Origin of the sequence: Neobacillus niacini, from assembly GCF_031457145.1 — a bacterium.
Taxonomy (GTDB): domain Bacteria; phylum Bacillota; class Bacilli; order Bacillales; family Cytobacillaceae; genus Neobacillus; species Neobacillus niacini_J.
In genome coordinates, this window is sequence record NZ_JAVDVZ010000001.1 from 461,373 (window position 1) to 576,715 (window position 115,343).

Genomic DNA, 115,343 nt, shown 5'->3' on the forward strand with positions numbered 1-115,343 from the left:
TCGTTCCAATAATTGGTTTTGAAAGTTTTGGTTCTCGTGAAATCAATATTCCAAGTGGAATCCCAATAATGACCGCAATCAGTACCGAAATGACACTTAAATATATATGTTGTCCTAATAAATTTAGGATTTGTTCGTAGTTTACTTGTAAATAGTTATAAAAATCAGCCATTAAAAGGCCACCTCCAAATCAATTAGTTGGCTGCTTAAAGCCGATAAAATACTGCTTCTTGTTATAAGCCCTGTTAATTGCTTTGAGTGATTGATAACTGGAACGTAGCCAATTTTATGTTCATTCATCGTTGCTAACACGGAAATTAAGTTATTATCCTCCGAAACAACTAAAACATTTTTCTCCATGACACTCTCAATCTCGGAATTTCGGTTTAATAATTGGATTCCTTTTAAAGTCACTAATCCTATTAAAATATTATTTTTGTCTGTTACCATTAAGCTATCAACCTTATTAGATTTCATGATCTCGATTGCCTGTAATACGGTTCGCTTAGCAGCAATCTTAACAGGGTTGGAAATCATAATATCCTCAGCCATTAATAGTTCAGGGTTATTCCAGACTCTTCTTTTACCAATAAAGCCTTCGACAAATTCATTGGCTGGATTCTTGAGAATATTTTCAGGGGTATCAAACTGGAGAATATCGCCATCCTTTAAAATACAAATCTTATCGGCGATTTTTATTGCTTCGTCCATATCGTGGGTGACGAAAATGATAGTTTTGTTAAGCTCTTTTTGCATTTGTACCAGTTCATCCTGAAGCGAGTTTCTAGTAACAGGATCCAATGCACTGAAGGGCTCATCCATCAAAATGATATCTGAATCAGTGGAAAATGCTCTTGCTACCCCAACTCTTTGCTGCTGCCCGCCACTTAATTCTTTTGGGAAACGGTGCAAGAATTCAGAAGGATTTAATCCGACTACATGGAGTAAATCCTCCGTTTTTTTTACAATTGAAGCTGGGTCTTCACCTTTAAGCTTTGGAATCAGTTCCAAATTCTCTTCAATCGACATATGAGGGAAGAGACCTGTATTTTGAATTACATAGCCAATATTTCTCCTAAGTTCGATGGCATCCATTGTCGATATATCTTTTCCGTTAACAAAGATCTTTCCTGCTGAAGGCTGTGTTAATTTATTTACCATTTTTAGTAAAGTGGTTTTCCCACACCCGCTTGGTCCGATAAAAACAACTAATTGCCCTGCATCTATATCTAGCGAGAAGGGCTTAATAACCGTTTTATTTTTATATTTTTTTACGATGTCTTTAAACTCTATCAAAGTCAGTCCTCCTTAAAAAATAAACGTTCGCAATTTGCAACAACTTAATGTTAACATAAAAGTTGTTGGTTTGTACAACATTGTTATTATTTTCCTATTGTTTATTATGGGCATATTAAAGCAAAAAAATTTTCAGAATATAAAGAAAAGTGTTAAAATGGGAATAAAATAAGCAATTATATGAAAGAGGGGAAGGTAAATTGAGAGCTATAAAAGATAAACTTAGACTTAAATTTTTCCTCTTCCTTGGGTTGGCATTCGTCTTAATACAAATCCCGGTAATAGGTGATTACTTTAGAATCATTAATACGGTAATCCATGAATCTGGTCACGCATTTATGGCGCTATTTGGGGGCAATGTTGAATCAATCTCATTGTTCATGAATGCAGATGGTGTTACACACGGAACTCAATCGATTTGGGTTGTCGACTTTATAACATGTATTGCAGGGTATATGATTTCTTCTTTAATGGCTTTCGTTTCGTTTTGGTTAATCAAAAGGAAAAAGTATACACTTTTCATCGATATGCTATTAGGATTAATACTTATCAATTTTATATTATGGGTCCGAAATCCCTATGGTTTATTTTGGCTTGCATCTTTCGGTTTGTTATTTCTAGCCTTGCTTATAAAAGGAAGTCAAAAGGTAATCAACAACCTCGTATTATTAATTGCTTCGATATTGTTAGTGGAATCGGTTAGTACAGCATATGATATATTTATCATCAGTTTGATACAGCCCCATGCTGCAGGAGATGCGACAAATTTATCTCATTTAACTGCGTTTATTCCAGCGCAAGTTTGGGGGATCTTTTTCTTTGCTCAAGCACTATTTTTCGTTCTGCTTGGATTTAAGAAAGGTTTGTATCGTATAGGGGCGGTTGAGATACAGCCAAAATATCAGTTAGAAGGAACAAAAGAATATTGAATAGATTGGGGGAAAAATAAATGAATGTTCTAGATGTAATCAAAAATCGACGTACAATTAAAAAGTTCAAAACCGATGCGGTACCGCTTGATTTGATTTATTCCTGGTTAGAGGCTGCAAAAATGGCCCCTAATCACAGAATGACTGAACCTTGGGAAGTTTACTTTATTGGACCGGAAACAAGGGCAAAACTGAACCATAAGACGGATTTTGGAAATGCTCCAGTACTTATTGCTGTAATATCGAAACATGGTGCTTCAGCTATAGAGAAAGAGGAAAACGCATTGGCGACAGCCTGTTTTGTTCAGAACTTTAATTTAGCTGCCTGGGCAGGTGGGGTAGGTACATTCTGGTCATCCATTGGGGTAACAGCTAAAAACCAGGAAATTCTAGGAGTTCCTGAAAACTATGATCTCATCGGGGTATTAGCTATTGGGTTTCCTGAGTTAATACCAGACCCAAAACCAAGAACATCCATCATGAATAAAATTAAAAACTTACCATAAAAAAAGAGCCAACCGATTTTTTTCGGATGGCTCTTTCACTATATAATCAGGCAAATTTTACAGCGTTTTGATACTCTGCCGTTAGATTATCAATGATTGTTTGGACAGGGAGGATATCCTTGATTTCACCAACTCTTGCACCAGCGAAGACAAGTCCATTTTCGACATCCCCTTGTGCACCAGCAAAGACATGTCCATTTTCGGTATCCCCTCCAACAGTTCTGAACATGGAATCAAGCGTACAGAAGCGATAAGAACAATTTTTCAGGCAATCATGGCATTTAGTGATTTTTAATTTGTCAGACCCGCTAATTAATTTAGTAAAGTTATTGGCAATCGCTCTTCCGTGTAAGCCAACCGTTGTTTTGACTAAAACTAAGTCTTCTTGACGGGCATTTACATATTTCTGTTTAAATGAAAGAGGAGCGTCACATTCTTCACTTGCTGCAAACCGTGTGCCCATCTGAACCCCAGAAGCTCCCATTGAAATAGCCTTAGCAATATCTTCGCCGGTCATAATGCCACCTGCAGCAAGAACGGGAATTGAAACAGCTTCGAGTACCTCTGGAAGAATATCAAACATTGGTCTGTCAGTGCCAAGGTGTCCACCCGCTTCAAAACCCTCAACTACTACCGCTGCAGCTCCAAGCCTTTCTGAAATTCTAGCCAATTTGGCTGAAGACACAATCGAAATGACAGGAATGCCAGCCTCTCTACCCCATGCATACATATCCCTTGAAATTCCCGCCCCCGAAATAATAAAATCAACCTTTTCTTCGAGTGCTGCTTTCATTTTTTCTGCAAAATCAGTCATCGCAAACAATACATTTACGCCAATATATCCAGCACCTTGAACTAAACTTTTTGCTTTTCTAATATGATCACGCATTTCATCCGTTGAAATACCAGTGCCGGAGATGATACCGACTCCGCCAGCATTGGCTACAGCTGATGCTAGCTTACTTAATGAAATACCTACCCCCATACCACCTTGGAAAATGGGAACCTTTGGCATAATATGTGCAATTTTTAATTGTGGAAAGTTCAATTTATAACCCCGTTTCTTGTTTGAGAATTTAGAACTTACTCTGCATACTACCACTAATCATTTTGTGTGTATGTGATTTTTATCATCAGGTCATAAAAGTTGGTAATAGAATTAATTTCCAAGAGGGATATAGGCATAAGAATTTACTATTATTATTTCGAAATTGTAATTTTACAGAAACATAAAGTAATTTATAATAAATCCCCTTGTAACATTGATAAGGTAAAATGGAGGTAAGGATAAACAATCGTATAATGAATTATGTTAAAATATCTTTTGTGAAAAAGAGGTAGGGGGGATAGGATGGCTTCCACGACGAGTAGAAGCAAATATTTTGATAATGCGAAATTTATATTAATTTTTCTTGTTGTTTTTGGGCATATGATTAGCCCTTATAAGGAGCAGGATAAGATTTTATTTACTTTATATACCGTGATATTTCTGTTTCATATGCCAGCATTTATTTTGATATCAGGATACTTTGCGAAAGGTTATAAAAAGGAAGGGTATTTACGTAAGACAGTTCAAAAAATATTAATACCCTATTTTATTTTTCAAATCATCTATTCTGTTTTTTATTTTTTAGTGGGGAAGGAAAAAACGCTTGAATTTGATTTATTCCAACCGCATTGGTCCTTATGGTTCCTTTTAAGTTTATTCTTTTGGAATTTACTGCTTTATATATTCGCTCGATTAAAATGGGTGGGTTTATTGATCGCTGTTTTACTCGGGATTGGGATTGGCTATATAGATGAAGCAGGAAGTTTTTTGAGTATATCACGGACATTTGTTTTCTTTCCGTACTTTTTATTAGGCTTCTTATTAAATGGAGAGCATTTAAAACGGATCATTGGGGCAAAGTATGCTGTTCCATCAGGAGTAGTCATTCTCTTAATGACATTTTTATTCTTTGGATTAGGTTTTCCACAAGACGCAGTTCCATGGCTGTTAGGGGATACTTCTTATGAAAACATGGGCGGAATGCAGCTCAGTGATGGACTGCTGCGAGCATTGCAATATGGTTTAACGTTAATGGTTGTATTTGCGTTCTTGCCGCTAATCCCATCGAACCAATATCGAATCACAAAAATTGGTGAAAGAACACTTTATGTCTACCTATTCCATGGATTTATTATTAAATCAACTCAAACTATTTTACCAAATGCTATTTCAGAAAATTATATATTCCTAATAGCGTTTTCCTTCATGGTTTGTATGGTTCTTGGCAGTTACTTGATTAAAAAATATACACAGCCACTTGTTGAATTAAAGATATAGGTCAAAAGAAAAAGCCGAATGTGCTCTCTACACATTCGGCATTTTTTATCCTAAGGCTCTTTACTTAAACTTTGTTGCTTTTATAACGAAAATTAATGAATCTGCTGTGTTTTGGCAGAAATCAGCCTATCCTAAAAATCCAAATAAGGAGCTGACTATATTCTTCTTTTTCCTATTCCCCTTGTCTAGCACTAGCGGCTTATCAGGCAATGCATTTTTCTTTATCTCATAAAGCTGCGTTTGGAGGGATTCCACTTGTTTTGTTAAAACTGTGACTTGATTCTGTAATTCTTCGATTTCTCGGCGGTGCTGAAGCAGCTGATAGGAGGTAACAGAGTCTGCTTTTGAATTCACCTTTGCTTCCAATTCGGTAACAATCGTATACAATCTTTCAAGTTCAGCGTTGTTTTCAGGTACTTTTACTATCCCCTTACGAGATTTTTTTTCTTGAACAGGAGCAATTTCTTGAAGTAAGGTTCCATTTTGTATTTGCGTCTGAATATTTTTTAGAAGATCAATATCCTCATTATTAAAATGATAATGTCCACGTTCATTCCGTTCCATTGGCAGTTCAAGCTGTTTTACCCATCTTTGAATCGTACTAGGTGATACTCCTAATAATTTTGCAACTTCGCTTGTGTTCATAATAATTCCCCCCCGCTTGAAAAATTCGACCAAAAGCAAGTGTTAAGGCATTTGTGAGATAAGTATTAGTCTGAAATTAGATTACTGTCTAGCTCCACAAGAGTAAGCTTCGGAAGCGTTACCTCGCACGAAAGAAAAGTGTTAGCTTTTCTGAGGAGCGCCCTAGCGGCTAGTGTCCTTCGCTCTCCAACCTACGATAAGTCAAGCACGAATGCGCCTACGGCTCTCCGCATTTCTTATTCCCAAAACTTCCACCATTTCTTTTCTTTTGCAGCTGCTACATCTCGAAAACTTGTTAACAAGTTCTGAAAAGCAACTTCTCTATGTGTGATATCATGTCGGAATTCGTCACGTTCTCTCACACGGTTTTCACGATCCTTTTCAATAACCTCTGATAGACTAATAATTTCCGTATTTGTAATATCGACATAATGAGCGAGTTCTTCAGTAGATTCAGATAACTGCTTTGATAATGTATAAATTTCTTCTGAGGTTTCATGAGATGCGTTGACAATACTTTTTGATAAATAAAGAAGCCTATCAGTAGTCTGCTCTGCATTTTTGTCTAAATGAATTGAAAGTTCTTTGAGTTCAGCTTTTGTAGTAGCGCTAGATTGGTTTATTGATTCAGAAAGAGAATTAACTGTGTAGTTAGTTCCATTTGCAATTTCTTTTTTGACTTCATCAACCACTTCTTTACGAAGGACACTTCTTATTTCTTCTTTTACTTCATTTAAAAAGGTTTGCTTATACATATCCATAGCAACGAAAAATTGATCTGCATTCTGAATCGCAATCTCCTCATCCGATACGGGGGGTCCTTCTTGAGAAACAATTGCTATTTCCTGGGTTTCTGGTTCGGCAGTTACTCCATGAGGTTCAAAAGTTTCCTCTTCCGTTTCAAAAGTTTGATCTTGAAGTTCATAAATTTCTTCTTCTATTTCAAAAATTTCTTCTTCAAGCTCAGCAACTACTTTTTTAATATCAATTTCTCCACGCAACGTTTGTAAAATCATCGTCGTATTTAGTTTTTTATCGTGTAGTTCTTTAATTTCTAAAAGTAAATCTATTTCTACCTGTGAATAGATTCTTGCCCCTTGTTTCGTTCGAGGAATCTCTAGATATTCCACAAGTTCCTCTTCCCATTTTTTTAATGTAGCAGGTTTTACATTTATTTTTTTTGAAACTTCCTTTAAGGTGAAAGTTTTCATAGAGTCCAATCCCTTCTATCTAATTTACGGTAAAACATCTATAGATAGTAAATTCTCTACTGAATACCTCATTTTCCTGCATGGTGACAAAAGCTATCAAAACAAGACGGATACCACGAAATAACAACAAATTCATGCAAAAAAAGCTGTGCTCAATGCACAGCCTTTGATTATGGAATTATCCCAAGTGATTTCAATCCATTATATATTCCAGAATCACTTACTGCTGTCGTTTTATGCTTGGCATACTGAAAGAGGTCCGGATGACCATTGCCCATCGCAAACCCTTCACCGACATTCATCAGCATTTCCTTATCATTCATGCCATCACCAAAAGCAATTGCATTCTCCTTGTTGAGACCAAGGTGCTTTAGAACATATTGAACGCCGATCCCCTTATTTACTTTGTCTCTAATGACATCATAACAATGGTGCATACCTTCAACATTTACTTGGGATAAATGAATACCATCTTCATTTTTATATAAGAATATACCCTTTGAATCAACGTTTATCAAAGTCATGCCCAAAACCTCATAATCCTTGGAAGGTGAATAGGTGTCGTTTTTATGTAAATGGAACTGCTCAATAAAATCTTGAACACAATCTACTTTCAAATCAGTAAATATGTTTTGGTCCTTCGTATACAAGACTAATTCATGTTGATTTTTTTTTGCAATTTCCAAGAATTGTTGGACACTTATCTTATTCATCGGCTCCTGAAAGAGGTCTTTACCTTTATATATGCCATAGGCACCGTTATATCCAATAAGCGAGTGAACATTTAGCTCCTTCGCAAGTTCCCTGATTTCATGTAGGGGTCTGCCTGTAGCTAAAAATACCTCTATTCCTTTTTCTTGGACCTGACCTATAGCTTTAATAGTAGTTTCCTCAATGGAATCATCAGGTGTGATGATGGTTCCATCAATATCTAAAAATAAAACCTTGTACTCAGACATTGAAGTTCTCCTTTATTAAGTGGGTTGTTTTTTAGTTTACCATTAACGAGTAGATAAAATCTTCTAAGTGAGGAATAATAGTGAGACATTGAGAAAAAGGGTGATGCTTGTGTTTAGAATTGTATTCATTTTACTGCTTATGATTTGCCTTCCAGGACATGTTTTGGCACAGCAGAAGGTTCCAATTTTGATTTACCACTCAATCGATGAATATCACGGACTAGGATCAAAAGAATTATATGTAACACCCGAAAATTTCAAAAAGCAAATGACCTATTTGAAAAATCATGGATATACCTTATTAACATTTGAAAGATGGCAGGAAATCAGCAAAATTAAAAAACCTATTTTTATTACGTTTGATGATGGGTATAAAAATAATCGAAACGCATTTGAGATCCTTCAAAAGCTAACAGACGATCACTTTAAACCAACGGCAACCTTTTTCGTTATATCAGATTTTGTCGGTAATAAGAATCGTTTGTCCCAATTTGAATTAAAAGAGATGGCCGCTACTGGTGTAATTTCTGTTCAGTCCCACACCGCTACCCATCCAGATTTGACAAAAGTACAGAATCTTCAATATGAATTAAAAGACTCGAAGGAAAGAATTGAGAAAATAACAGGAAAACCTGTTATAGCACTTGCTTATCCTTATGGAGACTTCAATGAACGTGTCGGTTCAGAGGTGAAAAAGTATTATTCATTTGGTTTGACGACTACACCAGCACTCTATACTGAAAAAGGACTAAAAAACGAACTCTTATTTTTACCAAGAATTTATATAAAGTATTCCACTAACCTTGATGAATTCGCTGATTTGATTAACAAATAGGAGCTTTTAAGGTTTAACTATACGACAAGATATCGATGATTCATGAGCAATCAATAGAAAAGTCTTTGTTTTTATTTGAAATTGGAGTTTAAACGGTTAATTTGAGTAAATATCACTCTTTACAACGATTCGGGTTGAGGATAAAATAAGCCTCATAATCATCACGAATTAAATATTCGGCCAAAACCCAGCACCTTGGGTACGGAGGAACCAATTAATTGGGGTTAATTCTACAATGTAGAAAGGATGAGAACTTTCTTTCGCCATCCTACCCGTCAGCTAACTTCGTCGGCTAAAGCGAAGGAGGTCATGGACCGCCAAGTACAGGGGCTTTTTTGTTTTTAAACATATGAAGCAGCTTGACTAAGACTGCTGGTCTTTTATTTATGCCTATTTTAGGGAACAGGTGGAGAAAATGACATTAAAAGATTATTTAACGAAATTAAAAATTGGTTTGCCCAAAACGAATGTCCATTTGGATAAGCAAGTTTACGAAGCTGGAAGTGTCATAAATGGTACCATTGAGATCACGGGTGGCCTATTAAAAAATAAAATAAAAAGATATGATATCGATCTTGTAGGGATTGATTCTCAGGCATTTGTTGAAGAAACATTAAATAGTCATTCCGTTTTCTGTTCACTTGAGTGTAGTCCAAACCAAACTGGAAAGATTACCTTCTTACTCGATGTTCCATATGAAATCCAAACGAATCAAAACACTTGCCAATATTCTTTGATGATCAATATTGATTTAGGGAATGCAAATAACATTACACAAAATGTTCCTATCATGATTGGCGCTGTTTCATAATCTGAGTCTATTAAACTAGTTTTTTTGTAAATCGGATTATTTTCCTATTTAATGATATAGCTTTGTAAACTACTAGAAATTAGTATGTAAACAATGTCCGTTATAATAAAGTTACATAAGACTTTATTAGGCGGGTGCGATCATGGAAGAAACAATGGTAAAAACCTATCTGCAAAAATCACTAGAAGAGTGGAAGGATGATATTTCAGTAGTCCTTACCGAAATAGACAAAGAATATGAGGAAGTAGCACAAGAATTAAAGGTCTATTCTTACAAATACGGGATTACCAAACAAGTCATTCAATCGACAGTGAATGAGGAAATTATTGAAAACATACGCCAAAGGTATCATAAACCTTTTGAAGAAACCTATAATCAATTAAAAGAATATATAAAAGACTTGGAAGAAAAGCAACGAGTTTTCCAAATGTTCGTTCAAAAAATTGATGAAGTAAATCGTAAGGAATCGGCAAAAAATACAAGTTTATAAATGATAAAACACAGTCTGGTCCATATGGATCAGGCTGTGTTTTATTATCGGGAAAAGTAAGTTTTGCATATAGTAATTAGCAGGAATTAAAGGAGAGGTGCTAAACGTATGATTACTGCAAGGATCGGAAGCAAATGGTATCGACTGCCGGAAAATCTTGAAGATTACTTTGATAAGTTCCGGTCTCAGGTCATCGGCAGCAATCACCAATTTGACTCCCCGTATGGAAAGAAACCCATTATTTATGCAGATTGGACTGCAAGCGGAAGATTATTTCGTCCAATTGAACAAAAAATTTCAGAGGTATTTGGTCCATACATGGCTAATACGCATACAGAATCCAATATTACTAGTCTAATGATGACTGGGATCTATAATCAATCAAGAAAAATTATTAAGGAGCATGTAAATGCCAATGAGAACGACGTAATCATTCTTGATGGTTTTGGGATGACATCTGTCATGAATAAATTACAGAGATTACAAGGGCTAAGAGTCCCGGAACAGTGGAAAGACCGTATTAAAATATCTGAAAGGGAAAGACCCATTGTGTTTCTCACGCATATGGAGCACCATTCCAATCACACCTCTTGGCTTGAAACATTGGCAGATGTGGAAATTATCAGACCTGACTCAAACGGTGATGTAGATATGAAACATCTCGAGAAGCTTCTTTACCAGTATCGGGATCGTGCGGTTAAGATTGGCTCCTTTACGGCATGCTCGAACGTGACTGGTATACAAACCCCTTATCATCAGCTGGCAAAAATCATGCATCAACATGGCGGTCTTTGTTTTGTAGATTTTGCTGCATCGGCTCCATATGTGAAGATTGATATGCACCCTAAAGACCCTTTGGAAAAACTTGATGCGATTTTGTTTTCACCACATAAGTTTTTAGGTGGGCCTGGAACAAGCGGTGTTTTAATTTTTGATAAAAGAATGTATGCCAATAAGGTTCCTGATCATCCGGGCGGTGGGACGGTTACATGGACAAATCCTTGGGGCGGACACAAATACATCGATGACATTGAACATCGGGAGGATGGGGGAACGCCTGGGATTCTTCAAGCCATTCGAACAGCACTATGTATTAAATTAAAGGAACAAATGGGAGTGGAACAGATTTTAGCGAGAGAAAAAGAACAGCTAGAGCTGCTTTTAACTGGCTTAAAAGATATTCCTAATCTGCATGTATTAGAGAATCAGCATCGAAATCGAATTGGGATTGTTTCTTTTACTATTACGAACATTCATTACAATCTTATTGTCCGTTTGTTAAATGACCGATATGGATTTCAAGTGCGTGGAGGTTGTTCCTGTGCTGGAACCTATGGACATTATTTATTGCAAATTGATCAAAACAAATCAAAGCAAATTGCCGATAAAATTGATTTAGGGGATTTATCAACAAAACCAGGGTGGGTCAGGTTTTCCTTACATCCTATCATGAAGGATGCAGAAATTTTATTATTTGTAGATGCCATTAAAGAGATAACCAGAAACATTGAGGAATGGAAAAAGGATTATATGTATGATCCTGCCAGTAATGATTATTTCTATAATCAACACGTGCGGGAGGATATGTCGCCTTGGTTTAACCTTGAGGAAGAATAAGAGTTATTATGTTTGTGAATCTATTCAATACATGATTTGCGAAAGTAAAGTGACATGGAAACATAACTTGTAGAATCGTTCCCTTGAGCGATGAAAATCATGTAAAGAGGGAAGAATACTTGTAGAATCATTCCCTTTACCGGTGAAAATGAGATTAAGAGGGAACAATACTTGTAGAATCTTGTTAGAACAAACAATTAAGGAATTAATGCTAAAGGCAGCAAGTTTGCTGACTTTTTTGGACTAAAATAACTAATCATTAATAACTTTTCAAGATAATGCCGTAGATTGGAGGTATAAGTTCAGACTGTGGCTTTTTTATAAGCAAGCAACGGTTGATATATCCCAACATATGCTAATTAAAAAAGGTGGGATACCATGATTCATATCGTAAAGCCTGGTGATACACTGTATCAACTTTCATTAGATTATCGGGTAAGCCTGGCAAGAATCTATGCCGCAAACCCAGGTGTCAATCACCAGCAACTATACGTAGGACAAAGAATTCAAATCCCTGGGCTGCCAGATCCAACTACCATTCCTTATTCGATACAAATCTCCGTAGGTAAGCGAAGACTTTCGTTGTTCAGGAATGGAAAGTTTGAAAAAATCTATCCGATTGCTGTAGGGAAGATGCTCACAAGTACTCCAAATGGAGATTTTGTAATTGTTAACCGCCAAATGAACCCCGGGGGACCGTTTGGTGTGTTGTGGCTCTCATTATCAAAACAAGGCTATGGTATCCATGGGACAAATGATCCGAGTTCGATTGGAAAAGCAGTTTCCCATGGTTGTGTTCGCATGCAAAACAGGGATGTTCTTCATTTAGCTGGTATAGTACCGAATGGGACTAGGGTAAGTATTCGACCATAGTAAAAAAGGAAAAGGCCGATTTCTGCGAGAATTGGCCGTTTTTATTTTTCTATAACAAAAAATGAAACAAACAGCTATAATGAATCGTATATACGGAATGAAGAGTTAAGTCGTATGAATTAAGGAGGGTTACTTAAATGTGGGGACTTTTAATTGTACATGTAAGCGTAATATTGATATTTCTTCTCCTAGGTTGGGCAATTAGGAATAAGGAAGGATATTGGCTTATCTCAGGTTTCGCAAATCGGCCGAAGGAAGAACAAGAGCAGTTAATTAGCAACGGATATCCTCAAAAGGTCGGTGGTTTGCTGATTTTAACGTCTGTCGGCATGTTGATTCTACTCCCGCTTATGTTTACCTCGTTTAAATATGCGACAGAAGTTCAATTTGGCTTTATGACAATATTTTTAATGGCTGGCATTATTTATTTAACAAAATATGAAGTTCCCAAAAAACGTAAACGCAGTTATATCATTAGTATTTCCCTATTTATTCTCATTATTGGTGGAATAGGCATTGCTTCTTATTTTAGTTATCAGGGGTACGAGCTAGTAACGAAGAAGGACAGCTTCAAGATTACCGGGATGTATGGTGATGAATGGGCATATGAGGATATTGCTTCAATAGAATTAATGGATAATTTACCAGAGGTTACGGTAAGAACAAATGGCGTGGGTCTACCAACCCTTTCAAAAGGACATTTTAAAGTGACTGGATATGGAAGCAGCCTGCTTTTTATTCAAAAAGGTTCTTCACCGTATATTTATATCGAAATGAAGGATAAGAAGGTATTTATCAATGATAAAGACCCTGAGCTGACAAGACTTTGGTATCAACAGATCAGTGAAAAAACGAAAGAATAATTTAGCAAAAGGTCACCGTCCCATGGAACGATGACCTTTTGACTTTATTATTTGAGTAGGAAGTTCACACCAGCCAGATCAGATTGGCCTTTGTAAGTTGCATAGGCATAGACGTTGTAGTAATTTCCAGCAGGAAGCTTAAATCCATTTGGAATACCGTTAACACCGACAGCAATTTTCCCATCCCAAGCAAACGTAGTGTATCCTGGTGCAACATCCTCGTAAACGGCAATGTCACCTAAATACCTAACTGGTGCTCCAGCTGTATTTGAAAGATAGACGAAGAGTTCAACTGATTCTGCTCCGCCAGGAAATAATCCTTCAATCTCAAATTGCCCATCGCCAAGTTGATTTACTCCAACATATTCAGCACGAGGATAATCAGGCTCTTGGACGAACAAAATAGTCGGTACATCGAATGTTGCTGTTCCATCACTAATCGTAATTGTTCCTTCATAATAGCCTTGTGCTAGTTTACCTGCGTCAACTTGAACATTCAAATTAACACTTTGAGATTTACCAGCATTTACTTTTAAGTTGTTGCTAGTAGATACTTTTATTGCATTTGAGTTTTCACCCATGTTCACTTTGAAACTATAAGTCTTGTTTTCTTTAGATAGATTTTTAATTGTATACTGCTGCTTTTCCACCTGTTTGCCTTTATTCTTTAAGAATGTTCCAAACGAATGGCTTCCAGGTGCAGCAAGAGTTTTCGTTGTAATGGCATCTAATACACGAATACTTCCAGCACCTTGAGCGTTGTGAGGATAGACATTGCCTTTAGCATCTTTGAGTTCTTCTGTCGTGTTCATTAAGGCTGCTTTAACATCTTGAACGCTCCAACCAGGATTGGCTTGGAGGATAAGTGCAGCGGTACCGGCTACATGTGGTGACGCCATACTCGTTCCTTGATAAGAAGCATAACCATGTGGATTCGCTGGGTCATGTGTTGGAACTGTACTAGTAATGTTGACACCAGGCGCTGAAACATCCGGCTTGATCATCCATGTTGAGTTTACAGGACCACGAGAAGAGAAGTCAGCCATCGTTTCACCGACAGTTGAATCATATTCAATACCGAACGTTACCTTATTGTTACCCTTTGCAAGTTCAGCTAATAGTTTTTGACCGTCTTCTAGGGCTGTTCTAATCGTAGGAATGACTGTACCTGGGACCATGACAATTTCACCAGCGACATTATTATAGATAATCGCTGCAACTGCACCAGCTGCTTTTGCTGCTAAAGCTTTATCGACGAAGGCAATTCCAGCACCACGGCTGATTAAGGCGACTTTTCCATGTACATCTTTACCTGCAAATTCAGCAGGGGAACCAAAACCAACATCGACAAATTCATACTCTTTCCCATTAAGTCCTAAAATTTCTTTATCACTCGGAAAGCCCATTACTTTTGCAGAAGGGTAGCTACCGCCTCCTGTAGTTGTAATAGAAGATTTATATTCATTGTAAGGAAGCTGTGTCGCACCAACAGAGATTGCATCACGAGAAGTTCCAGGTGATCCAACAGTCCAGTTAGCAGGGCCGCTGTTACCGTTTGATGTTACTGCAACAACACCTTCAGCCATTGCCCAGTCTAATGCGATGCTTGTTGCATAATCAGGATCATTTAAAGAGTTTCCTAATGAAAGATTCATAACATCAGCGCCATCTTGAACAGCTCTTTCAATACCAGCAATTACGTTTTCAGTTGTACCGCTACCGCCAGGACCTAATACACGGTATGCAAGTAATGTCGCTTCTGGAGCTATACCTTTAATTACCCCATTAGCAGCAACCGTACCAGAAACGTGAGTACCGTGTGCTGTCTCTTCACCACGAGGGTCACCTTTAGGAGTTTCTTGTGGATCGTTATCGTTATCAACGAAGTCCCAACCTTTATAGTCCCCAAATGCTTGGTCTAAATCTGGATGAGTGTAATCAGCACCGGTATCAATAACTGCAACCGTAACACCTTCTCCGGTGAAACCGGCATCCCAAGCTTTATTCGCACCAATAAATGGTGCACTGGCAAACATATTCGGGCTGTATTCATCTTCAGCTAGTAATTCACCTTTACCAACGCTGGTCACGGTGTATGTAACATCCGGATAGACTGCTTTTACTCCTGGCACAGCCAATAGTGCTGGAACTTCATTTGCAGGCAGTTCTACTGCAAAGCCAGAAAAAACATAGTCATATTCGCGGTTTACTTTTGCGCTTTTTACGGCGGCACTTACATCTGTTTTTACTTGATTACGTTTTTTAGATAAATTTGCTTTTGTTTGAGTTTTTCCTTTATGTTTCGCTTCCACAATCGATGGTTCATCAAGCTCAACAATGACGCTAGTAGTTTTGGATGAGGAGAAATTAAAATTGCCAACTAAGTTAGCAAGGTCCGGAACAGATTTACTTTCTGTTTGATTAACTGCGCTAGCACCTGTTCCCAAAGTCGAAAAGGTTAATAAAAATACAAGAGTTACGAGAAAAGATCTAAAATATTTCTTTGCCATTTACAGATCATGCCCCTTTTTTCAAATTTTTCATGCGATATAACAAATTTCCCTCCTTTTACGAAAAATTTGGTAAAATATAGAACATTATAAATATTCTGGTAATGTTGGGACTTTCCCTTGAGACTTTTATCCGATTAATTAGCGGCGATTCTTCTTAATTCAACAAAAACCACTCGTACTTAAGAACTAATCACAATTAAAAGCTATGTAGTAGGAGAGTAAAGGGTAAATAAAAAAGCTCTCCTTGGTGGAGAGCTCTTTATCGTGAAAACTTATTAAGCTTTTGCAAATGTTGTTGGAATGAAAAGGGAGGCAAATCAAATACTACTATTAAAACAAACATTGAAATGGGATATATTATGAAGAATCCAAAATATAATAAAATACCTTTTATTATTTTATTACTCATCCACTCAGCCTTACTGTGTTATTCGTTTTATAAAAGTAAAGACAAAAGGCAATTATTTACACTATTAATGTCAAATATTGGTTTAGCTTATCTGTTAGAATTTTTTGTGTTAAATCTCTTTAAAGCCTATAAATATAAGCCGAGAATATTAAAAAATAATTATTTCGATGATATACTTGGTGCTATTTTATCACAGGCTATTTTTGTGCCCTTTACTGCTGTTTTCTCAACTGTTCTAAAAATAGGATGGTTTGGCAATTTATTAGGAGGACTATATTTTGCGCTGGTAGAAGTTCTTTTTTTGAGGTTAAGAATTTATAAACATTATTGGTGGAAAACAGTTTATACCTTAGTTTTAATTCCTATATATTTCACAATCAGTGATAGGTGGAATGTTTTATTACGTAAAAGAAATCCGGTAATTCGCTTTATTTCTCTATTCTTCATGATTATGGTAACAGAAGCGAATTTATTATTTCTATTTGCAGCCTCTCGGAAGATTCGTTTTGGGTTGGGGAGATATCATTCCTGGAACGAACATTTTATATTGGTCCCATCTTATGCAATTTCTTTATCATTTATTTCAACAATGTCTTTATTGAAACAAAATAATTGGATTTCAAAACTGAGGGTATTCCTCATAACAATCGGTTTAGATCTAGTCTTTAGAAAGTTAACACTGGTGAAAGAAAAATCGCATATCGGAAATTATTTTATAATAAGGTTTTTAACGATTATATTATATGGTCAATATAGAGAGTGGGTTTATGGCATAAAGAAAGAGACAGAAGAATGTGAGGATGTAGCGTGAAGAATAAATGGAGAAGAAAGTAGTTAAAAAAACAAATAAAAACCCCGTAGGTTTTCTATTGTAATCAAATAAAATTCATGATAAAATAAATTTTGGTCTCGTTATCTATATAGGTGGAATATAAAATATTCCTATAATAACAATAGCACAAATAGATAATGGTTGTCAAATTATCTGGATCAAAAATTTTTCTGGAGAGTGGTTATATGAGCGATTTACAGAATAAGGACTTGCAATTCGAGCAGGAACGAGTGAATTTCGTAATAAAAGAGATTGAAAGGAAAAAGCAAAAACTCCAGAAAAATACTGGCGGTGTTAGTTCAGATGTACTTGAGCTTCGAAAAACCTTTTGGGAAGATGTCACCGTTAATATGGATGAACCGGATGATGTCATTGAGACAGCGGCTAGTATAAAGCAACAGGCAGAGTTGTTATCAGAGCGAGAACGAACATATAAACAAATGGATAAGCAGATAAGAATCCTTGAACGATTAAAATTTTCACCATATTTTGGGCGAATTGATTTTTTTGAAAAAGGGGAAGCCAATGCTGATCACGTTTATCTTGGAATTGCTTCCTTTATGGATGAGCATGATGAGAATTTTTTAATTTATGATTGGCGTGCTCCCATTTCCAGCCTCTATTATGATTTTGCCCCAGGTCCAGCGGTGTATAACACACTAGAAGGGCAAATAGAGGGGGATATGGAATTAAAACGTCAATTTATTATTCGAGCATCTGAAATAAAAGCGATGTTTGATACCGGTGTAACCATTGGCGATGAAATGCTCCAGGAGGTCCTTGGAAATAATGCCAATGCCCAAATGAAAAGCATTGTTGCTACGATTCAGCGGGAACAAAATCAAATTATCCGAAATGAACGAAGCAAACTGCTCATTGTTCAAGGTGTAGCAGGCAGTGGTAAAACATCTGCTGCCCTTCAGCGGGTTGCGTATTTGCTTTATCGTCATCGTGATACCTTAAAGTCAGAAAATATTATGCTGTTTTCTCCGAATCCTCTCTTTAACTCCTATGTTTCGACAGTACTTCCTGAATTAGGGGAAGAGAACATGGAGCAGGCGACCTTTATGGAATACTTAAATCATCGAATTGGGAAGAAATTTGATGTTGAAGATCCTTTCGATCAAATGGAATTTTTACTTAACCAAGAGGACAATCAAGACTACCATACAAGGGTTAAAGGAATTCGATACAAAGCAAGTCTAGCGTTTAAAGATATCATTGATCAGTATGAAAAGGATCTATCTAGCAAAGGGTTACTGTTTAAAGATTTAGTGTTTCGCGGTGAAATTATCATATCGAATGAAGCAATCTCAGATTACTTCTATTCGTTAGATTCGAGTTTCGCCATCCCCAATCGAATGGAAATGGTAAAGGATTGGCTGTTAAGAGAGTTAAAAAGAAGAGTCAGACAGGAACGGTCAAAAAGCTGGGTGGAGGAAGAGGTACAATTTCTTGAAAAAGAGGACTATCAAGAAGTGTACCAGGAATTGCAAGATAAAAACCGCTATAGTGATAATAGCTTTGATGATTTTGAACAGGAACAAAAATTCCTAGCTGAAAGAGTAGTAAAAGTAAAATTTAAACCGTTATTCTCTAGAGTAAAAAGGTTGAATTTTATCGATATGCAGACACTTTATAGCCAGCTATTTAAAAAAGGTGCCAATGATACCGAAATCCTTCTTGATGACTGGACGCAAATTTGTTTACAAACAGTAGACAGATTAGAAAACGATAACATCGCCTACGAAGACGCAACACCTTTTGTTTACTTACAGGATTTGATTAAAGGAAGAAAGTCTTCATCAGGTATTCGTCATATATTTATTGACGAAGCACAGGACTATACACCTTTTCAGTTTGCGTTCATACAAAGGCTTTTCCCTTATAGTAAAATGACGCTTCTAGGCGACTACAATCAAGCCATCTTCTCAGGTGCGACAGAATCTCCTACAGTTATAACGGATTATCAAGAAAAAGAAGAAGATGTAGAAAAAATCATTTTGACAAAAACTTATCGATCTACAAAGGAAATTGTTGATTTCACCCGCAGTTTGGTTGAAGGTGGTGAAGCAATTGAACCATTTAATCGCCATGGCAGGAAACCAACGATAAAAATGACCCAGTCTAACTTATCGAATGGTTTGATTCAGGAGAAGATAAATGAGTTTTTACAAGAAGGACATAGGACGATAGCGGTTATTTGTAGAACCGCAGCAGAGAGTAAAAGGGTATATGCAGCACTTAAAAATGAGCTTCCTCTCCATCTAATCGAGAAGTCTACCATTGCCTATGAAAAAGGGATTTTGGTGATTCCCTCTTATTTAGCAAAAGGAATTGAGTTTGATGGTGTTATTCTTTATGATAGTTCTCAATATGTAAATGAGAGCGAGCGGAAATTGTTCTATACCGTCTGTACTCGCGCCATGCATAGGCTGCACCTTTTTGCCACAAAGGATATAAGTCCGTTAATGAAAAATGTTTCGGAGACATTATATGAAATAGAATCATAAGAACGTGAAAACAGCGTCCAAAATATGGTCGCTGTTTTTATTGATTCTTTAATTGTTTTTCCATTGTTTTTCAACTTGTTCAAAAGCAAGGCGGTAAATTTCCTCTTCGGAAGTGTTTGGAGTAGCTAAGACATTTGTTAAATAATTTTTGCCTTCAAATGTTACCTTAACATTTACTTGGACCATAGAATCACCTTTCTCATTTTATATTTTTTTAAATAGGCTATATTGATATAATTGGTTTTATTAGCGAATAGGAGGACAAACATGTCTGTACAGTTTGAAGAGATAACAAAAGAAACGCTTTATATTGCGCTTGAAATCATAAATTCGAATCCTTCATATAATGTTCTTGAAAATGGTAAACACAAAAGGGAACTTGCAGATGTGGAAAAAGAGCTCTTGAATCCTGTAAGTACTAGTGTGTTTATTAAATTAGATGATACCTATATAGGGATGATCGATTACTTAATGGAAAATCCGAAAGACCAATGCCCATGGCTGGGACTTTTAATCATTCATGGTGATTATCAAGGATTTGGTTTTGGTACACAGGCATATGCACTTTATGAAAGTGACATGCGTAAACGAGGGTTAAAACGTATTCGCTTAGGAGTCATCAAAGAAAATGGAAAAGCCAAGCAATTTTGGGAATCATTAGGGTTTCTTTCTATTAAAACAGCTTTATGGAAAAATGGCAAGGAAATTTTTGTTTATGAAAAGCTCTTTTCTTAAACTCGAAAACAATCTTTAAAAAAACTTCCCGAAGGAAGCTTAAACCTCTAGTAATAAAAACTCTTCGGCAAATTTTTGTACTTGAAGTTTGTCGAAGTTATTCTTTCTTAAAGTAGATTCTGCCATTATTATATAGGCTTGGAAGCTGGTATTTCTTTTTAACTCCCGAATGGATACGTCGCCATTCAGTAATTGAATCGCTTTTTCTCGGATGTCTTGACTCTTAGAAGACTGATACAGAAGATAAGCAATACACGTAACTTTATCCACAATCGACACTCCCTTTATCAAGAATCGAACATTTCCTATATCTTTTCGACTTCTTATAAGATAAATCCTGCAAATATTCTGAAAAATTTTTAAAAGATTACAGGATAATTTGTTGAATATTGCTTATTTGATGGGAGTTTTATATAATATTGAAGGGATAATAGAAACAAATTTACTGTGGAAAATTACCTTGCGTCCCATGTGGCGGGAGGATTTTTATTTTTTCATAAGAGTTGGAGGTTGCAAATAAATGAAACAGGCCCTAATTAAGGATTTGTACAGAAATACAGACAGTTACATAGACCAGAAGGTTCAATTATCAGGTTGGATCCGCACAGTCCGCGATTCTAAAACCTTTGGTTTCATTGAATTGAATGATGGAAGCTTCTTTAAAGGTGTTCAAATCGTTTTTGACGAGCAATTGGAGAATTTTAAAGAGATTGCAAAGCTTCCAATTAGTTCATCCATTAAGGTAGAAGGAGATTTTATCCATACTCCTCAAGCAAAACAGCCATTTGAAATCAAAGCAACAAATATTTCTATTGAAGGACTTTCGAATACTGACTATCCTTTACAAAAGAAGAAACATTCATTTGAATATTTAAGAACGATCTCACATTTACGACCACGGACCAACACTTTTTCAGCTGTTTTTCGTATTAGGTCTTTAGCTTCCTATGCGATTCATAAATTCTTCCAGGATAAAGGATTTGTTTATGTTCATTCACCAATCATCACAGGCAGCGATACCGAGGGTGCAGGAGAAATGTTCCGAGTTACGACACTTGATATCGACAACCCTCCAAAAAATGATGAGGGAAAAACAGATTTAACTAAGGATTTCTTTAATAAAGAAACCAACTTGACTGTTAGTGGGCAATTATCTGCCGAGGCTTTTGCATTAGCGTTCCGCAATGTTTATACGTTTGGTCCGACTTTTAGAGCAGAGAACTCTAATACCGCAAGACACGCAGCTGAATTCTGGATGATTGAACCTGAATTAGCATTTGCTGAGCTTCCAGATATCATGGACCTTGCCGAAGATATGGTTAAGTATGTAATTGGTTATGTTCTTGAACAAGCACCAGAAGAAATGAACTTCTTTAACAGTTTTATCGAAAAAGGTCTTTTAGATCGCCTTAATAATGCTCATGATTCAAGTTTTGGGCGTGTAACTTACACTGAGGCTATTGAAATTTTAAAAGAATCTGGCGAAAATTTTGGTTACCCAGTTGAATGGGGTCTTGACTTACAAACCGAGCATGAGCGCTTCTTATGCGAAAAAGTATTTAAAAAACCTGTGTTTGTTACGGATTATCCGAAAGAAATTAAAGCCTTCTATATGAGATTAAATGAAGATAATAAAACAGTTGCCGCAACGGATTTGCTTGTACCAGGGATTGGTGAATTAATCGGCGGAAGTCAACGTGAAGAGCGCGAGGACATTCTTGCTGGAAAAATTAATGACCTAGGTATGAGTGAAGAAGATTATTGGTGGTACCTCGAGCTAAGAAAATATGGTGGTACTAAACACTCAGGTTATGGTCTTGGTTTTGAACGTTTAATCATGTACCTTACTGGAATGTCAAACATTAGAGACGTTATTCCATTTCCAAGAACAACAGGTAATGCAGAGTTCTAATAATATAAAAAAAGACCAATCCGATGGATTTGGTCTTTTTTTATATTATTGAACTAGAAATTCTTCTTCGAAAAAAAATGTCTCTGGATGCTCTTTAACGATGTATGAATACCTTTTCATGTTTTTTACATATTGCCATTTTAAAATTGTAACTTCCTCGCCAGTGTCTTTTAGTTTCACAGTCTGCCCGCTATTGAATCTATTATTCGAATTCCTCAATTCAACACCCCTTTTTTCATCAATTTAATTATAACACATTTTATTTTTAGTTGCCTGTTACCAACTTATGAAGCTTCTTAGTCGGTGCAGAATAAAGGCGGATGGGTGCGATTCCTTTCATTTACATTTTCATTGTGTTACACTAATTAAAAAGCGAGGTGTCATTTTGACTAATTATAAAGCGAAAAAGAGTAACCTCAAAGCCTTATTAACTAAGAACAGCATGAATCTTGAGGGCTTAGAAAAGAATACACACATTCCTTTAGAACAGCTGAACGGCTACATGTCTAGGAAGGTAATGAATCTTAGTACTGCCATGACGATTTCTAAAGAATTAAATTGCCAAATTGAAGATTTATACGACTGGGAGTTAGAAAAGAAAATTTAAGGTTGTTAATTGTCACTAGGGTACATCCTAGTGACATTTTTAATAACTTGACCATTCTATAACATGTTTATTCAAATATAGGGTGAAGTATTGGACGAGACCTTGCTTAATTTTTCATTCTCTGGTATGATTATGAAGAATTATTTTTGTTCGGTAGTAAAGGTTTGAATAAGTTATTGCTTTTCGCCTGGATCACAATGAGCAAGAATAGTAATACAATTGTGTGGATTACACACTAGGAGGCAACAAATATGGAAAACGGTAAAGTAAAATGGTTTAATGCAGAAAAAGGTTTCGGATTCATCGAGCGCGAAGGTGGAGAAGATGTATTCGTACACTTTTCAGCAATCCAAGGCGAAGGCTTTAAAACTCTTGAAGAAGGTCAAGCAGTAACTTTTGATGTTGAAAAAGGCGCTCGTGGACCACAAGCAGCTAACGTAAACAAAGCTTAATCACATAGCATGTGGAAAACAGACCCAAATGGGTCTGTTTTTATGTTTTACATATATTAATACCTTTAAAGTTATGAAAACAGCCTTAATTATTAATGTATTTTTCAAAAACAAAGCCATAGTCTTTTACGTTATATTGCTTTTTGCTATCCTCCAGCCATTGGAAGGCAGCTTGATTTAACATTTTGAATTGTACGACTAAGTTGTTTTCTGAACTATTTACACGACCTAATGTTGTGGAAGCAATATCAAGGCTTTCTTTAGCATACCGTAGCGATATTTCATTATCGTGCGCAAGTTCTGATATTTTTATTAGTGCTTTATATAGGTCTTTTACTTCTTCAATATGTTTTTTGTGGATATCAATGGAAAAGGGCTCAGAACCAATCTTAAATTTAATTTCAATGTCGAGATCGACCGTACCAGCAGTCTCAAGCTTAAGGTCAGCTATTCTATTTGTAGCATAACTGTACCGATGAAGCATTCTTTTTTTGCTCGTAGCACTTGTTCCATCAAGATGAATAAGGGCATTATTTGTGAAACAATATTCATCCGATTTTGATTTAATCAGAAAATAAATCCTTTCATTATCCTCATGCATCACATATAATCATCAGAATCAACCTTGTCGTAATTTTCTGGTTTAATTACAGAACCTACATCACTTAATCCTAAAATATCTGCTGCTACTTTTCCAAACATACAATCAACCTCACTTAATGTAATTTTATTGCCATTCAAATATACGAATATGTTTTCAAGAAGTTTCAAGCTTCTGAACGACTAAACAAATTATGCAGGACATTTTTGACTTATGCTTTGATTTTAAATAACAAATAATTCAGACATTTGGTATAATGAAAAAATGTATCCATTGAATGGGACTAATTCTTTGGGAGAAAATCAAAGTCAAAAGGGGAATAGAGAAAAATGCGTCCAATTATCCTAGGCATTTTGGCTGCATTCTTTTTTGCTTTTACGTTTATTATTAACCGATCCATGGAGCTGGAAGGAGGGAGTTGGATATGGAGTGCTTCACTCAGGTATTTCTTTATGGTTCCCTTTCTACTGCTCCTTGTTATCGGAAGAAGGAATCTTAAGCCCTTGATTGAAGAAATGAAAAACAATCCTAAAGCATGGCTGTTATGGAGCACGGTAGGATTTGGACTATTTTATGGTCCGCTTTGTTTTTCAGCCGCCTATGCACCTGGATGGCTAATCGCTTCAACTTGGCAAATTACGATTATTTCAGGTTCCTTATTGGCCCCACTTTTTTTTGAAACGGTTATGACCAAAAAGGGTCCAGTGCAGGTAAAAGGGAAAATTCCTTTAAAGGGAATGGCGATGTCGATGATTATTTTGCTCGGGATTATTTTGATGCAGGTGGAGCAAGCAGGTTCTCTTTCAACTTACAAGGTCTTATTAGGGGTGGTTCCTGTTATTATTGCCTCCTTTGCTTATCCCTTAGGGAACAGACGGATGATGGATGTATGCGGCGGAAGGCTCGATGTTTTTCAACGTGTATTGGGGATGACGATTGCCAGCCTGCCGTTGTGGATTGTTTTAGCCATTTATGGTTTGTTTACGGTAGGTCCACCAAGTATCGGTCAATCAGTTCAATCAGGAATTGTAGCCATCACCTCCGGCGTGATCGCGACGATTTTATTTTTCCAGGCAACAGATCTAGTGCGAGGGAATATGCAAAAATTAGGGAACGTGGAGGCGACACAATCAATGGAGGTTTTATTTGCGTTAATGGGCGAATTACTCCTATTGAAAGCGGCATTTCCATCCGTCATATCATGGACTGGGATGGTACTGGTCATGGCGGGAATGGTGCTTCACAGCTATGTGTCACACAAAGGAGATATTCTGGATGGGAAAAAAGTAAGTGCTTAATAAATCGAGAGCCTAATCATTTGGATTAGGCTTTAAGGTCTTTAACTGGATAGGTAAGGAGTCAATTTATCAATTGTCTCCTGTACAAGTTTCGCGTTTTTCTCATACATCGCTTTTGCTTTCTCGTTTTGTGTCTCAAGAGAAAATATTTCCAAATCCGCCTGAGTTTTTTTCAGTGTTGCCAGTAATAGAGGTCTTTGAGTGGGCTGCGGGACTTGTAATTTGTCATCATAAATATCTACAGTTAATTCCCCGTAAGAATCAACTTGACCTATAAATACATTATCAAGGGTTAGTTCGAGCTTTTCTAATTCTGTTTCGAGCCAACCTTTACTTTTCCCAGCCGACCTCAATGCTTCATCTAGAATGCTACCGTCCATAATCACCGTTTGTGGTTCTTTTTCAGCGGGTACCTTCATTTGTAAATCTTTAGGTGTCAATGGACGATTTTCTTTTTTCAATAAGGCACTAATAGTCCCTCTTGGTTCCAGAACGGCAAATTCAACATCAGCTACACGGTAGATGTCCTTTTGGCGAAGCAAGGCAGATAATTCATCAATGGTGTATTTTTCTTTCTTTAAATTTTCCTCCAGAACCTTGCCATCCTTGATAAATACAGTCCCTCGTCCATCAATAAAGTCCCGGAAAGATTTACTCTTTAATGCTAAAATGTCAGCCAAGAGTGTTGCAAGGCTAAAGATAATAATAGCAGCCATTCCTTGGAACATATTTTTTTCAAGTCCAGTTATCGCCTCACCTGCAATACTTCCGATTGTAATCCCTGAAACATACTCAAATAAAGAAAGTTCAGATATTTGCTTCTTTCCTAATATTTTTGTCATGAAAAATAAAAGAGTAAAGAAGACAAAGGAACGAATGATAAGATCAATCCAGTTAGGCATATTCATTCACCTCAGAATTTTTAGCCTTTATATTGTGGTTCAAGCCGTTCAAGTTCCAAAACACGCGTTTGTAAATCCTTTTTTACGGAATCTATCGTTAACATGGTTTCATGAAATACTTCTTTAGCGCCATTATCTAGAGAATTTAAAGCAAGAGAAGATAATTGTGCTTCAATTCCTTTCATGTTCGCTAGGCATTGCTTAACACTTGCAGCAATAGTCATTTGGATTCTTCCTTTCTTAGAAGATAAGGAAAAGAGTTGGCAGGGGTGCCAACCCTTCAATTTTTCTTATTGGTTATATTGAGGCTCCTCAGCCAAAATTTCTTGTAGCCGTGGTTCAAGACTATCTAATACTGATTGAGTTTGTTGAGCTGCGTCTTGATAGAGCTTTTTTGCACTTTGATTATCCGTTGATAATGCAAAGGTTTCAAAACTTGCTTGTGCACTTTTTAAGCTAGCTACTGCTGTTTTGACTTGTGTTCCAACTGTCATGGATTAAAATCCTTCTTTCTAATTAAAATACTTACAGACACTATTATGTGGATTACTTCAAAATTTATGTGGTGAAAAGTGAATTATTTTAGTATACAAGACTTTCCAAAGCTAGTGGATGTAAGGCATTTGTTTTATCTACAAAGATAAATCCATCGTAGCGACTGCTCATGACAGATGGAACATAGTTTCCATATTGTTCATATTCCGGTCGATACACAACGCCAATCGCGCGGTGACCGATTGTTTCCTTGAAATCTTCTCGATTATCATTATTAAACAGGAGGTACTGGTTCCTTGCTCCTGCTTTATGCATCAAATCCTCCCAACTCCCAGGTTGAGCTTGAGGAACATTCGTGACACGGAAGTCCACTCCCCACTCGGTTGAAGCGATAACCGTACCGCTGTATGTTCCAAAGCCAACAATGTAAACATCTTCGGAATAATTCTGTTGCCGAATCAATTGGCCAACATTCACCATTCCAGCGTCTTTCATATCGGTAGCCCGGGCATCACCAACATGGGTATTGTGTTCCAAGATGATTACTTTTGCATCATCACCATAAAACTTCATCACAGCATTCAAGGCTTCAACCATATGAATATCTCTTACATTCCAAGACTTAGAATCACTTAAAACCATCGTCCGGTAATACTCTTCCGCATTCACCGTAACAAGTGCATTGACCTCCATGTTCAAGCTGCTTTCTTCATCATCATCATATTTCCACTTATTTTTTTGTATCGTATTGAGAAGCGCAAGAGCTTCTTTGATACAGTTTTCAGATAAGTATCCAGCAGATACAGCATAGGACTCATTATTTCTGTTATAAGGTTCAAAGCAGGAGAATGCATTTCTCGCCTGTTTCAGACCAGAGTTACCCGTGTGTTCTAAGTATTTAATAATCTCATCCATACTCTCCCAAAGACTATAGACATCTAGTCCATAAAACCCCACCTTGTTCTTTCGTTTGGTTTTTTGATTAAAATTCTTTAACCATTCCACTAATTCACTAATTTCTTCATTGGCCCACATCCACGTTGGCCAACGATTAAAGTTTTCAAGTACCTCATTAACACTATTAGGTGAACCTATATTTTTTATATACCTGTTGATGCTTTGGCAGGAAGGCCAGTCTCCTTCAACTGCAATAACAGAGAAACCTTTTTCCTTAATTAATCTTTTGGTAAGTTCGGCACGGAGAGTATAGAATTCTGATGTACCATGGGAAGCTTCACCAAGCAGGACATATTTGGCATCACCTATTGCATGAATAAGGGGTTCAAGATCATGAATGTTCTCGAAAGGTTTAGCAAATTTATTAATAGACTCTAACATTTCAGACATCCTTTCAATACATGTACTAATCCTAATCTTCCCTAAGCCATGAATAGCTTATCCAAAGAACATAAACCTTGTTTGTGATAATACAAGTATTTTTAATAGTCTATTAATTTTGAAAAGTTCACCAATTCGTCACAAGAAGCTGTGTTATAGAAAGATTCTGGTGCTATACTATAAGTGTAAAGGATAAATAAAAAAAAATAACTTCTTAGGAGACTCAACCATCCGTGTTCGTTCCGTTTGTGAACGAGTAGTAAAGGTTTTCCCTTTGCAATGTTTGGTAGGTGGAGCGATGTAAATTGAATTGGAAAGGTGTAAGTCCTAACGAAACCTTCTTTTTAGAGAATGAGGAATTCGCTTAATCAAAATGAAAGGTACAAAGTTATTGGGATTTGGGAGTAAAGTAAAATTTATCTATCTAAGAAAAAGCACGTAGATAAATCACTCAAACCAAAATGATCTTTCTTAAAATTATGATGGAAGCTTCCTTTTGTGAAGAAACCTTAAGTAATGATGAATAGAAAGAATCAAGCAACCAATAACGAAAACAAATAGAAGGTACAAAACTATTTGGTCCTTAAAGTTTGAGTATAGGTGCTCACCTAAAAAGTAGAGGATTGTTAACAGATAACGATATATGATAAATGAATTCACTTTATCACCATTGCTATCTAAACCTTCAACCAATCCAAATCCTACATTGCCAAGATGCTAAGCCAAATAAAAGGATATGAGTCCATCGGTATAACCGGTAAATTTGTTTCTTTAAAGGAATTTGAATTCCATTAAATTTCATGAGAATTAATTCCTTCAACGGAACTGCACACATCGGCTAAATCTTTAAACCTTCTATTAGATCGTAAAAGACTAAAAAGAAGTAAGTAATCATTTTGGCTGATGTCATGGTTGGGTCCCCTAAGAGGTTAAATTCCCAAGAAGCTGTCTCAAATAGAGGCGGCTTCTTTTATTTTTATTTATAAGGATGTTCATAGATACTGTTGATTTTAGAACTTGTTGATTGGAGCGCAATCAACCGCCAAGTGTAACACAGCTATTATAAAAAAAGTTGGGAAATAAAGTGTATAAATATTCAAAAAACTACTAATTCACTGTTATAATGGAATTAAAAGAAAATCACGAAAGGGGCAAGATAATGTCAGGAGTTCCGAACATTGATCTTAACGAGGAACAGAAGGTAATGTTGGAAAAAGTTCAACAACACAGAGGATTGACAACCAGAAAAATTATTCAAAGAATTATGTTAATTACTATCGGCGCTGCCTTAATGGCGGTAGGACTGGAAATTTTCCTGGTACCCAATCATGTTATTGATGGAGGTATTGTAGGGATCTCGATCATTTTATCTTATTTGACTGGTTGGAAATTAGGTATTTTTATCTTTATTCTTAATATCCCTTTTTTCTTTATCGGATATAAACAAATTGGTAAAACCTTCGCATTATCCACTCTTTATGGAATTATTATACTTTCCATTGGCACTACATTACTTCATCCAGTACCTGCCTTTACCCAGGATATATTACTGGCAACCGTTTTTGGGGGAATCGTCCTCGGAATCGGAGTAGGGATGGTCATCCGCTATGGAGGATCCCTAGATGGAACAGAGATTCTCGCCATTCTCTTTAATAAAAAGCTTCCATTTTCTGTTGGTGAAATCATAATGTTTTTCAATTTATTCATACTCGGAAGCGCAGGTTTTGTTTTTTCTTGGGATCGAGCTATGTACTCTCTCATTGCCTATTTTGTTGCTTATAAGACCATTGATATTACCATTACTGGTCTTGATGAATCAAAGTCAGTTTGGATAATTAGTGACAACTCACAAGAAATCGGCGAGGCCATTATGAATCGGCTAGGTCGTGGTGTGACGTATATTAATGGAGAGGGTGCCTATTCGGGTGATCAAAAAAAAGTAATTTTTTGTGTTATAAACCGTCTTGAAGAAGCAAAGTTGAAGGAAATTGTGACAGAAAGTGATGAAAACGCATTCCTGGCAGTTGCCGATATTGCGGAGGTCCGCGGCGGCAGATTTAAAAAAAGAGATATCCACTAAAAGTTGCCGTTGGCGGCTTTTTTTTGTTTTTTTAGTTTCAATTTTGATACCAAAGTGATATCATAATGATAGTAGTTAGATATTACATCTTAAAGGAGTGATTGTCTTGAAGGAAAAAGAAATGTTTAAAGTGAACGGTTTATTTGGTGTTATCCTATTCCTTGTTTTTGCTGGAATAGTGGTATTCAGTTTTCGGCAATTTATACTGAGTGAAAATTTCCTTATGTTGACTGTTGCCATTGTTTTCTTGTTATTAACATTGCTTCTTGTTTCTGGTTTTACGATTATTCAACCAAACTCAGCAAAGGTTTTTACGCTTTTTGGCAGTTATTTAGGTGTGATCAAACAAGAAGGCTTTTGGTTATCGGTTCCATTAACGGCAAGAACAAACGTGTCTCTAAGGGTGATAAATTTTAACAGTGATAAATTAAAAGTAAACGATTTAGAAGGAAATCCGATTGAAATCGCTGCTGTTGTCGTTTATAAGGTGTTTGATTCAGCGAAGGCAGTTTTTGATGTTGAAGATTATAAGGAATTCGTTCATACACAAAGTGAAACTGGGCTGCGCCACATTGCTAGTCAGTATCCTTACGATAATTTTAATAACGACTATGAAATCTCTTTGCGCCAACATTCGGATGAAGTCGCGGATGAGTTAACAAAGGATCTTCAGAATAGACTTGTTCTAGCGGGTGTGGAAATCATCGAAGCGAGAATCATGCATTTAGCCTATTCTAGTGAAATCGCCCATGCGATGCTGCAAAGACAACAGGCAAAAGCAGTGTTAGCAGCCAGGAAGGTAATTGTTGAGGGAGCCGTTTCAATGGTAAAATCTGCAATCGACCAACTGAGTACAGAGGGAATTGTTGAACTTGATGAAGAAAAGAAAGCACAAATGGTAAATAATTTAATGGTAGCTTTAGTATCTGAGAAGGGGAGCCAGCCGATAATCAATACAGGAAGTATCTATTAAGGTTGTGATGTAAGTGGCTGAGAAAAAAAGATTTTTACTGCGAATTGATCAGGAAATTTATGACGCTCTTGAAAAATGGGCAGAGGATGAATTCCGAAGTGTTAACGCGCAAATTGAAATAATCATCAAAAAAGGCTTAAAAGATTCAGGAAGATTAAAAAGACCTGGAAGCAGCCGGAAGAAAAATGAGGAATAAGACATTTAAAGCTGTATAGTGGAATTCAAGAAACGACAGTTTTCTGTCGTTTCTTGATGAAAACGCAACTTAGAAACTCGTCTTTTGTCAATGTATGCGCTTACCTAGGAAATATTTATCGGAGTTTCATCAAAATTTCCCAAAAAGAGATGTAGTTTTTAACAAACATTTCTTTTTTATGTAACTCATACCTAAAATAGCAGTTCGAATACTTCATTTAATTCGTGAGCCCTTTTTTCATCTTTTTCTTCTTTTGCATAGTTAATTTCATTAGGGAGAATTTCATTTAAAAAGTTTATTTCTTTTTGATTTAAGTGTCTTACCAAATCACCCTCGGATGAAAATTTACCCTCTGTTAGTTTGCGATATATTTGCCTGCCCTCATTATGTCCGTCACTGTAATTTGATAAAATTTCACGTAAATAACCCAATGTTTTATCCATTCTCTTCATCCATCCTTTCATTTTTATAATTTGAAGAAATGCTTTTTCTATACCATGATGATAATTTAGATTCGCTTTTCAAAAATTGGTGCAGAATAAAGAAGGAGTAACTTTTGAATGGAACGGTAGACACAAAAGGGGGGATCTGCTTGATAAACCATTTGGTGAGAGCAGTACCAAATTTATTTACCATTGGTAATTTACTATCAGGTGTCTTTTCCATAACCTTTAATATGAATGGATATATACAAATGGCAGCAATGTTTATATTTTTATCGGTAATCTTTGATTTTTTTGATGGACGATTGGCTAGAAGGTTAAAAATCGATAGTGAATTTGGTGTAGAACTGGACTCATTAGCTGATATTGTTAGTCTTGGTGTAGCGCCAGCGCTGCTATTTTACTCTTTAGAACCACCGTCAGTTTACACAACCATAGCATTTATGCTATTCCCGACTATGGGTGCATTACGGTTGGCGAAATTTAATGTAAAACCTACAAGAGGCTTTTTTATAGGTCTGCCGATCACGGCTGCTGGACTATTAATGGCGTGTATGGGGATATTTCTTTATAGCAATGCCTTTATCACCATTCTTTTGTCCATACTGATGATTAGCCCTGTGAGGATAAAGAAGCTTTAATGTTAACTTTTTGAAATCTGTATACAAATTACAAATTACCTTTACTTTTCCAATCATATTCTCATCAAAAAGGTAAAGATTAAGCTAATGGAGGGGTCATTCACCTTTCCGTTTAATGTTGATAAAGGAGTGCTTTGGATGAGAAATATGATATATCCGTTTTTCAATATGGTAGGTAAAAAACGAAAGAGAAGAGGAACCATGTGGGCATCTCTTCTTGGACTTGGAATAAGTGCCGCTGTTTTTGGACTAACAAGAGGAAAACGAAAAAATATGGTACAGCCGTTTCAACATCTAGTCCAAAGCTTTACACCCAAAACTAACCTAAATAATATGAACAACACAGCACTTGCAGAGTTCTCTGAAGAGTTACTGGCTAGTGCATTACAAAATGATAAAAATCGTTAAAGCAAAAAGTCCGCATTTGTATATGCGGACTTTTTATAATGGCGGGAAAGGAACTTTTTTTGGTTGGTATTCAATGACATCCGAAGAAAAGAGCGTAATGACTAGAAGATTCCCCATCGTTCTTGCTTGGATGATGATTGGTTGATTATACATATTCTTAAATTCAAAGTCAGGACCATACCAGCTTACAGTAGCATCACGTCCAGGTGGAATATAAGGAACATGCCTGCTGTGAGTAAAACGCTGCACGATTTTTAATCCAGCGCTATCAACTGCATTGAATAGTGTTGAGGAAACTTGGCAAATGCCGCCGCCAATATCTTCTGCATATTCACCTCTCACAATCACTTTAGCCTTTTCATAGCCCTTGGCTGCAGTCCTTCTTCCCACTACACGATTAAAAGAAAATGTTTCTCCCGGAAAGATGACATGATTATTGATTGCTTCAACTGCGAGCTTGATATTGGTTGTCCGTTTCTTATTAGTAGGATTAAAAGAAGTGATATAACGTCCGATTCGTATACTCCGGATATCCGCTAATAGTTCACTATCAACTTTAGGGTAAACGGGGTACATGGGAATTTCTAAGGTTGCAGTTCGATTTTGGAAAAAATAGGTGTAAAATTTTTCGGTAAATGCCTGGCGATTTATAATTAAACCAGCCTGCTCAGGAATAATATTTTCATGCTTGTCCAATTTTGCATCCTTAGGAGAAACGGAAAACTGCTTGTCTAATTGTGTTAACAGGTCGTCATACTTTTTGGTATCCAGAATTAAATAATGTTGGCCCCCGACCGAGTATTCTTCTCTATTGATAATGGAAACTGGTTTCCCATCTCTTGTGATTTGTAAACTAGCTTGAGGTATTACTTGTTGAATCATAAGTAATCCACTAAATAACCATGCGAAAAAATACATATCTTTCAATCCTCCTCACAATAATTTGAGGCAAAGTGGTTATTTTTATGTAAAAAAGTTATTTACATATTCGTAGTAGGGGATAGGCAGCAAGTGTCACTCTTTTTTTAGGTTTTGTTGAAAAAAGTGTAGAATAATAGTATATAATCAAGTAATAATACGAATTATACAATTTGCTAGCAGACTGCTATATAAATGATAGGAGTGTCTCCCTTGGCTGAAAATGGAAGAATACAATTAAATGTAAGGATTACAAAAGAAACCTCAGACAAACTAGATGAAATTGTTGAATACTATCAAGAAAATCTCAAATTAGGTCGAGTATACAAAGGTGATGTTTTGACGGATATAATCGAAAAGTCATATGAAGTAATGAATAAGCAAAAACAGGGAATAAGGAGATATTAATTTTTCTGAAGGAAATAAATATTTGTTAGAATATTTAGAAATTAATTTGAATATTTAATGTTTGGGGGTATTATAATAATAGCTGCTGCATACCAACTGGTTAGTATGTAATAGGGATGGAGTGAATGGAATTTTTATATTCTGCTAAGTGAAAGAGTTACAGGCAAAGCTGACTAACTTCATGGAACAGCATGTAAACCCAAATGAAATAGTATATGAGCAACATTTAAACGAGCAAGAAAATTGGTAGTGTGATGTCCCTAACGCATTGCAAAAGGTTAACTGGTGCTGCAAGTTTGAATTTTTATGTAAGCGCATTTAAAGACGCGAAGCCTTTGGCAGACCGATGTCTAGCCAAGGGGTTATTAACGAGAGGAAACCGTAAAAAAATAGGAAGAAATTCAACTATTTTGCAAAATTGTCCACAAGTGAGCAAGAAAGGAGTATGGTATAATTTCCTTACACATTTTAAGATTGCGAGGACATATGCGGTGAAAGACAAAATAACTGAACATAGTATCCAACTGTTTGAAAAACAGGGTTTTAAGGAAACGTCCATTCAGGATATTGTGGATTCGATCGGTGTAACCAAAGGGACTTTTTACTATTATTTTTCTAGTAAAGAAGAACTATTAATGGACATTCATCTTGGATACATTAATTACTTACTTGAACAACAAAGTAAGATTTTAGAGAACAATAACAGCTGTAAAGAAAAACTATTTGAAATTGTTTATATGCTAATCAAAAATATAAAGAAACAAGGTTCTGCAGCAAATATCTTCTTTAGGGAAATGAAAAATTTAAATGAAGAACGGCTTGCTTTAATTGTCCCGAAGCGAGATGAATTCCGCTTGAATATTGAAAAATTACTAAATGACGGAATCGAAAAGGGAGAGTTTAAGGCTAATTTAAATGCCCATATCATTACCTTTGCTATTCTTGGAGCTACTAATTGGAGCTATCAATGGTTTAAACCAAATGGCACTTCTACTGATCTGGAAGTAGCGAAAATATTTGTTGAAATGATTTTAGAAGGAATTCAATCAAATTAAAAAATAGTGGAGGGTATTGTTTTCATGTAAACCCTCCTTCAATAGTCACTTACTATCAAGTTAGTATGTAATTAAATAACTGAATTTTTAGAATTATTGAGGTGGTGCGAGGCTTCATCGCTACGATAATAAAAAGAAGGAGCAAACCAATGATCTTCGGTTCGCGAATTTTAACTATAAAGCAAAAATGTTAATGTTAATTGATTATGCAGGCATGGTTGCTGCTGGAGAGTTGTAAAAGGAGAGGAGAAAAATGATGAGGTTCCAAGAAACGATTGCATTGGTAACAGGAGCGGGAAGTGGCATTGGGAAGGCAACGGCTGCTCGTCTTGCAAGCGAAGGGGCAAAAGTCATTCTCGTTGGCAGGACAAAAGCAAAGCTTGAGGAAACAGCGAATGAAATCAACCAAATCAATAAAATTCCTCGTGCAGAAATTTTCGCAGCAGACGTAACAGATTCAGAGGATGTCAGAGAACTTGCAGACTATGTAAATGAGCAATTTGGGGATTTGCATATTTTAGTTAATAATGCCGGTGGTTCTACCAACAGCAGCATTTTAGGGATGACAGAAAATGAATGGGATTATGTGATCGATGTTAATTTGAAAAGTATCTTTCTAGTTTCACAAGCTCTCGGAAAAATAATGACAGAGGGGGCGAAGCGTGAAAACCGTGATCGTGCGATTGTCAATGTGGCGTCTCTATCGGCCCATCAGGCTGGAGCAGAAATACCGCATTACAGTGCAGCAAAAGCAGGTGTCATCAATTTTACGAGGTCGCTCGCTTTAGAATTATCCTCTTATGGCATTCGCGTGAATTCCGTTTCACCGGGTTTTGCTGAAACCGCTTTAATTGAACAAGGGCTTCAAAACGATAAATTTGTTCGGGCGATTCAACGAAATACTGCTCTACAGAGAGTGGGAAGACCGGAGGAAATCGCCAACGTAATTGTCTTTGCAGCTTCAAGTGAGGCTTCCTATATGACAGGTTCCGATTTGTTGGTAGATGGCGGCTGGCTAATTAAATAATAGTGCATTAGTTGCGGATAACGGAAATTAGTTGTGGATAGCGAGAAATACTGGCGGATAGCGGAAAATACAAAAGAGATCTAGATTTTCCAAACGGGGTCCGTTTTCCTTCATAAACCATAAAACAACTATCTGTAAGTTAAATGGATATCAACTGGCACTGCAACCTGTTGCAGTGCTTTTGGTTTGCAAAAATAAAATAGCCCAGTCAAACTGAGCTATTCTACATTTTTCGGTTGAATTGGATTGTTTGCTATAATGATTTCTACTTCTTCATACCCCTCTAGAAATGCAAAGTTATATCTAGCTGGAAGTGCGAAAATATATTCATTATTTTGTCCCAGCATTGTTGGACCAATAGGAGCTGTACCAATATGAAATTCCCCCTTTTCAAGTGTGGACCATTGATCGTGAGTAAAAATCATAATTGGAATATCTTGTCTCGGTTTTTCCTCCGTCCATTCAGGATGTCTAATTAATAGGATTTGACCATTTTCAATTTGTTGTTGATCAATAGAAATACCCTCCCAAGAATCTGATACAATCTGATAATGATCCCAACTTGTTGGTAACGTAAAGGTAAATCCATATTCTGTATTTTCATAAAGAATTTCAGTTTGCTTTGGATTAATTTCCTCTTTGTCTTTGTTTTCATCTATTGTAGTATGTCCATTACTTTGTTGCCCTGGTTTATTTGAATCAGAACTTGATGGACTATCCTTAATTATCGGAACAGTAACAATGGCGAATAGCACGAAGGCAGCAACACTTGCTAAACCTATTGAAATCTTTTTCATTAATGCAGCCCTCTTTTTCTGCTTATCAAATGAACTTGCAAATTGTAATAGGTTTTCATGAATGATATCTTGGGTATCTTTAGTAAACTGTTTATCATAATCAGGCCCTGGTAATGATCGAATTTTTCTCTCTAAATCATAAAATTTCTCATTATCTTTCATAGAGAAAATCCTCCTATACTTTTTTGTAGTGTCTTTAAAGCACGGTGATAGGTGATTCGAACCTTATTTTCATTCCAATTTAATATGGAGGCAGTTTCAGAGACAGAGAGTTCTTTAATCCCTCTAAGGATGATTACATCTCGATAATTGACTTTTAAAGAGTGGATTGCTTGATAAAGCAACCTGTTATTTTCATTGAGTTGGAGAATTTCCTCTGGTGTTTCCTTATATGTCTTCTCATCCCAGAACCAAATCATTTGTTTCAACCTTAACCGCTTCCTTTTTCTCATTTCATCTATCCCCACATGACGAGCAATCGAGAAAAGCCAGGTTTTAGGACTTGATCTTTTCTGATAAGTATCAAAGCCTTTAATTGCTCGGATAAAAACTTCCTGCACCAGATCTTCTACATCACTTGAACCGATGTAATAAACTAAGAAATGGTATATATCTTTGTTGTACAAGGAAAACCACTCCGAAATTTTGTCGCTAATCATCAGTTGTTCAACTCCATTTTTCCTCCGATTTTATACTCATAAATTAGTCGAATTAGTGCAACATTTATTTCTATTTTTATTAATATTATTTAAGATTTATTTTTCAGACCTCTTTTTCATGAAGAATATTAACAAACCATGAACAAACTATTAAATCCCCGGGAAGATTTTGCGGTATAGTTGATATGTAAAAAAAATGCTATAAAATTAAGAAAAGAAGAGCTTTTTGCTAGGAGATGAAGGTATTTTGAAAATACTCGTGATTGAAGATAATACAAGTGTTTGTTCGATGATTGAGATGTTTTTTGCAAAAGAAGGAATTGAAGGGACCTTTGTAAATGATGGTCTTGAAGGGTACAACACGTTCAAAACAGGAACGTGGGACGCCTTGATTGTCGATTGGATGCTTCCTGGTATGGACGGAGTAAGTATTTGCCGGAAAATTAGAGAAGAGAAACATACGGTGCCGATTATCATGCTGACGGCGAAAGATACAGAATCAGACCAAGTACTTGGACTTGAAATGGGAGCAGATGATTATGTGACGAAGCCATTTAGCCCACTTACTCTTATGGCGAGAATTAAGGCGGTCACACGCAGGTACCAAACACAAGTTCATAATCAGCAGGATGATTTCCTTCAGACGGAACATTTTAAAATAAGTAAAAATACTCGGGAAGTCCTTGTGGATGGGACTCCTGTAACAAACCTTACGCCAAAAGAGTTCGATCTTTTATATTATATGGTCGAACATCCTCGACAGGTATTTTCTAGAGAACAGCTCTTAGAAAGGGTTTGGGGATATCAATTTTACGGTGATGAACGGACAGTAGATGTTCACATTAAGCGACTGCGGAAAAAGGTAGAAACCACTGCGCAGCCATTCTTCCACACTGTATGGGGAGTAGGTTATAAATTTGATGAATCGGCTCAGACAGATAAGAATTAACTATATTTCTCAACAATTTATCAGCCATATTAGTATCATCATTGTGGCTTTCCTTGTTTTAAGCCTTTTATTTGCACATTATGTTGGAAATTTGGTGTATGAAACTAAAGCAGATGAATTGATCTCCTATGGAGAAGCGATTATTTCTGATATTGACCGTAATCCTGTTCTCTCGGAGCAAATTATCAATCAATATAGTAATGTTTTACGATCAAGAAAAATAAGTTTTAGTATGTTTGATCAAGAGGCCAATCTTTATGCTGTGGGAAGAAGTGGGCCAGCTATCGAGTTAAACCCATCTGAGTGGGAGAAGATTAAAAATGGAACAAAGATTATCGTCCAAAGTGATTATAAACGATTTGATCAGGGTGTTACCTTTGTTGTCTTACCTTATATAGATCGTGGCAGGTTTATTGGTGGGATATTGTTAACCTCGCCTATCAGTGGGTCAAGTATTATGATTCGTCAAGTGAATCAATTCTTAATTTATACGATCCTGATAGCACTAGGCGTCTCCTTTTTACTGAGCTGGCTTTTATCAAAAATCCATGTCAACCGAATAAAGCGGCTCCGTGAAGCGACATCGCTTGTCTCTGCGGGAGATTACCATGTCCATGTGCCGTCCTCTAATTTTGACGAAATCGGTGAATTGGCCAATGATTTCAACCATATGGTGAAAAAATTAAATCACTCGATGGAAGAAATCGAAAGCCTAGAAAATCGCAGACGGCAATTTATGGCGGATGTTTCTCATGAAATGCGAACACCATTAACTACTATTAGCGGGGTCGTCGAGGGATTAAAGAATGACATGATTCCTGAAGAGGATAAAGAACGAGGCATAAATTTAGTGAGTCAGGAAGCAAAGCGGTTGATTCGCCTAGTTAATGAAAACCTTGATTATGAAAAAATAAGGTCCAATCAAATTGAGTTATATAGAGAAAATATCCAGCTGTTAGAACTGTTAGAAATCATTCAAGAACAATTGTCCGTACAGGCAGAGGAGAAAAATGTTCATATTATCGTTGAGGCAGACGAGGAAGTGATGGTCAATGCGGACTATGACCGTCTTGTCCAAATTTTAATTAATATTACCAAGAACAGCATCCAGTTTACGACTGATGGCACGATTTGGCTTAGAGGCCGTACGGAACAGAATGCTACGATTATTGAAGTAGAAGATACAGGTATTGGCATCGACCCAAGTGAAGTGGAAAAAATATGGCGGCGTTTTTACAAAGCTGAAATATCCAGGACAAGTAATCCATATGGTGCTTTTGGTCTAGGTCTTTCCATCGTAAAGCAGCTCGTTCTCCTCCATAACGGAGAAATTAAGGTTCAAAGCGAAAAAGGAAAAGGGACCAAATTTACCATTACTTTTAATCAGTAAACAGCAGGAATTCTCTGCTGTTTTTTATTTTATTAAAAATAATACTTTTGTCTTAAATATTTCCAAATCCCGTTATAGTTTGTTAACAGTTTTTTCATATTTGTAGGCTAAAGTATAGATATAGTAATCAATTACACAATTTTAGTGTAAAGGAGTAGAAAGAGTATGAATTACAAAGATGAATTCGAAAGAGAGAATGAAAATAACACCCAACATCCATCAGATGAAGCTTCAGATGTTCATGATATCAAGCCAGAAGAATATGAGACTAAATCCCAGCAGGGGGAAGAAGGAGAACGGCAATCAGTATTTACTACGAGTGAACCAGAAAGTACGGTGTTAGAGGAAAGTGAAGATGATAAATCAGAAGAACGATCACAAGAAAGTACCGAAGAAAGGTCAGAAGAACCCCTACAACCTACGAACCGTGTAGAACTAAAAAACAATTCAAAGAATAAGAAGAAAAAGTTAAAAGGGTTTGCCTCTATGGTAGCAGCAGGTGTTGTTGGTTCGGTATTGACCTTAACGATACTTCCTTATACCGACTATATGGAAAACTTTAGTAATGCGGGAAGTCAATCAAATGGTATCCCCATACAGAACACAAATCCTGAGGTAAATACGGTTACAGCACAGCCAACCTCTGCAAAATCATCTTCATCGATTGCTGACACGGTTGAGCACCTGTCCAAAACAATTGTTGGGATTGTCAATTACCAGCAGCGTCAAAGCAGAAGCTTTTATGGAAGTAGTACATCTCAGGATGTTGAAAGTGGTATGGGTACAGGGGTTATTTTTCAGAAAAAAAATGACATTGCCTACATCGTTACCAACAACCACGTCGTAGAGGGTGCCACAAAGCTTGAGGTATCGTTATTTAACGGTGAAAAGGTAAATGCAGAAGTTGTTGGAACAGATGCTTTAACTGATTTGGCCGTTTTGAAAATTGATAGTAAAAACGTTGAAGCTACCGCCCAGTTTGGTGATTCATCCACACTTCGACCTGGGGATGAAGTTTATGCGATTGGGAACCCGCTCGGACTAGAATTCTCAAGAACAGTTACCCAAGGTATCATCAGTGCGGTAAACAGGAGTATTGATGTTTCTACCTCAGCGGGAAATTGGGAAACCAATGTTATCCAAACAGACGCAGCCATCAATCCTGGAAATAGCGGCGGTGCATTAATTAACCCTGAAGGTTTAGTTATTGGAATCAATAGCTTGAAAATTGCTAACAGCGGCGTCGAGGGATTAGGATTTGCGATTCCAAGTAACGATCTCATTCCGATTGTCAATCAATTAATTGAAAACGGAAAAGTAGAGAGACCTTATCTTGGAATTGGGCTTTCAGATTTAACGGAGGTGCCCCAATTATACTGGGAGAACCTTCCGGATAGCGTAAAAGAAGGGGTAATGATTACCGCTGTTGAACCTAACTCTGCTGCTGGTAATGGTGGATTAAGAGCACAGGATGTGATTGTTTCCATGAATGGAACCAAAATCGCAAACGCCTCAGATTTAAGAAAATTCTTGTACTCAGAAGTAAAAATTGGCGATGAAATTAAATTTGAAGTCTATCGTGACGGTAAGCTTACCAGTGTAAACGTTAAGCTAGCGAAATAATCAAAGGGAGCAAAAGAATGACTTTTATCGAAAAAAATAAAAAATTACTTATTACCATCGTGGTACTTATTCTCGCGATGAGTGTTTTTCTAAGCTTAGCGCTAACAAAGGATAAAGCCATTGCCAAAATAGACGGTGAATCCATCAGTAAAGACGAGCTTTACGATGAAATGGTAAATCAGTATGGTGCAGCAACTGTCGAGCATATGATCTCCGATAAAATCGTTGCCTTAGAAGCAAAAAAACAAAAGGTCAATATTTCAGATGCAGAGTTGACTAAAGAAGTGGATAAATTAAAAGAATCATATGGCGGCGAAGATGTTTTTAATCAAATGTTGGAAGCTAATAATACAACCGTTGATGAATTAAAAGAGGATTTGAAAAATTATCTAACTTTACGTAAACTGCTTGAACCTCAAATCGAGATAACCGATGATGACTTAAAAACATATTTTGATGAGAATAAGGATTCATTGGGTGAAGCAGAACAAGTAAATGCAAGCCATATCCTTGTGGAAGATGAAGCGACTGCAAAAGAAGTCAAACAAAAGTTGTCCGATGGAGCGGATTTTGCTGAATTAGCAAAGGAATATTCAACAGATGAGGGTTCAAAGGGAAATGGCGGTAAGCTTGGCTTTTTCCCTAAAGGTACCATGGTAACAGAATTTGAGGATGTAGCCTTTGCTCTACCGATTAATGAAATTAGTGAGCCAGTAAAGTCTGATTATGGGTATCATATTATTAAAGTAGAAGAAAAAAAGGAAGCAAAAGAAGCAAATTATGATGATAGTAAAGCAGCTATAAAGCAAACACTGATTGATCAAAAAATGGAATCTGAGTACTCCATTTGGCTAGAAGATAAGAAAAAGGATTATGATATTGAAAATTCTCTTGAAAGTGTCGTTGGATAATTCTTCATTAAGAGGTGACAATGGTGAATCAGGTCGGAAGATATGCAGCAAGTGAAGATGTAGACGATATCGAACTGATGAAAATGGTCATGGAGCTTCCGGAAAAAGACAAAATGATTATGTGGTCTCAAGGTTATATGGATTTGGTGATTGAAAAATTGCCTGAGTACGCGCGCGACATTTTGGAGAATCGAAAGAATAAATGGGAAGATACATTGGGATTTTATCGACAACAGATTCAAGAAATACTCAGCGATGAGGAATTTATAAAACAGGCAAAGGGCGAACGGAAGCTGTTTGCCCTTTTTGTCATGGAACACTATCGGGATCTCCAGTCCTTATTGTTTGCAGCTTATGATGGAAAAATAAAAGACGAGGATATTAGGAAGTTTGTCTATAGAAGACGATTTGGTGGTAGGAAAAAGTATATTCATTAAAAAAACGAATATTAGATTTCAAACCTTTCGATAAGTCAGATATAATGGGCTTGCAATGTTTACAAGAAATAATTACAATAATAGTATCTTGAAGTGAAACGGAGGTGTAAAGAGATGGTTGGTTCTATTTTTGTACGTGTACAGTGGCTAGAAGCGCTATATTTGTGCCGTGCGATTTTTCATGATGTAGTTGTCAAAGGGGGTAGTCTGTCCTTTTTTCAAAACTGCAAATTGAATATAGAACGATAACACATCTCTTTACCCATTATAAAAATAGGTTAAAAGAGGGTGCATTTTTAGCACTCTTTTTTCATGCCATTTTTCGAGGAGCGGGTATCTATAGATGCCTGCTTTTTTATGTAAAGAGAGTGTTCAAAAAGGAGAATGAACATGATCGTATGTAGTGTTAATCATATCGCAAAATCTTTTGGTGGAAATATTATTTTTGAAGATTTATCTTTTGAGGTCCATGAAGGGAATCGAGTGGGCTTGGTTGGACGAAACGGCAGCGGGAAAACCACTTTGTTAAAATTGCTTGCCAATCAAGAAAGTGTTGACGCTGGAGCCATACATTGGAAAAAGGGGCTGAAAATTGGCTATCTTGCCCAAATTCCTGATTATAGGGATTTAACAGTCAAAGAAGTCCTAAAGACAGCATTCGAACAATTAGTTGAGACAGAAACAAAACTTCAGCAATTAGAGGTAGAGATGGGGCAAGAGCTTACCCCTACTGATTTAGATAGGTTAATGAATCAATATGGAAAGCTGCAGGATGATTTCATCCTAAACGGCGGGTATGAAATGGATGCACAAATGGACCGTGTTTCACATGGTTTAAAGATAACAGACCTAATTGATAAACCTTTTTCACTTTTAAGCGGTGGTGAAAAGACAAAGGTTGGTCTGGCGTTAAGCTTACTAAAGAAGCCTGAACTTCTGTTATTAGATGAACCGACGAACCACTTAGACTTAATGGCGATTGAGTGGCTAGGAACCTTCCTTAAGGAATATTCAGGCACAATAATTTTGATTTCCCATGATCGCTACTTTTTAGATGAGGTCGTGACGAAGGTACTCGATATGGAAGATGGGGAAATCGAGCTGTACCATGCAAATTTTAGCGGCTTTTTGAAAGAGAAGGAAGAGCGATTGTTACGAGAATTCCAGGAGTACCAGGAGCAGCAGCGAAAAATCAAAAAAATGAAGGAAGCGATAAAACGCCTTCGTGATTGGGCCAATCGCGCCAATCCGCCAAGCGCCGCACTTCATAAACGGGCAACGAATATGCAGAGGGCACTCGACCGAATAGAAAAACTTGATCGTCCGAAGCTGGATGTAAAGAAAATGGCGATTGATTTTGAAGCCAATGATCGGAGCGGAAAAGATGTCATCAAGCTTGAGGATGTCTCGAAAAGCTTTGGCAGCCGGACGCTTTTTGAAAAAGTAAATATGCTTGTTCAGTACAAGAATCGGGCAGCGATTGTTGGTGAAAACGGAACGGGGAAATCAACCTTACTAAAAATGATTCTTCGCGAATGTGAAAGTGATCAAGGTACAGTTAAGGTTGGAAGTAATGTTAAGGTTGGTTATTTATCACAACATGTTTTTAATACAATTGGTAATGAAAGTGTAATCGATATTTTCCGTTCAGAAGTAACAGTAAATGAAGGGGAAGCACGACATATTTTAGCGCGGTTTTTATTTTACGGACCAGCGGTTTTCCGAAAGGTTAATCAATTGAGCGGGGGGGAAAGAATGCGATTACGCCTTGCACAGCTCATGTATCAGGATATTAATCTTTTAATCCTTGATGAACCGACGAACCACCTTGATATTGATTCGTGTGAGGTGTTAGAAGAGGCATTAGAACAATTTAATGGTACGATACTTGCTGTTTCACACGACCGTTATTTTCTCAATAAATTGTTTAATAAAATTTATTGGCTTCAGGATGGGACTATTCACTTCTTTGATGGGAATTATGACTGGGCAAAAGGAAAGTTGAGTACGGTAGAGGTAGTGCAGGCTGCAGAACCAGAAAGAATGCCACAAAAAAAGGTTGAAAAGCCTCAAGCTGCGAAGGTTTCTGTTCAGGTGGTGGATATCGAGCAAAAGCTTGAAGAGCTTGAATCCAAAATCCACTCTTTGAATAAGAAGATGGAAAGTGTAATGGATATAGAGACACTTCAGAAATATTATGCAGAATTAGAAGGAATGGAAGGCGAAAGGGATCAATTATACAGACAATTAGATGAAGTGGTATGACCTTACATCGTCAACACTCAACTGAAGAGTGTCAAAATATTTTTAACACGTTCTAATTTGTTTGGAGCCGTTGAAAGCACGGCTCTATTTATTTTGCTTTTCGTAAGATACTGCATTCATTATAATAAGGTATATTAAAAATAAGGTTGGTATGTAATGGAAAGATTCTCAGTGAAGCAATTAATTTTCCTTCTGGCAGTTACTCTAGCAGGTGTATGTTGGTCGGTTCTTTTTTCTCAACCGCTAGTCATCGGGTTTCTGCCAGGCTATATAATACTCATATTTCTTTCAAAACGAAAAAAGCAATCGTTTAAACAAATTTTCCAAGTTAGCATGAGAGGCGTATATAAGACGAGAATTGTTATTTTCATTCTATTCCTGGTTAGTTTTTTACTTCCATCCTGGTATTTGTCTGGGACGATTAATCAAATGGTGAAAATTGCCCTTTATTTGATTAATCCTGATTATTTTTTTGTTTTAACGTTTATAGTCTCCATGGTGTTTTCGATGCTATTGGGTACCACAGTTGGAACACTTAGTGCAATTGGTATACCTATCTTAGGGACAGCTACAGTGCTGAACCTGCCAACTGAGGTGGTAGCAGGTGCATTGGTTTCAGGTGCGTTTGTTGGAGATCGAACTTCTCCATTTTCTAGTGCACATCAGCTCTTAGCTCATACAATAGAATTACCAGTGAAGAAACAATGGAATGCGATGTTATTCACGACGGTAATGGCTGTAGGTATCTCTTTGCTGTTCTACGGGGCATTTGACTACTTTACGGAACCCAAAATGAATCATGTAGAATCGTTGCATTGGAATGAGCTTTCCTTGATAAAGTTTATTCCACCGATTGTTTTGCTGCTAATCGTTGTGTTTAGAATGAGCATACTTTATGCCTTCCTATCTAGTATACTAGCGGCTGCTATCATTACGATGATGGAGGGATCCGGAGTTTCGGATATAGTGCGGGCATTATGGTATGGGATTGATGGTCTCGGCGGAGGCTTCATTCATATGTACGAACTATTGCTGTTTCTAGCCTTGGCTGGTGCCTATAATGGTCTGATAGAGGAGCTGAATGTCATCCAGCCTTATTTGGATAAATGGCTGCAAAATTCAACTTCCTTAACAGGTGACACGTTAAAAACATTCCTTGCTACTCTATTAATTAGTTTAATTGCGGCTAATCAAACGCTCCCGATAATCCTCACGGGCAGGTCCTTCTTGCCTCATTGGACAAGTAAATATGGGAAAGAGGAATTGGCTAGAGTGATGGGGGATACGACAATGCTATTTCCTGGAATGGTGCCATGGAGTGTGCTGGCAATCATGTGCAGCACGATTGTCGGAATTCCTATCTTGGATTATTTGCCCTATGCACTATTTTTATGGCTTCTACCTTGTTTAACGGTTATGGTTTCCTTTTACAAACATGTCCGAAAATCAAAAAGAATCGTAACAGCGTAAGGAACGGAGGTCTATTCTCCGTTCTTTTTGTTGTGAATGAACTCCCTTGTACAAACATATAAGTGGTTATATAGAATTTTGGACAAGGGATGATAGCATGCTGAAGAAATTGGCTGTAATCGGATTCGGAAGTACGATGATCGGCATCGGGGTTAACGGATTTATATTGCCATTCCATTTAATTAATGGCGGTATGTTTGGGATTAGTATCGTGTTTAATTATCTGTGGCAATTAAATATTGGTTTAACCTTTGTATTTTTGAATATTCCTGTTTACCTATTAGCATATAAATCAGACTTTCATTATTTTTTATACGGATTAATTGGGGCTATTTTTTCTGGTTTCATGATTGAATTCTTGGTGCCACTAAGGGATGTATTTCATTTACCGATTATTAGTTCGGTGATTATTGGAGGATCCATCATTGGTATTGGAGTAGGGACGATGCTTAGGAACCACATAAGTCCAGGGGGGATGGATCTTCTCGCATTATTACTTGCAAAATGGACAAAGATTAATGTTGGAATCATTGGATATGCCATTGATACTGTGATAATAATGTCGAGTCTCTTACTTCTTCAGGAACCTAGATTACTATATTCGTTGTTAGTCGTATCCATTGTTGGTATATTAGCTACTGCGATAACCTCATATGGGATAGATGAGTCATTATGAAAAAAGTAGGTAGTTTAGTAGTATAGAATGAGAAATATTTTATGAATTGAGGTTTGTTATATGTTGAAACCAGTAAATGATCATATAAAAGAGAATTTAAAAATTCTCTTTGTCGGATTTAATCCTAGTATTCGTTCCAGTGAAACGGGACATCATTTTGCTAATCCCAACAACCGGTTTTGGCGAATCTTACATGAAGCAGGATTGACTCCTCGAAAATTTGACGCAGCTGAAGACGCTAAGTTGTTAGAGCTAGGCATGGGGATTACTAATATTGTAGCTAGACCGACGAAAGCAGCGGATGAGATTACAAAGGAAGAATATAAAGAAGGACAAGAAATTCTCAGGAAAAAGATCGAGCAGTTGAAGCCGCGAGTGGTCTGTTTTGTGGGTAAGGGAGTTTACCAGGAATATAGCGGATTGAAAAAGGTTCCATGGGGGAGGCAGGAGGAAGCGCTCGTTCCAGGCACGATTGACTTTGTCGCTCCATCATCGAGCGGGCTGGTTAGAATGAGAGTGGAGGAAATTGTTGAGATTTATAAGGGGCTTGGTGCGGTGCTTGCTCATGAATAAGATAATGATAGTATGATTGTGCCCGAAAATATGTAGAGAGTGGGATTTGGGGAAGAATCCGAATTTTTCTGCGAAATTGAAATCATATACGCAACCGAGGAGTTATATTTGTACAAATAGAAAAATCGACGGGGACACCAGGCCCCGTCGATTCATGAATCAAATTTCCTTTGATAATGAGCCAATGACAGCAGCGGGAAGATGTACCGGTAGCTATGATAATGTATATAAAAAGCACCAGCCATGCCTTGGCCTTTGGGGTAGTCTGTCGTCCAATCTTCTTTTTGTAGATTCCTCAATAAGTAGGAAATACCTTTGCGTATCTCTGGTGTCGGTTTGTCTGAAACACTAATTAATGCATCCAGTGCCCAGGCGGTGTGGGTCAAAGTGCTCTCCTTCAATGGGGTATATTTTCCGTTACTATCACTATAACAAGATTCGCCCCAGCCGCCATCACTGTTTTGAATTCCTCGCAGCCATATTACTGCCTTTTGAATCGAAGAATCGCTGAAAGGTACCCTAACTGCTGCTAATCCTGTTACGGCACTCCAGGTCCCGTAAATATAACAAATTCCCCATCTGCCATACCAGGAACCATCCACCTCTTGATGGTCAACCAGCCATTTTACTCCCTTTATAATCGTTCTGTGGTCTTTCGGGACATTCGTATAGTTCCCAAAGAACTCAAGGGTACGACCCGTGATATCTGCACACGATGGATCAGTTAGGATAAACTCGCCTTTTTCAATTGGTAAAAATTCAAAAATCTTTTTATCAGTGTTTTTTTCAAAAGCTGCCCAGCCCCCATCGTCATTTTGCATCGACAACAGCCAGTTAATCCCGCGACTCCACGTGTCTAGATTTGTAGAAGTCATTCTTGAGATAGATCTTAAGGACGCGGTCGTATCATCAACGTCAGGATTGATATTGTTTATATTTGAAAAACCCCAGCCACCTGGCAAACTGTTAGGATTATGAATCACCCAATCTCCGTATTGATCATGTTGTCTGTCTAGTAAATATTGATTTGCTTCCACAACCATTTTATCTTCAGGTGATAACCCAGCTTCTTGAAGAGCGTAGCCAATTAGCGAGGTATTCCAAACATTTGCTGTTGTATATTGCATATGTGGAAGTCCGTTAATTTCAGTTTTCATGGATTTAATCCCATTAATCGCAGCTATGATAACTGGATCGGTTTTCTTATACCCAAGTGAGAGGAGAGCGAAAATCATTAAAAAAGTTGAGCTGTAATAGCTGTAAAACGTACCATCTTTTTCAATATGGTCCAGCATATACTTTTTAGCGCGCTGTATAGCAATCCTATGAAGCTGCTGGGGCAACCCCATCAAATCCTTTTTCCCTTCTTCGATAAAGGAATAAAGGGAGCGCATTTTCTCCGAACGAATCCAGGTAACAGGATGATTTCGACTAACAATTAAATCAGAAAGGTCGGGGCTCCTACCCGTTTTCAAGGTGAATTTTTTGTCAGCAAGAATCATCATTGGAGTTAGATTTGCCCTTCCGTAAACCGAAAAAGAATAAAAGTTAATGGGAAAATGGAGCGGCAGCAAGATGATTTCAATCGGGAGAGGGGAGAACCTTGGCCATTTAAGTTGACCAGTTAAGGACAACATCACTTTTGTGAACATATTAACCTCTTCAATCCCGCCCTTGGATAAAATAAACTTTTTCGCTGCCTGAAGCCGTTTATCCTTTTTTTCATAGTATCCAGAATACAGAAGCGCATAATAACATTCCACGGTAGCAGTGAGATTACCAGAGTGCTCATCATAAAAAAGCTTCCAGGAACCATTTTTTTCTTGTCTGGATAAAATCCTCTCAGCGAGACCCTTTATTAATTCTTCATCATTTATTTCCAATGTCCGTAATAAAATGATCATATAGGTATCTGTTGATAATCCAGTTTCAAACGGATAAGCCCAGGAGCCATCGGGAGATTGATCCCTTCTAAGCATTTCAACCAACCAGTCAATGCCTTTACTTGTATCGATCATCGCAGGCGTTCAGTCCTCTCCCAATTGAATATTTCCATCTATACATATTCAGGAAGTAGAAGGAGAATTCTCGAGGGAGGTGATTGTAATTTTTTTTATCAGGAACCGGGAGAAACCACCAATCGAATTCATTAAGGATGAAATAAAGTTAAAAATGAAAAACGCCGCACTCCAACCATTAACAAAAGAAAATCAGGGACTTTTTGAAAGGATAAGACGTGAAACACAGGAACTGAACCTGAATAATGTTACAAGAACGAAAGCTTATTTTGATATTTATCAAAAACATCCCGAAATCCATTGGGCATTTTTAGGCCATATGGTGTCAAGAAATGGCGGCTGGAACATGACCGATTTAAAGGGGGACTTGCTTACTCGCTTACTGACGAAAAAGGAACGGAATGACTATTTTAGCTTTTTAGAACGTGGGAATTGGCTGATTTTTCAGGACGCCTATCCACAATTTTTGCTATACGGTGAAAGTTTGAAAAGGGGTAAACCACTGTTTTACTTGTTGCCTTATTTAAATATTTCAACTTTCATGGAGACGATTTGGAACTATTTTTGGAGAAGTCCAGACCCCTATATCCTTACCATGGCACTCGTCATTAACGAACAAAATTATTTAGAAAAAAGGGTTATACAAAATCCAGTTTATCAAAAGGATGTTTTAAACACGTTGGAGTTTAAACTGCAGGATGTCCTTTCTTTTAATCAAATTTTGTTTCCCTATCGAAAAAACAGCCTTGCTGGGCAAACACTTCATCAGTTTCAAACCTTACATGAACGGATTTTATTAGGAAAAAGATTGTATAAGGTTCTTTTTCAAAAAAAAGATTCATTTATTAAATGGGCAAAAGAACATCCTCATACAGGTTCCAGAAAAGATTATTGGCCGCATATTTTCAATAATGTGAACGAAGGTATTCCTGGGATTCCATATCAGCTCCGATTAAACTCTTGCAAGCTGAGATGGGGAGCTAGCAAAATTTATAGTCCTGATTTAATGTCTGCATGGAAAATTGTTCATCATCAAGAAGCGGAAAAGGGAGATTGGTTTAGAGATGGGCAAGTTGCAGACTATCTTCTGGAGACTAATGAAACACAAATTAACGGGGAGATTGAATATGAATACTGTAAAACACTCGAAAGGCTTGAACTTGCCTCCTTGGCAAAAAAAGTCATTACCCTTTTTGATTAAAGAATATGGTCCAACAGTCTTTTTGGCGATTTTGCTAGGAACTAGCTTGGATCTTTACTTTGTTGGCAAGAATATGTACATGTTCCCAATTAGACCGTTTCCAGAGGTGTTTTCGGTTAACATTGCATTCACCTTCGTAGCTTTGCCTGTATTAGTTTTGGTTTACCTTAAAATGATGAAGCAGGTTTCAAAATGGGGGAGAGTAGGAATTATTTTATTTCTAAGCTTATTAATGCCAATTGTTGAGAGGTTTTCTGAACTGTTTGGATTATTTGTGCATAGTCAGGAATGGAAGCATATTTATACCTTTTTTGGATACCTAATTTTCTTATCAATCATTTTATTATTTTATCGTTTGACAAATAAAGACCATTAAAAAAGCCAAGACCGGAGTCTTGGCTTCTTGTAATGCCGCTAAAAGCGACACTACGTACCCCTTCCGTCCGTACAGTGGTTAAGTGTCCCGCAACAAGCGAATGTTCGGAAGGGGTAAAGTTATAATACCACAAAATTGAAGATTTGAACCATGAAACTTTCTTTTCTACGTTGGAAAGTGTATCATAAAGATGAATTTTTTTACATAAAGGAGATGTTAATTGTGGCAAAAAAAGGACACATACAAATGCAAAACGGTGAGAAAATCGAATTTGAATTGTATCCAAATGAAGCACCGGGTACAGTTGCAAACTTTGAAAAGTTAGCAAAAGAAGGTTTTTACAACGGGTTAAATTTCCACCGAGTTATTCCTGGTTTTGTTAGCCAAGGTGGATGCCCAACTGGAACAGGCACTGGTGGTCCAGGTTATACAATTAAATGTGAGACACAAGGAAATCCACACACACATGTACCTGGATCTCTTTCAATGGCACATGCTGGTAAAGATACAGGCGGCAGCCAATTCTTTATCGTTCATGAGTCGCAGCCACATCTAAATGGTGTTCACACTGTTTTTGGTAAAGTGACTTCTGGTCTAGAAGCAGCAAAAGCAATGAGAAATGGCGATGTCATGGAAAAAGTTGAAGTATACGACGAATAGAATACACGTTAAGAAGGGCCTTATTATAAGGTCCTTTTTTGTTGGAATGAATCTTTTATCACAGGGCAAATTAACGTAAAACATTCAAATGGAGGTTTTTTATGAAAAGATTTGCTCTGTGCCTTGTCCCATTTTTGTTGCTATCTATGCAGAATCCTGCATCAGCTGAAAAAAATGTTGAAAAGCAGCTTAAGGCGGCAATTATTATTGATGATTTCGGCGGTGGAACGGGTGGTGTGAGAGATTTTCTCGAAGGTGACATTCCAATCACAGCGGCGGTTATGCCTTTTACTGAGCACTCCAAGAAACACGCTGAGTGGGCACATAAAAATGGCTTCGAGGTAATCGTACACTTACCGATGGAGCCAAAGAAAGGGAAACGCTCGTGGTTAGGACCAAAACCGATTACAGTAGACCTTTCACCAAAAGAGGTAAAAAGCAGAGTGGAAGAAGCAATAAAGTCCGTACCTCATGCAATTGGGATGAATAATCATATGGGCTCCAGAGCGGTAGAGGATGAGGGAATCGTTAGAGCGATTGTCGAAGTAGCGAGGGAAAAGAAGTTATATATTATCGATAGTGGAACAAGCCCCAATTCCAAATTTCCTAAAGTGGCCGAGGAAATGAATGTCCCACTTTTAAAAAGAGATGTTTTCCTGGATGATATATCTTCTTCAAACCACGTCAGACAGCAGATGAACAGATTGGCTAAAATAACTGAATTCAGTGGTAAAGGAATTGCTATTGGTCATGTTGGGGTAACGGGCAAAGTATGTTCTGTAGGGATATTTCAATCGATGGATGAATTTAAAAAACGCAATATCAAAATCGTACCGGCATCAGAACTATTTTCAACAAAATTAACAGAACAATATTTTGTTCCATAAAACAGGATATTTTACATTTACTGAGCCTGTCACCAAGGGATTATATGTCCTTGTGGTTACAGGCTCTTTTGCGATAAACTTAACTCGTTTTTTCCTGATTTATATATGTGTCCGAGGTATAAAAGATTTCAGTAATTCGGAATGCTTTCCATCACTCTCTAAAGCTGATACAATTTCTCCTGAAAAGAAATGAACTGGGAAAGGGATTTTATCATGAAATTAGTATCTTGGAATGTAAATGGGCTAAGGGCTTGTGTCAATAAAGGTTTTTTAGATTACTTTAAAACAGTAAATGCAGATATATTTTGTGTACAGGAAACAAAGTTACAGAAAGGTCAAATCAATCTTGAACTTGAGGGATACCATCAATACTGGAATTACGCGGTTAAAAAGGGTTACTCCGGAACTGCCGTTTTCACAAAGGTTGAACCGATTTCTGTTCGTTATGGTTTAGGGGATGAGGATTCACAAGATGAAGGACGAATCCTAACGTTAGAGTTTGAAAAGTTTTATCTCGTGAATGTTTACACACCAAATTCACAAAGGGATTTAGCAAGACTAGGTTACCGACTAGAATGGGAAGATCGAATCACCTCCCACCTGAAAGAATTAGACCTAGTTAAACCAGTTGTTCTCTGTGGGGATTTAAATGTGGCGCACCAGGAAATTGACTTGAGAAATCCTAAATCGAATTTAGGAAATTCTGGTTTTACAATAGAGGAACGTGGGAAGATGACGGCGCTGCTGGAGTCAGGCTTTGTGGACAGCTACCGCCATTTTTATCCTGAAAAAGAAGGTGCCTATACATGGTGGAGCTATATGGCCAAGGTTCGAGAGCGAAATATTGGGTGGCGTATTGATTATTTCATCGTCTCTGAAAAACTTCGTGACCATTTAATTGGTGTAGACATTCATTGTGAAATTATGGGCAGTGATCATTGTCCAGTAGTAGTGGAATTTGAATTATAAGTTTTTCTTATCTTAAATGATAAAAACCTCGTAATTTTATTTAGTAACAGGATGGCTTAAAGTAGAATTATGAGGTGATTCAGAATGGATATCAAAAAGGACATTCAAGAGCAATTTGGAAAAAATGCGGCTTCGTATGTTTCCAGTCCGATTCATAAGGATGGAAAAGACTTAGTAAAGATGGTGGGAATGGCAGATATTAATGGCCAGGAGGTTCTGCTCGATATTGCCACAGGTGGCGGGCATACTGCTAATTCTTTTGCTTCGTTAGTAAAAAAAGTTACAGCGGTGGATCTTACGAAAGAGATGTTAGCTGCGGCTAAAAATTTCATAAAAGGTAATGGTCATCTAAACGTTGAGTTTGTTCAGGGAGATGCAGAACAGCTGCCTTTTTCAGATGTGTCATTTGATATTGTTACATGCAGGATTGCGCCACACCATTTTCCGAATGTGGATTTATTTATAAAGGAAGTATATCGCGTGTTAAAGTCAGAAGGACAATTTTTATTAAATGATAATGTTGTCCCTGAGAAACAAGAATTTGATCAATTTTATAATACAATCGAAAAAATGCGAGATTACAGTCATTTTCGTGCCTGGAAAAAATCCGAATGGATACAGAAACTTGAGTATAGCGGTTTAGAAATTTTTGAATGGCACCGGTTTGAGAAGACGTTTCACTTTAATCCATGGTGTTCGAACATGAAACTATCTGAACCTGAAAAAAATCATTTAACGAGGTACATTCTTGAATCTTCACAAGAGATCAAGGATAAATTCAGGATGGTTATCGAGAATGAAAAAATTATTTACTTTGTTGGCGAAGCGATTGTTTTGAAAGCGATAAAAAGGTAAGCAAAAGCCCAATGTACAAAAGAGAGTTGTCTCTCATTTATACATTGGGCTTTTTAAAATTCAAAAGGACTGTAAAGGTCATTTAGCGCTGTTCCAAATACGTCAAATTCAGGTGATTTTTCACCGTTATTTGAGTTTTCTTCTTGATCTGCCTGGTTCATAATTGTTTTTTCAGCGTCTTTTTTCTGGTAATAGCTCAAGGTAATTCAGCTCCTTTTTGGGGGAATAAAGTATATTGTATTTTTTCCCATAAAAAAGGTTCTAAACCATTTTTTTTATCTTTTCAAGGATAATAATGTATTTTGGTATAATTTCAGTGGCTTTTCACTTGTAAAAAAAATTCTTTGAAATTTGGTGTTGATTTTTGTCGTAATTCGTTGTAAGATTATCAATGTCGCCGCTACGAAGTGGCGAGGTTAGTACCTTAGTTTTCTAGTTAGTTTTTATACCATGCGGGTGTGGCGGAATTGGCAGACGCACCAGACTTAGGATCTGGCGCCGCAAGGCGTGGGGGTTCGACTCCCTTCACCCGCACCAAAGTTATTTTAGAAGAAAATAACCAAATTTTTTAAAAGAAATAACTTTATTAATACAGGTAAATAATGCGGAAGTAGTTCAGTGGTAGAACACCACCTTGCCAAGGTGGGGGTCGCGGGTTCGAATCCCGTCTTCCGCTCCAATGTTGCCGGGGTGGCGGAACTGGCAGACGCACAGGACTTAAAATCCTGCGGTAGGTGACTACCGTACCGGTTCGATTCCGGTCCTCGGCACCAAAGTTTTTTGCGAAGCAAAATAACCAAGTTTTTTTACGAGAGTAAAAAATTAATCATAAATAATGCGCCCTTAGCTCAGCTGGATAGAGTGTTTGACTACGAATCAAAAGGTCGGGAGTTCGAATCTCTCAGGGCGCACCATTAATACGGGAAGTAGCTCAGCTTGGTAGAGCACTTGGTTTGGGACCAAGGGGTCGCAGGTTCGAATCCTGTCTTCCCGACCATCTTCAAAACGAACAAAATGGGGCCTTAGCTCAGCTGGGAGAGCGCCTGCTTTGCACGCAGGAGGTCAGCGGTTCGATCCCGCTAGGCTCCACCAAGGTTTTTTCACGATAGTGAAAATAACTTATAATTTTATAAAATATTTGGCGGTGTAGCTCAGCTGGCTAGAGCGTTCGGTTCATACCCGAAAGGTCGGGGGTTCGACTCCCTTCGCCGCTACCAAGTTTTTTTATGAAGTAAAATAACCAAAGTTTTTTGTGCAGCAAAATAATTTTTAATATATGTTCTTATACGGAGGAATACCCAAGTCTGGCTGAAGGGATCGGTCTTGAAAACCGACAGGCGGGTCAAACCGCGCGGGGGTTCGAATCCCTCTTCCTCCTCCATAAATTTTAATAATTAATTTCTCCAATGTGGAGGGGTAGCGAAGTGGCTAAACGCGGCGGACTGTAAATCCGCTCCCTCCGGGTTCGGCGGTTCGAATCCGTCCCCCTCCACCAATGTTTTTTCACGGTAGTGAAAATAACCAAAGTTTTGCAAAGCAAAATAATTTTCCATTTTAGGGGTATAGTTTAAAGGTAGAACGAAGGTCTCCAAAACCTTTGGTGTGGGTTCAATTCCTACTACCCCTGCCAAGTATTTGCCGGTGTGGCGGAATTGGCAGACGCGCACGACTCAAAATCGTGTTCCGTGAGGAGTGTCGGTTCGACCCCGACCACCGGTATCATGAAAAGCAGTATTATCTAGGCTTCATGCTTAATTGCATGGAGCTTTTTTGTGTTTATTTCACACGACAAAATAACCACTAAAAGTGTGCGGGGGTAGTGTGCAGTGAGCAAAAGAAGAAGCTTATTAACCGATGATGAAATACGAATTTCCACCAAGACAACATTCGTCACAACTGACGAAGAAGCTTTAAAATTATTCTACGAAGAATGCCATCTTAAAAATTTACGTCCTCATACCATCAAATACTATCGAGAAAACTTACAATCAAAAAGACAACCATTAGTCAACATGATTGAGCGTGATATTAAATTAATGATATTGGATATGCAAGAAAGGGGATTGAAAACAACCACCATAAACACAAAGCTACGAGCACTACGATGTTTTTTCAATTTCTTGTATAACAATAAACACATTAAAAAAAATCCAATGGCTAACGTGAAGCTTTTGAAACAACGTAAAGAGGTTGTACCATCATTTTCAAAGGAGCAGGTGAAACTATTATTTTCTCTTTGTGACAAACGTACTTTTGTTGGAATAAGGGATTACACCATTATGTTGTTAATGCTTGATACAGCAATTCGACTTAATGAGCTGGTTAGTATAGAGCTTGCCGATGTAAAAGAACATGAAATTGTAATAAGGGAAACCAAAACATTTTTTGAACGTGTGGTTCCCATGAGCAAAAAACTGAAGGAACAAATGGATATTTGGATTAAGATTCGTGGCAATTGTCACACTGATAATCTTTTCATCAATGTTGATGGAGACGAACTCAAAAAGCGGAGCATACAAAATAGGATTGAACATTATGCCAAGTTATCTGGAATCACAAATGTTAGAGTATCAGCGCATACATTCAGACATACATCAGCTAAATTCTTCATTCAAAACGGGGGAAATGCTTTTCACCTTCAGCAATTGCTGGGTCATACATCATTAGAAATTACAAAGAAATATGTAAACTTATGGTCAAAAGATGTAGCAGAAAGCCATAAACAATTCGGAGCTTTAAGCAATATTTTCTGAAAACAAAGAAGTTTAGAATAATATTGGCTCATGTTACTATTTAAAAGTTTACAAACAAAAAGAAACGTTCCCCCACAGTTTGCCGACCTAAGGGAACGTTTCTTAAAAAATAACAACTTCATTGTAGCAAATTTGTTCGATGAAGTCTAAAGGAGAAATTACCATATGAATGGAATTATTAAAAGAAGGAAAACAACTGATTACGCTCAAATTCATAATGGAGCTTTACAGAGCCTTGAGGATGTTAGGAGCATTGGTTTAATCGCTCACCTAATGTCATTACCTGATACTTGGATAATCAGCAAAATGCAACTGTATTCTAAATTTGGACGAGGCCCAATAACAAACGCAATAAAGGAGTTGGAAGCGAAAAAGTACTGGGTGACTATACAATATCGAGATGGGAAAAAGACTTTGTATTATTACAATGTCAGTGACGTAGCTTTTGACGATAGTGAAGTTTTAACTATGATTCAAGAGGTAAATCAAGGTGGGTTTAGAATAATCGCACTGAGTGAAAGCTTTACGCATTTACTTTCCATTGGTGAAAATAGACAACCCAAAGGGTCTGATAATCCTAAAATTGTGGATTCTTCAATTGATGGTTCTCAACAATTGATGGTCAACAGTTCAAAATCAACTGTTCAAAACGAACACTTAATAAATATATATAAAGAAATAAACAAAGAAAAACAAAATAAAGAGAAAGAAACATTTGTTAATTTACAAGGTATTGACAACTTTTTAAATCCAATCCAATTTAAAATTGCTTTAATTGACGCCTGTAATTCTTGCTACAGTGAATTTTCACCTAACAGATGGAGTAAACAAGCATGGCTCACACTTATTGAAACATTTGTTAATGAAAAAATAGAAACTGAAGCTTATAAACGAGTACCAGCACATAGGATTAAAAGTTATGCCCGTGGAGCAGTTAGAAATATGGCTCATAAGGTCGACTTGAGAAACGGAAAAGTAGAATTTAGCAGCAATGGTGACTTACCGTATTTCGACTGGTTGAATCAGTAATAATGCCGTAATAGTGTTACAGTGTTGTATTTGAATATTAATATTCAATTATGGAAGGTGAAGGAGAGGCGAAAGCTGTTGAACCTCAAGAATGAGGACTTATTGAGCAAAAAGGCCATTACAAACGATTTAGCATTAATTAAAAGTTGTTTAAAACTGATTAACAGCAGTATCAAAGTTAATAGGAATAACGGAGGAAATTTCTCCGTTGTTTCTAACAAGGAGCTACACAATTTAGTGTCAAGTGTCGATGTTGCTTTAAATAAAATTAAAAAGAATATTAATTGGGGAACTGAAAATGAAAGTAATTAAAGCTATTCTTAAAAATTCGATTGCACAAATAACAGCGATGGCATTAGCTACAGTTTTAATGTTTGGATTTGTTATGTATGAAATGTTTAATTCAATTCTGATAGTAGACCCAGTGCTTTGCAAAAGTAGAAACCGAGGAACAGCTACAGGCAGCGATTGAAGATCTTCAATTAGGTATAAACGGGTTGGAATTTCAACCTACAACGGTCGTGGTTAAACCGGAGCGAAAGGGTAACAAATATACCGTGAATGCAGATGCATTCGATGAATTAGACAAAGATGCTACTGTAGTTGTTGAGATTGCTGAACAAAAAAATGCCAAAATCGTCCTAACTGCAGATGCAATTTCAAAATTGAAAGAAGCAAATGCAACTTTAGTCATTTCAAACGGAGTAGTAGAGCTACTATTCCCAGCATCCAACTTGCCTGACAGTGAAACAGAATTTAAAGTGAAGGAAGAAAAAGTAAAAGATAAATCTGCTTTAGTTGGATATGACTTTACAATCAAATCAAGAGCTAATCATAAGTTTAGCAGGAAAGTCACATTAACATGTAATATCGATTCTACACTTGTGAAAAATCCAGAGAATGTGAAGGTCTCTTACTACAACGAAACAACGAAGAAATGGGAAGTTATTGGCGGAGAGTACAAAGACGGGAAAATAACTGTCGAAACAGACTATATTAGTAGATTTGGTGTATTTGAAATTGAATAGATGCCAATTACGTGAAGCAAGAGTGTTTATAGGCACAAATTTTTAAATGTAAGGTGTACCTATAAATGTTAATGGTGTTGATTAGGAAATTCTAACTAACCAACACCTTTTTTACTTTGATTTGAGTAACTTGTTCGTTGGCATTCCAGGAATGGTTGAATCCCTAGTATTGAGAATAAATTAGTTTCAGTCCAAGTTGGCAAAAATAGGGTCAGTCCCTCGGTGAAATAAAGCTTTAACGGAACGGGGGACTGACCCACTGGCCTCGAGGGGGAGTTTCACTATATTATTATTGCTCCTTCGTTTAACCAAGAAAACTCTCGTTCACCACATGCTTGTGGCTTATCCATTTTTCTACTATTTTTGTGCTGTATCCAAGTGATACTTGAATAATTGGACCAAGTGCAAAGGCCATTATGATGGTTCCTATTCCAATAGGTCCTCCTAAAAGAAAACCCACTATAACAACAACTACTTCCATGATGGTACGTGCGACTGTAATGCTGCAATTAAATTTTTTCACTGTTAACAGCATTAAACTATCTCTTGGACCTGAGCCTAAATTTGCAGAAAGGTAGATGCCGCCACCAATACCCATCAATACTATGCCAAGGATAAAATCAATGTATTGGATCGGAATAGTGTGGGGGTCTGGCAATAACCAGTTAAAAAAGTCGATAAATAATCCAACAAAAACCATATTCATTAAAGTTCCGAGTTTTGGGAACTCACGTAAGCCAAGCGAAGCGGTAACGATAATAATGATTCCAACAATAATGGACCAAAGCCCAATCGATAGCCCCATGTTTTTAAACAGACCAATGTGAAGTACGTCCCAAGAACTAACACCAAGACGCTGCCCCTTAATAGTTAGAGCTACCCCAAGTCCCAAAGTCATAAGACCAACGAAAAAGACTAGCCACCTAAAGCCAATTTCCTGTTTCATCTATACCCTTCTTTCTTTAATTAAAGCAAATAGCCTTCTAATCAATTAGTCTATTATAACAGAAAATATATTTCTTTTAATGATAAGTTCTTCCAGGGGTAGCCCTTTTCTATTAAAAGCAATTTCCTATTGACTATGGTCATAAAAACATAAAGAGTGCTTCCGACACGTTATCGGAAGCACTCTATTTTCTGCAGAGGGCGGCTGCAAAAGTATCTATAAAACCATTAATTCATTTAAAGGAAACTTACTACCATAGTATCGGCATGATCTTTTTAAAGTAAATAGAGACCTGTCGGCTTTAGCAGCACAGAGTTTCAGTATCAACTTTACATGTTTAAACCCTTCATGTATTATTTGAATTGAAGTATTTTACTGATTTTTCAGATTTTAAAAACAGGAGGAAGATGAAATGGAGGAGCGAATTTTACATTTAATACGTAAGAAAAAGCAGTTGATGGCGCCTGCTTTGGCTGCTGCATTACTGTTTTATTTTTTGCTTCCTTTATCTCTTATTTTCATTCCTGATGTGATGATTCGGCCAAGCATTATTTATAGTATTTCTTGGGCATGGTTTTATGCATTTTTACAAATTCCGATGACATGGTTCTTCTGTTGGCTATATCATACAACAGCAAAAAAAATTGAACGACAGATAGAAGCCATCCATAAGGAGGAATCGCTGTGAATCCTACTTATTTTTTATTCCTTATTTATATTATTGTTTGTACATTGATTATTACCTATTGGGCAGCCAAACGAAGTAAAACAACTAATCGGTTTTACATTGCTGCTGGGACATTAACAGGTTTTCAAAATGGAATGGCCATTGCTGGCGATTTTATTAGTGCAGCCTCCTTTCTTGGTATCGTTGGGATGGTTGCGATCCGTGGCTATGATGGTTTTTTATATTCAATTGGCTTTTTAGTATCCTATCTTGTTGTATTATTTTTAATTGCTGAACCTATTCACCGCTTAGGTAAATATTCACTTGGAGATGTCATTTGTTCACGATTTCCAAGTGAGAGTATGCGATTACTTATGGCATTTTGTACGTTTATGATTTCCATCCTATACATAATCCCTCAGCTAGTTGCTGCAGGATTTTTACTTCGTTTGCTGCTTGATATCAATTATTATATTTCCGTCATAGTCATAGGGGGATTAATGACGATTTTTGTCGTTGTAGGTGGGATGATTGCGACTTCTTGGGTACAGATTGTGAAGACCGTTCTTCTTATGTCAGGAACATTTCTCCTCACACTTATCGTTCTTTCTCATTTTAATTGGGATGTTGCGGAGCTAATTGGAGAAGTAAAAACTGGTACGCCATTAGAAGATAAATTTTTCCTTCCTGGAAATTTATTTGATCATCCACTGGAATTTCTATCGCTACAACTTGCTTTAGTGCTTGGAACTGCAGGATTGCCTCATATTTTGATACGACTATTTACGGTTAGTAATGCTTTTGAGGTTCGCAGGTCTCTAATCAGTTCAACATGGATCATTGGAATTTTTTATGTGATGACACTCGTCTTAGGGCTAGGGACTGTCGCCTTCTTGGGATATGAATCGCTAATGTTACTGGACCCTACTGGAAATTTAGCTGCACCATTACTTGCAAAGGCGGTTGGAGGTGACTTCTTGTTGGCATTTGTTTCTGCGATTGCCTTTACAACCATTGTTGCAGTCGTTGCAGGGCTTGTTATTTCCGCCACAACAGCTTTTTCCCATGATTTTTTTCATCATATTTTGAAAAAAGGGAAATCAACGGAGAAGGAGCAATTGAGGGCAGCACGTTGGTCGGCATTAGGAATCGGATTCATTTCCACCTTATTTGCGTTACGTTTGGAGACCATTAATGTAACATTTCTCGTTTCGATGACTTTTATTGTTGCCGCGTCAAGTATTTTCCCAGTTCTTTTATTAACGATTTATTGGAAGCGTTTTACTCAAGTGGGCGCCATAATGGGGATGTTTAGTGGACTTGCTGCTTCTTTATTATTTGTCATTTTAGGTCCTTACATTATGAATCCAAGTGATGGTTGGATTAGAGGAGAGGCAATTTTTTCTCTATATAATCCAGGTATTATTACCATTCCTATTGGTTTTCTTGGCGCATATTTGGGAACCATTCTTTCAAGAGAGCAATCCCAATCCATTGTAGATTTTAATAAATTTTATATTCAATCGCAGTCTGGCATTGTCTCAAGGGGAGAAAAGAAATGGAAAACTTAACGATTATTTTGTTTGAACGTTTGGGACTACTTCTTATTATTGCATTTGTGATGACACGGACACCTGGTTTCCAATCATTAATGTACCGTAATTATAGTATGAAGATGTCGCTCGTTCATGCAGGAGTGTTTGGTTTATTTGGAATGGCCAGTACGGTTACAGGGATTGTCATACATGAGGATGGATTCATCAGTCATAATCTAGTTATTTTTCCAGTAGAGGATCAACATTTAATTGTTAGCATGAGCCTTGTTGCAATTGTGATAGCCGGTTTATTAGGTGGGCCGATTCTTGGTTTTGGCGCTGGGGTTATTACTGGAATCCATCTCCTTTTTCTTGGCGGTGTTGGGGGATTAGCGAATGGTCTTGTCAATCCTATAACAGGCTTACTAGCAGGATTAACGGCAAGATTTTTTTCCAATGAACGCGTTATTTCTCCGCTGAAGGCATTATTTATTGGGGTTTTTCCTCCAGTTTTACATATGCAATTATTACTTATTATATACACAGATAGAATAGATATGATTGCACTTGTCAATACGATTGGCTTACCACTTGTGTTATCAAATAGTGCAGCGATTGTCATTTTTACAGCGATGATAGGAATTGTTTTACGTGAGCAAGAGAATGAGGCAGCTCTTGCATCGAAACAAGCATTAACCATCGCGAAGGAAGCGCTTCCATTTTTAAAAAAGGATTCTCCTTTTGATGTTGCGAATGGCTTAGCAAATTTATTATACAATCGTCTGAGGCTTGCTGCCGTTTCCATTACAGATCAAAAGGAGGTCTTAGCCCATATAGGATTGGGAGAAGATCATCATCATTTTGGTGATCCGATTACAGCAATTCCAGCACAAAAAGCGATTACATTGAAAAAGATCCAGGTTATACACGCGAAATCAGATTCTTTGTGCACTCATAAAAAATGTAGCCTTGAGGCAGCTATTTTCATTCCAATTATAGAAGATGATCAAGTAACGTATCTTATTACTTTCCATTTTCGAAAAGCAGTGCATATTTCTCCTGTTGAAATGATGATGGCACAAGGGCTTGGACAATTTATTTCAGATCAATTGAACATGCTTGGGGCTGAGAAACTAAAAGCACATATTCGTGATGCAGAGTTAAGGAATTTACAGGCACAAATCAATCCACACTTTTTGTTTAACACCCTCCAATTAATCGCAGGTTTGTTTCGGGAAAATCCAGGGAATGCGCGTCATCTAACATTACAGTTAGCCAGTTATATGAGGTTTAATCTACGCTTAGTATCGAAATCTCTGGTTGAACTTGAAAAAGAGTGTGAACATGCGAAAGCTTATACTTCTATTATTCAAGAACGATTTAAAGGAAGATTACAAATTAATTTTATAGAGCCAACTGACCTTTCCAATATTTATATTCCGCCATCGACCATTCAGCCTTTGATTGAAAATTCGGTTCAGCATGGTTTAAAGAATGTAACAGATGGTGCAAAGATTGAAATTATAATAGAAAAAGAGAATGGGAGACTTGCCGTTTTCGTTCGGGATAATGGTAGCGGTTTTCCTAAACATATTTTACCGATTGTCAGTCTACAGCCATTAGTAGATCATAATAATGGTGGGATAGGTATTTATAATGTGAACCAACGATTAGTTCATTTATTAGGAGAGTCAGCGAGAATGCATATTCGAAATTTGTCCGATGGGGGCAGTGAAGTGAAATTTTCGATTCCAATACCAAATCAATTGGAAGAAAGGAAGTGATAGGATGAATATTCGTGCAATGATTGCTGAAGATGAGATGATGGCAAGAAAGGAATTGCTTTATTTATTGAAAGATGAGAAGGGCGTTATCCTTACTCCGCATGCGGAAACAGGTGAACAATTAATTGAGTTATATTCTGAACATCGCCCGGATGTTATTTTTCTTGATGTAGAGATGCCGGGTTTTACTGGAATCGAGGCAGCAAGATATATTATGAAACAGGAGTCAGACAAAATTCCCCTATTTGTGTTCACCACTGCATATGATGAGTATGCAATGGATGCTTTTGAAGTAGAAGCAGTTGACTACTTATTAAAACCATATGACGAGACAATATTTCAAAGGACGATGAACCGAATTCGCAAAAGTATGTCAAATCGAAAGAATAGTAGTGAAGCAACGAAAAAAAAGGCACAAACGATTGTATCAAAGATGTTAATTGATGATGGAGAACGGATGATTGTAGTCTCACCTGATTCCATTTACTACGCTGTACCAAATAAACGATTATTAGAGATTCATACCGAGGATAAAGTCATTATGAGTCGGATGACCTTACAAGAATTAGAGGATCAGTTGGCTGGTCATATGTTTTTCCGTGCACATCGTAGTTATTTGGTAAATCTAAATCACGTTTTAGAAATTACCCCATGGTTTAATGGAACAAGTAATTTGACATTAAAAGATAAAGATCGAACACAAATCCCTGTAAGTCGTTCTGCGAGTAAATCTATTCTTGATATTTATAAATGATAAGATCCATAGACTAGGATCTACAACCATTCACGAGCTATATATAACCATTGAACCTATGTTTTCGACCGTTCATCCATTTTATAATTACAAAATATTCAAAAAATATATAATTATCTATAAATTGTAGCAGAAGGGGATGGTCTATCTTGGCTCAAAAGGAATTAATGACGGGCAAGAAAAAAAGTGTAGATTATGAAAAGGTTCAAAGCAGTCCGCAATTCAAACAATTTTTGAGCAGAAAGAAGAAATTTATTGTACCATTGACAGTATTTTTCATGATTTTTTACTTTTTATTGCCAATTTTCACATCTTACACAACATTTTTAAACAACCCAGCGATTGGAAATATTTCTTGGACATGGATTTTTGCATTTTCACAGTTTCTGATGGTTTGGGTGTTAAGTGGAATGTATGTAAGAAAAGCAGCTTCCTTTGATAAAGAAGCCGAGCAAATCATTCATGAGCAGTTAAAATAAGGGGGTATGTAGATGGATCCGATAGTAGTAGTTCTTTTTCTCGCAATCGTTATTCTTACGTTAGTCATCACTTATATTGCAGCAAAACAAACAAAATCCACCGGTGATTTTTATACGGCGGGTGGAGGATTGACTGGATGGCAAAATGGATTAGCAATAGCTGGTGATTATTTATCAGCGGCATCCTTCCTAGGTATTGCAGGTATGATTGCCTTAAAAGGGTTTGACGGATTTTTTTATAGTATCGGATTTTTGATTGCTTATTTAGTTGTATTGTTTTTAGTTGCAGAGCCATTGCGTAACCTTGGTAAATACACATTAGCGGATATGATTAATTCTCGCTTTGATGCGAAAAAAGTAAGAGGGGCTGCTGCGCTTAGTACGATTACCATTGTCCTTTTCTACATGATTGCACAACTTGTTGGTGCTGGTGCACTTATACAGCTTTTATTCGATATCCCGTATTGGATTGCAGTGTTAATTGTTGGGGTAATGATGACGATTTATGTTCTATTTGGTGGAATGATTGCAACAAGTTGGGTACAAATTACAAAGGCTGTCCTTCTGATGGCAGGAATGGTTATCATCTCCTTCCTGGTATTATTGAAATTTAACTTTAATATTGGGGCAATGTTTACGGAAGTGAAAACGGCGACCAGTCATGGTGCAGATTATTTAAATCCGGGAGTCAAATATAATAATCCTCTAGGAACGCTTTCCTTAATGCTTGCCTTAGTACTTGGAACAGCCGGTCTTCCGCACATTCTAATGCGCTTTTTCACGGTAAAAGATGCAAAAACTGCCAGAAGCTCCGTTATTACTGCAACTTGGACGATCGGAGTTTTTTATATTTTAACATTATTCCTTGGCATGGGGGCAGCAATATATGTCGGGGAAAGTGAAATTCTCGCAGCAAACCCTGGTGGAAACATGGCTGCACCACTATTAGCCCAGGCAATTGGCGGCAATATTTTATTTGCATTCATTTCTGCTGTTGCATTTGCGACAATTTTAGCAGTAGTTGCTGGCCTCGTGTTATCTGGAGCATCTGCATTTGCACATGATATTTACGGACAAATTATTAAAAAAGGCGAGATAACAGAGAAACAGCAAATGTTAGCAGCACGCTACGCAGCATTAGGTGTATCTATTTTATCCATCCTATTATCATTAGGTGCTCAATACTTAAACGTAGCCTTCCTAGTTTCTTTAGCATTTTGTATCGCAGCAAGTGCGAATTTGCCAGTTATATTATACACAGTATATTGGAAGCGCTTTAATACATCGGGTGCAATTTGGGCAGTTCTTTCTGGGCTGATCTCAGCATTAATTCTAGTATCGATCAGTCCTAGCGTATTCTCACCAGTTGAAGGGGCCGCTCTATTTGTAGGAAACCCAATCTTCCCATTAGATAATCCTGCACTTGTTAGTGTGCCATTAGGCTTTCTTGGTGGTTATCTCGGAACAATTTTCTCGAAAGAAAATGATATGAAACGCTATGCTGAAGTCACTGTGCGGGCACATACAGGCTTTAAAAAGGCGGAATGAGAGTAGATTAGGAAATCGCGTTTTAAAAATGGGGAGTTAATAGTAGCACGAAAAACAGTAGAAACGGTTAAATATTTTTTTAGGGGGATGAGATGGATTGTTAATGAACACAGAGATAAGTGGCGAAGAAAAAGTGACATGCTATCCACAACAGCCACATGGAGGGAAATTAGTTAATCGTGTTTTAACTGGGGACGAAAGAGATAAAGCAATGGAGCGGGCAAAGCAGCTTCCATATATTATGGTTGATTTAGAGGCTGTCATAACGCTTGAAATGATTGCTACAGGTGTACTATCTCCAAATGAAGGGTTTATGAATGAAGCCGACTATAAATCAGTATTAAAAGAAGGGCGTCTAGCAAATGGGCTTGTTTGGCCTGTGCCGCTAAGCTTCGCACCTATTGGCGACAAAAATAGGCATGTGATTCAATCTCTGTCGGTGGGAGATGAGGTCGCATTAGTGGATGAATCGAAGGAACCGGTAGCTATCCTACAATTAGATGACATTTTCGACTATGACCGAAAATTCCGAGCACAGCAATTATTTGGTACGACTGACCGCGATCACCCTGGTGTAGATTCTATTTATCGCAGGATGGGGGATACAGCATTAGGTGGACCGATTCAGTTACTACGCCGTGTCCATTGGGGGCCTTTTGAAAAATTACGAATCGAACCGAAAGATACATGGAAACTATTTTATGAAGAGAAAAAATTTAAATCGGTTGGCGGTTTTATTACAGGTGCAAATCCATTACATCGGGGTCACGAATATATTCATCGCAATGCACTTGAGGAAATGGATGGATTATTTGTTCAGCCTTTGGTTGAGATGACAAAGCGTGAATATACAAGACATGAATTCCGAATGTTATCCTATCAGGCTGTGCTTGATACGTATTATCCAAAGGAGAGAACAATTCTTTCACCATTACGTGTGACCTACATTTTTGCAGGACCTCGTGAAGCGGTTCTCCATGCACTCATTATGAAAAATTACGGATGTACCCATGCATTAATTGGCCGAGACCATGCGGGTGTTGGTGATTTTTATGATAAATATGCAAGTCACACGATTTTTGATAAGTTTACAAATGAAGAACTAGGAATCGATATTCGGTTATTCCACGAGGTGTTCTATTGCACGCGCTGTGATAACCCAGCAACAGAACAAACATGTCCTCACGATGATCGTTACCGAATCAATATTTCTGGAACAGGTATCCGTGAATTGCTACGGTATGGTGTTTTACCACCGAAGGAAATTGTAAGACCAGAATCTGCCCGTATTGCGATGCAAGGTGTGCAGCCTAAAGGTGTCGACGAGGATCGACTTGCAATTGCACCTATTGGAAAAACGATTAAGTCTATTTTTCCTTATTATCTACATTCAAACGGAATAGGTGGTTCCAAACGAAAGCGCCCTTTAGGGGTGGATGAACTAACGATTGAAGATTTAGAAGCAGCCATTAAGGATATACGCGAAAATGCGGACCGAGTGTATAAGGAGATCTTTGAAGAATTCAGTTATGTAACAGATCAGCTTCGTTCCGTGCAGCCGGAGTGGGTGGCGGAAACTCGTGAATCGATTTATCGTCAGCAGGAAATGGTTATAGAAAACTTGAAAGAAAAGGTGGATAAAGCAATGGATAAATCGTCTGATGAGTTCTTGTATCAGGATAAATCAGAAGCTGAACGCGAACTAGAAGTAGCGACAAAAATACTTCAAGATATTCCTGCTGCATTAAGAAAAGCAGATCTCGAATACCGAACATGGAATCCGCTTCCATATAGGCGGTATAGGGGCAGTGATGAGGAATAGAGTGTTAGAGTAATAGGATTCGTTTTGAAAGCGTGTCTATAAAAATGGCCTGTCTTGATAAGGATGGGTCATTTTTTTTGGTTATGATAAGCCGATACCAAAAGCACGCCAAGTGGTATGTTTCGGGATATTAAGAGAAAATTAAGTAATCCACTCTGTCTATAGAGTGTAGATTTTCTAAGGGTCAATAAATCTTTTAATGACTTGCATTTCTAAATCGTTTTACACAAATTTTACAAATGGCCTCGATAACTCCTTATTAAATAAGGGTTATCGAGGCTGTTTCGACCCCGACCACCGGTATCAATAAACGCAGTAATGACGGCGACCTACAAGTGATGTAGGCGTCTTTGTTTCGTTGAATGCGCACTATTTCCGGTCTAAAAATCGTGTGCGGTTAATAGTACACGTCGGAAACGAATTGAAGATGTTCCACTTGCCTACTTGCCTTGAAACGCTACTCGGATCCATGTGAAAGCAGCCGGGGATTTAGCGCAATTTCAACCACATCAATTAGTTTAGATTTGATAGATAACGAATATTAATAGCACTTTCCTCTTTAACGATGGTCATAAAAGTGAAAAGAGTGCTTCCGACACGTTATCGGAAGCACTCTATTTTCTGCAGAGGGCGGCTGCAGAAGTATATATAAAACTCTTTAATCATAAAAGGTTCTATAGATATTATTCAATTATGTTTGGTGAGGGTTAAATGAATATCCCTCCTTTCTTAATTAGAGTTGCTCTATGATCACCTGGACCAATGAATTGTAATGCGGCCGGAGAACATACCCTAACTTTTCTCTTCGTTTCCTCGAGTTGTATTCGAATTTGACTAGAAACTCTTTTACCTTCTTTTAAGTTAAATCGACATTGAATCGTCAGCTTTTTGCACTCTTTCTCCACTTCTTCGGTCATTCTATACATCGTCATGACCTTTACCTTGGGAGGAATCTTTCGGAGGGGATCCTTCATTTTTTCACCATTGGATTTTTCGGCTTGAGCAGGAACCTTTCGATGTAGCTTAAGAAATTTCATCTTTCAAATCACTACCTTTCCGAAAAGATGTAGGGATTTTTTTCCCTTTAGGTAATATTTCAGTAAATATTCCTAAAATCCTTTGACGATGATATCGTTTTTTATCGCCATATTCTCACGAAAACTCTGTTATATCTATTTATAACGAGTTAATAGGAGAAATTCTTTTATCGAAATTAGAAGATTACTAGGATTAAATGAAGAAAAGATTCATATTATTACACGCTGAATTTTTTGAAAAATTTTATTTAATTTCATATTTACACTAAATGAAAAAAAATTTAAATAATCCTCAAAATTCTAACTGTACTGTTTGTATTTGAATAGGCTGTTATTAGCCCGTTGGCCTTTATATCCTCTTTTTTTACTTCCTTAAATTCTAACTGCAGATGTGCTTCCTTCTCCATAGGAGACTTCGACAGCGAGAGTGTTTCAAAATCAGTTCAGTGTACCTGAATAGGTTTATCATTCGCAAAGGAGAATGTGGGGGAGATTCCATTCCGGAAAAATGAATATTCATTTTCTTTTTTTGCTCCAGGTTCATTTAAGCAAATATAGAGTGAAAGGTTATCACACCATTTTAAGATGCTTAGGTGGTGGTGAAACAGCTTTTCCTTTGCCATGTTGCCTAATATACCGCACTGTTTTAATAAGCGAAGCCTTCTCGTACTTTCATCCTCCATGAATTTTTGAGCAATTGGATTTTCTTCATATTGGAGAAAGGAAGCATAATGTGCGCTGCAAAGAAGACTTGCATATTTGCTCATTTTTTCGACTTCATCGATTCCTTTTTTATAACAAGCAATCTTTGATTCAAGGGGATAATCCATAAAAGTGTACGTTTTTTGCTGGTGACTATTCCATAAAGGCGCAGAATCCGCTTCAATCCAGCCACGATCATGTTCAGATATCGCTAGAACTGCTTCTTCTTTTCTTTCCTCTCCCTTGAAATATTCATCTTCCCAATGTTGGGCAATTTCCCCTGATATTTTAGCATGGTCATGTTGGGTAATCAGTATAAAGCTATCTTCACGTTCGCGAATAATCATGTTCTCATCCCTTTCCGCGGTTATATGCTTTTATTTTCCCCATATTATTTCTTTATTAACTTTATTTTTGAAACGGCATTGTAGCACGAGAAATATCCCAAGTGAATCAGTTTCACTTGGGACTTTTTATTAACAATAGAATAAACGATAGAGCACAAATGATGGCAAATCCAATCAGAAGCCAAAATGCTGCATCAAATGAACCTCTGGAGGCTTCAACAAGGAATCCAATCGCAATTGGGGTTACAAAGCCTGCCAGCTGTCCGCCGAAACTTACAAACCCCATTGCTGAACCAACAATTTGTGAAGGCACAGTCTTTAGTACGTTTGTGGGAAGGAAGATTATAATGAATGCACCAAAAATCATAATAATGGTTTGATAAACCATAAATTCTGTGACACTGCTAGCGATAAACATCAGATAGAGCAAAATACCAACACAAACTGCACTAATAATTCCATATATATATTCTTTTCCCTTTGGCAGTTTATCTAAAAGATAACCTGATCCAAAGGTTCCGATAATAGCAGATAATCCTGGTATGGCCGCAATCCAGCCTAATTGAAGTAATTCTAATCCACGAACGTTTACGAGATAGGTTGGCAGCCACGATAACAGTCCCCAGTTAATCGCATTTACACTAAATGAAGCAATGAACAAGCTCCAAATATAAGGGTATCTTAAAAGCTGAAGTAAGGAAGTTGACTGGTAGGTATTAATTTCTTCTCGTAGATTCTCTACCTCTGGCTTAGGATCTTTTATGTAATACCAAAAAATTGCTGCTAAAACAACTCCAATGAAACCAATAATATAAAACATTGCTCGCCAGCCAATGGTTGCCATCAAAGTTGTTGCAATTATGGGTGAAAGAATACCTAAAAATGCTCCTGATGAAAGAACAATGGACATGGCTCTGCCTCTTTCCGAAAACGGAAAAGTTTGGGCAATCAGCTTTGAGCCAGCCGGCATGTAACCCCCTTCGCCGATACCAAAAAAAAAGCGGATGATTAATATGGATGTTAACGACCAAGCAGCTCCCGTTAATGTGGTAAAGACGGACCACATGATGATAGCTGTTAACAAAACCTTTCTTGAACCAAAACGATCAGCTAACCAGCCACCAGGAATTTGCATCAAGGCATACCCAGCAAAAAAACTGCTAAGCAAAATTCCTGTTGCAGCAGCATTAAGATGTAAATCCTTCGAAATGAAAATGACTGCGTAATTCATAACAAATCGATCTAAATTTCCGAGTGACCATCCTGCAAAAAGTATTGCTAATATGAGATGCTTTCCTTTCAATGCTTTAAATTTCGCCAATAGCTTCTCCCCAGTCATTGATTTTCTAGGTAAAAAGTCTAGTATCATTTATATTTTTTTATTAATGGTTATAGCACCATTATAAAAAATAAAGATAATGATACATGAACGATGAGAAAGGTTTTATTGTATTTGAATTACAAAGTAGTGGATTTTTCAACGATGATAGAGAATAAAACGAATATCATTGTGTCAAAAATAATATTGACTAGACACCAATTAGTGTCATATAATTAGGACACTAATTGGTGTCCAATTGATAAGGGGGAGGAGGCTATTGAACGAGAAAAATCAAGCGCATGATGTTTATGTAGCCATTGCTGACCCAACAAGACGTAAATTACTACGTTTGTTGGCAGAGGAGGAAGAGTTACCTCTCTACAAATTAACCGCTCCATTTCAAATGGGACGCACCGCTGTTTCTAAACATTTGGCAATCCTTAAAGAAGCTGGATTAGTAGTTGACCGAAAAGTTGGTAGAGAAACAAGGTATCGTATAAATGCAGATCCATTAAGAGAAATTAAAGATTGGGTATCCTTTTATGAGAAATTTTGGAATCACAATGTGGCACTATTGAAAAATCTGTTAGGGGAGGAATAAATAATGGCAGAGGTTTTATTAGATTTTCATTTTAAAAGTTCGATCAATAAGGTGTGGAACTCGTTAACGGATTCTGACACACTTGCAAAATGGATAATGGAAAATGACTTTAAACCTATTGTAGGACATAAATGTCAATTTCGAAATGAACAGTGGAATTTAATTGTTGATTGTGAAGTATTAGTAGTGGACGAGCCTTATAAGTTATCTTATACATGGGTTGGAGGTCCGATAGATACTATAGTCACATGGACATTGAAGGAAGAGGATGGGACAACCTGCTTACATCTTGAACAAACTGGATTTAAACAAGAAGATCAAGCGTTCAACGGTGCGAAATATGGTTGGGCAGGCAAGGTCGATGTACTAAAAAAATTAATAGAGGAAATATAAGATCAGCCTTGAACCTGTTTGAGTTAGATGAGGGCTTTTTAGAGGCTTAAAGGAGTAGAGAAAATGAGTTTTTTTCAAGATACATTATCCATATTTAAAAAGAGAGATTTATTATTTTTAGAAAGATACAAAGAATCAGAAGATATATATACTTTTCTATTTGAAAAAGATATAGATTTAACCTGGAAAGCAGGGCAACATGGTTTGTTTACGATTACCCATAAGAAAATAAAAAATGCTATCCGACCATTCACTCTGGCATCTGCCCCCACAGAGAAAACTATTAAAATTACAACGAATATCAGTGATACCCCAAGTGATTTTAAGAAAGCGATGCTAGAATTAGAAAAGGGAATGAAGATTAAAATGAGCGGGCCTGTCGGGTCTTTTTATTTAAAAGATAATAGTCCAACACTCCTGATTGCAGGCGGAATTGGGATTACACCATATCGGGCGATGTTAAAACAAATAGAAACAGAAGGAGATGGAGTCGGGAAACAAATACACTTACTCTATATTAATAGCAAGAATCCATTTTTTTATAAAGATGAACTTGATGCGATTGCCAACAATTCTTCGATAATTGTAACCTACCTTGATTCAAGAGATGAACTGCTTCAGGAGATGGATAAGTTTACTAGCTTAAATAAAGACAATGGAAAATACTTTATTGCAGGACCAAAGTCAATGGTAGATTCTATTTCAACTTATTTACAAAATAAGAGTGTTTCAAAACGGAATATCAAAAAGGATGCTTTTTTTGGATATTAAAAAAGAAAACGAATGATTATTGAGGGAAAATTTTTTATTAATGTTAAAGTAAGCTTGCCAAATGGGGAATCTTTCGAAAATGATAAAACACCCACAAATATTGATCATTAATAATTGTGGGTGTTCTTTGTTTCAGAATTTTAACTAAGTTTGAGAGAAAAAGTAAAAGAAATTCTAAGTTAGTTCCAGAATCATGGTGTATGATCTCTACTTAACTTAAAAGACAATCAAAAATGAAAAAGATAAAAGCGAGTTGGTCAAAAAATGCCAACTCGCTTTTTAAATGCCCCTGCCAAGGAATATAATTCTACCATAAATGATTAGTAAAAGTGTAACCTAACATAATCATCGAATGCATTTTTGTTTTAAATACTTATCTAAATGCACCACAGATCTGCGGTGCATTAACCTTGATTGATTTCTATCGAGATTAAGTCCTCATTGATTTGATGAAGACCATTTCCTCGGATTTTTATCGGAGATTAGGTCATCATAGTCTTGATGAAGACCATATTCTCAGATTTCTTTCAGAGATTAGGTCATCATCGGCATGAAAAAGTCCGCTTCTGTGTATTTCTATTCATTTTACCTTAAATAAACTTTTTGGTAGGAAAGGAACCCGTTTCTAGTTTAGCCCGTATTTTTTATGGAAACAGTTTAACCGTTCGAAGTATTTTATTAATCAAGCTTCCAGCATTATCATCCTCGATAGTTGTTAATTGTATACGGCAAAACGGTCTTATTCTACATACTAAACACCTGCTAAAGCAGTCCACAATACGAACATCTACATATCATTTTGATACTGCTGGGATAGAAGTTCAATTACTTTGTCCGCATCGGTAACTTTAATGTTTCGCTCACAAAACTTAGCCACTCTCATTCTGCTTTTTCCACTTAGTAAAAATTCTTCTATTCCCGATCGTAATGGGTAAATTGGATATCCAACGTACGAAGGTACGTTTGCAGACCCGCATCTTGGATTGGGATAATGTATGCGGGTTCTCCTGATTCATTGTGATGAGAGTGCCACAGCCGTGGAGGGGTTACGAAGGCTTTTCCAGTTACTTAGTCAATCCGAATCGGATCAATGATCTGTTTTGTAAGAGGGTCTACCTTATCCCCAACTAATGTATAGGTCCCAGGCGCGGCATATGCAACAAAGTCAAGTGCAACTGATTTATGACTATGTGGAGCTTGGCTTGCGCCTGTTCCGCTGTATAAAGTGTCGGCTTAAAACGTGCTTCCGTTGCTGTAACACCTAAGTAATGAAGAAGTGATGTGTCAAAGATGTAGTAGATGGTTGTATCCTCTGCCGCTGTATGATGGCTAACGGATCCGGCTGGAAGGGTTAAAAAGTCACCTTTTTTCCAGCTGATTGTTTGACCATTTACTTCAGTGGTGCCAACCCCGGAAATAATATAGTATAATTCACTGGTTGCATTTGGTTGTGTATGAATCGAATCTCCTGCATTAATTCGGATAAAGTGGGCAAGGAGGGACGGGCTCGTTGCCGGATATTCGGTTCTTAGTTCGCTTGATAAATCTAGTGATAGAATACGAGTTTCTCCTGAGTTATAAATTTCAGGTGGAAATACTTTAGGAGGGATAGGACTAGTAATCCCACTGCCAATTGGATCAGCGGCAGCGGTATACTCGTAAAAAAGCGCATCCTCGGTCCAGTTTTCGCTTACAGTTCCAATATAAAATTCCCCTGGTTGTACATTTGACATATGTAAACCTCCTGTTATGTGAACAATACTTTTTTTTGTAATCTTTCCCAGAGACTATTTTGGCAGCCAGCTGCTCATATAATCCTCAACTTCCAGATGATGAGCATCCTTTACGATATAAAGGGGACGGAAAGTGTCAACCATGACTGCAAGTTCACGTGTCTCTTTTTTACCAATACTTTCTTCGATTTTGCCTGGGTGCGGACCATGTGGAAGTCCGCTCGGATGAAGGGTGATGGAACCTTGCTCAACCCCGCGCCGGCTCATAAAATCACCATCCACATAATAGAGTACTTCGTCGCTGTCGACATTGCTGTGTACATAAGGGGCAGGAATGGCCTCTGGATGGTAGTCATATAAACGCGGCACAAATGAACAAATGACAAAATTATACCCTTCAAAAGTCTGATGGACTGGTGGGGGCTGATGAACACGGCCAGTTATTGGTTCAAAATCATGAATACTAAAGGCATAAGGATATAAATATCCATCCCAGCCCACTGCATCAAGTGGATGGAAATCGAACGTATAGGAAGTAATCATTCCTTGTGCCCGGACTCGAATTTCAAATTCACCTTTTTCATTTTTTGGCTCTAATCTTTCCGGTGTCCGGATGTCGCGCTCGCAGAAAGGAGAATGCTCAAGAAGTTGGCCAAATTCATTTCGATAGCGTTTTGGAGTAACGATGGATGAATTTGATTCTACAATTAAAAAGCGTGCTTCCTCTGATTCCAACACAACACGATAGGTAGTGCCTATAGGAATCACCAAGTAATCGCCAGGTCCAAAACTTAATTCTCCAAAAATACTTTCAATTTTACCGGTTCCTTCGTGAACAAATAACATTTCATCGCCCTCGCCGTTACGGTAAAAATATTCCATCTGTCGATTAGGGCGTGCCACGCCAATTGCGAGATCACCGTTTGCCATGAAAATTTTGCGTGCGGATAGAAAATCACCGCCAACTTCTGTATTCCAAGAACGGAAATGACGATGTCTCAAAGCCCCTTTTTCTTCAAATTCATATTGAACATCACAAATTTTTTTGGCTTTTTTCACTTGAGTCGGCTGATTAATATGATAAATAAGTGATTGAATGCTAGAAAATCCTTTCGTCCCCATTAATTGCTCATAATAGAGACTTCCGTCTTCTTGACGAAATTGAGTATGCCGTTTGTGCGGGATGCGGCCCATTTTCACATAATATGCCATAGTCTAAACTCCTTTTGTTTTTATATTTTTTATTTCAAATTTTTACGGCAACTTGATTGCCTAATATATCTGTTTCTGAATGTGCAGGCAGGATTTGACCGGTTACTTCACCAAAACCAATTCGATATCCATCTCCTTGGCACCAGCCGCTAATCGTCAAGGTATCACCGTCTGCTATCCAGCTGCGCTCACCGCCGTCGTTTAGCTGGACAGGTTGTGAACCTCGCCAGGAAAGTTCAAGCATGCTGCCGCGTTCTTCTCGATTAGGACCGCTGATTGTTCCGGATGCCTGCATGTCACCAGGGCGTACGTTGCAACCAGTTATCGTATGATGGGCTACCTGTTGAGCAATGGACCAGTATATATAGCTGAAATTGGTTTTTGTAATCCTCGTTTCTTTCCCTGAGCTTTCAGGTGTTAAATAAACTTCTAAATTAATATTAAAAGACCCATCTTTTCCTTGCTGCAGATAAGGGAATGGCTCTGGCTCCTGCTTGGGCCCAACTGTGCGAAAAGGATCGAGCGCTTCTAAAGGTACAACCCATGGAGAGATGGATGTGGCAAAATTTTTCGCAAGGAACGGGCCAAGCGGCTGATACTCCCATGCTTGAATGTCCCGTGCACTCCAATCATTCACAAGAACGAGCCCAAAAACATGATCTTCTGCCTTATGAACGGGAATAGGTTCACCAAGCGTATTTCCAGGGCCGATAAACCAACCAATTTCAAGTTCAAAATCAAGCTGTGTACATGGACAGAATACTGGATATTCCGAATCCTTTGGTTTTCTTTGCCCTAAAGGGCGTCGTACCGGGGTACCGCTTGGAACAATCGAACTAGCTCGTCCATGATAGCCAATTGGCAAGTGTGTCCAATTTGGCATGAGTGCGTTATCCTTACCCCTAAACATGGTTCCTACATTGGTTGCATGTTCCTTTGAAGCATAGAAATCGGTATAATCTCCAATTTCTGCCGGAAGCAGCATGGTTACATCTTTTAATAGGTGAAAGGCTTGAACACGAAGCTCTTTATGATCACGTAAATCTGGGGTGTTTTCATCCAAAAGATGTTGAAGTTTCTTTCTTACGGCAGACCAGACTGAACGGCCCAGTGCCATAAATGGATTTAGGGTAGGTGATGAAAAAATATTTTTTCCTTCCACACCTGTACCATCTAATAATCCGGCTTGTTCAATTAGGGATAAATCAAGAACATACTCCCCAATGGCTGTCCCAACTCGAGGGCTCTCACTACTTAACTGGAATATGCCATACGGTAAATTTTGAATCGGGAAATGCGAATCCGGTTTTGTTTCAATAAAAGAACGTTTCATCTTACTGCCTCCTCGTGAAATAATGCAAGTTCTCCTAGTTCTTCCCTTGGTTCATCAAAACTGCAGCTTCCGTATGAAAGTGAAAAAACATTACGTGCAGCGTTAATTTCTAAAGAACTGACGACTAAATCTCGCCAGATGAGTTCGTTTGTTGTAAAAGTAAAATTTTTCGGGTTATCTTCATGTAATATTTCTTGGATTGTTTCTACCGAAATCGAGAGGCTATGGGCCATGATTGAGGCAGTAAAAACGTTAACGAATCCATGCATAAAGGTTCCTACTTCATTGCGGTATTGACGAATGGGATGGTGGAGTCCAGCAGTAAATTTTAGTGCAAGACCTCGTTTTTTGCATTCATGAATGACAAATGCTGCCTTTTCCGTGGATGGAAACAAATTGGCCGTAATTCCTCCCATACGAAATTTAATCCCAATAGGTCGTGAAGTGTCTTGGTTCTTTTTCTTGATTCTATTTAATGATGATTTCAGCTGTTCAATAGAGCCAGTTATTTCACAATATAGTCGATACCCTGGTATCAGAATATCGAGCTTATCAAGGATCTCAGAATCAATTGGAAAGGATGGTGGTACTTCAATAGCCTCTATCATTCCAGCAGTTTGGTAGGTTTCCGAAAAAAGCTTAATCGCATTCAAATCTGTTTTTAACTCATCAGATTTTGAAAGGATGATGGACAGTCGAAGAGGATACTGTTCATTAAATAAATCTCTAAAAGGTTCTAACTCCCCCAATCGAGAAGCCGGAATGACAAACGTCTCAAGCATCCAGCTATCCTCTTGATGAAAATAAGAATGATAGTTTAAGATCGCTTCTTTAAGAGGAAGAGCTGCAGGTGGGAAAATACCTGCATAATCAATCAGTTCTGTCATAAAATGACTAATCGAATCTTCTTTCCAATATACCTTTACTTTTGTTAACAATTCACCATGCACCTCCTATGAATAGGGTCATGCCAGGGTTAAAACTGGCATGACCCAAATCTATTAAATATTCCCTCGAAGTTCCTGCTCTCGTTCAATTGACTCAAACAGCGCTTTAAAGTTTCCGTCACCGAAACCAAGTGCACCTTTTCGTTGAATAATTTCGATGAAAAGTGTTGGACGGTCAACTAGTGGTTTTGTAAAGATTTGGAGAAGATACCCTTCATCATCTCGGTCAACAAGAATATTAAGTTCCTGCAGCCTTTTGACATCCTCATCAATTTCTCCTACACGGTTAGCGAGGTCTGCATAATAGGTGTCAGGTGTAAACAGTAATTCAACTCCGTTTTCTCTAAGAGCTGAAACAGTGCCAATGATATCATTGGTTAAAAGAGCAAGATGTTGGACACCTGGTCCATTATAGTAATCAAGGTATTCTTGAATCTGAGATTTTCGTTTTCCTTCCGCAGGCTCATTAATTGGGAATTTAATCCGTCCAGTACCATTCATCATCACTTTTGACATGAGCGCAGAATATTCAGTGGAAATATCTTCATCATCAAAATGCTTAAGAACGTTAAAACCGAATACTTTTTCATAATAATTTACCCATTCTTCCATAACCTCTACGTTGCCAACAAGGTGGTCGACACCAATTAAACCTGTAGGCTTTGTACCATAAATGTCCTCACGCGCTTCAAAACCTGGCATAAACACACCCTTATAATCGATAGGTTCAACCAATGTATGAATGGTATCTCCATATGTACCAAGAATCGCTTTTTTTACTTTGCCATTTTCATCTTCTTCTACCCAAGGTTCCCGAATGGCAATGCCACCGCGTTCAATTGCACCTGCATAAGTGTTTTCTAAGTCCTTCACAAGAAGGGCGATATCTTTTACACCTTCACCATGAGTTTTAATGAATGCTGCAATGTCAGTTTGATTTGATAAAGTACCAGTTAACATTAAGCGAATTGCTCCTTGCTCCAAAACATATGAAACACGATCACGACAGCCTGTTTCCAATCCTCGATATGCTACAAGCTTAAAGCCAAAAGCTTTTGCGTAATAATAAGCAGATTGTTTTGCATTTCCTGTATAAATTTCTACGTAATGAACATTTTTTACTGGGAATACTTCTTCTTTTTTTACTTTAGGTGTTGCTACCATTTTTTCGACCATGATTACCACTCCCATAATTGTTTTTAACTAGCATACAGAATTTTCGAAATTCATTGACTGTAATGTCACACATCATAATACATAAAAAAAATGGGTGCAAACCTAGCATTTAACGCGTTTTTTCTTTTGAGTATTAATATTTTAATGCGTTAAAGCTAACTTGCGTTTAGGCATACTCTTGCAGTTTTTTTAAATATTCCCATAAACTATGAGCAACAAAATAAAGGGAGTGTTGCATTTGAATATTAAAGTAAAGTTCTGTCCTTGTAATTTTGAAGATGAATTGGAAGCCACGAAAGAAAAATTAATAGTACGGGAGGATTTAGAGGTTATTGAAGAAAGATGCCTGTTGTACTGTGGTCAATGTCTAGTGGAACCCTTCGCCATTGTAAACGGAAAAAATATTGTCACAGACAATCCAGAAAAACTTTATGAAAAAATTGATCAATGTGTTGCTGAAATGAGGCAAGGAGTGGTATATCAATAAATAGTATTTGGCAAAATTCACTTATCCCTTCAGAACGAGTCAATTTATGGTAAAATTAAGGTAAAGCCCTACGCACACGAATAGTAGGGCATTCTTTATTTTTTAAAGGAGTTTTCTGATGACGGCATTGATTGGGAAAAAGTTTAAAGATAGTGTATTAATCATGGCGGATAAAAGAATTACCTATAGAGGAACGACTAGATTTAAGGACGATGAAAAGAAGATTAGTGTGTTAAATCATAATGTGATATTTTCTTATGCAGGGGTCAAAAATATCATTGATCTTCCTCTAGGTGAACTTAAAATGTTCGCAAGTAAAACAAATTCCCTTGAAGAAATTAAAGCCCACGCTCAAGGATTATTTTCAGCTTCTTTACATTTATTCAAAAATTTAAATCCAGATCAGGATTATGCAACGGTTTATATTTTGGCTGGTTTTTCAGAGGATGGTTTACCTTGTGTTACATATTTTTCTTCTGATGATGACTTCCGAAAAGGTAATTTGCTAGAATTTTTTTATAAGGCCTTTCCAACTAGCGAAATGGAGAATTTACGGAAGTTTTTAATTAATGAAGTGGATGTTAACAAAAAAAGTTTAAAATATTACATTCGAAAATTTTCCACAGCAATTCGTCAGATTAACAACGCAAAAATTAGCAAAAATGCCTATTCAATTTTCTTATCCAAGAAAGGTTTACTGGAAATTGACATAAATGAGCAGGGGGAATTTAATATAGTGCCAATGGATTTAAATTATTGGCTTTGTTAAATTACATGTTGATATATTGCTAATAAGAACGGTTCTTAGAAGTGGGCTATTGGTAAGGATAATCTTGTTGGAATTAAAAAATTTGGTAGCCAACGAGGGCTATTGGTGACGATAATCTTGTTGGGATTAAAAAATTGGTAACCAACGAGGACTATTGGTGACCATAATCTTGTTGGAATTAAAAAATTGGTAACCAATGAGGGCTATTGGTGACGATAATCTTGTTGGATTTGAAAAATTGGTAACCAAGGTTTATGGTGACCGTAATCAAAGGCGATCAACAATAGTAATTAACAGAGACTAATTATTAAACACATCTAGATACTAGATTTCCACTTTACCACAGTGGTGTAAAACTACATAAAAGCAACAATGCTTTGAAGTGCAGGTTTGCAGTATATCAAAAGTGATTATAAAATTTAGAAAAATCAGAAATGGTTTTTATTTTTTAATTGCTTTAACACTATTATCACAGTAAAATTAGGGGGAATGGTAGGCGAAAAATAAATTGAGTAATGTATGCCTTGTTATTGAATAATTTTTTTTGCATACATTATCTGAAAATTGTGATTACGGGTGGGATAAAGGTGAAATCAAACATCAATCAGTCTAAAACTCTACAACATCAAGTTTATGAATTTTTACATGAAAAAATTGTAAACGGAATCATACCTCCTGGACAACGAATCGTTGAAGAAAAGGTTTCTCAGGAGACAGGGGTCAGCAGAAGCCCAATTCGCGAGGCAATTCGCCGGTTAAATAGTGATGGATTAGTTTCGGTCAGTCCAAGGGGTGGAGTAAGAGTTTATCGACCAACGTTTTCAGATTTCAAATATCTTTATGAATGCCGGTTAGGTCTAGAACCAACGGCTGCTTATTATGCGGCTATACGAATGAATGAGGATCAGCGTAATCATTTGAAAAATTTAGTGAAAGAGATGGACTTGGTTATTGAAAAAAGAGATATTGAAAAATTAAAGAATCTTAGCACTCAATTTCACTTCTTCATTGTTGAAGCAAGTGAAAATCCTTACTTAATGAAAATGATGAACCAACTCAATTCGTTAATGTCTTTCTACCGAAATGAGGTATTGAATATTCCTATGAGGGTAGAGGATGGTGCGAAAGAACATCAGTCAGTATGGCAGGCAATTCAATCAAGAGATGGAAAAGCAGCTGAAGAGTTAATGAGGTCACATATTCAGCATGACTATCAATTTTATAGTGATAGGTACTCGGAAATGTAAAGTAAACATACCAATAACTTTAGTTATTCAGTTAAGCATTTATGAATGGAGTGAATCTTCGGTGATTTTTCCTGAAAAAATTAAAATTCGTGATGTTACGTTAAGAGATGGTCTGCAAAATGAACCGGTGTTTGTAGAAACCGAACAAAAGATAAATAAAATTAAAGATTTAATTCATGCAGGATTTGATCGTCTAGAAGTGACTTCCTTTGTTCATCCAAAATGGGTTCCTGCTATGAAAGACGCAGATCTTTTAGGTCAAAACTTGCCCAAAGTTCCGGGAGTTGAATATGAAGCACTTGTTCCTAATCAACGCGGGTTAGACCGATTTTTAAAATCTAATATAGATAATGCGGTTTTTTTCCTATCAGCTAGTACGAAGCATAACCAGGCAAATTTAAATAAGAGTACGGATGAATCTTTAGCAGAAATAAAAAGTTTAGTTGAACAAACGAAAATGGAAGGGAGAAGGGTGATAGGTGCCATTTCAACCGCATTTGTCTGTCCGTTTGCAGGGACTGTTCCTTACTCAGAAGTAGAAAGGATTGCAGACACTCTTGTCAGCTTTGGAGTAGATGAATTAGGTCTTGGCGATACAATCGGTAAGGCAACACCGAGACAAGTATATGAATACTGCAGCCGTTTAGCTGGAAAATTCCCGGATATGCCAATTGGACTTCACTTGCATGATACATACGGATACGGCTTAGCGAATGTGATGGCTGGAATTCAAGCGGGTGTTCATTTAGTGGATGTAGCTCAAGCCGGACTGGGAGGCTGTCCGTATGCGCCTGGGGCACCAGGGAATGTTCAGGCAAGCCGGGTTGTAGAGTTTTTAGAACTGCAGAATATTAAAACGGGCCTGAAGCTCGAACAGTTAAAGCAATTAGATCACTCATTTTTTCAATTAGTAAGAGAAACCAAAGCCACAACAAAGACTGTACAAAGTTTGTAAAAAAAGAGCAATTTAATTTGCATACATTATCTGAATATTCAGGTAATAGTGCGATTGTCTTAATGATGGCAATTAATGAAAAGGCGGGAGTCCCATGAGAAAACCATTAGATGGAATAAAAATTTTAGAACTAGGAAATTTTGTGGCAGCTCCATTTGCTGGAAAGATTTTTGGTGAATTTGGTGCTGAAGTGATAAAGGTAGAGGATCCAAAGAGTGGGGATTCAATCAGGAATTGGCGTGTCATGCATAAGGGAACCTCTCTATGGTGGTATATTCACGCAAGAAATAAAAAATCCATTACCCTTAACCTTCGTGAAGCAGAAGGCCAGGAAATGGTTCGGGAATTAGCAAAAGAAGCCGATGTAGTGATTGAAAATTTTCGCCCCGGAACCTTAGAAAAATGGGGAATTGGTTATGAAGATTTAAAGAAAATAAATCCAAGTATCATTATGACTCGGATTTCTGGTTATGGTCAAACCGGTCCCTATCGAGACAAGGTAGGTTTCGGCAGTGTTGCTGAATCAATGGGTGGTCTTCGTTATTTAACCGGATTTCCTGATCGTCCACCAGTTCGAGTTGGATTGGCTATTGGGGATTCGATAGCGGGTCTTTATGCAGTAAATGGAACGTTAATGGCTTTAAGAGCAAGGGATATAGATCCATTGAAAAGAGGCCAATTTGTTGATGTTGCTCTTACTGAAGCGGTATTCTCTTTGCTTGAGGGTGTTCTGCCGGAATATGATTTGAAAGGAATTGTAAGAGAGAGAACAGGAGCTACATTAGAAGGGATTGCTCCATCTAATACGTATCTTTGTGCAGATGGTAAATATATTGTCATTGCCGCAAATAGCGATGGGATTTTCAGACGATTTATGGATGCGATCGGTCGAACGGATTTGGCAGAGGATCCCAATCTCTCAAATAATCAGGGGAGGGCTAAACAAGCCGAACAATTGGATCAAATCATTGAGGAGTGGACAAAACTCCATACTCAAAAAGAAGTACAAAAAATCCTTGATGAGGCAGGTGTGCCAGTCGGACCAATTTATAGTATTGAAGATATTGTAAATGATGAACAGTTCCAATCAAGAGATATGCTTCAAACGGTTACCTTGCCAGATGGTGAAGAGGTTCTGGTTCCGGGTATTGTCCCAAAATTATCAGAAACTCCCGGCAGTATAGAATGGATTGGACCTGAACTCGGACAACATAACGAAGAAATCATCGGAAAGAAACTTTGTAAGCAAAAATAATCTAGTAGTTTAAAAGGATTATATTGCAGTTAAAATTCCAGTCACCAATGATAGCGCAAACGAAAACGAACATTGGGGAGGAAGAAGTATATGTTGTCTATTTTAGGGTTTTTGATGATTTTCACCTTTTTATTTTTGATTTTGACAAAGCGTGTATCTCCGTTTTTAGGTTTAACCGTTATACCGATTATTTATGGCATAATTGGAGGGTTTGGGCCGGAACTAGGCAATTTGATGATGGAAGGAATCCAGAAGGTTGCACCTACTGCTATTCTTTTGTTATTTGCCATTTTGTATTTTGGAATCATGTTAGACACTGGATTGTTTGATCCATTAACTTCAAAGATCATTCAGTTAGCGAAAGGGGATCCATTAAAAATCATTGTGGGAACGGCTGTGTTAGCTGGAATCATAGGATTTGATGGGGACGGATCGACAACGATGATGATTGTTGTAACTGCCTTTCTTCCATTATATAAAAAACTTGGAATCAGTACGATTATTTTAGCTTCCATAACCATCATGCAAATTGGGATAACGACACTAGTTCCATGGGGTGGTCCTGCCGGCAGGGTAGCGAGTGTTTTAAATCTCGAGCCTAATCAATTATATCTTGAAATGTTACCAGGAATGATTGTAAGTTTACTATTCGTTGTTGCTGTCGCATATTTTATCGGGTTGAAAGAACGAGCAAGATATAGAAAAACAAGCACTGAATCCATTTCTATGCCTGAAGCAGGAATTATTGACGCCGCAATTGAAAGCGCTGTTATAGAAAATATCACACCTGAAAATCTAAATGTTAAACGTCCTAAATTAATTTGGTTTAACCTTTTTCTCTCAAGCATCATAATGGTTGCCATTGTTCTAGAATGGCTTCCGCCAGCAATCGTTTTTATCGTAGGTACGGCTCTTGCTTTACTTATTAATTATCCGGCTCTTCAAAGTCAGCGCGAACGAATGGCAGCACATGCCCCTAATGCATTAGCCGTAGTAGCGGTAGTTCTGGCTGCAGGAATTTTTTCAGGTATCTTTAAAGGAACCCCAATTTCTGAATCTATGGCGCTCTCGTTAGTAAACATCATTCCAGATGGTCTAGGGCCTTATATGGCACTATTTACTGCAATTGTGAGTGCTCCGGCCCTTTTCTTAATTGGTCCAGATGGGTTTTACTTTGGTATTCTGCCAATCTTGGCTGAAACAGCATCAAATTATGGAATTGATACATTAAAAATTGGAACCGCTTCATTATACGGGACTCCATTTGGTATTATGGGCCCGCTCGTAGCGTCTGTTTATTTACTAATTAACATAACAGGGATTAATTTAGGTGATCTTCACAAGCATGCAGCCAAATGGTCTTTAGGAATTTTGCTTATCTATATTATCGTAGGTGTGTTCACTGGAATCATCGCGTTATGGTAATGTGAAATCGTACGAAAGGTAATCTACATTTTATTACTGATGCGGGAAGTGGGGAGAACGTCTATTGGGACGATTCCCCCTTCTATCAATAAAAAATTGAGAATGATTTTTTACCATATTCAGTGGAGGCTGTTAAATGTATATAAAAAAATTACCCCAGGAACCCATTGAGCAGTTATTTAAAGCTATCCTATCTTTACAAACAAAGGAAGAGTGTGAGGCATTTTTAGATGATTTATGCACAATGAATGAGATAAAGTCTTTTGTACAAAGGCTTGAAGTTGCAAGATTGCTAAAAGAAGGCAATACATATATGGATATTCAAATTGAAACGAATGCCTCATCATCTTCGATTACAAGAGTTAAAAAGCTATTAGATTATGGAAATAATGGATATCAAACTGTTTTAGAGCGCATGGATAAATTATGTTAAGACATAAAAAAAGCCTTCTTTTAGACTGTCATAGCGATTCTCAAATAGCAGATTCTAAGAATCTTTTAGATGAAAAAAGCACATACATTCAAGAGATTGCTTATTACGTACAGGAACATTTTAACCATAAAATTCAATTAGAGGATATTGCCCAAGAACTTAATATCAGTAAATCCTATCTTGTTCATCTATTTAAGGAATTCACGGGATACACGATAATGGAATATCTTATGCAATACCGATTAACCCAGTTTCTTAACCTACTAAAAATGTATCCGAATGCAACTATTAAGCAGCTATGTAGTGAATGTGGCTTTGAAAGCGAAGCCCATTTTAGCAGTTTTTTTAAAAAACACATTGGTTCCTCTCCAAGTGAATATCGCAAGACCCTATTATGAAATACTCCCCTTTAGAAGGACAGATTAAAAATGATAATCTGACTACTAAAGGGGAGTATCTTTTTGTTATTTTTATGGGAAATTCTGCAAGATAATTTTTGAGAAATCAGAAATAAGTCAAAAAATTTTTTTATAGGTAAAAAAAAGCTATAGGATTAAATTCGTAATTTTCTTACAATTAGTATTATAGTAATCACCAAACAAATGAACGAATTCATAAAGGAGGTAATCATGAACTCTAGTAGATTAATGAATCATATGAATACCGCATGTGATTGGCTTATTAAATTATTTTATTTAAATCTCTTATGGATCCTCTTTACACTTGCAGGGCTTGTTATCGCAGGGATCTTCCCTGCAACCGTTGCATTATTTACAGTTTTGAAGAGTTTTCAAACAGGAGAAAGTGTAAGGGCTTTCAACGAGTTTTGGGATGTATACAAAAAGGAATTCTGGAGGACAAATAGGTTAGGGATCGTACTGACAATCCTTCCGATTATTTTTTACACGGATTGGCTTTTTACCAACCAGTTTAGTGGAACTTGGGCCATGACTGGTAAGGGAATTCTTCTAGGATGTTTCTTCCTGTATGTGATTACTTTACTGTATGTGTTTCCAGTCTTTATTGAGGCAGAGAGGAAGGTGTTTCCTACTATTAAAATAGCTTTTCTAATTGGAATCACCTACCCAGTCCATACATTTATGACGTTGATTTGTATCACTTCCTTGCTATTAACTTTTGCTTTCCTACCAATGGCAGGTTTCCTCTTTTTAGCAAGTGGCTTGGCATGTATTCAATCCTTTTTCTCTCTACGGTTATTCAAAAAAATTGAAGCACAGGCAGTCAATATGCACAAACATAATACAAAGATAGCGGGATACTATCAAACAGTAATTCGAGAAAAAAATCCTCTCTTGAAAGGGTGAGATATTTGAGTGTAGAAGCAAAAACAGTTCTAGAAAAAGTGGAGTATGTAAACATCAAAAAATTGAAAAAAAGTTCACTTGAAAAAAGGGAAAGCTGGATTGGTTTTTTGTTTGTATCCCCTATGTTTATTGGGGTTAGTGTATTAACACTTTTGCCAATTATTGCAACGTTTTTTCTAGCCTTTGCTGACTGGAACTTTATTATGGGAATTCAATCGGTAAAATGGGTAGGGTTGGATAATTTCAAAGTTCTTTTCGCGAACGAAGTATTTGTTAAATCGGTATTGAACAATTTACTTTTTCTATTAACAGTGCCATTTTCTATGGTGATCTCATTAATCATTGCCATTGTCATTGATAAACATGTCTATATGAAAAGTTACTTTAAAGTAGCCTTTTTCATGCCATATATTTCAAGTATTGTCGCGATTGCAGTCGTATGGCAGGTTTTATTTAATCCAACTGAGGGTCCAATTAATCAATTCCTATTTTCACTTGGGGTTGAAAATTCACCGAAGTGGATAGCAGATCCAAATTTTGCTCTTATTTCTTTGATGATCATTCAAATTTGGGCTTCCATTGGCTTTAATATGATTATTTATTTAGCGGGGTTACAATCCATTCCTAAAGAGCTTTATGAGGCAGCAAATATGGATGGGGCAACGCCACTAGATAAATTTAAACATATCATGCTTCCAACTTTATCCCCAACAACCTTCTTCCTATTAATAACAGGAATTATCGCAACCTTTAAGGTATTCGACTTAATTGCAGTATTAACGAAGGGCGGGCCAATTAATTCTACTACCATGCTTGTCTGGCATTTATATGATAGTGCTTTCGTGAATTTGAAGATTGGTTATGCCTCAGCGATTGCGGTTGTCCTATTTTTCTTTGTACTACTTATTACTTTAGTTCAGTGGGTTTTGCAGAAAAAATGGGTGAATTATTAGAGGGAGGTACGTTCATGGAGAAAAGGTTTAGTATTGGAAAGTTAGTGATTACCGTTATCGCTTTTATAATAAGTATTGCCTTTTTATTACCATTCGTTTGGATGTTATCTACTTCTTTTAAAATGGAAGCAGATGTATTTAAATTTCCTATTGAGTGGATTCCATCAAGATGGAATGGCATTGAAAACTTTAAAGAAGTGTGGTTGGGTCAGTACACTTTCGCTCTTTATTATTGGAATTCAATTAAAATAACTGTCATTACGACAATTATTTCGGTAACGGTATCAGCCATGGCAGCTTATGGATTTTCGAAAATAAACTTTCCAGCAGGTAAGGTCCTATTCATTATTATTTTGGCAACCTATATGGTGCCGCAACAGTCTATACTAGTTCCTCAGTTTATTTTATATCGATATTTAGGATTATTTGATAGCCATTTCGGATTAATTCTCTTAGGAAGCTTTAGTGTATTAGGAACCTTTATGTTAAGGCAGTTCTTTATGAGCATTCATTCAGATTATATTGATGCCGCAAAAATAGATGGTGCAGGTCATTTTCGAATTTTTTGGTCGATTGCCATGCCACTTGTCCGACCTGCGATTGCAACTTATGCGATTTTGCGCTTTATCTGGACATGGAATGATTTTCAGAATCCATTAATTTTCTTACGTACAGATGAACTATATACCATACAGTTAGCCATGCAAAAATTCACATCCTTAAATGGGGAATTTTATTCCTTAATCATGGCTGCTGCAGTTTCGGCAATCCTACCACTGATTATCGTCTTTATTATTGGTCAGAAACAAGTAATTGAAGGAATCGCTCTTGGTGGAGTAAAAGGATAAATTATCAGAAGATTAAATCAACTGAAAGTAGGAATGATTTAATGATCAATAGAGAAATTGGTTTTGCCATTATTGGAACCGGTTTTATTAGTAATATCCATGCAGAAGCAATTTCACAAATACCAAAGGCTAATTTAGTTGCAATCGCTAGTATTGATGAAGGAGGTGTAAAAAAATTTGCTAATCAATACAATGTCAGGCCATATCTAGATCATTTAGAAATGCTACAACGAGAAGATATTGATATCGTCTGTATTTGTACTCCAAGTGGATTGCATGGGGATTTAGCAATGGATGCTTTAAGGTATGGGAAGCATGTTATTATCGAAAAACCAATGGAGATTTCACTAGAAAAGGCAGATCAAATCATCAATTTTGCTAATGAAGCTGGTTTAAAAGTTGCAGTAGTTTCACAGCATCGCTTTGATCCTTCCGTCATACAGGTTAAAAGTCAAATAGATTCTGGAAGGCTTGGGAAATTAGTTATGGCTGAAATCGCAGTAAATTGGTATCGTACACAGGATTATTATGATAATGGACAGTGGCGGGGCACTTGGAAAATGGATGGTGGAGGAGTTTTAATGAACCAATCCATCCATACCATTGATTTAATGCAATATTTTATGGGGCCTGTTGAAAGCGTTTACGCAATAGTAGACACATTAGCTCATGAACGAATTGAAGTGGAAGACGTGGCCGCTGCAGTAGTGAGATTTAAAAATGGTGCTCTAGGAACAATTTCTTGTACAACAGCAGCATATCCGGGCTATTCTAATCGACTAGAACTATTTGGCAGCAATGGATCTGCCGTTATTGATGCTGATCAGTTAACCCACCTATACTTTAAAGATTCAGAGAACGGTGGAGTACCAGTTAATGATGCCCCAAGAGAAAATGATGAAAATCCCACGGGTGCTGCTAATCCAATGGCAATAAAAAGTGACGCTCACCGGCTGCAATTCGAGGATATGATTGATAGCATTCAAACAAATAGAGAGCCTCAAGTGAATGGGTATGAAGGTAGAAAACCGTTAGAAATTATCTTAGCCATCTATAAATCAGCACGGGAAGGCAAAAGTATTCACCTGCCTTCAGCCTTTGTCTAGACTGCCCAATATTTGAATAAAACAAAAAGGATGAGGTGAGATTATGACCCAATATGTAAATAAAAAAATAATGTTTACTGAACCATACAATCTTGAATTTGAATCTACTACAGTAGAAGAGGGGACATTAGAAGAAAAACAAGTGCTTGTACGCACTATCCATAGCTTAATCAGTCCAGGTACAGAGCTTGCCTTGTTTACTGGTACGCATGTCGGCATTAAGGATCCAAATAATCATTTTGCAAAGTATCCTTTTTATCCTGGATATTCGATCGTGGGGGAAATAGTTGAAGTAGGAAAAGAGGTAGAGGACTTCAAAATCGGTGATATTGTATACGCTTTAGGAAATCATGCAGCCTATAATATCATTTCGGTTAAAAATCATCAGTGGCCAGTAATTAAGCTTGATGATAGAGAGTTAGGAGAGAAGGCCGTATTTTCTAGACTGGCTGCCATTTGCATGACATCAATCGTCCAAAGCAAAGTACAAATCGGTGATATTGCAGTCGTTTTAGGAATGGGAATGATCGGAAATCTAGCAGCTCAGCTATTGTCTATTAAGGGAGCAGAAGTAATCGCCGTTGATGTTGTTGAAGAGCGTCTAAAAATTGCAAATAAAACAGGTATCCAAAAAACAATTTTATCTGGCGATTCAATCGATTTAGGAGAAAAGCTAGAAGAGTTAACCGGCTCTAAATATGCTGATATCGTAATAGAAGCCACTGGTTCTCCAAAACTAATTATTCCAGCTCTAGAAGTGGTAAAGCCTTTAGGTCAGGTAATCGCACTCGGTTCTACCCGGGGAAATGTGGATTTAAATGTCTATGAGTACATTCATAGCAAAGGTGTAAACTTTACAGGTGCCCATGAAAGATTACAAGATCAAAATGGATTCCCTTCACGATTGAAACTAAGTAAATACGCATTAAAATTAATCGAACTTGGAGCGCTTAAAATTGATCCTCTTATAACCCATAAACTGCCAAATAGCGAAGCGAAACATGGCTATGAGATGTTACAAAATCAACAAAATGAAGCGCTTGGTGTCCTTCTAGATTGGGGTAGTTAAATTCCATTCTAAATAGTTTGATAGCTAAATCTGGCAATATGGAATCAATCAATAAATCAAAACACAAAAATGGGGGTAGAGAATATGAAAAAGATGTTTACATTATTTTTAGCAATCTTTTTAGTAGTTGGAATTTTGGCAGCATGTAGTGAACAAAAGTCTTCTAGTAATGAAGAAAAAGAAGGCGAACCTAGCGAACCTGTCACAATCAAAGTCCACACTTATGGAACGAATGACGTCTATAAATGGGAAAAAACTGTCAGTGCATTTAAAAAGAAACATCCTGATATAAACGTCGAGATTGTCGAATTAAGTGAAAAGAATGATTCACAAGAAGCACTTAAGAAGATTGACTTAGGTGCAGCGTCTGGTGAAGAAATGGATGTTATTATGTTTCCATTTATAGACGCACTTGCCCAACGGGCTCAATTAGGAATGGTAGAAGAATTAGATAAATATATTCAAGCAGACGGTATTAACATGGAGAAAGAATACAAATTCGATCTAAAAGTTAATGATCATTATTATGCTATGCCAGGAAAATTCAATCTAATGTATGTTTTATTGAATAAAGACCGTTTGGATGCCGCAGGACTTGAAGTGCCAAAAGAGTGGACGTGGGATGAGTTTCAAGAGTACGCCAAAAAACTTACAGGTGACGGATATTATGGCACTTATTTTCACGGACCATTTCAATTCGCCTGGCAGCAATATATGAGTTTAAATTTAATTACTCAAGAATCAAATGCTGGTTTCTTGAAAGTGGATGGCAGTTCTAATATGAATGATCCTCTTTATAAAAAATCCTTAGAACTACGAGTGAAAATGGAAAAAGAAGATAAGTCAGCAGTACCATATTCTCAAATGATTTCACAAAAATTGAATTATCGAGATCAATTTTTTACACAAGCATCCAGTATGATTGTGACTGGAAGCTGGTTGTTATCGGAACTAGGTGGATCTGATCGTTTCCCGGTGGAATTCAATATCGCTGTTGCACCAATGCCAAAAAATAATCCCACAGACGAATTCTCATATAATCCAACAGGCGGTGACCTTTTAGGTATTTATGCAAATTCGAAACATAAAGATGCTTCCTATAAGTTTATTAAATGGTATTCTACAGAAGGACAATTTGAGCAAGCCGCGTTCTTACCATCTTGGACAAAAGCATCAGATGCCGAGATTGAAAGTCTAATAGACCAAATCTTTTCAGAATCCGCAAATCCAGATAAACTAGATAGAGAGACGCTATTGCATACAATTAAGTCTACCAAATCTGCTAAAATCAGCCAACCAGTACCTTATATTAATGAAATTAATGCTGCCCTCACAGTAGAATTTGAAAAACTGATTCTAGACCAACAAGATGTAGATACAACTGTTGCAAATTCCAAAAAAATAGTACAAGATATCATCGATAAAAACAAATAAGTGGGATAAAGTCGTACTTTCTAAAAATTTATTTCTTTAAATAGAAGGTAAAAACACAATTAGCGGAGTATATTTAAGGGCAGGGGCGAAACAGTTTCCTGCCCTGTTCTTTTTCACCACGAGGGGAGGCTGGGTATGAAAACGCGTCTGGTACGATTTGTATCGTCCCTGTCTTTTCGTGACAAAGTGCTATTAATAGCGATTCTGTGTTTAATACTTCCATCTATTAGTACATTCTCTGTCTACAATTATTTAACAAAAGATGCAGTGAAAGAACAAGCGGTTATTAGTGCTCAAAATGAACTGAAACTAACAGACGAATACTTAAAAAGTGTATTTGAAGGTATGTTATATACACTCAACTTTATTCAACATGATACAGAGCTTAGTGCAATCTTAAAATATAAGAGTAGTCAATTAGATGAACTGGATATAGTAGAAACACAATATGAAGACATCATGAATGAGCAAAAAGTCCAACAAAAATTGGAAGCGATTACATTGGTTGCTCAAAATGCATATGTTACGATTTTGCTAAATAATGGGAAATTTTATACGAACTATCCTTTTAAAGAATTTAATCCGATTAACTTAAAAAACGAACCATGGTTCCCTATATTAAGTAAGCTTAAAGGATATAGTTCAATCTGGATTGCTCCACAGCTGTCTATGATTGCATCAGAAAGAAAGACAAATACCTTTCAATTATCTGTGGCAAGACCTTTGAAGGACAGTAATTTTGGTATCTATGGATATGCCATGGTGACCATTATGGAAGATAGGATCATCGATATATTAAGTAATGAGACCACCGATCATGGAATGGTTTTGCTGAATGAACAGGGGCAAATTATTTCGAAGAATAAGCATTTAAATGGGGTTTTATCAGAGCAGGTTACGAAACAAATAGGAAGCTATACAAACGATGTTATAGAAATAAATGATGAAGAGTATTTAATCAATACTCGGGACCTTTCTATTACAGGTTGGAAATTAATCTCACTTAATCCGTATGAAAATGCGGTAGCCAGAATTAACTCAATTTTCAAAAAGATATTCGTTGTTCAAACGGCTACCTTCTTAGTGTTTTTAGTTTTATTGGTCTATCTTTTACGAAAAATATTAAATCGTTTGGTGGATTTAAGGAACTTGTCAAGGAAGGTCATTAAGGGTGATTTGTCTGTCCGTACTAAGGCAAAAGGGACCGATGAAATTGCCGTGCTTTCAAAGTCTTTTAATCTCATGCTAGATAAAGTGAATGAAATGATTGAGGAGAATACACTTACTCAATCCCGAAAGCGGGAAGCAGAGTTAGCGATGCTGCAAGCTCAAATCAACCCTCACTTTTTGTTTAATGTATTAAACTCCATTCGCATGAAGGTTCTATTGAAACGGACTCAAGATAGTGCAGAAATGATTAGCTCTCTGTCAAAGCTATTAAGAATCACCATCGATAAAAATAAAGAAATGATCCCTTTTCATGAGGAAATCGAGATCAATCATGATTTTGTTCGACTTATGAATATACGGCAAATGCATACGGTTGAATTGAATGTAGAAGTATCGCCTGAGACCCTTTTGATTAAAATACCCCGCTTGGTTTTACAACCCATCATAGAAAATGCCATTATACATGGGTTTAGTGACCATGGCGGCTATATTTTGTTAATAGCTACCTATCTTGATGGTATTTTTACGATAGAGATTGATGATAATGGTCTGGGAATGCAGGAAGACCAACTTACAAAAATTAGAGAAAGCTTCAATAAAGCAAATGCAAAGCCAAATATAGAAAGTGAACAAGGAAAAGGTTTTTCAAGTATTGGTTTATCAAATGTATATGAAAGAATGAAATTAACTTTCGGTGATAACTTTATAATGCGGGTACACAGTGAATTGAATAAGGGTACCAAGGTAACTATGATAATCCCAATTCAAGAGGTGGCAAAGCATGTATAAAGTGATGTTAGTTGATGACGATTATCCCGTGCTAGAGTTTCTTTCGGAGATGATAAACTGGGAAGACCTTGGACTGCAATTACAAAGCGTTCATGGTAATGGGTTAAGTGCTCTTATAGAAGCAGAGGAAAATATGCCTGATATCTTAATAACGGACATTGGGATGCCGAAATTAAACGGAATTGAACTTACTAAAAAATTAAAGGAAATCGACCCCTCATTATTAGTTGCGATCCTTTCCTGCCATAATGAATTTCACTTTGCGCAGCAAGCGCTAAAATTAAATGTTCAGGAATATATATTAAAAGATAAGCTGAATGCCGAAGAAATTGTTCAATTGCTGCGGCAGTTTGTGGAAACACTCGACCTAGAAACGAAAAAGAAAAAAAATCAGTTAAGACTAGTTACTACGATTGAGCAAAATAAAGGATGGATGTTAGAACGATTTATAAATAGAACCATCCATCATCCCATCCATAGTGAGGACGTATGGAAGGAAGAAGCTCAGTTACTGGGCTTCTTGCCAAATCAAAACTACATGGTTATCTTTTGTTTTATAGATCATTATCAAACTGTGATTCAATCATTTCGTTCAACTGAATTAGTCCACTTTCTTGTTCATAACGTGATAACAGAATTAATGTCAGGTGAACATATCAATGCTATGCATGGTCAATTTTATCAAAATGAATCATTCTTATTTGTTCCCCTCAACCAAGAATGGGATAAAGAGACGAAAAAAATAAAGAACTTTCTTCAAATGATACAAGAAACCTTTCAAGAAACTTTTGGAATTTCTTTGTTATTTGAGATGGGTCGACCTGCTGCCAGGCCTATTGATATTAAAGAACAAATGGTGAATCTTATAGACTTAAAGGATTCTCGAAATAGAATTAACAACGAAATTGCTAATGCCTGCAAGTATATTTCAGACAATATCCATCGGAAAATAAATTTGGAGGAAGTCGCACAATACCTCCACCTTAATTCAAGTTATTTTAGCCGCTTGTTCAAAAAAGAGGTTGGGGAAACTTTCGTTAAGTATGTAGTCAATATGAAAATGAATCGTGCCAAAGAATTATTGGATCAAACGAATTATTCAATTATCGAAATTAGTGAATTATTAGGCTATGATAATCAAAGTTATTTTAATAAGACATTCAAAGGTTCAGAGGGAATTTCTCCAATTGAATATCGAAATCGATTATACAAAAGAGAGATGAAGATATGATGATGGAATAGAAGAAGTCATAAAAATCCTTCTTTTAGACTGTCCTAACTATAGATTAAACACTTGGAAATGTTGTTAAATAAAATACTCCCCTTTAGGAGGACAGATTGATAATAAAAATCTGGCTCCTGAAGGGGAGTATTTTTATGTCTAAGAGCCTTCTACTTGATGGCTGAGGTGCCCTTGTTTTTTCGCTATTTTCTTATATGCGAGATTTGCAGAAGAGAGAATCACAAGACCTAATATACTGATACTGAAAAAGAACCCTAATCCAGATAAATAGGTAACTGCGAAGTAAACGGCAGCAAATCCAAAAATAATATATAGACTTGGTATCGGACTAGAGATTGTAATAAGAAGTGCATTTTTTATATGCGTTCCTATGGGTTGTTCAAATTCAACGTAGGAAGCCATTGTATAGCAAATAATTAGAAAATAAAGACAACTCATAATGATGCTTGAATAAAAAAGAAAAGATGATATCTCATTAGGAGTAGATTGTAAAAAATTGATATTCATATACAAAATGAAACCGATTACTAAGATTATTAATCCTAATTTATTACTGTTGAAGAACTCCTTTTTATAATAGTGCCAAAAAGTTTGAAACACGGGTGGATGATTTTTTCGGATAAACTGCCTTAATGTAGCTAACATTGCAATCGTAGCTGGAAATATTCCAAAAACGACGAATCCACTTAAAGTAAAAAGAATCCATAATAGATTAATATAAGCTAGTCTTGCAACCCAATCACAAAAGGTATAAACAGCATTTGAAAATGAACCTAATTGCATGGTGCTCCCCCCCTTATCAATAAATATATCATGCTTAGAATGCTAACGTTTTCTTTTTTAAAATGATGTAAAAATTTTATCTAAAAAGTAAAAATAAAGCATGAAGTACCTATATAATATAGCGAACGTTTAGGTGAAATGAAAAACATGACGAAAGTAGTAAAAATTTTCTCAATAATGTAAAATTAGAACATTGTTGAAAGCGGTTTCAAAAACTATACTAAAGTTACAATAAAGAAGAAGGGGTGACAATTTTGAATAGCGAAGTAAAGCTCGAAACCAATGCTGTGCAAACAGCAAAAAGTAAAGTACGCAAAAACGCAAAAAAAAGGACTCCTTTTAGCGGCTGGAAGGAGAATTTAGCAGGTTATGCATTTATCGCACCAATGTTTATTGGTACTTCAGTATTAGTATTATTTCCTATACTTTCTTCATTTGTTTTAAGTTTTACAGATTGGAATTTTGTAGCTGGCTATGAAAATGCTGAATTTGTAGGGTTTGAAAATTTCTCAAAATTACTTACCAATGCATTATTTCTTAAAGGATTATTAAATAATATTATCTTAATTTTAGCGATTCCGGTTACTTTACTTTTATCGCTTGGATTAGCTGTGATCATTAACAAATATGTTTATTTGAAAGATCTGTTTAAAGTAATCTATTTTATGCCGTTTATTTCGAGCATTGTAGCGGTTGCGGTTGTCTTTCAAGTGCTTTTTCATCCAACGAAAGGTCCTATAAACCAATTACTGTTGACGCTTGGGGTTGAAAATCCACCTGGTTGGATTGCAGACGTTAACTTTGCATTACCATCTGTTATGTTAATTATGATTTGGACAGGAATTGGATTTAATTTAATCATTTACTTGGCAGGATTGCAGAACATACCAAAAGAATTATATGAAGCAGCACAAATGGATGGTGCGTCTGCTTGGTCTCAATTTAGAAAGATTACGGTTCCGTTAGTGTCACCGACAACTTTCTTATTGTTTGTTACAGGGGTTATTTCAAGCTTTAAAGTATTTGATTTAATCATCGTGTTAACAAATGGCGGGCCGGCAAATTCAACCATCACACCAGTTGTTTATTTGTATCAGCAAGCATTTATTGAATTAAAGACAGGCTATGCTTCCGCCATTTCCTTAGTTATGTTTGTTATTATCTTGATCATTACCTATATTCAATTTATTGGGCAGAAAAAATGGGTGAATTATTAAAAAGAAAGGAGCAGTGAAGATGGTAGCAAGATTAGATATGAGAAAATTGATCATGACCGTCATTATGGTTCTAATAGGGATTGCTTTTCTAATGCCATTTTTGTGGATGATATCTGCTTCTTTTAAAGTAGAAGAAGAAGTATTAACTTTTCCGATTAAATGGATTCCGCAAAACTGGAATGTGGTTGAAAATTATAAGGAGGTTTGGACAGGTTCTATGCCATTCCTTCTATTATATTGGAATTCTATCAAGGTAACAGTTCTAACAACATTAGTATCATGTACAGTTTCATGTTTAGCGGCATATGGGTTTGCCAAAATTAATTTTAAAGGAAGAGATTTTATCTTCTTAATCGTATTGGCCACTTTCATGATTCCGCCTCAAACATTATTAGTTACGCAATTTCTATTATATAGATGGCTAGGTCTTTATGATACTCACACAGGGCTTATTCTATTAAATAGTTTCAGTGTATTTGGAACTTTTATGCTGCGCCAATTCTATCTCGGAATTAGTAATGAAATTATTGAATCAGCGAGAATGGATGGAGCAGGGCATTTTAGAATTTTTACTTCGATTTGCTTACCATTAGTAAGACCTGCGATTGCAACTTATGCTATTTTACGTTTTATTTGGACCTGGAATGACTTCCAAAATCCATTAATCTTCCTACGGTCAAAAGAACTATATACCATTCAGCTTGGTGTACAAAGTTTTTCAGATCAACATGGCAGCGTTTACTCATTGATGATGGCCGCATCAGTTTCCGCTATTTTACCACTACTGATTATCTTCATTATTGGACAGAAAAACGTAATTGAAGGTATACAGCTTGGTGGAGTGAAGGGTTAAAACTACTGGTATGAACTCTTACTATTTATTTAGAAAGAGTTGATATATAAACAAAAAATAAGGGGGAACGTATGATGATGAAAAAATGGGGTTCATTGTTTCTAGTAGGACTTTTGGCAATGTTTATGTTAGCTGCTTGTTCTGGAAACGACAAGGCTTCATCAGATGAAGATAAATCAGATTCAACTGATAAAGAAGTTACATTGAAATTTGTCCACTGGGTCAATGAGGATGTTGGAAAATGGGAAGCTGTAATTAAAAAGTATGAAGCAGAGCACCCTGGAATAAAAGTGGAATCCATCCCACTCGTGGAAAACATGAGCTCTGTAGATTATTTCAAACAGTTAGATTTAATGGCTTCAGCTGGTGATGAAATGGATCTGATTTTGTTCAACAATACTCAAGATCTAGCAAAACGAATTGATGCGGGACTTGTTGAACCAATCACTAAATTTGTTGAAAAAGAAGGCATTGATATTAATGAAGTATACAATAATAGCTATCCAGCTTTTAAGGGTGAGTACTATGGCTTACCGATGAAAAATGTCACGATGCTTGTTATGCTTAATAAAACACATCTTGATGAAGCTGGCTTAGAGATTCCAACTGAATGGACATGGGATGACTATACGGAATACGCTAAAAAGCTAAAAACAGACAAACACTATGGTTCTTATTTACACACATGGCATAACTTCCATTCAGTATTAAAAGTGATGAGTAAAGCAAAAGATAATTTAATTTTACACGAGGATGGTACATCAAATGCAGATGATCCTATGTTACGCGCATCTTTAGAACTTCGAAATCAATTAGAAAATGTAGATAAATCATCTGTTCCATTTACTGAAATTTTATCGCAAAAAATGGATTATCGTCAGCAATTCTTTAGTCAATCCGCATCAATGGTGCCTGCCGGCAGTTTCATGATTACAGAATGGGGTCAATTTACACCAGAATTTGAAATTGCTTGGGCACCATGGCCAAAAAATAAAGAAAGTGACAAAGCACTTGCACCAATGGGTGGGGATTTACTCTCTATCGCAAAAAGCTCAAAACACAAGCAAGAGGCATATGATTTCATGCGTTGGTTGACAACAGAAGGTATTGTTGAACAAGGAATTTGGACACCGGCATGGAAGGAAGCAGATATGAACAAAGTCTTAGAAAATGTGGTTAATGGAACCAAAAAGCCAGATGCTGTTCATTTGGAATCATTAAAGAATGCACTAACCACTGTTGAGTCTACTGAAGTCATTGCCCCACCTTCCTATATTACCGAAGCCTATACCGAATTTGGTGCAGAGGTGGAATTATATCTACTTGGTGAGCAGGATCTTGATAAAACGATGAAAAACATCAAAGAAAAAATACAAGCTGTTGTAGATGCGAATAAATAATTAGAATATTCATGATATAATAGAGGGAAAACAGAAATGTTTTCTCTCTATTTTTTGTGCTTTTTACCTATTGGAAGCGGTGATCGTCATTGGAAATATTATGGAAAAAAGTAAAGCAAATGTCACTTCGAACGAGATTAATTATTTCCGTTATTCTTTGTATTTTATTTCCGTGGGTTGGGACCTATATCGTTTCGAACTATTTTACAAAAGATGTATTAGAACAACGTGCAGCAACACAATCAGAGGATGATTTACGTATGGTTGAATTAGGAATAAAGAATATCTTTGATGACATGATGTACACCTCTAATTATATTCAATTTGACACAAATATGAATCAATTACTAAAATCGCATAAATTAATTGATGCAAATTCACCCAGCGTAAATCAAGAAGTGGCTCTTAATTATAGTAAAATTTCGAATGAATTGTCTGGAATTACTGATTTATTAATGCCTATGTATATTACCATTTTGTTTAATAATGACTTATTTTTCACGAATTATTCTCAAATCGATTTTAATCCTTTACAATTTAAAGAAGAACCATGGTTTGAAAAATTGGACCACTTAAGTTTTTATCAAACCTATTGGCTAGGTGCACACCCGACATATATTAATTCTGAAAGAAATACTTACCCACATCTCATTACGATAGGTAGGAAAATTCAAAGAGCTAATTCCTTCAATTCCTATTTAATTATTAGTTTAAAAGAAAATGAGATTAAGAAGCTTTTTAGTCAAATTCAAAGTGAAAAGAGAGCTAAATTTTATTTGACAAATAAGTCAGGAGAAATCTATTCTAGTTTGAATACAGATGAGGTAGGAACGATATTACCCTATGATGTAACGAATGCTGATTATCAAATTGTAGACTACGAGGATGAGAAGCATTTATTGGTGTCCTATCCAGTGTCCTATTCGAATTGGAGATTGGTCAGTCTTGTTCCATATAATGATACAATTGGGTCTATTAATAGGGTAACGGGAACGACGATTTTGATTCAAGGTGGTTTTTTAGTTCTATTTTTACTTGGACTTATCATGCTTGTGCGTGAATTTACGAAACCAATCATGAGATTAAACCTTGTTACAAAAGCAATAAAACAGGGTGACTTATCGGCTAGGATAGAATTATCTGGAAGTAATGATGTCGCTCAACTTGGGCACTCCTTTAATCATATGTTAGATACCATCGAGGAAATGATTGAACAGATAAAAATCCAAGAAGAAGCGAAGCGAAAAGCTGAATTAGACATGCTACAAGCACAAATTAACCCGCATTTTTTATTTAACGTTTTAAATGCGATACGCTTAAAAATAAAAATGGAAGGGGATACTGGCAGTGCTTCACTCATTTATTCTTTATCCGCACTTCTGAGAATGACAATTAATCGTAATAATGCTTTTATTCCTTTAGAAGAAGAGTTAACGACTGTAAAGCATTACGTAGATTTGATGAATTTCCGTCACAGGCATGATGTAGAGTTAGAGATTGATGTGAACGAAGCAGCTTCTCATTTCCAAGTACCTAGATTTTTCTTACAACCAGTTATTGAAAACGCTATCATTCATGGGCATAATAATAGAAAAGAAACAATTAAAATATTCGCAAATGAACAAGGTAATCCATTCTTGGAAATCATTATTACAGACAATGGTAAGGGGATGGACAAGCTCAAATTAGAACAATTAAAAGCGAAAGTTTTTCAAGCAAATGATAGTGATTATATAAAGAGTAATAAATCGTTTAATGGAATAGGAGTGCAAAATGTATACCAAAGGATGAAATTGATATATGGAGAAGCATTTCAAATGAGGATAGACAGTATTGATGGTAAAGGAACAACTGTAACGTTTCAAATTCCAGTTCATAAGGAGTGAGCGGTGTGTATCATGTAGTTTTGGTTGATGATGATGTTCTTGTTATTGAGTTTTTAAAGAGATTTATTCCCTGGCAGGAACATGGTTTCCAAGTTGTTGCACACTTTCAGGAAAGTATTGCTGCTTATGATTATCTGCAAAAAAATGCTTATGATGTATTGATTACCGATATTGGGATGCCAAAATTAAATGGAATTGAATTAATTGAGCAACTGAAAAAATCAAAACGTCACTCGTATAATGTGATCCTATCTTGCCATGGCGAGTTTCGCTATGCACAACAAGCTTTAAAATTAGAAGTCTATGATTATATTTTAAAAGAAACAATGGAAGAGACGAATATCATTACTTTACTAGACAGATTAAAGAAAAAGTTGGACCAAGATCGTTATACAAGAAATCAGCACTTAAAAGTCACCAAATTTTTAGGAAAAAATAATCTGGCTTTAAAATCCAAGTTTATAGAAAAGTTAATGGAACAGAATATGGAAAAGACGGATTGGTGGAAAGAGCAAGAGGAACTTTTGGGAATAAACTTTTCACATGAGCATTATACACCGGTACTCTGCTTTATTGATCACTTTCAAGAAGCGATAACATACTATGAAAATGAAACATTACTTCAATTTAGTGTAAACAACGTGATAGAAGAAGTACTTACAAAGTTTAAGCAAGAGGTACAGATCTTCTTTCTACAAGGAAAATTTTTCATGTTGAAAAGTAACAAAACGATGGAAACACAACAGATAATCGAACTTATAGTAAAAGAACTACATAATAAAATCCGAACTTTCTTGAAGATTAGTATTACTTCTGTTATCGGAGAACAAAATGTGAAGGACCAGCAATTGATTGATAGCATGAGACTTTTACTTAAAAATAATGAGCAACGCTTTTATTATCCATATGAGAGTATTCAATCCTTTAGCCAAATCTCGTATACAAGTGATTCCATTTTTCAAGACTATGTTGAGATTTCACATAAACTAAAAGAGTTGATCATTAAAGGTAAAAAAGATCAAATCATAGAGTGTATTTCCCAACAATTAGATAAAATAAGAGAAAAGAAGTACTCACCACAAGTAATAAAAGATTGGGCAATTAAATTAATATATGATGTTAAATTATCCTTACATGCATTTAAGCATTTTGAAACCCAATCGATTGCTATGACAGACCATATCATTCAGTATGTCGAGACATTTGAACATTTAGAATGTGTATTGGTAGAAATATTTGATAAGTTCCTTGAACATATGCAATCAATTGATCTAACAACTAGAAATGAAGATGTATTAAAAGCACAAAAATATGTACAAATCCATATTTGTGAGAAGATTTCTTTGACAGATGTAGCTGACCATTTACATTTAAATCCAAGTTACTTCAGTAGGATGTATAAAAAAGAGACAGGAGAAGGTTTTGTTGAATATGTGACAAAGGTTAAAATGGCAAAAGCAGTAGATTTACTTGATCATTCGACAAAATCAGTAGAACAAATAGCATTTGAGTTAGGTTTTGAAAGTAAAAGTTATTTTTTAAAAATATTTAAAAGGTATTGTGGCGTGTCTCCGAAGTCATATAAGTATAAAGATAAGGAATCTGTATAACAGAATAATTTGTTTCCTAAACCTATAAAATTAACGTGTATGCGGGAAAAAATTAAAAGACCTATAGAGGAATGGATAAATTGAGATGTAAAAGGTGATTAAAATGGAAGCAATCGTCCTAGCCGCTGGATATTCCAGCCGAGCGAATGCATTCAAAATGACTTTACCACTGGGGCAAATGTCCGTGTTGGAACAAACGATTTCTAAATTTGAAGGAGTATGCAGCAGGGTTATCGTCGTAGCAGGGTTTCAAGCTGAAATCATCCAAGAGAAACTGGCAAAAATCAGCAGTAAAAAAGCTTATTCATTTCAAATAAAGTTTGTTTACAATGAGAAATTTAACCAGGGAATGTTTACTTCCATTCAAAAGGGCGTGAAAGAAATAAATGCCACACCCTTCTTTATCACACCCGGAGATTGTCCGCTAGTTAAAAAAGAGACACTTCAGCTACTAGTGGAACAACAAGGAAACGTAGTGATTCCCAGCTTTAATTTTAAGGGTGGTCACCCTATTAAATTATCAAATGAAGTGAAACAGAAAATTCTCGAAACCAATCCAGACAGTAATTTACGTGTGGTCCTGGGCGGTTTCAAAAAGAACTACATCAATGTAGATGATCCGGGAGTAATCATGGATGTTGATACGCCGGAGGATTACCAAAAAGCCATTGATTATTATTATAAAGCTTTCATTTAACGCAGTTTGATTCGATCAGCCTTACAAATCGAATCAAGCTGCATTTTTATTGCAAAAATTATTGAATGAAATGATTCATAAATTATCGATCTCATTTATAAAATTGTAGGAAGAGGTTTCTATAATAAATGTGTCACCTTTAAAAAAGGCTCTTTTCTTAAACTTTGTTGCTTTATAAAACAAAAATAAATAGTAGTACTTAGTTTTCCACAGAAAACAGTGTTAATTTAGTAAGAAAAGAGCTAGCAAACTGAATTCAAAGGGGCCAAATTTCTATTGTCACGTTAAAATCGGCTTTAAGATTTTAACAACAATCGTTACGAAAACAGCCTTAAAAAAAGAGTCGAAGGGTGTTGTTGGAATGAATCTTAAAGACATAAGCACCTCAGTGCCCAGAAAGGACCATAAAGGTAAAGTATCTGGTCAGTTGGCCTATATTAGTGACGAGAAAGTGGAAAATATGGTTTATGGTGTACTTTATCGCTCGCCCATTTCTTATGGAAAAATCATATCCATTCAATTACCAAACCTTCCGATAGGGTATGAAGCGGTTGGAGCAGAGCATATTCCAGGACCGAATTATGTCAAAATTATCAAAGAAGATCAACCCATTTTTGCCAATGAATGGGTCAACTATATTGGTGAACCGATTCTCATGCTCGTTGGAGAAGACCTGGATACCTTGTACAGTTTGTTAGATGGAGTGAAGATTGAATTTGAAGAACATCAGGCTATTTATACATTGGACGAAGCAATCCAACAAAAATCAGTATCCGGGGTTACTATGGCAAGCTATGAATTTGGGGAAAGTTTAGCGACTATTTCAGCTATCGAGCAGGGAGCCCATCAAATCATTAAAGAAGTATATGATACGGGGTATCAGGAGCATGTCTATCTTGAACCACAAGGAATGCTGGCTATTTATAAAGATGATGAAATTGTTGTCCAGGGTTCGATGCAATGTCTTTATTATATAAAAAATGCACTGGTAAATGCTTTAGCATGTGGCGATGATGAAGTTAGAGTGGTGCAAAGCCCCACTGGCGGAGGATTTGGCGGCAAAGAAGAGTTCCCTTCGATGATGGCGTGTCATGTAGCCGTAGCTGCCAAAGCAGTCAAAAAATCGGTGATGCTCGTGTTTGATCGTTCTGAGGATATGGTGGTTACGACAAAACGGCATCCGGCCAAACTCAAATATCGAACGGCTCTTGATAAGGACGGAAATATTTTGAGCATGCGTGTTGCTCTTTTTCTTGATAGCGGAGCGAATGAGGGATTAAGCTCTGTCGTGCTGCAACGAGCATTACTAAACAGTGCCGGTGTTTATAAAATTCCGCATTTTCATGCAAAAGGCTATGTGTTAAAAACCAATACCGTTCCGAACGGTGCCTTCAGAGGCTTTGGAGCGCCGCAAAGCTTTGCAGGTATCGAAAGTCATATTAGTCATCTTAGTAAACTAGCAAACAGCGACCCACTTGACTATAAACGAAAATACCTCGTCAAACAAGGTGATCCCACCATCACTAAAGGAAAATTCCGCGACTCGATATTAATGGAAGAAATGATTGAGGACTTGCTAAAAAAGTCGGAATACAAAAAGAAAAAAGGGGAGTTTCAAACTTTCAATCAACAAAATCACCGCTATAAAAAAGGCTTTGGAACTTCGCTGTTTCTCCACGGTTGTGGCTTTACAGGCAGCGGCGAAAGAGATCATATTAAAGCAAAGGTGAAGCTGGTTAAAACAAAGGACGACCAGGTTATGCTAAAAATCTCAAATTCTGATATGGGACAAGGCATTTTGACGACGCTGAGTAAAATTGTCGCCAAAGAGCTAGACCTTCCGTACGAAGAAGTTTTGTACCCTTATCCCGATACAAAAGAGGTTCCCGACTCTGGTCCAACAGTAGCCTCGAGGACGACCATGATTGTCGGGAGATTACTTCAACGTGCTGCAAAAAAACTTAAGGCTCAGTGGCAAACAGGGGTGGAACAGGAAGTAATGGAGGACTATGCTCACCGTGAAATGATTCCATGGAACGAGAAGACCTTCACGGGAGATGCCTATCCGGCTTATTCATGGGGTGTGAATATCGTTGAAGTGGAAGTAGATACGTTAACAGGAAATGTAAAGTTGGAAAAAGTATATGCCAACTATGAAGTGGGGAAGGTCATTGATAATCGGGTGATGAAAGGTCAAATTGACGGTGGTTTAGCGCAAGGATTAGCGTACGGCTATCTAGAAAAAATGACGTCAAAACAAGGCAGAATCCAACAAAAAAGCATAACGGATTATGGACCCCCAACCTCAATGGACGTTGTTTCAATACAAAGCAAGGTCTTTGATAACCCCTATGCGGATGGGCCATATGGAGCAAAGGGTGCAGGTGAATTGACGTTAATCGGTGGCGCTCCTGCCGTCCAAGCGGCAATTGAAAATGCACTGCAAACTTCTTTTCAGCAAATTCCGATTACCCCTGAAGTGATTATTGAAAGCCTTTTGATGAAGGAAGGTGAAGAAGGATGATTACATTTACCCTTAATGGGAGATTGGTAGAAACAGACGCAGCTCCCACAACAAGATTACTAGATTTTATTCGAGATGAGTATGAGTTAATTGGAACAAAGGAAGGATGTGGGGAAGGAGAATGCGGAGCCTGCAGCGTTTTTGTCAATAACCTCCTGCAAAACAGCTGCCTTATTCCCATTGGCGCAATTGATGGATCCGATATTGTAACGATAGAAGGGATCATGGAAACGGAACAATTTAAGATTTTAGATGAGAGCTATAGCGTTGCTGGAGGAGTGCAATGCGGTTACTGCATTCCTGGGATGGTTATGGCAAGTGCAGCTCTTTTATCCAAAAATTCTCATCCTTCAGAGGCTGAAATTCGTGAAGGTATTTCCGGAAATCTCTGCAGATGTACCGGCTACAATATGATTGTCGATGCAATAAACCTGGCAGCAAAAAAAGGAGACGGCTTATGGTAGAGAAAATAATCGCGTATCGCCTCAATTCTTTAGACCAAACCATGAGCCAATTGAATAAAGAAGACTGTGTGATCATTGCCGGAGGAACCGATGTCATGGTTCTTCACAAAAGTCGAAGGGGAGTACCCCCGAAAATCCCGAAACCGATTGTATTTATTGATCACCTTTCTGAGCTAAAGCGTGTGTATCAAAATCATAACGATCTCCATATTGGTGCCTGCTGTACCTATAGCGAATTACTTGAAAACCCGTTCATTCCAATTGCCTTAAAGAATGCAATCAAAACTATTGCGGCACCGGCGATTCGAAACAGAGGAACATTGGGCGGAAATATTTGCAACGCTTCTCCGGCTGGTGACACACTGCCATTACTATATGTTTACAACGCTAAACTTTTACTGCGCTCCATTAAGGGTGATCGCATCGTCGCAATCAGCGATTTTATTCAAGGTGTGAGAAGGGTCCAGCGTGATTACAATGAAATTTTGGCGGAAATTATTTTGCCGTCCATATCCGAAGAAGGAGCTTATGTTTATTTTGAAAAAGTCGGCAACCGCAACGCAGATGCCATTGCAAAAGTAGGATTTGCTGGTTATATCCGGATAAAGGGTGCTGTCATCAATGATGTTCGCTTTGCATTCGGGGCGGTCGGACCTACAATGGTTCGTTCGTTTGATATTGAGAAGAAGCTTATTGGTAAGACCATCCCATTAACAAATGCAGACATCGCTCAGGTGGTGGCAGCCTTCGATAAGATCATTAAACCAATCGACGATCAGCGCTCCACGGCATTATACAGAAAAACAGTCGCTTTAAATCTATTACGTTATTTTCTTAGTAAGAAGCAATATCAACAGATTTAATGTTAATAAAGGGGGGAGCTTTTCATGCTACTGATGGAAAAAGTGGCCTTGCTAACTCGTCAAAACGAAAATTTTGCTCTAGCGATGATTATTGAATCAAAGGGCTCGACTCCCAGGCATGTTGGAAAAATGATTGTCTACTGTGATGGAACAATTGAAGGCACTGTCGGAGGAGGCTTGGCTGAACACTATATCATCGAAGAAAGTGTAAAGGCGCTTCAAACGGGTAAATCGAAAATCGTTGAATACAAATTGAATAAACACGCAAAAGACGGAATCCAAATGAATTGCGGCGGAACGCTACGGGTGTTTATTGAAGTCTATCAAAGCAGACCTGAACTCATTTTGACCGGCGCCGGTCATCTGGCATCTGCGCTGGCAAAGCTCGCTGATATGCTTGAATATCCCTATTGCGTCGTGGATGACCGGTTTGGATATGCTACGAAGGCACGCTTTCCCAATGCTACAAACATTTTTGTGAATGAGGATATTGGAGAGGCTTTACTCGAAGCCAGCCCGACTGAAAGGTCTTACGTGATCATTGTTACAAAAGATCGTGACGATAGGGTATTAAAGACGGCACTACAATTTCCGATTGCTTATGTTGGGATGGTCGCCAGTAAACGCAAGACCATAACCATATTTGAAAAATTAAAAAGTGAAGGAGTCACACCAGAACAGCTGGAGCAGGTTTCCTCTCCCATCGGATTGGAAATTGGCTCGGAAACAACAGAAGAAATTGCCATTAGTATAATCGGAGAAATCATCAAACTAAGTAGAGAAACGAAGCCTGTTAAAGTGAAACAATTAAATAGATAAGTATAAATAAGCCAAAGGGATTGCTTCTTTTGCATGCATCTTGCTACAGTATTGACTCTACCCCGACCATTGTCTCTTTAGATTATATTAAGTGAATTTTTTTAAAACTTTAACGCTCGCAAATGTTGATCTATCAATATTGGTGAGCGTTTTTCTGCGTCAACTCGGAGGCTTATTGTAATGAAATGGTCTGAGGTTCGTCAGTACTTTCCAAATCGTTGTGTATTAATGGAAGTATTAAAATCAGAAACAATAGAAAGAGAACGAGTCATTGAGGAAATGTCGGTTATTCGAAATTAAGAAATGAGCACAGGCTTTTTGAATTCCTGAACATATAGTGTTTAACGTAGTAAAAAGCATTGGGAATAGAGGAACTGAATCACAATGACACCTAAACTAACCATAAGGAGCAGTTCCTTTCTTATTTTGTTTATAAAAAAATTACTTTATGTATAAGATGATTTTCAGAGTTAGAAGGTGGATTAATTTGAAATTAACGAATGAGAAGGGTATTCCTTGGGGAGGTAGAAAACAAAATAACAAAGACATAACACCTTTAGAATTTACAGAAATCCAAGAAAGGTCTTTGTTTATTGGAGTTAACATTGGGTCTAGTTATCACAATGAAACAGATTGTGCGGTTCTCCTGTATAAAGATAGAACGAATTGGAAAATGAAAACGAATGAAAACGAAGATGCCTTTGAATTTTTGTACGATCATATTAAGTTTTTCTCCAAAAATAGATATCAAAACTCGGATAATACATTTTTAAAAGAATATCTCATTTTTACAATAGGCGCTTGTTTAAGTTCTCCAATAAAACCAGAGTATACTATTCGTGACGTCGATATTGAAAAAAATAATGGAAATAGGATAAATCAAAGATGGGAATCAGAAAGCTATCATAAGATGAGTGATTGGCTAAATCATTTTCCGATATCGGGAGCATCTAAGAGAGTTTATTTAGAAACGTGCCCTCAAAATAATTTTCCTTTTGACATAAAGGAAACAAGACCAATAGAAAAGGAAAAGACTTTTTTAGTTGGTGCATTAAAAAAAATCAATGAAGCGGACGTTTCTACACTCAACATACAAGGGGTGAATGAAGAGCATTTTAAGAATGAATATTTTCGCAATGCCTTTGTATCGATGTTAGTGTCAATTGCATATGCGCGATGGAAATCAATAGATAAATCAGGAAAGCATGACTACCTAAAAATAATTGCGGATCATGATGGACTATATTGGCATCTTGATCATGAATCACTTTATCAATGAGACTCTTAATTTGTAAAAAGCCTCTTTCAGATGAAAGAGGCTAAATGTTGTTCATAACATTTATACAGATAATCTCAATTATATTTTAAACTCAGGGTCTTCATAATCGTGAGCAACCCAGCCTGAAGAATCGATATATAAATAATTAGAGAAAATCTGAGTAAGCGGACGCTCCCATTGGTTTAATGCTTTGATTATAAAATTGTTAATTTCAATAATTAATCACCCCCTTTAGAAAAATAACATAAGATGAAATTAACTTTGTAGTGAGTTAGCCGAAAAAAACAAATGCTTGTCGACTATTTATAGCCTCAATGTTATTACCGTACACTAGATCAACATGTACGGCTTCAGTGTTAAGATTTTGTACTATATTTAGTGGGGGAAATTTGGACAATCTCTGAAAAAGAAAATGTATATTCGGGAGATGAGGGATAATATGTATAAAAAACAAAGTCATCTATTTACATCAGAATCGGTTACGGAAGGTCATCCAGATAAAATGTGTGATCAAATTTCTGATGCTATATTAGATGCCATATTTGAAAAAGACCCAAATGCGCGTGTTGCATGTGAGACTTCAGTTAGTTCGGATTTAATTGTTTTATCTGGAGAGGTTACCATGAACGAATCTGTCGATTTTTTAAAAATTGTAAGGGATACCATTCGAAATATCGGGTATACAAGCTCTGATTTTGGACTTGATGCGGATACTTGTAAGGTTTTAATTGCGCTGAACAAGCAATCTTCTGATATAGCAATGGGAGTCAATCAAGCATTAGAAGCCTGTGAAGGTTTAATGACCGAGGATGAAATAGACCAAATTGGTGCAGGTGACCAAGGGCTTATGTTTGGATTTGCTTGCAATGAAACGGATGAATTAATGCCATTGCCAATTTACCTGTCCCATAAGCTTGCAAGGCGTTTAGCAGAAGTTCGAAAGTATGGTTTGGTCGAGTATTTACGTCCGGATGGAAAAGTACAGGTTACTGTGGAATACGAAAATGAAAAGCCTGTTCGAATTGATACCATTATTATTTCTGCACAACATAACCCTGAAGTTGGGCTAGAACAAATAAAACATGATTTGCACAGATATGTTATTTCTTACGTGGTGCCACCAGAATTGATTGATGAAAGCACAAAATATTTTATAAATCCAACTGGTCGATTCGTGATTGGTGGACCAAAGGGTGACGCAGGATTAACGGGGCGTAAAATTATCGTTGATACGTATGGAGGATTTTCCCGCCATGGGGGCGGTGCTTTTTCAGGAAAAGATCCAACTAAGGTTGACCGTTCGGCGGCCTATGCTGCACGTTATGTAGCTAAAAATATTGTTGCTGCAGGCATTGCAGATAAATGTGAAATTCAATTGGCTTACTCAATTGGAGTAGCTGCGCCTGTTTCAATAGCTGTTGAAACGTTTGGAACTGGGAAAATAGAAGAGTCGATGATTGTACAACTTATACGAAAATATTTTGATCTTCGCCCGGCAGGGGTCATTCGAATGTTAAATCTTAGGCAGCCTATTTATTTACAAACTGCTTGCTATGGACACTTTGGAAGAACGGATATCAAATTTCCATGGGAAAACACTGATAGGGCAGAATTATTAAAAAAGGAGGCAGAAACAATAATCACTGAGGGAGCATGAAGTTATTCGGGTTTTTCTGTGTCCATTTCAGCGGAATACTTGTTGAGAAACTCACCAACACCTCATAAATTGATTAAACTTACTTAGGCTATTGAACGCATTAATACTAATAGGTGCGTAGGAACTCTTGCATAGCAAGGGTCCCTTTGATTTCGATCATATCCAATTATTCACCTCAAACTTTATAAATTTCATTTTCTAAAATAATTACTTTTTCATTGAAAGTATTACCAACTTGTATCGTGTTTTCAACCAACCGATATATAGTATCACAGGACTGCTTAGCACCTTTCACTAACAACGGTACACCAATTATATCAATGTGCAATCTTCTTGAAAATAAACCGCCAAGTGACATGGTAATGGGAACAGTAGGTGATGTATTGGAGAAAATGATTTTTTCATTAACATGGAATTTTTCTAGAAGTAGTAAAGACATATCTTTCAAAGCTGGAACAACAAGTTTGCTCCTTTTCCGTCCAATGGTATAAACAGAGTTACCATTTTCATCCGTCCCATGAAATAAGAGTTTTCCAAAATCCTTATTCGTAAGTTGGTTGAAATAGTTTACATTTAATATTTCTTCTGAAGTTAATTTTCTTTCCGATTGAGGTAGTTGTTTTAGATGATAGGCGGCAGCCAAAGCCGTTGAATGTGTCCCAGCAAAATCATTATAAATATATATCATCGGAGATCATCCCTTACCCCAGATTTTGTCATTTTTACATCATTTCTGTTTTCTAAATGCCAACAGAGTTGTTTTCAATGAAGCATAGGATCCAACGGCCGCGTACCCATAAAACCAGCCCATAATTAATCCTGCAATTAAATGGTGGCGATGACTTATAAAAATTGAAATGCATAAACCCAGGATAAGAGCTATGGTCGGAATATATACTTTCTTTATAGGGAAAAAAACCTTTATTAGTTGAGTGATTAACATTATCATTGGAACGGCAATCACAGCGTCCCAAAAGTTTGTATGTATGGTCGGGAAGTCCACAGTAATACACCTACTTAACTTAATATGTTCTAAAACATTGAAAATTAAAAGTCAGCAAAAAAATGTGTCCATCCGCCATCCAAACGTTAATCTATGCTGTAATATCCACAAACGACTGTTCCGACTGCTTTTGCTGCTACTAAAAGTGCATCTTCATCAATATCAAATTTAGGATGGTGGTTGAAGTATGGTTTTTCAACACCTTTAGGCGTACAGCAAATGTAGAAGAAGCATGCTGGAAATTTTTTTGCATAGTGTGCAAAGTCCTCTGAAGGAGACATTGGCGGGAATTCTTGAACCTCCACAATGTCTTTATCATTTGCTTTTTTTAAGTAAGAAGCTACCATTTCCGTCACTTCAGGATCATTGTAAAGTGGTGGATAGTCCGGTGTATAGGTTAACTCGCAAGTAACATTGAATTCTACTTCAATTCCTTTTGCAATGCGGCGAATTTCTCGTTCAATCGTTTCCCGCGTTTCTTCCGTCATGGCGCGAACGTCGCCTTCAATTTCAACGCTATCTTTAATGACGTTAAATGTCCCTTTTCCATCAAATGAACCAATGGTAACGACACCCATATCGAATGGATTTAACCGGCGGCTAATAACGGTTTGAATCGCTGTAACAAAGTGTGCACCTGCGACGATGGAGTCATTTGCCAAGTGTGGGGAAGAACCGTGCCCGCCAACACCTTGTACTTTTAATTTAAAGTAACTACGGCCTGGGAATACATACCCACTGTTATACCCTACTAAACCAGATGGTCCAAGTGGTAATAAGTGAATACCGAAAATATTATCAATATCATCTAATAAACCAGATTCAATCATGCCGATGGCTCCGCCTGGTGGAACTTCCTCTGCTGGTTGGTGGACAATTTTGATGGTACCAGGGATCTCGGCTTTTAATTGAATCAAACAATCTGCAAGAACGAGCAGGTAAGCTGTATGTCCATCATGTGCGCAGGCATGCATGACCCCAGGATTTTTAGATTTGAACGGTACATCTGTTTCTTCTTCTATTGGAAGT

114 protein-coding genes, 11 tRNA genes, 1 pseudogene and 1 riboswitch (2 of these 127 cut by a window edge) are annotated in these 115,343 nt (G+C 37.0%); of the genes and pseudogenes, 93 read left to right on the plus strand and 33 right to left on the minus strand.

Translation table 11 applies throughout. The annotated features are described in order from the left end of the window. A protein-coding gene (locus J2Y03_RS02500) for an ABC transporter permease/substrate-binding protein (RefSeq protein WP_310190358.1) crosses the window boundary here: on the minus strand, positions 1-172 show its 5' portion. Its footprint begins 1,382 nt before the window's first position; the window shows 172 of its 1,554 coding nt (coding positions 1-172); its start codon is at positions 170-172; its stop codon lies off the left edge, out of view. After that, positions 172-1,296: an ABC transporter ATP-binding protein gene (locus tag J2Y03_RS02505; protein ID WP_310190361.1), complete on the minus strand. Its 1,125-nt coding sequence runs from the start codon at positions 1,294-1,296 to the stop codon at positions 172-174. Before J2Y03_RS02505 ends, J2Y03_RS02500 begins: the two co-directional genes overlap by 1 nt. Positions 1,297-1,496: 200 nt before the next feature. Between J2Y03_RS02505 and J2Y03_RS02510 the strand changes: the two genes are divergently transcribed. Both J2Y03_RS02510 and J2Y03_RS02515 read left to right on the plus strand, forming a co-directional pair. Then, entirely contained in the window at positions 1,497-2,225 is a 729-nt protein-coding gene (locus J2Y03_RS02510) for a M50 family metallopeptidase (protein ID WP_310190364.1), read from the plus strand. Between the two features lie 20 nt (positions 2,226-2,245). Further along, positions 2,246-2,731: a nitroreductase family protein gene (locus J2Y03_RS02515; protein WP_132094364.1), complete on the plus strand. Its 486-nt coding sequence runs from the start codon at positions 2,246-2,248 to the stop codon at positions 2,729-2,731. A gap of 46 nt (positions 2,732-2,777) precedes the next feature. Here J2Y03_RS02515 and J2Y03_RS02520 read toward each other — a convergent pair whose 3' ends face one another. Then, entirely contained in the window at positions 2,778-3,746 is a 969-nt protein-coding gene (locus J2Y03_RS02520; RefSeq protein ID WP_207909470.1) for an NAD(P)H-dependent flavin oxidoreductase, read from the minus strand. 336 nt (positions 3,747-4,082) lie between these two features. On the opposite strand from J2Y03_RS02520, the gene J2Y03_RS02525 reads away from it, so the two are divergent. Further along, positions 4,083-5,057 (plus strand): acyltransferase family protein, encoded by a 975-nt coding sequence (locus J2Y03_RS02525; protein ID WP_310190367.1) that lies wholly within the window; start codon positions 4,083-4,085, stop codon positions 5,055-5,057. A gap of 126 nt (positions 5,058-5,183) precedes the next feature. Here the strand turns inward: J2Y03_RS02525 and J2Y03_RS02530 are convergent, their stop codons facing one another. The 3 genes from J2Y03_RS02530 to J2Y03_RS02540 form a co-directional block, all read right to left on the minus strand. After that, positions 5,184-5,702 carry a MerR family transcriptional regulator gene (locus J2Y03_RS02530; RefSeq protein WP_132094356.1) on the minus strand — a complete coding sequence of 173 codons (519 nt, stop codon included), beginning with the start codon at positions 5,700-5,702 and terminating at the stop codon, positions 5,184-5,186. A gap of 236 nt (positions 5,703-5,938) precedes the next feature. Further along, positions 5,939-6,913: a MerR family transcriptional regulator gene (locus tag J2Y03_RS02535; protein WP_310190370.1), complete on the minus strand. Its 975-nt coding sequence runs from the start codon at positions 6,911-6,913 to the stop codon at positions 5,939-5,941. 170 nt (positions 6,914-7,083) lie between these two features. Further along, on the minus strand, positions 7,084-7,872 hold the full coding sequence (locus J2Y03_RS02540) for an HAD family hydrolase (protein ID WP_310190373.1): 789 nt from the start codon (positions 7,870-7,872) through the stop codon (positions 7,084-7,086). Positions 7,873-7,975: 103 nt separating this feature from the next. On the opposite strand from J2Y03_RS02540, the gene J2Y03_RS02545 reads away from it, so the two are divergent. From J2Y03_RS02545 to J2Y03_RS02570, 6 genes are all read left to right on the plus strand, one after another. Continuing rightward, positions 7,976-8,707: a polysaccharide deacetylase family protein gene (locus J2Y03_RS02545; RefSeq protein ID WP_310190375.1), complete on the plus strand. Its 732-nt coding sequence runs from the start codon at positions 7,976-7,978 to the stop codon at positions 8,705-8,707. A 168-nt stretch (positions 8,708-8,875) separates the two neighbouring features. Next, positions 8,876-9,016, plus strand: a riboswitch (cyclic di-AMP (ydaO/yuaA leader). A gap of 106 nt (positions 9,017-9,122) precedes the next feature. Further along, entirely contained in the window at positions 9,123-9,518 is a 396-nt protein-coding gene (locus J2Y03_RS02550; RefSeq protein ID WP_310190378.1) for a sporulation protein, read from the plus strand. A gap of 142 nt (positions 9,519-9,660) precedes the next feature. After that, on the plus strand, positions 9,661-10,008 hold the full coding sequence (locus J2Y03_RS02555; RefSeq protein ID WP_132094341.1) for a hypothetical protein: 348 nt from the start codon (positions 9,661-9,663) through the stop codon (positions 10,006-10,008). A gap of 108 nt (positions 10,009-10,116) precedes the next feature. After that, on the plus strand, positions 10,117-11,625 hold the full coding sequence (locus J2Y03_RS02560; protein ID WP_310190380.1) for an aminotransferase class V-fold PLP-dependent enzyme: 1,509 nt from the start codon (positions 10,117-10,119) through the stop codon (positions 11,623-11,625). Positions 11,626-12,003: 378 nt separating this feature from the next. After that, complete coding sequence (locus J2Y03_RS02565; protein WP_310190383.1) at positions 12,004-12,498, plus strand: L,D-transpeptidase family protein; 495 nt, start codon at positions 12,004-12,006, stop codon at positions 12,496-12,498. 137 nt (positions 12,499-12,635) lie between these two features. Continuing rightward, complete coding sequence (locus J2Y03_RS02570) at positions 12,636-13,361, plus strand: DUF3784 domain-containing protein (protein ID WP_310190386.1); 726 nt, start codon at positions 12,636-12,638, stop codon at positions 13,359-13,361. Between the two features lie 47 nt (positions 13,362-13,408). Here J2Y03_RS02570 and J2Y03_RS02575 read toward each other — a convergent pair whose 3' ends face one another. Then, the gene (locus J2Y03_RS02575) at positions 13,409-15,871 is read right to left on the minus strand and encodes a S8 family serine peptidase (RefSeq protein ID WP_310190388.1); all 2,463 of its coding nucleotides are present in this window, start codon (positions 15,869-15,871) and stop codon (positions 13,409-13,411) included. A gap of 350 nt (positions 15,872-16,221) precedes the next feature. Here J2Y03_RS02575 and J2Y03_RS02580 point away from each other — a divergent pair, with 350 nt between their 5' ends. Continuing rightward, positions 16,222-17,094: a hypothetical protein gene (locus tag J2Y03_RS02580; RefSeq protein WP_310190392.1), complete on the plus strand. Its 873-nt coding sequence runs from the start codon at positions 16,222-16,224 to the stop codon at positions 17,092-17,094. A 206-nt stretch (positions 17,095-17,300) separates the two neighbouring features. Continuing rightward, a complete protein-coding gene (helD, locus tag J2Y03_RS02585) occupies positions 17,301-19,628 on the plus strand; it encodes an RNA polymerase recycling motor HelD (RefSeq protein ID WP_310190394.1) in 2,328 nt (775 codons plus the stop codon). Positions 19,629-19,676: 48 nt separating this feature from the next. On the opposite strand, the gene J2Y03_RS02590 is transcribed toward helD, so the two are convergent. Continuing rightward, positions 19,677-19,814 (minus strand): BA3454 family stress response protein, encoded by a 138-nt coding sequence (locus tag J2Y03_RS02590; RefSeq protein ID WP_310190396.1) that lies wholly within the window; start codon positions 19,812-19,814, stop codon positions 19,677-19,679. Positions 19,815-19,895: 81 nt separating this feature from the next. Between J2Y03_RS02590 and J2Y03_RS02595 the strand changes: the two genes are divergently transcribed. Continuing rightward, on the plus strand, positions 19,896-20,363 hold the full coding sequence (locus tag J2Y03_RS02595) for a GNAT family N-acetyltransferase (RefSeq protein WP_132097065.1): 468 nt from the start codon (positions 19,896-19,898) through the stop codon (positions 20,361-20,363). Between the two features lie 39 nt (positions 20,364-20,402). Here the strand turns inward: J2Y03_RS02595 and J2Y03_RS02600 are convergent, their stop codons facing one another. Further along, complete coding sequence (locus tag J2Y03_RS02600; RefSeq protein ID WP_132097066.1) at positions 20,403-20,633, minus strand: hypothetical protein; 231 nt, start codon at positions 20,631-20,633, stop codon at positions 20,403-20,405. A gap of 250 nt (positions 20,634-20,883) precedes the next feature. On the opposite strand from J2Y03_RS02600, the gene asnS reads away from it, so the two are divergent. The 3 genes from asnS (at position 20,884) to J2Y03_RS02615 (ending at position 23,334) form a co-directional block, all read left to right on the plus strand. After that, a complete protein-coding gene (gene asnS, locus J2Y03_RS02605; RefSeq protein WP_310190401.1) occupies positions 20,884-22,275 on the plus strand; it encodes an asparagine--tRNA ligase in 1,392 nt (463 codons plus the stop codon). A gap of 286 nt (positions 22,276-22,561) precedes the next feature. Next, positions 22,562-22,882, plus strand: a complete 321-nt coding sequence (locus tag J2Y03_RS02610; protein ID WP_310190403.1) for a helix-turn-helix domain-containing protein — start codon at positions 22,562-22,564, stop codon at positions 22,880-22,882. 251 nt (positions 22,883-23,133) lie between these two features. After that, entirely contained in the window at positions 23,134-23,334 is a 201-nt protein-coding gene (locus J2Y03_RS02615) for a cold-shock protein (RefSeq protein ID WP_045523885.1), read from the plus strand. Between the two features lie 85 nt (positions 23,335-23,419). On the opposite strand, the pseudogene J2Y03_RS02620 reads toward J2Y03_RS02615, so the two are convergent. Continuing rightward, positions 23,420-24,036 (minus strand): annotated as a pseudogene (locus J2Y03_RS02620) (PH domain-containing protein). Between the two features lie 228 nt (positions 24,037-24,264). On the opposite strand from J2Y03_RS02620, the gene J2Y03_RS02625 reads away from it, so the two are divergent. After that, positions 24,265-25,233, plus strand: a complete 969-nt coding sequence (locus J2Y03_RS02625) for a DMT family transporter (RefSeq protein WP_310190408.1) — start codon at positions 24,265-24,267, stop codon at positions 25,231-25,233. A 41-nt stretch (positions 25,234-25,274) separates the two neighbouring features. On the opposite strand, the gene J2Y03_RS02630 is transcribed toward J2Y03_RS02625, so the two are convergent. From J2Y03_RS02630 to J2Y03_RS02645, 4 genes are all read right to left on the minus strand, one after another. After that, entirely contained in the window at positions 25,275-26,135 is an 861-nt protein-coding gene (locus J2Y03_RS02630; RefSeq protein WP_310190410.1) for a DUF421 domain-containing protein, read from the minus strand. A gap of 20 nt (positions 26,136-26,155) precedes the next feature. After that, positions 26,156-26,359: a DUF1657 domain-containing protein gene (locus J2Y03_RS02635; RefSeq protein WP_310190412.1), complete on the minus strand. Its 204-nt coding sequence runs from the start codon at positions 26,357-26,359 to the stop codon at positions 26,156-26,158. A gap of 66 nt (positions 26,360-26,425) precedes the next feature. After that, positions 26,426-26,629, minus strand: a complete 204-nt coding sequence (locus tag J2Y03_RS02640) for a DUF1657 domain-containing protein (protein WP_310190415.1) — start codon at positions 26,627-26,629, stop codon at positions 26,426-26,428. A gap of 88 nt (positions 26,630-26,717) precedes the next feature. Beyond that, positions 26,718-27,977 (minus strand): erythromycin esterase family protein, encoded by a 1,260-nt coding sequence (locus J2Y03_RS02645; RefSeq protein ID WP_310190418.1) that lies wholly within the window; start codon positions 27,975-27,977, stop codon positions 26,718-26,720. Positions 27,978-29,232: 1,255 nt separating this feature from the next. Here J2Y03_RS02645 and J2Y03_RS02650 point away from each other — a divergent pair. The 3 genes from J2Y03_RS02650 to J2Y03_RS02660 all read left to right on the plus strand — a co-directional run bounded on the left by J2Y03_RS02650 (position 29,233) and on the right by J2Y03_RS02660 (position 31,217). Beyond that, complete coding sequence (locus tag J2Y03_RS02650) at positions 29,233-30,048, plus strand: YitT family protein (RefSeq protein ID WP_396954167.1); 816 nt, start codon at positions 29,233-29,235, stop codon at positions 30,046-30,048. A 106-nt stretch (positions 30,049-30,154) separates the two neighbouring features. Beyond that, positions 30,155-31,021 (plus strand): SPFH domain-containing protein, encoded by an 867-nt coding sequence (locus J2Y03_RS02655; RefSeq protein WP_132097074.1) that lies wholly within the window; start codon positions 30,155-30,157, stop codon positions 31,019-31,021. A gap of 13 nt (positions 31,022-31,034) precedes the next feature. After that, positions 31,035-31,217, plus strand: coding sequence for a type II toxin-antitoxin system antitoxin (locus J2Y03_RS02660; RefSeq protein WP_310190421.1), 183 nt, complete (start codon positions 31,035-31,037; stop codon positions 31,215-31,217). A 191-nt stretch (positions 31,218-31,408) separates the two neighbouring features. Here the strand turns inward: J2Y03_RS02660 and J2Y03_RS02665 are convergent, their stop codons facing one another. Then, positions 31,409-31,660, minus strand: coding sequence for a sigma-G-dependent sporulation-specific acid-soluble spore protein CsgA (locus J2Y03_RS02665; protein ID WP_310190423.1), 252 nt, complete (start codon positions 31,658-31,660; stop codon positions 31,409-31,411). 149 nt (positions 31,661-31,809) lie between these two features. On the opposite strand from J2Y03_RS02665, the gene pssA reads away from it, so the two are divergent. Both pssA and J2Y03_RS02675 read left to right on the plus strand, forming a co-directional pair. Further along, positions 31,810-32,301, plus strand: a complete 492-nt coding sequence (pssA, locus tag J2Y03_RS02670; protein WP_310190425.1) for a CDP-diacylglycerol--serine O-phosphatidyltransferase — start codon at positions 31,810-31,812, stop codon at positions 32,299-32,301. Positions 32,302-32,439: 138 nt separating this feature from the next. After that, positions 32,440-32,709 carry a hypothetical protein gene (locus J2Y03_RS02675; protein WP_310190427.1) on the plus strand — a complete coding sequence of 90 codons (270 nt, stop codon included), beginning with the start codon at positions 32,440-32,442 and terminating at the stop codon, positions 32,707-32,709. Positions 32,710-32,742: 33 nt separating this feature from the next. On the opposite strand, the gene J2Y03_RS02680 is transcribed toward J2Y03_RS02675, so the two are convergent. Then, on the minus strand, positions 32,743-33,627 hold the full coding sequence (locus J2Y03_RS02680; RefSeq protein ID WP_310190428.1) for a VanW family protein: 885 nt from the start codon (positions 33,625-33,627) through the stop codon (positions 32,743-32,745). Positions 33,628-33,840: 213 nt separating this feature from the next. Here J2Y03_RS02680 and J2Y03_RS02685 point away from each other — a divergent pair, with 213 nt between their 5' ends. From J2Y03_RS02685 to J2Y03_RS02695, 3 genes are all read left to right on the plus strand, one after another. After that, complete coding sequence (locus J2Y03_RS02685; protein WP_132097079.1) at positions 33,841-34,035, plus strand: hypothetical protein; 195 nt, start codon at positions 33,841-33,843, stop codon at positions 34,033-34,035. 491 nt (positions 34,036-34,526) lie between these two features. Next, complete coding sequence (locus J2Y03_RS02690; RefSeq protein ID WP_310191336.1) at positions 34,527-35,090, plus strand: TetR/AcrR family transcriptional regulator; 564 nt, start codon at positions 34,527-34,529, stop codon at positions 35,088-35,090. Between the two features lie 256 nt (positions 35,091-35,346). Beyond that, positions 35,347-36,117, plus strand: a complete 771-nt coding sequence (locus J2Y03_RS02695; protein ID WP_310191339.1) for an SDR family NAD(P)-dependent oxidoreductase — start codon at positions 35,347-35,349, stop codon at positions 36,115-36,117. Between the two features lie 218 nt (positions 36,118-36,335). Here J2Y03_RS02695 and J2Y03_RS02700 read toward each other — a convergent pair whose 3' ends face one another. Together J2Y03_RS02700 and J2Y03_RS02705 are read right to left on the minus strand one after the other, a co-directional pair. After that, positions 36,336-37,076, minus strand: a complete 741-nt coding sequence (locus J2Y03_RS02700) for a hypothetical protein (RefSeq protein ID WP_310190430.1) — start codon at positions 37,074-37,076, stop codon at positions 36,336-36,338. Beyond that, entirely contained in the window at positions 37,073-37,573 is a 501-nt protein-coding gene (locus tag J2Y03_RS02705) for an RNA polymerase sigma factor (RefSeq protein ID WP_310190433.1), read from the minus strand. Before J2Y03_RS02705 ends, J2Y03_RS02700 begins: the two co-directional genes overlap by 4 nt. 247 nt (positions 37,574-37,820) lie before the next feature. Here J2Y03_RS02705 and J2Y03_RS02710 point away from each other — a divergent pair, with 247 nt between their 5' ends. From J2Y03_RS02710 to mug, 10 genes are all read left to right on the plus strand, one after another. Then, entirely contained in the window at positions 37,821-38,522 is a 702-nt protein-coding gene (locus J2Y03_RS02710) for a response regulator transcription factor (RefSeq protein ID WP_132097083.1), read from the plus strand. Further along, entirely contained in the window at positions 38,494-39,912 is a 1,419-nt protein-coding gene (locus J2Y03_RS02715; RefSeq protein WP_132097100.1) for a sensor histidine kinase, read from the plus strand. The genes J2Y03_RS02710 and J2Y03_RS02715 overlap by 29 nt, the downstream gene beginning before the upstream one ends. Before the next feature lie 165 nt (positions 39,913-40,077). Then, entirely contained in the window at positions 40,078-41,535 is a 1,458-nt protein-coding gene (locus J2Y03_RS02720) for a S1C family serine protease (protein ID WP_310190437.1), read from the plus strand. 17 nt (positions 41,536-41,552) lie between these two features. Continuing rightward, a complete protein-coding gene (locus J2Y03_RS02725) occupies positions 41,553-42,446 on the plus strand; it encodes a peptidylprolyl isomerase (RefSeq protein WP_310190440.1) in 894 nt (297 codons plus the stop codon). Between the two features lie 20 nt (positions 42,447-42,466). After that, positions 42,467-42,883, plus strand: coding sequence for a hypothetical protein (locus J2Y03_RS02730; RefSeq protein WP_310190443.1), 417 nt, complete (start codon positions 42,467-42,469; stop codon positions 42,881-42,883). Positions 42,884-42,997: 114 nt separating this feature from the next. Then, positions 42,998-43,132 carry an RAxF-45 family protein gene (locus J2Y03_RS02735; protein WP_310190446.1) on the plus strand — a complete coding sequence of 45 codons (135 nt, stop codon included), beginning with the start codon at positions 42,998-43,000 and terminating at the stop codon, positions 43,130-43,132. Between the two features lie 141 nt (positions 43,133-43,273). Further along, positions 43,274-45,148 carry a ribosomal protection-like ABC-F family protein gene (gene abc-f, locus J2Y03_RS02740; RefSeq protein WP_310190449.1) on the plus strand — a complete coding sequence of 625 codons (1,875 nt, stop codon included), beginning with the start codon at positions 43,274-43,276 and terminating at the stop codon, positions 45,146-45,148. 156 nt (positions 45,149-45,304) lie between these two features. Beyond that, positions 45,305-46,618, plus strand: coding sequence for a Na+/H+ antiporter NhaC family protein (locus tag J2Y03_RS02745; RefSeq protein ID WP_310190451.1), 1,314 nt, complete (start codon positions 45,305-45,307; stop codon positions 46,616-46,618). 97 nt (positions 46,619-46,715) lie between these two features. Continuing rightward, entirely contained in the window at positions 46,716-47,294 is a 579-nt protein-coding gene (locus J2Y03_RS02750) for a YitT family protein (protein WP_310190454.1), read from the plus strand. Between the two features lie 63 nt (positions 47,295-47,357). Then, the gene (mug, locus tag J2Y03_RS02755; protein ID WP_310191342.1) at positions 47,358-47,867 is read left to right on the plus strand and encodes a G/U mismatch-specific DNA glycosylase; all 510 of its coding nucleotides are present in this window, start codon (positions 47,358-47,360) and stop codon (positions 47,865-47,867) included. 152 nt (positions 47,868-48,019) lie between these two features. On the opposite strand, the gene shc is transcribed toward mug, so the two are convergent. Then, the gene (shc, locus tag J2Y03_RS02760; protein WP_310190455.1) at positions 48,020-49,885 is read right to left on the minus strand and encodes a squalene--hopene cyclase; all 1,866 of its coding nucleotides are present in this window, start codon (positions 49,883-49,885) and stop codon (positions 48,020-48,022) included. Between the two features lie 154 nt (positions 49,886-50,039). Here shc and J2Y03_RS02765 point away from each other — a divergent pair, with 154 nt between their 5' ends. From J2Y03_RS02765 to J2Y03_RS02790, 6 genes are all read left to right on the plus strand, one after another. After that, the gene (locus tag J2Y03_RS02765; protein ID WP_310191345.1) at positions 50,040-51,086 is read left to right on the plus strand and encodes a DUF2515 domain-containing protein; all 1,047 of its coding nucleotides are present in this window, start codon (positions 50,040-50,042) and stop codon (positions 51,084-51,086) included. Then, the gene (locus J2Y03_RS02770) at positions 51,079-51,462 is read left to right on the plus strand and encodes a CBO0543 family protein (protein WP_310190457.1); all 384 of its coding nucleotides are present in this window, start codon (positions 51,079-51,081) and stop codon (positions 51,460-51,462) included. The genes J2Y03_RS02765 and J2Y03_RS02770 overlap by 8 nt, the downstream gene beginning before the upstream one ends. 222 nt (positions 51,463-51,684) lie before the next feature. Further along, entirely contained in the window at positions 51,685-52,122 is a 438-nt protein-coding gene (locus J2Y03_RS02775) for a peptidylprolyl isomerase (protein ID WP_132097090.1), read from the plus strand. A 101-nt stretch (positions 52,123-52,223) separates the two neighbouring features. After that, the gene (locus tag J2Y03_RS02780) at positions 52,224-53,009 is read left to right on the plus strand and encodes a divergent polysaccharide deacetylase family protein (RefSeq protein WP_310190459.1); all 786 of its coding nucleotides are present in this window, start codon (positions 52,224-52,226) and stop codon (positions 53,007-53,009) included. Between the two features lie 213 nt (positions 53,010-53,222). Beyond that, on the plus strand, positions 53,223-53,978 hold the full coding sequence (locus J2Y03_RS02785) for an exodeoxyribonuclease III (RefSeq protein ID WP_310190461.1): 756 nt from the start codon (positions 53,223-53,225) through the stop codon (positions 53,976-53,978). A gap of 84 nt (positions 53,979-54,062) precedes the next feature. Then, positions 54,063-54,833, plus strand: coding sequence for a class I SAM-dependent methyltransferase (locus tag J2Y03_RS02790; protein WP_310190464.1), 771 nt, complete (start codon positions 54,063-54,065; stop codon positions 54,831-54,833). A 53-nt stretch (positions 54,834-54,886) separates the two neighbouring features. Here the strand turns inward: J2Y03_RS02790 and J2Y03_RS02795 are convergent, their stop codons facing one another. Beyond that, entirely contained in the window at positions 54,887-55,033 is a 147-nt protein-coding gene (locus tag J2Y03_RS02795) for a hypothetical protein (RefSeq protein ID WP_165903277.1), read from the minus strand. A 252-nt stretch (positions 55,034-55,285) separates the two neighbouring features. Between J2Y03_RS02795 and J2Y03_RS02800 the strand changes: the two genes are divergently transcribed. The 15 genes from J2Y03_RS02800 (at position 55,286) to J2Y03_RS02870 (ending at position 59,643) form a co-directional block, all read left to right on the plus strand. After that, positions 55,286-55,370 (plus strand) — tRNA-Leu (locus tag J2Y03_RS02800). A gap of 67 nt (positions 55,371-55,437) precedes the next feature. Then, a tRNA-Gly gene (locus J2Y03_RS02805) sits at positions 55,438-55,512 on the plus strand. Between the two features lie 5 nt (positions 55,513-55,517). Further along, positions 55,518-55,606: transfer RNA gene (locus tag J2Y03_RS02810), tRNA-Leu, on the plus strand. Between the two features lie 64 nt (positions 55,607-55,670). Then, positions 55,671-55,747 (plus strand) — tRNA-Arg (locus tag J2Y03_RS02815). Positions 55,748-55,753: 6 nt separating this feature from the next. Further along, positions 55,754-55,830 (plus strand) — tRNA-Pro (locus tag J2Y03_RS02820). 19 nt (positions 55,831-55,849) lie between these two features. Further along, a tRNA-Ala gene (locus J2Y03_RS02825) sits at positions 55,850-55,925 on the plus strand. 48 nt (positions 55,926-55,973) lie between these two features. Next, positions 55,974-56,050, plus strand: a tRNA-Met gene (locus J2Y03_RS02830). 71 nt (positions 56,051-56,121) lie between these two features. Further along, positions 56,122-56,214 (plus strand) — tRNA-Ser (locus J2Y03_RS02835). Positions 56,215-56,243: 29 nt separating this feature from the next. Further along, positions 56,244-56,328, plus strand: a tRNA-Tyr gene (locus tag J2Y03_RS02840). 61 nt (positions 56,329-56,389) lie between these two features. Continuing rightward, positions 56,390-56,463: transfer RNA gene (locus J2Y03_RS02845), tRNA-Trp, on the plus strand. Between the two features lie 7 nt (positions 56,464-56,470). Beyond that, positions 56,471-56,552 (plus strand) — tRNA-Leu (locus J2Y03_RS02850). Between the two features lie 107 nt (positions 56,553-56,659). Further along, complete coding sequence (locus J2Y03_RS02855) at positions 56,660-57,586, plus strand: tyrosine-type recombinase/integrase (RefSeq protein WP_310190467.1); 927 nt, start codon at positions 56,660-56,662, stop codon at positions 57,584-57,586. A gap of 165 nt (positions 57,587-57,751) precedes the next feature. Next, a complete protein-coding gene (locus tag J2Y03_RS02860) occupies positions 57,752-58,615 on the plus strand; it encodes a hypothetical protein (RefSeq protein ID WP_310190470.1) in 864 nt (287 codons plus the stop codon). Positions 58,616-58,913: 298 nt separating this feature from the next. Further along, positions 58,914-59,087: a hypothetical protein gene (locus J2Y03_RS02865; RefSeq protein ID WP_310190472.1), complete on the plus strand. Its 174-nt coding sequence runs from the start codon at positions 58,914-58,916 to the stop codon at positions 59,085-59,087. Positions 59,088-59,112: 25 nt separating this feature from the next. Then, the gene (locus tag J2Y03_RS02870) at positions 59,113-59,643 is read left to right on the plus strand and encodes a hypothetical protein (protein ID WP_310190474.1); all 531 of its coding nucleotides are present in this window, start codon (positions 59,113-59,115) and stop codon (positions 59,641-59,643) included. A gap of 304 nt (positions 59,644-59,947) precedes the next feature. On the opposite strand, the gene J2Y03_RS02875 is transcribed toward J2Y03_RS02870, so the two are convergent. Then, positions 59,948-60,589, minus strand: coding sequence for a YczE/YyaS/YitT family protein (locus tag J2Y03_RS02875; RefSeq protein WP_310190475.1), 642 nt, complete (start codon positions 60,587-60,589; stop codon positions 59,948-59,950). Positions 60,590-61,001: 412 nt separating this feature from the next. Between J2Y03_RS02875 and J2Y03_RS02880 the strand changes: the two genes are divergently transcribed. The 7 genes from J2Y03_RS02880 to J2Y03_RS02910 all read left to right on the plus strand — a co-directional run bounded on the left by J2Y03_RS02880 (position 61,002) and on the right by J2Y03_RS02910 (position 69,178). Next, on the plus strand, positions 61,002-61,277 hold the full coding sequence (locus tag J2Y03_RS02880) for a DUF485 domain-containing protein (RefSeq protein WP_310190477.1): 276 nt from the start codon (positions 61,002-61,004) through the stop codon (positions 61,275-61,277). Then, positions 61,274-62,827, plus strand: coding sequence for a solute symporter family protein (locus J2Y03_RS02885; protein ID WP_310190480.1), 1,554 nt, complete (start codon positions 61,274-61,276; stop codon positions 62,825-62,827). The genes J2Y03_RS02880 and J2Y03_RS02885 overlap by 4 nt, the downstream gene beginning before the upstream one ends. Continuing rightward, positions 62,815-64,575 (plus strand): LytS/YhcK type 5TM receptor domain-containing protein, encoded by a 1,761-nt coding sequence (locus tag J2Y03_RS02890; protein WP_310190483.1) that lies wholly within the window; start codon positions 62,815-62,817, stop codon positions 64,573-64,575. Before J2Y03_RS02885 ends, J2Y03_RS02890 begins: the two co-directional genes overlap by 13 nt. A 4-nt stretch (positions 64,576-64,579) precedes the next feature. Beyond that, positions 64,580-65,329 carry a LytR/AlgR family response regulator transcription factor gene (locus J2Y03_RS02895; RefSeq protein ID WP_310190485.1) on the plus strand — a complete coding sequence of 250 codons (750 nt, stop codon included), beginning with the start codon at positions 64,580-64,582 and terminating at the stop codon, positions 65,327-65,329. A gap of 149 nt (positions 65,330-65,478) precedes the next feature. Then, complete coding sequence (locus J2Y03_RS02900) at positions 65,479-65,808, plus strand: DUF485 domain-containing protein (protein WP_396954157.1); 330 nt, start codon at positions 65,479-65,481, stop codon at positions 65,806-65,808. Between the two features lie 12 nt (positions 65,809-65,820). Next, positions 65,821-67,356, plus strand: a complete 1,536-nt coding sequence (locus tag J2Y03_RS02905) for a solute symporter family protein (protein ID WP_310190486.1) — start codon at positions 65,821-65,823, stop codon at positions 67,354-67,356. A gap of 103 nt (positions 67,357-67,459) precedes the next feature. Then, the gene (locus tag J2Y03_RS02910; RefSeq protein WP_310191350.1) at positions 67,460-69,178 is read left to right on the plus strand and encodes a sulfate adenylyltransferase; all 1,719 of its coding nucleotides are present in this window, start codon (positions 67,460-67,462) and stop codon (positions 69,176-69,178) included. Positions 69,179-69,885: 707 nt separating this feature from the next. On the opposite strand, the gene J2Y03_RS02915 is transcribed toward J2Y03_RS02910, so the two are convergent. From J2Y03_RS02915 to J2Y03_RS02925, 3 genes are all read right to left on the minus strand, one after another. Beyond that, positions 69,886-70,215, minus strand: coding sequence for a hypothetical protein (locus tag J2Y03_RS02915; RefSeq protein WP_310190488.1), 330 nt, complete (start codon positions 70,213-70,215; stop codon positions 69,886-69,888). A 443-nt stretch (positions 70,216-70,658) separates the two neighbouring features. Beyond that, positions 70,659-71,264, minus strand: coding sequence for a DUF3891 family protein (locus J2Y03_RS02920; RefSeq protein ID WP_310190489.1), 606 nt, complete (start codon positions 71,262-71,264; stop codon positions 70,659-70,661). 112 nt (positions 71,265-71,376) lie between these two features. Further along, positions 71,377-72,585, minus strand: a complete 1,209-nt coding sequence (locus J2Y03_RS02925) for an MFS transporter (protein WP_310190491.1) — start codon at positions 72,583-72,585, stop codon at positions 71,377-71,379. Positions 72,586-72,862: 277 nt separating this feature from the next. Here J2Y03_RS02925 and J2Y03_RS02930 point away from each other — a divergent pair, with 277 nt between their 5' ends. The 3 genes from J2Y03_RS02930 (at position 72,863) to J2Y03_RS02940 (ending at position 74,350) form a co-directional block, all read left to right on the plus strand. Beyond that, positions 72,863-73,186, plus strand: coding sequence for an ArsR/SmtB family transcription factor (locus J2Y03_RS02930; RefSeq protein WP_132090096.1), 324 nt, complete (start codon positions 72,863-72,865; stop codon positions 73,184-73,186). Positions 73,187-73,189: 3 nt separating this feature from the next. Next, positions 73,190-73,579, plus strand: a complete 390-nt coding sequence (locus tag J2Y03_RS02935; protein WP_310190493.1) for an SRPBCC family protein — start codon at positions 73,190-73,192, stop codon at positions 73,577-73,579. A 63-nt stretch (positions 73,580-73,642) separates the two neighbouring features. Beyond that, positions 73,643-74,350, plus strand: a complete 708-nt coding sequence (locus tag J2Y03_RS02940) for an FAD-dependent oxidoreductase (RefSeq protein WP_310190494.1) — start codon at positions 73,643-73,645, stop codon at positions 74,348-74,350. A 1,127-nt stretch (positions 74,351-75,477) separates the two neighbouring features. On the opposite strand, the gene J2Y03_RS02945 is transcribed toward J2Y03_RS02940, so the two are convergent. From J2Y03_RS02945 to hppD, 5 genes are all read right to left on the minus strand, one after another. After that, positions 75,478-76,083, minus strand: coding sequence for a cupin domain-containing protein (locus tag J2Y03_RS02945; RefSeq protein WP_310190496.1), 606 nt, complete (start codon positions 76,081-76,083; stop codon positions 75,478-75,480). Between the two features lie 54 nt (positions 76,084-76,137). Further along, a complete protein-coding gene (locus tag J2Y03_RS02950; protein WP_310190498.1) occupies positions 76,138-77,295 on the minus strand; it encodes a homogentisate 1,2-dioxygenase in 1,158 nt (385 codons plus the stop codon). A gap of 34 nt (positions 77,296-77,329) precedes the next feature. Then, complete coding sequence (gene fahA, locus J2Y03_RS02955) at positions 77,330-78,628, minus strand: fumarylacetoacetase (protein ID WP_310190499.1); 1,299 nt, start codon at positions 78,626-78,628, stop codon at positions 77,330-77,332. Then, a complete protein-coding gene (locus tag J2Y03_RS02960) occupies positions 78,625-79,566 on the minus strand; it encodes a hypothetical protein (RefSeq protein ID WP_310190501.1) in 942 nt (313 codons plus the stop codon). The genes fahA and J2Y03_RS02960 overlap by 4 nt, the downstream gene beginning before the upstream one ends. A gap of 63 nt (positions 79,567-79,629) precedes the next feature. Further along, a complete protein-coding gene (gene hppD, locus J2Y03_RS02965) occupies positions 79,630-80,751 on the minus strand; it encodes a 4-hydroxyphenylpyruvate dioxygenase (RefSeq protein WP_310190502.1) in 1,122 nt (373 codons plus the stop codon). Positions 80,752-80,989: 238 nt separating this feature from the next. Between hppD and J2Y03_RS02970 the strand changes: the two genes are divergently transcribed. The 16 genes from J2Y03_RS02970 (at position 80,990) to J2Y03_RS03045 (ending at position 97,247) form a co-directional block, all read left to right on the plus strand. Further along, positions 80,990-81,238 carry a DUF1450 domain-containing protein gene (locus tag J2Y03_RS02970; protein ID WP_165903073.1) on the plus strand — a complete coding sequence of 83 codons (249 nt, stop codon included), beginning with the start codon at positions 80,990-80,992 and terminating at the stop codon, positions 81,236-81,238. 118 nt (positions 81,239-81,356) lie between these two features. Continuing rightward, entirely contained in the window at positions 81,357-82,007 is a 651-nt protein-coding gene (locus J2Y03_RS02975; protein WP_310190504.1) for a hypothetical protein, read from the plus strand. Positions 82,008-82,594: 587 nt separating this feature from the next. Then, a complete protein-coding gene (locus J2Y03_RS02980; protein ID WP_132090123.1) occupies positions 82,595-83,254 on the plus strand; it encodes a GntR family transcriptional regulator in 660 nt (219 codons plus the stop codon). A 61-nt stretch (positions 83,255-83,315) separates the two neighbouring features. After that, the gene (locus J2Y03_RS02985) at positions 83,316-84,209 is read left to right on the plus strand and encodes a hydroxymethylglutaryl-CoA lyase (protein WP_165903075.1); all 894 of its coding nucleotides are present in this window, start codon (positions 83,316-83,318) and stop codon (positions 84,207-84,209) included. A 94-nt stretch (positions 84,210-84,303) separates the two neighbouring features. After that, the gene (locus J2Y03_RS02990) at positions 84,304-85,464 is read left to right on the plus strand and encodes a CaiB/BaiF CoA transferase family protein (protein ID WP_310190507.1); all 1,161 of its coding nucleotides are present in this window, start codon (positions 84,304-84,306) and stop codon (positions 85,462-85,464) included. A gap of 90 nt (positions 85,465-85,554) precedes the next feature. Then, positions 85,555-86,889, plus strand: coding sequence for a CitMHS family transporter (locus J2Y03_RS02995; RefSeq protein WP_310190508.1), 1,335 nt, complete (start codon positions 85,555-85,557; stop codon positions 86,887-86,889). A 136-nt stretch (positions 86,890-87,025) separates the two neighbouring features. Continuing rightward, positions 87,026-87,322 carry a YerC/YecD family TrpR-related protein gene (locus J2Y03_RS03000; protein ID WP_310190510.1) on the plus strand — a complete coding sequence of 99 codons (297 nt, stop codon included), beginning with the start codon at positions 87,026-87,028 and terminating at the stop codon, positions 87,320-87,322. Continuing rightward, complete coding sequence (locus J2Y03_RS03005; RefSeq protein WP_310190512.1) at positions 87,316-87,720, plus strand: helix-turn-helix transcriptional regulator; 405 nt, start codon at positions 87,316-87,318, stop codon at positions 87,718-87,720. The genes J2Y03_RS03000 and J2Y03_RS03005 overlap by 7 nt, the downstream gene beginning before the upstream one ends. Positions 87,721-87,951: 231 nt before the next feature. Further along, positions 87,952-88,647 carry a YesL family protein gene (locus tag J2Y03_RS03010; protein WP_310190515.1) on the plus strand — a complete coding sequence of 232 codons (696 nt, stop codon included), beginning with the start codon at positions 87,952-87,954 and terminating at the stop codon, positions 88,645-88,647. 5 nt (positions 88,648-88,652) lie between these two features. Further along, positions 88,653-89,600, plus strand: a complete 948-nt coding sequence (locus J2Y03_RS03015) for a carbohydrate ABC transporter permease (RefSeq protein WP_396954158.1) — start codon at positions 88,653-88,655, stop codon at positions 89,598-89,600. A 14-nt stretch (positions 89,601-89,614) separates the two neighbouring features. After that, positions 89,615-90,448, plus strand: a complete 834-nt coding sequence (locus tag J2Y03_RS03020) for a carbohydrate ABC transporter permease (protein WP_132090144.1) — start codon at positions 89,615-89,617, stop codon at positions 90,446-90,448. 41 nt (positions 90,449-90,489) lie between these two features. Beyond that, positions 90,490-91,554 carry a Gfo/Idh/MocA family protein gene (locus J2Y03_RS03025; protein WP_310190517.1) on the plus strand — a complete coding sequence of 355 codons (1,065 nt, stop codon included), beginning with the start codon at positions 90,490-90,492 and terminating at the stop codon, positions 91,552-91,554. Positions 91,555-91,624: 70 nt separating this feature from the next. After that, positions 91,625-92,623, plus strand: coding sequence for a zinc-dependent alcohol dehydrogenase (locus J2Y03_RS03030; RefSeq protein WP_310190518.1), 999 nt, complete (start codon positions 91,625-91,627; stop codon positions 92,621-92,623). Between the two features lie 84 nt (positions 92,624-92,707). Then, entirely contained in the window at positions 92,708-94,057 is a 1,350-nt protein-coding gene (locus J2Y03_RS03035) for an ABC transporter substrate-binding protein (protein ID WP_310190521.1), read from the plus strand. A 135-nt stretch (positions 94,058-94,192) separates the two neighbouring features. Continuing rightward, the gene (locus J2Y03_RS03040) at positions 94,193-96,016 is read left to right on the plus strand and encodes a sensor histidine kinase (protein WP_310190525.1); all 1,824 of its coding nucleotides are present in this window, start codon (positions 94,193-94,195) and stop codon (positions 96,014-96,016) included. Next, complete coding sequence (locus J2Y03_RS03045) at positions 96,009-97,247, plus strand: helix-turn-helix domain-containing protein (protein WP_310190528.1); 1,239 nt, start codon at positions 96,009-96,011, stop codon at positions 97,245-97,247. The genes J2Y03_RS03040 and J2Y03_RS03045 overlap by 8 nt, the downstream gene beginning before the upstream one ends. 150 nt (positions 97,248-97,397) lie before the next feature. Here J2Y03_RS03045 and J2Y03_RS03050 read toward each other — a convergent pair whose 3' ends face one another. Beyond that, positions 97,398-98,042, minus strand: a complete 645-nt coding sequence (locus J2Y03_RS03050) for a YesL family protein (protein ID WP_310190530.1) — start codon at positions 98,040-98,042, stop codon at positions 97,398-97,400. A gap of 254 nt (positions 98,043-98,296) precedes the next feature. Between J2Y03_RS03050 and J2Y03_RS03055 the strand changes: the two genes are divergently transcribed. The 12 genes from J2Y03_RS03055 to metK all read left to right on the plus strand — a co-directional run bounded on the left by J2Y03_RS03055 (position 98,297) and on the right by metK (position 113,311). Further along, positions 98,297-99,259, plus strand: coding sequence for a carbohydrate ABC transporter permease (locus tag J2Y03_RS03055; protein WP_310190532.1), 963 nt, complete (start codon positions 98,297-98,299; stop codon positions 99,257-99,259). Positions 99,260-99,278: 19 nt separating this feature from the next. After that, complete coding sequence (locus J2Y03_RS03060; protein ID WP_310190534.1) at positions 99,279-100,112, plus strand: carbohydrate ABC transporter permease; 834 nt, start codon at positions 99,279-99,281, stop codon at positions 100,110-100,112. 74 nt (positions 100,113-100,186) lie between these two features. After that, a complete protein-coding gene (locus J2Y03_RS03065) occupies positions 100,187-101,512 on the plus strand; it encodes an ABC transporter substrate-binding protein (protein ID WP_310190536.1) in 1,326 nt (441 codons plus the stop codon). A gap of 89 nt (positions 101,513-101,601) precedes the next feature. Further along, positions 101,602-103,398, plus strand: a complete 1,797-nt coding sequence (locus J2Y03_RS03070) for a sensor histidine kinase (protein ID WP_310190537.1) — start codon at positions 101,602-101,604, stop codon at positions 103,396-103,398. A 5-nt stretch (positions 103,399-103,403) separates the two neighbouring features. After that, positions 103,404-105,008, plus strand: a complete 1,605-nt coding sequence (locus tag J2Y03_RS03075) for a response regulator transcription factor (protein ID WP_310190539.1) — start codon at positions 103,404-103,406, stop codon at positions 105,006-105,008. Between the two features lie 103 nt (positions 105,009-105,111). After that, the gene (locus J2Y03_RS03080) at positions 105,112-105,705 is read left to right on the plus strand and encodes a nucleotidyltransferase family protein (protein ID WP_310191356.1); all 594 of its coding nucleotides are present in this window, start codon (positions 105,112-105,114) and stop codon (positions 105,703-105,705) included. A gap of 361 nt (positions 105,706-106,066) precedes the next feature. After that, entirely contained in the window at positions 106,067-108,229 is a 2,163-nt protein-coding gene (locus J2Y03_RS03085) for a xanthine dehydrogenase family protein molybdopterin-binding subunit (RefSeq protein WP_310190542.1), read from the plus strand. Beyond that, positions 108,226-108,693, plus strand: a complete 468-nt coding sequence (locus J2Y03_RS03090; protein WP_310190544.1) for a (2Fe-2S)-binding protein — start codon at positions 108,226-108,228, stop codon at positions 108,691-108,693. Before J2Y03_RS03085 ends, J2Y03_RS03090 begins: the two co-directional genes overlap by 4 nt. Next, positions 108,687-109,556, plus strand: a complete 870-nt coding sequence (locus J2Y03_RS03095; protein WP_310190546.1) for an FAD binding domain-containing protein — start codon at positions 108,687-108,689, stop codon at positions 109,554-109,556. The genes J2Y03_RS03090 and J2Y03_RS03095 overlap by 7 nt, the downstream gene beginning before the upstream one ends. A 24-nt stretch (positions 109,557-109,580) precedes the next feature. Beyond that, positions 109,581-110,375, plus strand: coding sequence for an XdhC family protein (locus tag J2Y03_RS03100; protein WP_132090185.1), 795 nt, complete (start codon positions 109,581-109,583; stop codon positions 110,373-110,375). 487 nt (positions 110,376-110,862) lie between these two features. Then, on the plus strand, positions 110,863-111,654 hold the full coding sequence (locus J2Y03_RS03105; RefSeq protein WP_310190549.1) for a hypothetical protein: 792 nt from the start codon (positions 110,863-110,865) through the stop codon (positions 111,652-111,654). A 439-nt stretch (positions 111,655-112,093) separates the two neighbouring features. After that, positions 112,094-113,311 carry a methionine adenosyltransferase gene (metK, locus tag J2Y03_RS03110; protein WP_310190551.1) on the plus strand — a complete coding sequence of 406 codons (1,218 nt, stop codon included), beginning with the start codon at positions 112,094-112,096 and terminating at the stop codon, positions 113,309-113,311. A gap of 175 nt (positions 113,312-113,486) precedes the next feature. Here the strand turns inward: metK and J2Y03_RS03115 are convergent, their stop codons facing one another. The 3 genes from J2Y03_RS03115 to J2Y03_RS03125 form a co-directional block, all read right to left on the minus strand. Further along, entirely contained in the window at positions 113,487-113,999 is a 513-nt protein-coding gene (locus J2Y03_RS03115; protein ID WP_310190553.1) for a DUF3189 family protein, read from the minus strand. 39 nt (positions 114,000-114,038) lie between these two features. After that, positions 114,039-114,314 (minus strand): hypothetical protein, encoded by a 276-nt coding sequence (locus tag J2Y03_RS03120; protein ID WP_132090209.1) that lies wholly within the window; start codon positions 114,312-114,314, stop codon positions 114,039-114,041. Positions 114,315-114,400: 86 nt separating this feature from the next. Beyond that, positions 114,401-115,343: the 3' portion of an amidohydrolase gene (locus J2Y03_RS03125; RefSeq protein WP_310190556.1), read on the minus strand. 245 nt of this gene lie beyond the right edge of the window; only the last 943 of its 1,188 coding nucleotides appear in the window; its start codon lies off the right edge, out of view — the gene reads right to left on this strand; its stop codon occupies positions 114,401-114,403.

Bases quoted from the DNA above. Each gene is read 5' to 3' on its own strand.
- J2Y03_RS02515 (WP_132094364.1), top strand. From the start codon at position 2,246: ATGAATGTTCTAGATGTAATCAAAAATCGACGTACAATTAAAAAGTTC.
- J2Y03_RS02520 (WP_207909470.1), bottom strand. From the start codon at position 3,746: ATGCCAAAGGTTCCCATTTTCCAAGGTGGTATGGGGGTAGGTATTTCA.
- J2Y03_RS02525 (WP_310190367.1), top strand. From the start codon at position 4,083: ATGGCTTCCACGACGAGTAGAAGCAAATATTTTGATAATGCGAAATTT.
- J2Y03_RS02530 (WP_132094356.1), bottom strand. From the start codon at position 5,702: ATGAACACAAGCGAAGTTGCAAAATTATTAGGAGTATCACCTAGTACG.
- J2Y03_RS02535 (WP_310190370.1), bottom strand. From the start codon at position 6,913: ATGAAAACTTTCACCTTAAAGGAAGTTTCAAAAAAAATAAATGTAAAA.
- J2Y03_RS02540 (WP_310190373.1), bottom strand. From the start codon at position 7,872: ATGTCTGAGTACAAGGTTTTATTTTTAGATATTGATGGAACCATCATC.
- J2Y03_RS02545 (WP_310190375.1), top strand. From the start codon at position 7,976: ATGCTTGTGTTTAGAATTGTATTCATTTTACTGCTTATGATTTGCCTT.
- J2Y03_RS02550 (WP_310190378.1), top strand. From the start codon at position 9,123: ATGACATTAAAAGATTATTTAACGAAATTAAAAATTGGTTTGCCCAAA.
- J2Y03_RS02555 (WP_132094341.1), top strand. From the start codon at position 9,661: ATGGAAGAAACAATGGTAAAAACCTATCTGCAAAAATCACTAGAAGAG.
- J2Y03_RS02560 (WP_310190380.1), top strand. From the start codon at position 10,117: ATGATTACTGCAAGGATCGGAAGCAAATGGTATCGACTGCCGGAAAAT.
- J2Y03_RS02565 (WP_310190383.1), top strand. From the start codon at position 12,004: ATGATTCATATCGTAAAGCCTGGTGATACACTGTATCAACTTTCATTA.
- J2Y03_RS02570 (WP_310190386.1), top strand. From the start codon at position 12,636: ATGTGGGGACTTTTAATTGTACATGTAAGCGTAATATTGATATTTCTT.
- J2Y03_RS02575 (WP_310190388.1), bottom strand. From the start codon at position 15,871: ATGGCAAAGAAATATTTTAGATCTTTTCTCGTAACTCTTGTATTTTTA.
- J2Y03_RS02580 (WP_310190392.1), top strand. From the start codon at position 16,222: ATGGGATATATTATGAAGAATCCAAAATATAATAAAATACCTTTTATT.
- helD (WP_310190394.1), top strand. From the start codon at position 17,301: ATGAGCGATTTACAGAATAAGGACTTGCAATTCGAGCAGGAACGAGTG.
- J2Y03_RS02590 (WP_310190396.1), bottom strand. From the start codon at position 19,814: ATGGTCCAAGTAAATGTTAAGGTAACATTTGAAGGCAAAAATTATTTA.
- J2Y03_RS02595 (WP_132097065.1), top strand. From the start codon at position 19,896: ATGTCTGTACAGTTTGAAGAGATAACAAAAGAAACGCTTTATATTGCG.
- asnS (WP_310190401.1), top strand. From the start codon at position 20,884: ATGAAACAGGCCCTAATTAAGGATTTGTACAGAAATACAGACAGTTAC.
- J2Y03_RS02610 (WP_310190403.1), top strand. From the start codon at position 22,562: ATGAAGCTTCTTAGTCGGTGCAGAATAAAGGCGGATGGGTGCGATTCC.
- J2Y03_RS02615 (WP_045523885.1), top strand. From the start codon at position 23,134: ATGGAAAACGGTAAAGTAAAATGGTTTAATGCAGAAAAAGGTTTCGGA.
- J2Y03_RS02625 (WP_310190408.1), top strand. From the start codon at position 24,265: ATGCGTCCAATTATCCTAGGCATTTTGGCTGCATTCTTTTTTGCTTTT.
- J2Y03_RS02630 (WP_310190410.1), bottom strand. From the start codon at position 26,135: ATGCCTAACTGGATTGATCTTATCATTCGTTCCTTTGTCTTCTTTACT.
- J2Y03_RS02635 (WP_310190412.1), bottom strand. From the start codon at position 26,359: ATGACTATTGCTGCAAGTGTTAAGCAATGCCTAGCGAACATGAAAGGA.
- J2Y03_RS02640 (WP_310190415.1), bottom strand. From the start codon at position 26,629: ATGACAGTTGGAACACAAGTCAAAACAGCAGTAGCTAGCTTAAAAAGT.
- J2Y03_RS02645 (WP_310190418.1), bottom strand. From the start codon at position 27,977: ATGTCTGAAATGTTAGAGTCTATTAATAAATTTGCTAAACCTTTCGAG.
- J2Y03_RS02650 (WP_396954167.1), top strand. From the start codon at position 29,233: ATGTTAATTACTATCGGCGCTGCCTTAATGGCGGTAGGACTGGAAATT.
- J2Y03_RS02665 (WP_310190423.1), bottom strand. From the start codon at position 31,660: ATGGATAAAACATTGGGTTATTTACGTGAAATTTTATCAAATTACAGT.
- J2Y03_RS02675 (WP_310190427.1), top strand. From the start codon at position 32,440: ATGAGAAATATGATATATCCGTTTTTCAATATGGTAGGTAAAAAACGA.
- J2Y03_RS02680 (WP_310190428.1), bottom strand. From the start codon at position 33,627: ATGTATTTTTTCGCATGGTTATTTAGTGGATTACTTATGATTCAACAA.
- J2Y03_RS02695 (WP_310191339.1), top strand. From the start codon at position 35,347: ATGAGGTTCCAAGAAACGATTGCATTGGTAACAGGAGCGGGAAGTGGC.
- J2Y03_RS02700 (WP_310190430.1), bottom strand. From the start codon at position 37,076: ATGAAAGATAATGAGAAATTTTATGATTTAGAGAGAAAAATTCGATCA.
- J2Y03_RS02705 (WP_310190433.1), bottom strand. From the start codon at position 37,573: ATGATTAGCGACAAAATTTCGGAGTGGTTTTCCTTGTACAACAAAGAT.
- J2Y03_RS02715 (WP_132097100.1), top strand. From the start codon at position 38,494: ATGAATCGGCTCAGACAGATAAGAATTAACTATATTTCTCAACAATTT.
- J2Y03_RS02720 (WP_310190437.1), top strand. From the start codon at position 40,078: ATGAATTACAAAGATGAATTCGAAAGAGAGAATGAAAATAACACCCAA.
- J2Y03_RS02725 (WP_310190440.1), top strand. From the start codon at position 41,553: ATGACTTTTATCGAAAAAAATAAAAAATTACTTATTACCATCGTGGTA.
- J2Y03_RS02730 (WP_310190443.1), top strand. From the start codon at position 42,467: ATGGTGAATCAGGTCGGAAGATATGCAGCAAGTGAAGATGTAGACGAT.
- J2Y03_RS02735 (WP_310190446.1), top strand. From the start codon at position 42,998: ATGGTTGGTTCTATTTTTGTACGTGTACAGTGGCTAGAAGCGCTATAT.
- abc-f (WP_310190449.1), top strand. From the start codon at position 43,274: ATGATCGTATGTAGTGTTAATCATATCGCAAAATCTTTTGGTGGAAAT.
- J2Y03_RS02745 (WP_310190451.1), top strand. From the start codon at position 45,305: ATGGAAAGATTCTCAGTGAAGCAATTAATTTTCCTTCTGGCAGTTACT.
- J2Y03_RS02750 (WP_310190454.1), top strand. From the start codon at position 46,716: ATGCTGAAGAAATTGGCTGTAATCGGATTCGGAAGTACGATGATCGGC.
- shc (WP_310190455.1), bottom strand. From the start codon at position 49,885: ATGATCGATACAAGTAAAGGCATTGACTGGTTGGTTGAAATGCTTAGA.
- J2Y03_RS02765 (WP_310191345.1), top strand. From the start codon at position 50,040: ATGAAAAACGCCGCACTCCAACCATTAACAAAAGAAAATCAGGGACTT.
- J2Y03_RS02780 (WP_310190459.1), top strand. From the start codon at position 52,224: ATGAAAAGATTTGCTCTGTGCCTTGTCCCATTTTTGTTGCTATCTATG.
- J2Y03_RS02785 (WP_310190461.1), top strand. From the start codon at position 53,223: ATGAAATTAGTATCTTGGAATGTAAATGGGCTAAGGGCTTGTGTCAAT.
- J2Y03_RS02790 (WP_310190464.1), top strand. From the start codon at position 54,063: ATGGATATCAAAAAGGACATTCAAGAGCAATTTGGAAAAAATGCGGCT.
- J2Y03_RS02860 (WP_310190470.1), top strand. From the start codon at position 57,752: ATGAATGGAATTATTAAAAGAAGGAAAACAACTGATTACGCTCAAATT.
- J2Y03_RS02865 (WP_310190472.1), top strand. From the start codon at position 58,914: ATGAAAGTAATTAAAGCTATTCTTAAAAATTCGATTGCACAAATAACA.
- J2Y03_RS02875 (WP_310190475.1), bottom strand. From the start codon at position 60,589: ATGAAACAGGAAATTGGCTTTAGGTGGCTAGTCTTTTTCGTTGGTCTT.
- J2Y03_RS02880 (WP_310190477.1), top strand. From the start codon at position 61,002: ATGGAGGAGCGAATTTTACATTTAATACGTAAGAAAAAGCAGTTGATG.
- J2Y03_RS02890 (WP_310190483.1), top strand. From the start codon at position 62,815: ATGGAAAACTTAACGATTATTTTGTTTGAACGTTTGGGACTACTTCTT.
- J2Y03_RS02895 (WP_310190485.1), top strand. From the start codon at position 64,580: ATGAATATTCGTGCAATGATTGCTGAAGATGAGATGATGGCAAGAAAG.
- J2Y03_RS02905 (WP_310190486.1), top strand. From the start codon at position 65,821: ATGGATCCGATAGTAGTAGTTCTTTTTCTCGCAATCGTTATTCTTACG.
- J2Y03_RS02910 (WP_310191350.1), top strand. From the start codon at position 67,460: ATGAACACAGAGATAAGTGGCGAAGAAAAAGTGACATGCTATCCACAA.
- J2Y03_RS02915 (WP_310190488.1), bottom strand. From the start codon at position 70,215: ATGAAATTTCTTAAGCTACATCGAAAGGTTCCTGCTCAAGCCGAAAAA.
- J2Y03_RS02920 (WP_310190489.1), bottom strand. From the start codon at position 71,264: ATGATTATTCGCGAACGTGAAGATAGCTTTATACTGATTACCCAACAT.
- J2Y03_RS02935 (WP_310190493.1), top strand. From the start codon at position 73,190: ATGGCAGAGGTTTTATTAGATTTTCATTTTAAAAGTTCGATCAATAAG.
- J2Y03_RS02940 (WP_310190494.1), top strand. From the start codon at position 73,643: ATGAGTTTTTTTCAAGATACATTATCCATATTTAAAAAGAGAGATTTA.
- J2Y03_RS02945 (WP_310190496.1), bottom strand. From the start codon at position 76,083: ATGTCAAATGTACAACCAGGGGAATTTTATATTGGAACTGTAAGCGAA.
- J2Y03_RS02950 (WP_310190498.1), bottom strand. From the start codon at position 77,295: ATGGCATATTATGTGAAAATGGGCCGCATCCCGCACAAACGGCATACT.
- fahA (WP_310190499.1), bottom strand. From the start codon at position 78,628: ATGAAACGTTCTTTTATTGAAACAAAACCGGATTCGCATTTCCCGATT.
- hppD (WP_310190502.1), bottom strand. From the start codon at position 80,751: ATGGTCGAAAAAATGGTAGCAACACCTAAAGTAAAAAAAGAAGAAGTA.
- J2Y03_RS02975 (WP_310190504.1), top strand. From the start codon at position 81,357: ATGACGGCATTGATTGGGAAAAAGTTTAAAGATAGTGTATTAATCATG.
- J2Y03_RS02990 (WP_310190507.1), top strand. From the start codon at position 84,304: ATGAGAAAACCATTAGATGGAATAAAAATTTTAGAACTAGGAAATTTT.
- J2Y03_RS02995 (WP_310190508.1), top strand. From the start codon at position 85,555: ATGTTGTCTATTTTAGGGTTTTTGATGATTTTCACCTTTTTATTTTTG.
- J2Y03_RS03000 (WP_310190510.1), top strand. From the start codon at position 87,026: ATGTATATAAAAAAATTACCCCAGGAACCCATTGAGCAGTTATTTAAA.
- J2Y03_RS03005 (WP_310190512.1), top strand. From the start codon at position 87,316: ATGTTAAGACATAAAAAAAGCCTTCTTTTAGACTGTCATAGCGATTCT.
- J2Y03_RS03010 (WP_310190515.1), top strand. From the start codon at position 87,952: ATGAACTCTAGTAGATTAATGAATCATATGAATACCGCATGTGATTGG.
- J2Y03_RS03020 (WP_132090144.1), top strand. From the start codon at position 89,615: ATGGAGAAAAGGTTTAGTATTGGAAAGTTAGTGATTACCGTTATCGCT.
- J2Y03_RS03025 (WP_310190517.1), top strand. From the start codon at position 90,490: ATGATCAATAGAGAAATTGGTTTTGCCATTATTGGAACCGGTTTTATT.
- J2Y03_RS03030 (WP_310190518.1), top strand. From the start codon at position 91,625: ATGTTTACTGAACCATACAATCTTGAATTTGAATCTACTACAGTAGAA.
- J2Y03_RS03035 (WP_310190521.1), top strand. From the start codon at position 92,708: ATGAAAAAGATGTTTACATTATTTTTAGCAATCTTTTTAGTAGTTGGA.
- J2Y03_RS03040 (WP_310190525.1), top strand. From the start codon at position 94,193: ATGAAAACGCGTCTGGTACGATTTGTATCGTCCCTGTCTTTTCGTGAC.
- J2Y03_RS03045 (WP_310190528.1), top strand. From the start codon at position 96,009: ATGTATAAAGTGATGTTAGTTGATGACGATTATCCCGTGCTAGAGTTT.
- J2Y03_RS03050 (WP_310190530.1), bottom strand. From the start codon at position 98,042: ATGCAATTAGGTTCATTTTCAAATGCTGTTTATACCTTTTGTGATTGG.
- J2Y03_RS03060 (WP_310190534.1), top strand. From the start codon at position 99,279: ATGGTAGCAAGATTAGATATGAGAAAATTGATCATGACCGTCATTATG.
- J2Y03_RS03065 (WP_310190536.1), top strand. From the start codon at position 100,187: ATGATGAAAAAATGGGGTTCATTGTTTCTAGTAGGACTTTTGGCAATG.
- J2Y03_RS03080 (WP_310191356.1), top strand. From the start codon at position 105,112: ATGGAAGCAATCGTCCTAGCCGCTGGATATTCCAGCCGAGCGAATGCA.
- J2Y03_RS03085 (WP_310190542.1), top strand. From the start codon at position 106,067: ATGAATCTTAAAGACATAAGCACCTCAGTGCCCAGAAAGGACCATAAA.
- J2Y03_RS03090 (WP_310190544.1), top strand. From the start codon at position 108,226: ATGATTACATTTACCCTTAATGGGAGATTGGTAGAAACAGACGCAGCT.
- J2Y03_RS03095 (WP_310190546.1), top strand. From the start codon at position 108,687: ATGGTAGAGAAAATAATCGCGTATCGCCTCAATTCTTTAGACCAAACC.
- J2Y03_RS03100 (WP_132090185.1), top strand. From the start codon at position 109,581: ATGCTACTGATGGAAAAAGTGGCCTTGCTAACTCGTCAAAACGAAAAT.
- metK (WP_310190551.1), top strand. From the start codon at position 112,094: ATGTATAAAAAACAAAGTCATCTATTTACATCAGAATCGGTTACGGAA.
- J2Y03_RS03115 (WP_310190553.1), bottom strand. From the start codon at position 113,999: ATGATATATATTTATAATGATTTTGCTGGGACACATTCAACGGCTTTG.